Genomic DNA, 115,343 nt, shown 5'->3' with positions numbered 1-115,343 from the left:
TTACAGGCTATTTAGAATTCCTTATCAAGGATTTAAATGATGATCGTATAGCTATTTTAACGCCTTCAAGCCCAGACGAGCGCGGTTGCCAGTTATCTATACAGGTAAAAAATGCAGATAAGAGTATGCATGATGGTTTTATGCAGGCAGGTATTATTTGTGATTGGAGAGAGCCAGATGTGATACGTGTAGCTCCTGCCCCACTATACAACAGCTTTGAAGATGTATTTGAAATGACCCAAAGATTAAAAGAACTTTTAGCTAAAAAATAAACGGTCGTTTTAAAAGACTGCCCATTAACAAGCCACTTTTGAAAAATCAAGAACATATATTAGTAATAGGCGCAGGACTTTGCGGTTCACTACTTGCATTACGCATGGCGCAGCGTGGTTATAAAGTTACGCTCATGGAAAAACGTCCTGATCTACGCGAGGAAATTGTAGATTCTGGGCGTTCTATTAATCTGGCATTTTCAGATCGTGGGATGAAAGGCTTACGCCTGGCAGGACTTGAAGATAAAGTCTTACCGCTTTGCATCCCTATGAAGGGGCGTATGATACACAGTACAGATGGTCAACTTTTTATGAGCCCATATAGCGGAAGGAGTCACGAATATATAAACTCTATTTCGCGAGAAGACCTCAACATTATGCTTCTTGACGAATGTGATAACATGCCCGGGATTACAATGCATTTTAATCAAAAGTGTACCGGTGTAGATTTAGAAACGGGAAAGGCAAGTTTTGAAGATTACAAAACACATATCACAACTCAATATACCGCAGATGTGGTTATGGGAGCAGACGGTGTGGGCTCTGCATTGCGCAAAAGCATGCTAGATCATCGCAAATTTTTATTTAGTTATGGTCAGGATTTTTTAACCCACGGTTATAAAGAATTATCATTTCCGCCTGCGGCAGATGGTGGATTTCTTGTAGAAAAAAATGCGTTGCACATCTGGCCAAGAGGTAAAGATATGATGATTGCTCTCCCCAACCTTGACGGGAGTTTTACAGTAACATTATTCTTATCCTGGGAAGAAGGCAAAGACAGTTTTGAAAGTTTAAATACAGCCGCTGCAATCAAAGATTATTTTGAAAGAGAGTTCCCTGATGCGCTCGCTTTGATGCCTAATCTTTTAGAAGAGTTTGCACAAAACCCCACATCCCCATTAGGCACTATAAAATGTTCTCCTTGGCACGCCTACGGAAAAGTTTTATTGCTGGGTGATGCCGCGCACGGGATTGTACCTTTTTACGGCCAGGGTATGAACTCTGCCTTTGAAGATATTCATGTACTAGACAAGTATCTAGATCTACATCAGGGCGATTGGAAAGCTGTATTTAAGGCTTATCAGGAAGAGCGCAAAGAAGATACAGATGCTATTGCAGATCTTGCTGTAGATAACTTTCACGAGATGAAAGCCCACACCGCCAGACCTATTTTTCAGGAGAAACGTAAACTGGAAATCGCATTTGAAACAGAATTTCCCAAAGAATATTTCTCTAAATATTCGCTGGTGACATTTAGAGAAGATTTACGCTATTCTGAAGCTATGCGTCGCGGCCGTGTGCAGGATAAGGCCATTTTAAACCTCATTCACGACGGAAAGTTTACAGCGAGTATGACATTGCACGAAAAGTTAGATCTTGTAAAACAAGAAACCCGAAAAATGCTTCACGATGACGAGGTCGTTGAAGGTTTAGAAGAAGATTAGACACTATGCATTTTATTTCTGAAGAACTCGATGACTATGCCGTGGCACATTCTGAAAAAGAACCACCACTGCTAAAAGAGCTAACCCGGGAAACCTACCAAAAAGTTGTACAACCACGTATGCTTAGTGGACATTATCAGGGGCGCATTTTAAGTATGATTTCAAAACTGGTAAATCCTAAAGTTATTTTAGAAATAGGCACTTATACAGGTTATTCAGCTTTATGCCTTGCAGAAGGGTTACAACACGACGGTATTTTGCATACCATAGATGTTAATGAAGAACTCGTAGATTTTCAGAAAAAATACTTTGACGCTTCTGAGTATTCAGAAAATATTAAACAACATTTAGGGCCTGCTTTAGATATCATACCATCGCTTGAAGAACAGTTTGACCTTGTTTTTATAGATGCAGACAAACCCAATTATCCCGCGTATTTTGATCTTATTGTAGATCGAATTAAACCCGGTGGAATTTTGCTATCAGACAATGTCTTGTGGAGCGGTAAGGTTATTGAAGAGCTTAATCCTAAGGATGTTTCTACACGCGCACTTCTAGAGTATAATAAATTACTCGCGGAAGATTCTCGTCTGGAGACAGTGCTTCTTACCATTAGGGATGGACTTACCATTAGCCGAAAAAAAATCCCATCTTGAAAGACGGGATTTAATAATTAACACGTGGTAAAATATTTTAAAAGTGATACATCAATCTTACAAAGCAATATCACTTTTTAAAATGGCAATTAGTTATTATTGAATTTGATATGAAGATATTACTAATTTCTGAATAATAACTCATAAATTTTTTGACAATCCTAATTATTTAAAACTTTTACGAGTCCTTCACGGTGTTGGCATTTTACTTCGTTTAAGCAAAGTACCTATTCAATAGATTTATAAATTACGCTTTACACTGCCCGTAATTTCATTGATATGCTTTTTAGCATCATCTATTTCTTTCTTAACATCCTTAGCGATATCTGTATTGATGCCTTGTTTGTCTGCGCTTTTGGTAATTTCAGTCTTAATGTCATTTGTAGCGTCTTTTAACGTACGCATACCCTTGCCCAGACCTCTTGCAATATCAGGAACCTTATCTGCGCCAAATACCATTACAATGATAAAAACGATAAAGCCTATTTCTGCGCCGCTAATAAAAAATGGTATATTCATAGTCCTACAAATATATGGGGAAAATTGAAAAGCCGGTGAAAGATCACCGGCTTTTTAGTTGTAATAAATTCTTAAAATTAATTAATCTTCAGAACCCTCTTTAAAGCTGTCAAATTCGCTTTTAGGCTCTTGTTTTGGCCAGCTGTTATTACTTAAATCTACATCTGCAGTTTCTAAATTAGGGTCTAATTGAACCCCTATAAGTTCTTTATCTGTAGCTAAAACCTTAGTTACCTCAGCATCATTTTTACGCCACACTTGCACAGGGTAGGTTACTTTTTCTTTAGAACCATCTGCGTAGCTGTACTCAACAATAATAGGCATAGGTATACCTCCCGGCTTATTGAATTTTACTGCGTAAAAATGTTTAGGAGTTTTAAGCTTAGCCCGTTCTGCCGGCGTAAAGTTGTCCATCATAAATTCATTAAGGTTAGGAGCATTTTCTAGCATTCCTTTACCTTTCATTGCGGCGTCATAATCTTCTCCGCCTTCTTCAACTACATAAACAGCATCAACATTTGCAGGGTCTGCGCCATAACGACTAAGTAATTCTTTACCTGCTGCTGTAGGTTTATTTGTTAAATAATATGATTTTACACTTTCTACACCCATATCTACATTTTCAGTAGAATAGAACCAACCTCTCCAGTACCAGTCTAAATCAACTGCAGAAGCATCTTCCATCGTACGGAAGAAATCTTCAGGGGTTGGGTGTTTAAACATCCAACGGTGTGCGTAGGTTTTGAATGAATAATCAAATAAATCACGACCCATTACTGTCTCTCTCAAAATATTAAGAGCAGTTGCAGGCTTTCCGTAGGCGTTATTCCCTAATTGATATACATTCTCAGGATTAGACATTATAGGAGAAATGAAGTTTTGATCACCACCCATATAACCGGTGATTTTAGAAGGCTCTCCTCTACGTGAAGGATATTTTGAATTAGGAGCTATAGCTTCTGGAAAATTTTCACCAAAATCCTGCTCAGCAACATATTGTACAAAGGTATTAATCCCTTCATCCATCCATCCCCACTGACGCTCATCGCTATTTACGATCATTGGGAAAAAGTTATGACCTACCTCGTGTATAATTACGCTTATCATACCAAATTTTGTACGGTCGCTGTACGAACCATCTTCATTAGGACGACCGTAGTTCCAGCAAATCATAGGATACTCCATCCCCTGATTTTGACCGTGTACAGAAATTGCTTTTGGATAAGGATAGTCAAAAGTCATTCTTGAATACGACTTAAGGGTTTGTACAACCGCTTTAGTAGAATACTCTTCCCAAAGTGGATTCCCTTCTTTAGGATAAATAGAAATAGCCATTACATCTCCCTTAGGAAACTTAACTGCCTGCGCATCCATTATATATTTACGAGAAGATGTAAACGCAAAGTCACGCACATTGTCAGCATGTAATTTCCAAGTTTTCTTTTGAGTGCTGCGTCCTTTTTCGATCTCAACAGCTTCTGCCTGGGTTCTAATGAGTACTGGCTTATCATAACTCTTTTGAGCCTGCTCCCAGCGGTTCATCATTTCTTTAGAATAAACCTCTTTACGGTTAGTTAATTCACCGGTACCATCTAATAAATGATCTGCAGGTACTGTAATTTCTACATCATAATCACCAAAAGGAAGTGCAAATTCACCATTACCCCAGAACTGGTAATTCTGCCAGCCTTCTACATCATTGTACACACACATTCTAGGAAAAAATTGTGCGATCACATAGTTTTTGTTTCCGTCAGGGAAGCTCTCGTAACCCGAACGTGCTCTGTCTACAGTATGTTCTACAATATTGAAATTCCATTTTACGCTGAATTCAAACTCTTCACCCGGCTTTAATGGCTGCGGCATCTCTACACGCATCATTGTAAAATTAACTGTGTGCTTTAACGGCTTGCCATTTTGACTTACTTCAAGAATATTAAAACCACCATCAAATGGTTCTTTCATATAGCTACTTACAATAGAAGCTGGTTGATTTACAGGAGCCATACCACTTCCATCTTTTTCTAAAGCAGGAGAATCTTTTTTACGTATGTTTTGATCTAACTGAACCCAAAGGTATTCTAAACGGTCTGGTGAATTATTCTTATAAGTAATCGTCTCGTAGCCACTTATGGTTTGGTTCTCATCATTAAGCTCGATTTTAATCTCATAATCGGCTTCATTTTGATAATATGCAGGTCCCGGAGCTCCAGAAGCCGTGCGGTATTGGTTAGGCGTGGCAAACTCATTATAAAGTTGTCTAAACTTGTTTGTGTTTGTATGACCTGCCTGTCTTTCTTCTTTAGCCGGTGTATCCTGTGCAAAGCCCGCAGAAACTGCCAGAAACATCAAACTAAATAGTGTGTACTTGATTTGTTTCATAAATTATATAATCGATTTGTGCTTGTGTATGGTATAAAAGTAAAGATTAGGTAAATGTTAATATATTATTCAGAAAGTTTTAACATTGCTTTATCATTTTCTCGGTTTAACAGAAAGCTTTTTTTAGTTGAACCTACGTGCAAATGCACGACATTTTTCTGATCAGGAAACAGATCCATCAATAACGTATTTTCAATTTCTATAGATTTAGGATTTGTCACTTCCTTTATTTCGATAAAACAAACCACATAATCTACTTCATCTTTATGACCCAGGTAGTGCAGCTCTTGCTCTTTCCCATTGACCTTAACTATAAGCTTTTGCTTAAAATATTTTTGAATATATCCGTCTAATTTCTTTTGATCGTAAGATTTATCAACCTTAATAGACGGGTCGTATCGTTCTTGAAACACCTTTTCTAAATCATCATAGAAAACGCGGGTAACCATTTTTATAGACTTAGAATTTGTATCATAGTCTGCCTGAGTAACACTAAAATAATATTTATGAGCGCTTGCCGCCATTAGCGGTAAGGCCACGAGAAGAATACCAATTAATTTTTTCATAGATTTTTTAAAATTAAAACTTTAAAAGAGGATGAGCTGCTTTTTAGATCAATTAACGCAAATCACGTTCCAAAAAAATTAATCTTCTTTTTTAACTCCTGCACCATCTAGTTCTTTAAATCGAAGATACTGTGGTGCCTGAGCAATAAGAAGCTCTATTAAAGATAGCGGATTCTCTTCGGAAGCAATTCTAAGATTTTCATTTTGATCCATAAAGACATAATGGGCAAAATCATCTATATAGCGCGCAGGGATATTTAATTGATAGATATAGGTACTGTCTGCGACAAGATTTCGTGCTTTCTGAACCTTAATTTCCATCCTCGATAACGCTACTTGTTTTTTAAGCATTTTAGTACGCCCCGAAATTGCATTTATAACAGCGCCTACAGGAATAATCCCACCACCAGAATGCGTAGCTGTATATAAACGGCGTTCTTCCTGTGTAAGAATAGGCCCTTTATAAACCGGCAAACCGGCGTCTGCTGGATTAAAGGGTTTTTCTACCTTAGGAATATTCATATCATCCCCTAACCTACCGCTTAAGTCAATATCACTAATATTTACATCTTCTAATTCGGTGATATTTGTTTCGAGCTCAACTTGCAGATAATTTCGCTCCAGAATCTGCGCAGTGACCACAAGCTCTTTAGGCTTAAATTGAATTGCAGAAATATACAGTGTATCATTAACGCGTGCAGGAATTGAAAACCCACCCTGCTCGTTTGTAATTGTACCTTTTTGCAGTGTGAGATTAAGCACATGTAAATACTCGTGATCTATAGAGTCATTAGTAATTTTACCAGAAAGCAATACCGCTTCCTGAGCTTTAACCGTAAATGAAGCCAGGCAACTCGTAAAAATAAGCGCAAAATTTAATAGTAGTTTTTTTGACACGTGTACCTCTTTAGTTTGTCTTCAAAATACGTGTCAAAGATAAGATTGTTGCACAGAGGCAATTAGTTCTTCTCATTTTGAACTTTTTCAAAATCATCTCGCTTTTCAATCAAAAACTGAATAAGGTTAAGTTCATTACCATTTTCAAGCATTTCTTTACTAAGGCCATTCTCTGCAACATAATCCATATAGGCGCCTATAGCCTCTTTTTTAATATTCAGGTTTTCCTGAAAAAACTGATTTGAGTACATCTGTGCAAGTTCATCTTCTGCACTTTTTTGAATATCGTCATCGTTTTTATTAATGTCAAAAACAGCTTTAAAAATATTTACAAAATTTAGACCATACCTCCATCGCTGATTGTCTAGCGCTACGTTCTCTGCCGGTGAATACTGGTCATACTGGCTGTCTTCAATACGTATATCATCTCCGGTAAAGGGTACCGGCTCAATTACCCGAACGCGGTTAACATCTGCTACAATATCTCCTGTTAAGTCATAAGGGGTAACTACAATTTCATCTAAAACAGTAATTGTCTCACGCAAAGTGATGTTAATTTGTTTGCTATTTACAATGCCTTTATCAACTAAAACGGTAACAGGTGCAAATTGTAAAGATTGTATAACTACCTCATCGTTTTGTGCTACGGCCAGATCAAAGGTTCCTTCAAGTGAAGTTATGGTCCCCCGCAGTGAGGTTTTATTATAAATTACAATACCACTGGGATCATCACCCATAGGTACGATTACCTGTCCGGCTACCATAACACGGGCTATTTTTTGAGAAATAGCTGCAGTAGAGCTCATTATTAAAAGAAAAAGTAGGGTATAAAGTTTCATAGCGAGAAGGTGTTTTTTTGCTCCAATAAGTAACGACAAGAAAGTTAATTTTAAAATGAAATAGGCTGTAAAATTTTGTTAAATGCCCATTAAACTTAACTTTGATTTTAAAAATTGCACAAATGAAAAATTTACTACTTGCAAGTACCTCTACTGTTTTTGGTGGCTCCTATCTTGATTATTTATTACCAGAGTTAAATAATCACTTTAAAGATGCTGAGCGCCTTATATTTATACCTTATGCAAGACCCGGAGGCATCACGCACGACAGCTATACCGATAAAGCGCGTGAAGCTTTTGACAACTTAGATATTGAAGTTGTAGGTCTACACGAGTTTAACGATCCTAGAGCAGCATTACAAAAGGCAGAAGCCGTTTTTACCGGTGGTGGTAACACTTTTTTACTGGTAGACCAACTTTATAAAAATGATCTTATGGCGACTTTACGCGAGCGGATATTTGAAGGCTTACCCTATTTAGGCACCAGTGCAGGAACTAATATTGCCGGGGTTTCCATGCAAACCACAAATGACATGCCTATTATTTATCCTCCAAGCTTTAAGACTATAGGTGCTGTTCCTTTTAATATAAATCCACATTATTTAGATCCTATTGAAGGTATTGAGCATATGGGAGAAACCCGTGAAACCCGAATTGCAGAGTTTCATCACTTTAACACCATCCCGGTAGTGGGTTTACGTGAAGGTAGCTGGATAGCTGTAAACGGGAAAACTAACACGCTCAAAGGCTCATTAAGTGCACGCATATTTGAAGCAGGTAAAAAACCTTACGAGCTAGAAACCGGCTCTATTTTAAACTTCGGTTAGTTTACGCTAGTCGAGCTGTTTTAAAAAGTGATACCCCTTAATGACATAATTCTCGTTGAGGTAAAATTTATGGCTTGGGTAATTTTCTACATAACTGTTTAATTCTGCTGTAGTGCATCCTTTTTCTTTAGCATAATCAAAAATCCATTTGAAGATTTGTTTTCCCAGTCCCATGCTGCGGTATTCGGGCTTTAAATACACGTGATCCTGCTCACAGGTTTTACCACAATAGTGACGAGTAGCAAACCACAACCCAAAAACACCGGCAAGATTTTCATCTACATATACCCCGTGGCACTCATAGCGGTGCTCAAACATTTCTGTAAAACGAGACGTTAAAGTAGCATCATCTGCCCGGTAACCCATTAACTCCTGTATGAGTGGTAAAAAGGTGTTAATGTCTTCCTTATACAATCTACGGATATTAAGTTTGCTCATTATTTTCTAATTTAGACGAAAACACAAAAATAATGGATTCATCAATTCAACACAGGGAAAATAGCACCAGAGGTGTTTTTTTAATAGAAGGAGAACAAGGTAAAATTTCAGAACTTACCTATACCATTAAAGATGAACATACTATAATCGTAGATCACACTGAAACTAAACTTGGATTTGAAGGACAGGGTTACGCCAGTAAATTAATGGCAGAAGTTGTAGAATACGCGCGCTCAAAAAAAATTAAAATTGAGCCCCTGTGCCCCTTTGCTGAAGTAAAATTTGACGAGCATCCAGAGTATGCAGATGTTAGAGCAAACTAATTAAATACCAGAATGTGTCAAATTATCTAGTCAAGGAGATCACTGCCCGCGAGACCTGGGCGGTACGTCACCCGGTTTTAAGAACAGGCAGACCTTTAGAGACCTGTGCTATGGAAGGTGATGATCACAAAGACACCTTTCATCTGGGCTTGTTTGATCAAGCTAGTTTAATAGGTGTTGCTAGTTTTATGAATGCCGCTAAACCTCAATTTACAGGAAGCCAATATCAACTGCGCGGTATGGGGGTATTAGCTACCTGTCAGGGTAAAAATCTGGGAGCGCTACTTATTAAGGCAGGTGAGCAAAAATTAAGGACATTAGGTATAGATGTGCTATGGTGTAATGCGCGTATAAAAGCTTTAAATTTTTACCTGCGGAATGATTTTATCGTAGATGGAGATTCTTTTGAAATTGAACCTGTAGGCACGCACTACCTACTTTATAAAACGCTGTAATGAAACGACGCAATTTTATACAAACCACAGTACTCAGTGCAGCAGCAATAGGCTTATTTCCGCAGTTTATAGAAGCAGGTATATTACTTCCTGAACCCGAACTCATAGGTAAAGGAAACCCGAAACTTATTGAAAAAAATGGATACCGCCTGCGTCCTGAAGCTTCAGCTGCTTTTGATAAGCTTACTGCAGCGGCTAAAAAAGACGGAATTGGGATACAGGTTGTTTCAAGTTACCGCGATTATGCACATCAAAACCGCATCTGGGAACGTAAGTACAAGAGTTATACCGGCAACGGACTTTCAAAAGAAGCTTCCATAGAAAAGATAATTGAGTACAGCACCATCCCGGGAACATCGCGCCACCACTGGGCAACAGATCTTGATATTATTCAAGCGGGTACAGGAATAACTAACAATGTTCTGGACCCTGATAAATTTCACGGTACCGGTCCCTTTTGTAAACTGAAAGCCTGGCTAGATGAGCACGCAGCATCTTTCGATTTTTATGAAGTTTATACTAATGATTATGGCCGTAAAGGATTTAACTACGAGCCATGGCATTTTAGCTACGCACCGCTTTCAAAAGGATATCTCGAAGCTTATAAAGAACTCGATATCGCTCAAGTACTTCAGCAGGAAAAATTACTGGGCAGCGAAGCTTTTAATTCGGCATTTATAGAAAAATACCGAACCGAAAATATTTTAGACATCAACCCAAAACTTTTGAGCTAAATTTAACCTAACCCATCAACAACCAGCATATTATGAAACTAGGAGGAAGATCTCTCAAAATACTTTTAGGCGTAGGTATCGTCGCCTTTGGTTTAATTAGATACTGTGGCAGCCAGGAAGAAAACCCGTACACAGGGCGTACACAGGCGATTAATCTTTCTACAGATGAGGAGATTGCCATAGGTTTACAAAATGCGCCTATAATGGCAGAACAGCACGGCGGTTTACACCCAGACCAGCAACTGCAGGATTTTGTAGATATGGTGGGAAAAAAGCTCGTAGATAATACTATTGCACGGGAAACGCCGTATCAGTATGAATTTCATCTGTTGCGCGATCCCAACACGGTAAATGCGTTTGCTTTACCCGGCGGTCAGGTATTTATAACCTACGCCCTAATGGAGCGGTTAGATACCGAAGATCAACTCGCAGGTGTTTTAGGCCACGAGATAGGTCACGTGGTAGGCCGTCATTCTGCAGAGCGTATTGCACAAAGCGAACTCGCAAACACCGTTGCTACCGGGGCTCAAGTGGGTGCAGATGCCGGGATGCTTGCCTCCCAAATAGGACAAACATTACTGCTTAAAAATGGGCGTGGTGACGAACTTGAGAGCGATGAACTGGGCGTTAAGTTTATGATTGAAGCAGGCTACAACCCTGAAGCTTTAATTGAAGTGATGAAAATTTTAAAAGAAGCCAGCGGCGGGCAACGTATTCCTGAGTTTCAAAGCTCACACCCCGATCCTGAAAATCGCATTGAAAAAATACAGGCAGCTATTGAGAAGTATCGTTCTAATTAAGTAAAGTTCTTCTTGGATGATGCAAAGAAGAACAGCTTAAAATATTCTACGAAACCTTGCTTCTTAAGGTATTTAATTATCAATCTCTCGGTTCAGAATAGCTGCAGGCAGCTCCGAAAGACAGGAGCCATAGCGACGCGGAGCTGAAAAAGCGGTTTTTGCCCGAGAGGCAAAAAATTCCTAAGCGAGAGGCTCTTTTCTTTTGGTTCGTTTTCTTTGGAGAAGCAAAGAAAATGAACAGAACACCCTAGAAGACTAAGAGTTTCATTAGTAGCAAAACCGACATATAGAAAAGGTCTTTTAAACTTTAGAGATCTTTTCTCAAGCCTAGACTTTTTGGTGCTTTTTTGGGCAATGAAAAAAAAGAGCCGCATTAAAATGAGCTACTCAATCGCTATCGTGATTGCTGTTTAAAGTTTTAGCCATTAGTTGGTTTAGTCCTTATCTTTGTAGAACAACTCAATAATCATGAACAAGAAAGTTATATTAATGATCCTCGATGGTTGGGGATTTGCACCTAATAAAAATGTTTCTGCAGTAGATCTTGCAAACACACCCTTTATAGATTCGTTATACAAAAAATACCCACACGCGCAGCTGCTTACTCACGGTGGCAATGTAGGTTTACCAGACGGCCAGATGGGAAATAGTGAAGTAGGCCATATGAATCTGGGTGCCGGTCGCATTGTGTATCAGGATTTTGCTAAGATTAATAAATCACTCAGAGAAAATAAATTACGCGAGCAACCCGAACTTAAAGATGCGTTTGCGTATGCTAAAGAACACAACAAACCCGTGCATTTACTCGGTCTGGTTTCAGACGGTGGCGTGCACGCACATATAGACCACGCAAAAGGCTTAATTAAGGCTGCTCACGAAGTAGGCATTAATGAAGTGTACATTCACGCGTTTACAGACGGTCGCGATGTAGACCCACAGAGTGGCGCCGGTTTTATAGAAGAACTCAACACCTATGCTAACGAGAACGGTGCTAAACTGGCCACCATTACCGGTAGGTATTTTGCCATGGACCGTGATACCCGCTGGGAGCGCGTTAAAAAAGCCTATGATGTGACCGTACACAGCATTGGTGCAAAAACCAATGATCCTGTAGCAGCGATTAAAGAAAGCTACAAAGATGGGACTACAGATGAATTTTTAGAACCTATTGTAGTAACCGAAAACGGCAATCCTGTAACCCAAATTAAAGATGGTGATGTTGTCATTTTCTTTAATTACCGTACCGATAGAGGTCGCGAGTTAACCCGTATGCTTTCGCAGGAAGATTTTCACGAGCAAAATACCCATAAGCTCGATCTGTATTATGTAACGATGACAAATTACGACCAGACGTTTAAAAACATTCACGTAATTTTTGACAAAGACAATCTCGAAAATACCCTCGGAGAAGTCGTTGCTAAAGCGGGCAAAAAGCAAATACGTATTGCAGAAACCGAAAAATACCCACACGTAACTTTTTTCTTTTCCGGCGGAAGAGAACAACCTTTTGAAGGCGAAACCCGTTTAATCGCAAAATCTCCAGATGTTGCGACTTACGATTTACAGCCCGAAATGAGTGCTTATGAAGTACGTGACAAAATTGTTGCCGAACTTAAAAAAGAGGAGGTGGATTTTGTGTGTTTAAATTTTGCAAACCCAGATATGGTGGGTCACACCGGTATTTTAGAGGCCGCAATCAAAGCGGTAGAAACCGTTGACGCTTGTGCTAAAGCTGTAGTTGAAACCGGCATGAAGCACGGCTACAGCAGTATTGTGATTGCAGATCACGGTAACTGTGAGACCATGGCAAACGAAGACGGATCGCCAAACACCGCACACACCACAAACCCGGTGCCTATTATCGTGGTAGACAATGACATTAAAGAAGTTAAAAACGGAATTCTAGGCAACGTCGCTCCTACCATTTTAGATATGATGGGCATACAAAAGCCAGAAGTTATGGATCAGGAAAGTCTGGTTAGTTAATGATACAAACTATGAGAACATTAAAATATTTAAGCCTCGCACTTGTGTGCGCAGCTGTAGTAAGTTGTAAATCTAAAAGCAGTGTGGTTGCGCAAGCGGAAACACCCGTAGCTGCAGAAGCACCACAAGTGCCGGAAGTACCTGAAGCACCTCAACAACCCGAAATGCTAACTGGCAAAACACAACGTACCCAGTTGCAGGCAGGAACATTTGGAAGTTGGTTTAACCCCGAATATGGCGACTATACTGTAGACAGCGGTTTGCTTGAAGAGCTAAAACCGCTTCTAAAAGATGTTGAAATCACTGTTTTTATGGGAACCTGGTGTGGGGACAGCAAGCGTGAGACGCCTCGTTTTTACAAAATTCTCGATGCTGCCGGTAAAACAAAAGATATCGAACTCATCACTGTAGACCGTTCAAAGACTACTCCACAAGGTTTGGAAGCCGGTAAAGATATCATACGTGTACCTACGCTAATCTTTAGTAAAGACGGTAAAGAACTGGGGCGTATTGTAGAATACCCTATAGAAAGTCTCGAAGCAGATATGCTGAAGATTTTAAAAGGCGAACCCTATAAACACGCCTACGCGAATTAAATCTGTTATCGAATACCAAGAAACTAAAGCGACAATTCATAGAGAATTGTCGCTTTTTTTATGCGGTTTACGGAATGGTGTAAAGTGATTATTGAAAGATATTGACATTGCCAACCTTATGAGTGGGTATTATGTTGGCATTGAAGAAGATTTAAAAACTGAAGAAACAGGTTTAATGATCGCAACTGCAGTAGATGTAGGTACGTTTATAAAAGCCTTAAATGATGGTTCTGTATTTAATGAAGGGGAGCAGGAAATATACTCGACTATTTATAAATATGAGCACACCGGGTTACTTCCAGGTTATCAAAGTATTGCTAAATATCACGAGGAAATAGACACCGTAATTATTCAGTTTAACAATACGACTAACTTTGAGGGGTACGAATGGAATTTAGCGGAAATAAGCTACGGTCGTATCTTAAAAATTGTAAAACGCAGAAGTAGCTAATGAAGCATTTTTCAGTTTCTTAAAACATATCCTACGCTTTTGTGGCATCTAATCCCCATTGATCTAAAGCCTTTAAAATAGTTTCTAACGATTTACCTCGAGCACTCAACGCATATTCTACCTTTGGCGGAACTACAGGAAACACTTCACGAGTAATCAACCCGTCTTTTTCTAATTCGCGTACCGTTTGGGTAAACATTTTATTAGATATTTCGGGTACTTTCTTTTGTAAAATTCCTGAACGTAATGGGCCTTTAAGCAAATGAAACAACACTAGCGGTTTCCACTTACTACCTATCAAATTCATTGTGTAATGAAGCGGACAATAATTATCTGTACTCATTTAGAATCTTAATCAATTGTTTTTCAGCAATTCACTCATTTTGGTAACTATGCTACTTTTAGGTAAGTTATTGCCTTCTAGGCAAATATAGGCTAATTTTGTAGTCTAAATTAAGGTTATGACGACTACTAAAAATTATCCGAAAGCTTTTTCACACGTAGGTATTACCGTTCCTGATATTCATAAAGCCGTAAAATTTTACTCAGAAGTGATGGGATGGTATGTGATTATGGAACCTTCTGAAGTGAAGAAAGAAAAGGAAACCGCGATTGGCCAGATGTGTATAGATGTATTTGGTGATGATTGGGAAACCTTTGAAATCGCTCATTTAGCAACTTCAGACGGGGTAGGTATTGAATTGTTCTCATTTCCTAACGGCGTAAAAGAAGCTCCAGAATTTAACCCGTTTAATACAGGTCTTTTTCACTTCTGTGTTCAGGATCCTAATATTGAAGAATTAATAGAGAAGATAGTTTTTTACGGCGGAAAGCAACGGATGCCTATTCGGGAGTATTACCCCGAAGATAAACCCTTTAAAATGTGTTATGTAGAAGATCCGTTTGGGGTTGTATTTGAGATATACACGCACAGTTATGAATTAACGTATTCATCAGGAGCTTACTCAAAATAAGAAGCAAATAACCCAGTAAAAAAAACCGTGGTTTCTTAAAAGGAGACTGCGGTTTTTTAGTTTTATGAAATCCTTCTAAAAAACTAAAGCCCTAATTGCTAGATTTACAGAGAACGTCTCGAGCAAGAGACGTTCAATTAAAATACACACTTTTTAAACTAAAACACAATGGGATTATTTAACAATATACTGGGCAACGCCAGCGAAGTTTCTTCAGAAGAATTAACTCAAAAATACAGCCGTTTACTTATAGAAACTGAAACGGTAGAACTGGGTTTTAAACTTTTTCGTGATGTATTTATGTTTACAAACAAGCGATTAATTCTTATAGATGTACAAGGTTTAACCGGCAGTAAAATGGAATATAAATCGCTTCCTTATAAAAACATATCACGCTTCTCACTTGAAACGGCAGGTACCTTTGACCTTGATGCAGAGTTAAAAATCTGGATTTCTAGTGAAGATGTTCCATCGGTTTCTAAACGATTTAATAAAAGTATAGATGTGTATGCAGTACAGCGTTTGCTTGCTCAGAAAGTGATGTGATTTTTATTTAAAATACATTTAAAAAAGCATTGTGATACATATCAAAAGACTGGTTAAAAAACTTTTTAGACGCTTCGGTTTAAAAATTATTAAGACTGAAACTAAAAATTACAGCGATCAAAATCCATTTTTGACACAATATAATTTATTAGAAAATCCGGAAGAAGAGATTATAATTTTTGATGTGGGAGCTTATGTAGGCGAAGTTACGGGTTTTTACAGATCCTTATTTCCTAACGCAGCTATACATAGTTTTGAGCCTTTTAAAGAATCGTTTGAGCAGCTAAAAGTTAATACGACAGGTGATGCTAATATTAGTTTAGTAAACAAAGCATTAAGTAACAAAAGTGGTAAAGTATTGTTTAACAGCAACTCCTTTGCGCAAACTAACTCTTTATTAGATTCAGACCCTAATGCTAAAAGTACATGGTCAGAGGGCCTTTTTGATACCCGTGAAAAAATTAGCATAGAAACAATTACGTTAGATGATTATGTAAAAGCTAACGCCATCAAAACACTAGACATTTTAAAGATGGATGTTCAGGGAGGCGAGTTTAAAGTATTTCAGGGCGCTTCAAAAACCTTATCTCAAAAACGAATCAAAATGATTTATACAGAGATAAGTATAATGCCAAGCTATCAAGGCCAGCCTCAATTTGATGAAATTCTAAGTTTGCTTCGTTCGTACGGGTTTGTATTGTATAATCTATACGGAAATTCTACTACCGAGAAAGGGCAATTACGCCAGGTAGATGCTCTTTTTATATTAAAAGACCTGATTGAAGAAAAGTAATCTTGAAAAATTATAAAGAACTTCTAAAATCAAGATTTAGTACTTTTTTTAACTCAAAGTCAGCTACAAAAACTTTTCAGAAATGATGAAAAAAATTTTAGTTCTTACCGCGATACTTGTTCTTTCATTTACAAATGCTCAAGAACTCACTAAACTTCTTGAGTAAATCAATTTTAAGATAAAAGTTAACCGTTAAATCCCTTCTTCTAAAATAGAAGCGACTTTCTGTACATCCTTAACTTCAAAAATGCGAACTACCTCTGCAATAACCTGTACTAACTTACTTTTTGGATTTACAATTTTATAAGCTAAAGCAGCGATTACCTCATCACGTTTTTTAATTGCTACTTCTTTATTTACAGCAGCAGCATATTCATTAGCAAACAGCCAGGCACCATCGCGGGCAATGTTAATGCTAAAAGAAACCAGCTTGTCCTCTTTGCCCTTCCCCACCAGGCCGAGCAGCTTAAATAATGGAGAAACTTTACCGATGCGCTCTTTTACATCAGCAATCATACTGGCCAGAATGGCATTTATTTTATTAAAATCGGTTTCAAAATCCCCCAGTTGATTATCGCCGGTAGTTAGGGCAGCGGCAATGCCCAGATCAAGGTTAATATGCGCATTAATACCCAGCAGCAAGTGCTGCATCACCATGGCTTCGGAAGTTTTAAAAGCAAAGTCCCAACTTTGCGTGAGTGGTTGTTTTTCTTTAAATGCATGATAAGCATTGATATACCGGTTCGCAAAAATGACATCTAGTTTTTCCATTCGGGCATTGTCATCAAATTCGTTATTCACAATACCTCTTTTAATGCGTTTAGTAACCGCATTATACAAAATCGGAAAAAAGACCAGACAGCTATTGTTTTCTTTTTCACTTAAAATAATTTGATCAAGTTGAATAATAACTTCGTCAATAGTAACCGCTTGCATATATTTGATTTTTAACTATTTAAATATAAACGATTCTACTAGAAGTTAGAATTATCTATTGAATATTCAGTAAAAATCGAATAATTGCAACGTCCTTTTTTATTAGTCACTTAAAAGCCACAAGTATGAGTATCTTCGCACCTAAGCCACTTTAACTAATTATGTATGTCTAGATCTAAAAAAACGCCTTTAAAATCTACGTTGCACGTACGCAATCGCAATCGTGAACCGTATGATTTAAAAGCTTTAGTAAACGTGGTTCCCGAATTAGGAAAACATATAAAACCCAATAAGTACGGTACAGAATCTATTGATTTTGCAAGTGCTGAAGCCGTGAAACTACTCAATCAGGCTTTACTTAAGCATTACTACGGAATTAAAAGCTGGGATTTCCCTGATGCTAATCTGTGTCCGCCTATACCAGGACGAGCAGATTATCTACATGCTATCGCAGATTTATTAAGTGAAGATACAGGCGAACTTCAAAAAGGAAATCAAATTAAGGGACTGGATATAGGAACGGGAGCGAGTTTAATTTATCCTATTCTGGGTGTCACTGAATATGACTGGAGTTTTATTGCTACAGATATTGATGCAAACTCTATAGCTTCCGCAGAAAAAATTATAGAAGCTAACAATTCATTAAAAGGGAAAATCGAATTGCGCCTACAAAAAAATGCAGATAGTATTTTTAATGGTATTCTAAATCCTGATGATATTATTGACTTTACAATGTGCAACCCTCCCTTTCACGCATCTCAAGAAGAGGCATTACGAGGAACCCGTAGAAAAACAAAAAATCTTACTGGTGCTAAAAACTCAAAACCCGAACTAAATTTTGCAGGCATAAGCAACGAATTAATTACAGAAGGTGGTGAGGCAGAATTTATTAAAATAATGATTAAGCAGAGTAAAACCAGAGGCACACAGTGTAAATGGTTTACTACTTTAGTCTCTAAGCAAGACAATTTAAAACGTATTTATAAGCAGCTTAGAAAAGCTGAAGTTAAAGAATTAAAAACCATCCCAATGGGAACCGGCAATAAATCAAGCCGTATTGTAGCCTGGTCTTTTCAAGAATAGGTTTATAGCATTGTAAACTAAAAAACAGCCTTTAAGGCTGTTTTTTTATTAGATTTTTTCTCATTTACAGACAAAACTAATTGTCTTTAAACTTTTTATCGACGCGGGCGTTCTCTTTTTCTCTAGCCTCTTTTTTAGAAAATTGATCTTCTGTAAATCGTATTCCTTCACCGCCGTACATATCTGCGGGTGCTCTGTTTACTAAATTCTCTTTCTTTAAATCACTCATTTTCTTTTTACTTCAATTTAATGAAACAGTGATAAACTTGCGGTTAAGAGCTCGTTAAATTAAAAAAGGCGACCCGCTGGGTCGCCTTTTACACATCTTAAATTACAAGAGATTAGTAACGGTCTAAATTCATTACTTTATCCCAGGCCTTAACAAAATCATGTACAAATTTCTCTTTAGCATCGTCTGCAGCATACGCTTCAGCCAGTGCTCTTAACTCACTGTTAGATCCAAAAATTAAATCTGCACGGGTTCCTGTATATTTAACTTCACCACTTTTGCGATCGCTACCTACAAAGATTGCGTCTGAGTCTGAAGTCGCTTTCCAAGTTGTACCTAGGTCTGTAATCGCTACCAGAAAATCATTAGATAGTGTTCCCGGATTATCTGTAAACACTCCTTTATTTGAACCATCAAAGTTAGTGTTCAATACACGCATACCTGCTACTAACACAGTCATTTCAGGAGCTGTAAGCGTAAGTAAGTTAGCTTTATCTAGTAATAATTCTTCAGCAGTAATTTTTACACCTTCTTTTAAATAGTTTCTAAAACCATCTGCTACAGGTTCTAAAGCTTCAAATGCTTCTGCATCTGTTTGTTCTGCCGAAGCGTCTGCTCTACCTGCTGTAAAAGGTACATTTACAGAATATCCTGCATCGCTTGCTGCTTTTTCTACAGCTGCGCAACCTGCTAAAACGATAAGATCTGCCAGAGAAACTTTCTTGTTTCCGCTTTGCGCAGTATTAAAATCATTTTGAATACCCTCTAGTGTATTTAAAACAGACTGTAATTGCTGCGGATTGTTCACTTTCCATCTATTTTGAGGTGCTAAACGTACGCGTGCACCATTGGCACCACCACGCTTATCTGAACCTCTAAAGGTAGAAGCTGAAGCCCAGGCTGTAGCAACTAATTCTGAAATTGAGTGTCCACTATTTAAAATAGAAGATTTTAAACCTGTAATATCTTCATCATTCACTAACTCATAATCTACAGCAGGAATTGGGTCTTGCCATATTAACTCTTCCTGCGGAACTTCTGGTCCTAAATAACGCTCTTTAGGTCCCATATCACGGTGCGTTAATTTAAACCATGCACGGCTGTAGGCATCTGCAAATTCCTGTGGATTCTTATGAAAATGTCTTGATATTTTTTCATATTCAGGATCCATTTTTAAAGAAAGATCGGTTGTCAACATAAAAGGCGCGTGCTTCTTAGAAGGATCGTGCGCATCTGGTACAGTACCTGCTCCACCGTCGTTAACCGGTTTCCACTGGTGTGCTCCCGCAGGACTCTTTGATAACTCCCACTCATAACCAAATAGGTTATTAAAATAGGTATGACTCCATTGTGTTGGGGTGTCTGTCCAGGCTCCTTCAAGACCGCTTGTGATTGTATCTGCGCCTTTACCGGTACCATATCTGTTATTCCAGCCCATACTTTGTGCCTCGATACCTGCAGCAGCAGGTTCTGCATCTACGTAAACAGTAGGGTCTGCAGCACCATGTGTTTTACCAAATGTATGACCACCGGCAATAAGCGCTACCGTCTCATAATCATTCATCGCCATACGGCCAAAGGTCTCTCGAATGTAATGAGCAGCTTCCACAGGGTCTGGATTTGCATTATGCCCTTCTGGGTTTACATAAATAAGTCCCATATGCGCAGCACCTAATGGTTTTTCTAAATCACCGTTAGCATAACGATCTTCATTACCTAACCACTCTGATTCTGCTCCCCAGTATACTTCTTCCGGTTCCCAAACGTCTTCACGACCACCTGCAAAACCAAACATTTTTAATCCCATAGACTCATGAGCTACGTTACCGGTTAGGATAAGTAAATCTGCCCAGGATAATTTTTTACCGTATTTTTTCTTAATAGGCCAAAGTAATAAACGTGCTTTATCAAGGTTTGCATTATCCGGCCAGCTGTTTAATGGTGCAAAGCGCTGTTGCCCAGAACCTGCTCCACCACGGCCATCCTGTATGCGGTATGTACCGGCAGCATGCCACGCCATACGTATAAAAAACGGACCATAATGACCATAATCTGCTGGCCACCAATCTTGGCTATCTGTCATAAGATTATGTAAATCCTGCTTAACTGCGGCTAAGTCTAAAGACTTAAATTCTTCAGCATAGTTAAAATCAGGGTCCATTGGGTTTGTCAATTCTGAATTTTGACGTAGAATACTTAATTTGAGCTGATTTGGCCACCAGTCTCTGGTGGTTGTTCCTCCACCGGTTGTGTGATGCATTTCACCACTTAAAAAAGGACATTTTGCTTCTGAGTCATTCACATCCCAGACTTTTCCGTCTGCGCCATGATCATGATTATTTTGATTTTCCATATTAGATTGAATTTTACATTTTAGAGAGTATAAAGAACTTCAAATTTAAACTGTTTTTGGTATAATTATAATTTATACTTTTTATGTTTCCATAAGTAAATACTATTTACAACGATTGATAGGCATTCAAATTACCTCAAACATTTGATAAAACACAAATCTTTTGATCTGAATATCAACAATTAATCTATTTAAATTTTAAATTTATAATTAGCTCTAGAAAATTACACAAAACATTTTTAACGCATTTAACCTAATCTTTAAGAATCAACCAACATTTGTATGAAACGTAAAATTATTAGCATCGTAAGTATTCTTTTTGGACTACTTTTTATCAATTCTGGTCTCAACAAATTTTTTAATTATATGCCTATGCCAGAAGATTTACCTCAGGAAGTGCAAGATTTATTTGCAGCACTAATGAGCTTTGGCTGGTTACTACCGCTAATAGCACTTGTAGAGATTATAGCCGGAATACTTGTAATGATACCCCGTACACAGGCTTTAGGTTATATAATGATTTTTCCCATTATGGTAGGAATCGTTTTAACCCACATTGTAAATATGCCAGAAGGTTTATTAATGGCGGTTATTCTAATGATAATTAATATAGGGATGCTTTATGAAAATAGAGCTAAAATAAAACCGCTTTTCTAACTACCTTGCGTTTTAATAAATGCGTAAAAAAGCGCTCAATACTACTTTTCAATGCATCCTAACGAAGAAGTTCTAGAAACATTTTACAGTGCGTTTAAAGCTCACGACCCAGAGAAAATGACCGCCTGCTATGGTAAAAACATCACGTTTACAGATCCCGCTTTTGGCAATATAAAAGGAGATCGGGCACGAGCAATGTGGTTTATGCTTATAGAACGTGGTGGAAGTAATCTGGAGATAAATTATAGTGATATACAAGCTAACGACTATAACGGAAGTGCAAAATGGACGGCCACGTACTTATTTGGCCCTAAAAAACGTAAAGTTGTAAATCACGTAGTAGGAACATTTTACTTTCAAAACGGTAAAATATTACAACATACAGATCATTTTAACCTTTGGCGCTGGTCACGGCAAGCAATTGGGTTTAAAGGTTTAATTCTGGGATGGTCTAATGCTATGAAATTAAAAATACAGCAGCAATCTAGCAAATCACTCTCAGGATACCTGCAGAATATGCGGAGCTTTAAAGAAGAAGCCTCCTAATGGCTGGTCATTGAAGTCTGAAAAACACCAGGAGACATATTTTTCATTCGTTTGAATACTCTATTAAAATAGGAGCGGCTTTCAAAGCCACATTCCTGATATATATTTTTGATTTTACGATCTGGATTCTGAAGTAAGCTTACCGCTAACTTTATACGCTCTGTATTTATATAATCAATAGGAGAAATGCCCAGTTCATTTTTAAAAACCTTATAAAAGTTAGACTCACTCATACACGCCTGTTTGCTTAACAGTTCTACAGAAAGAGATTCATTAATATGATCTCTTATATATTGTATAATAAAGGCAAGCCTGCTATTACTATTTAATTTTAAAGCCTTATCTGTATATATTTTACGGTTATTTGTTTGCAGAATACGTATGATAAGTTCTTGAAGCATATTGTCTACAAAATAATCTTTAGAAGGGTGATTCTCGGTAAACAGGAATAGGAGACGTTGTAAAATCTGATAAATGCCGGTATCATTTGTAAAATGAAAATTATAATCCATTAAGCTCCATTCACTGCCATCGTCTTTAGTAAGATTCTCATTCATTAGGTTTACAACCTTTTTAATCTTATCATCTGCAATCGCCATTGCGAGACATCGCGTGGGGTTACGCTCCTGTGCTTCAGGAAAATCTATACACATCAATTCGTCTGCAGGTAAGATGAGTGATTCTCCAGGCAAAAAATCAAAACTATTGTGATCGCGCAGGTGCATAATTTTCTTTCCGCGAAGCATACTTGCTAAAACCGGTTTATCAAACTGCAACAACACCCGTTCTGCCTGTGCGTGAGTTTCAAAGACATGCATAGCCGCATTATTTAACGTATATGATGTCTGGTTTTCGACCAGATTTTCAAGCTTTCTGTTTTTAAAAAATGATTCAGATAATTGCATATTCAAAATATAACATCCTCAGATTAATACCCCTTACAATATTAAATATACAATTTAAGAAGCTATATTTTAACACATTAACACTATTTGATAGAATAGTACATTGTTTTAATAGTATAGGTCAGTCGTTTTCCTAAACTGATTTTTAACTTTAGAAAACTAAAAAGTGCACTACCATTTCCCCTACTCAGCACAACTCAAAAATTTAAACTATAACTAAAAAAAAACATTATGAGCGATGTAAAGACTGCTTCCGCAATCGTTGTCGAGAAGCCTAAATTTAAAGATCAATATGAAAACTTTATAGGAGGGAAATGGACAGCTCCTGTAAAAGGTGAATATTTTGACAATGTATCACCTGTAGATGGCGCAAACTTCACAAGAATACCGCGCTCTACTGCAGAAGATATCGAGAAAGCTCTAGACGCGGCCTGGGAAGCTGCCCCACAATGGAACAGCTCTGCTGCAGCCTACCGCAGTAATTTACTTCTTAAAATTGCAGATGTGATGGAGCAAAATTTAGAAACACTTGCTCGGGCTGAAACCTGGGATAATGGTAAAGCGATACGTGAAACCCGTGCGGCAGATTTACCGCTTGCTGTAGATCATTTTAGGTATTTTGCAGGGGTTATACGTGCAGAAGAAGGCTCCGTTAGTGAATTAGACAGCAATACTGTAGCCCTCAATATAACAGAACCATTAGGTGTTGTAGGTCAAATTATCCCCTGGAATTTCCCAATCTTAATGGCTGTTTGGAAACTTGCTCCTGCTCTTGCCGCAGGTAATTGCGTAGTTCTAAAACCGGCAGAACAAACTCCTGTGAGTATACTTATATTAATGGAGTTAATTGAAGGTATTTTGCCGGCAGGTGTACTTAATATTGTAAACGGTTTTGGAGCTGAAGCCGGAAAGCCTCTCGCCTCTAGTCCGCGTATAGATAAGATTGCATTTACAGGAGAAACCACAACCGGTCAACTTATTATGCAATATGCTTCTAAAAATATCACACCGGTTACTTTAGAGTTAGGAGGTAAGTCTCCAAATGTTTTCTTTGAAAGCGTTATGGATGCAGACGATGATTTCTTTGACAAATGTCTTGAAGGTGCGGTAATGTTTGCTCTAAACCAAGGTGAGATTTGCACCTGTCCTTCTCGATTGCTGGTGCAGGAAAGTATTTATGAAAAATTCTTAGAACGCGTGGTAGATCGTACAAAAGCCATCAAACTGGGACACCCGTTAAGTCCTGATACCATGATGGGAGCTCAGGCTTCTAACGACCAATACGAGAAAATTTTAAACTATATAAGTATTGGTAAAGAAGAAGGCGCAGAAGTACTCTGTGGTGGAGAATCAGCGTACAATGAGGGACTTGAAGGTGGTTTTTATATTCAACCTACTATTTTAAAAGGCAATAATAAAATGCGCGTTTTTCAAGAAGAAATTTTTGGCCCTGTGCTTTGTGTAACATCTTTTAAAGATGAGGCAGAAGCTATTGAGATCGCTAATGATACTTTATATGGTCTTGGTGCAGGCGTCTGGACCCGTGATACACATCAAGCTTACCAGATCTCAAGAGGCATTAAAGCCGGTCGTGTTTGGGTAAATAACTATCATAATTATCCTGCTCACGCTCCCTTTGGTGGTTATAAAAAGTCTGGTATAGGACGTGAAAACCATAAAATGATGTTATCTCATTACCGTCAGACAAAAAATATGCTAATTTCTTATGACAAAAAAGCAATGGGCTTTTTCTAAATTAAAACCTATGACAGAACGTGTATCTGCCACAGCGGCAGCAAAAAAAATTATAGATCAATTACGAGAGCAGCACGGTGAGTTAATGTTTCATCAAAGTGGCGGCTGTTGCGACGGCTCCTCGCCTATGTGTTTTCCTAAAGGTGATCTTATGATTAATGAAACTGATGTCTATCTGGGAACCGTACACGGATGCGATTTTTTTATGTCTAAAGATCAATTTGAATATTGGAAACATACTCAGTTAACTATAGATACCACTCCGGGAAGAGGTTCTAGCTTTTCTTTAGAAATTCCTTTAGGAATACGCTTTGTAATCAAATCCAGATTATATACTGCCGAAGAAGCGCAAGATCTGAGTCCTACGCGTAGTGGAGAACATTAGAATAATTGGTATATAAAAATAGTAAAACCCACATTTTAATAGAATTGTGGGTTTTTTAGTTTTTTGGCGATTGCTAGAGCACCGCGCTATTCGCTATATCTTTTTTTCGCCACGGGTTCAAAAAAGGATGCCGCTGCTATCGCTATCGCAAAGACTAACCTATGCGTAATCCATTTTCAACAGGAAGATCAGGACTTAGTAGAGTTACAGCACTACCATCAACAGCCCCTAAAATAAGACACTCGCTCATAAAGTTAGCAATCTGTTTCTTTGGGAAATTAACTACTGCAACTACTTGCTTACCTACTAATTCAGTACGCTCATATTTTGATCTTATTTGAGCAGAAGTTTTACGAATTCCTATACTATCACCAAAATCAATTTGCAATTGAAATGCCGGCTTATTAGCTTCCGGAAAATCACTAACTGTTAAGATTGTACCTACACGCATTTCAACGCGCTCAAATTCTGACCAACTGAGATCATTTTGCATTAGTATTCAATTTTCAATTTTTGTATCATTTCTTGAGAAATTTGACCACTGTAAGCACCGTAAGCATCTACTAGTAACCCTTTCTCTCCACTTTTTGTATTTATTACGTAGAGAACACTATTATCACCGGGGTTAGTCATCCCTTCAAATCTAAAAGCCTCTTCTACTTCTATTTGAGCTGCGCTCCAGGTTTTTTTAAGATGCTTTGATTCGATACCTTCATCTACAAGGTTAAAGTCTACCGTGTATCCTTTATCTTGTAAATCTTCTATTGCTACTGAAAGCGAACTATATGTATTTTTCATAATCATTAGATTTAATTTTAAAGTTACAAAGGGGTTACTGAGCACCCAAAAAATTAAAACAACTTTAGTATTTGTAACTTTATACTCCTTTTACTACTAATCTGGTATATTAAAAACCTACACGCATTATGGCAAGAACACAATCTAATATGCTTCCATTAGGAACCATCGCTCCTTTTTTTTCTTTGCTAAACCCCCTTACTAATAAATATGTAACTTTAGTTGATGCGGCTGGAGAGCTGGGTACAGTTGTTATGTTTTTATGCAACCACTGCCCGTTTGTTAAACATGTGAATGATGAGATTGTACGTATCGCAAATGATTACCGGGTTTTAGGTTTTGGCTTTGTAGCTATAAGCAGTAATGATGTTGAGAAATATCCAGAAGACAGCCCCTGGCTAATGCGCGATACTGCGCATAAATACAATTATTCATTTCCTTATTTATACGATGAGAGTCAGGAAGTTGCTCAAGCGTATAATGCCGCCTGTACTCCAGATTTTTATTTGTTTAACGCAGCATTAAAATTGGTATACAGAGGTCAGCTTGATGATTCCCGCCCCGGCAATGGCATCCCCGTAAACGGAAGAGATTTTAGAGAGGCATTAGACAATATCTTTAATAATCGCAAGCAAAACGAACTTCAAAAGCCAAGCCTGGGATGTGGTATAAAATGGAAAGAGATCCGCTAAATGTTTGACCATATTCACCCGTATCTCCCATTTAATCTTGAAGAAGCCACAACACTCATTGTGGGAACATTGCCACCGCCACGTTTTACAAAAGGCGAACTTTTAAAAGAGGATGTAGATTTCTGCTACGGAAGTAAAAATGGAATGTTATGGCCCATACTTGATCATATCTTTAATCTTAATTTGGTTTATGACAATTCTAAATTTGCCATAGATCAACGGCTCAATTTTCTCAAAAAACAAAAAATTGGCGTATGCGATATAGTAGCTTCGGCAAAACGTGAGAAAATTGATGCATCAGATCTCGGAATGCAAGCTGTAGAACTGCGCGATTTAATTGGCTATCTGCATGAGTTTTCGCAAATTAACACCTTACTATTTACCGGTGGAAACAGTAAAAATGGTCCTGAATATTTTTTTCGCCGACAGGCAAAAGAATACGGAATCAAATTAGACGTCATCTCTGCTACCGTACCCCGCATTCATAAATTTAAAATCGAGAACCGGAGCATTAAAACCGTGTCGCTTTCGGCTCCTTCGGGCGCTGCTAATAGAGCCATAGGGAGTATGAAAGCTTACCAATTACAGAAAGATTTAAATCCTTCATTTACTACTTTTGATTTTAGGGTGAATCAATACCGCCCCTTTTTTACACGTGAACCCATAGATTAATCTCAAACTTAGATTTATTCTTATTTTTAAAATCTCTAATTCTATTATCAAATGAAAATTTATCTATTCAGTTTTATAGTGGTTGTACTTATTGCCTGTGCTGAGAAACCAAAACCCGAAGATTTTGATTTAGAAACTCAATTTGAAAAAAGCGAAGGGACACAAACTCCTGAATATGCTGATGTAATATCTTACTACAAACAGCTAGATTCTGCATATGTTGCTATAAAAACCTACGAGATAGGTGAGACAGATAGCGGATTTCCATTAACACTTATTACCTACAATCCTGACCGAAGTCTGGAGTCTGAATTTTCTGAAAACAAGAATGCATTACGAGTGCTTATAAATAATGGTATTCATCCCGGTGAGCCAGATGGTATAGACGCTACGATGATGATGATGCGGGATTTAGCTAGTGGAAAAATAAAAACTCCTGAAAATATTTGGGTTGGAGCCATTGCTGTTTACAATGTAGGAGGAGCCCTTAATCGCAACAGTACCAGTCGTACTAATCAAAATGGTCCCGAGGAATACGGGTTTAGAGGTAATGCGCGTAATTATGATCTAAATAGAGATTTTATAAAAGCCGACACAAAAAATGCACGCAGTTTCGCTGAAGTTTATCACCTAATAAATCCCGATGTATTCATAGATAACCACGTGAGTAATGGTGCAGATTATCAGTATGTGCTTACCCATTTATTTACGCAATACAACAAACTTGGAGGAAAACTAGGTGCGTATCTAAATACAGAGATGCATCCACAATTAGAAAAAGAGTTAGAAGCAAATGGCTGGCCTATTACTCCTTATGTTAATGTTTTTAATGAAGTTCCTGAAACCGGCTTTTCTCAGTTTATGGATTACCCAAGATATTCAACAGGCTACACTACCTTATGGAATACTTTAGGAATGATGGTAGAAACACATATGCTTAAACCTTACAAGCCTAGAGTTGAAGGTACTTATGAACTTATGAAAGCTATGCTAAACATCGCATCTAAAGATGCTGCCAGGATCAAAAAGATGCGGAATGAAATTGATTCTCTTTATAAAAGCGGAAACTACAGCGGTAAACACTATGTTACTAATTTCACTATAGATAGCTCAAGAACTACAATGTTTGATTTTAAAGGTTTTGAAGGCAAGCAGATTACAAGTACCGTAACCGGTTTAGATCGTTTAAAATATGATCGGGAAGCTCCTTTTTCTAAAGAAGTGACCTATTACAATTATATAAAACCAACTGATTCGGTCACAATTCCTAAATTGTATATTATTCCTCAGGCTTACAGTGATATAGTCACACGTCTTAGAGAAAATAAAATCAGATACACCGCCTTAAAAAAAGACACTTCAATAGCGGTTACTGTTTATCATATTGCAGACTATAGCACACGATCTACACCTTATGAAGGTCATTATCTGCATTCAGCAACACAGGTTGACAAAAGCACAGAAAACATCAATGTTAGAAAAGGAGATTATCTGGTAGAAACCGCGCAATCAGGACTGCGCTATTTACTAGAGACATTAGAACCTACAGCCGTTGACTCGTTTTTTAACTGGAATTATTTTGATACTATTTTACAGCAAAAAGAAGGCTTTTCTCCTTACGTATGGGAAGACAAAGCTCAGGAATTGCTTGATGGTAATCCAGACTTAAAACAAGAGTTTGAAACTAAAAAACAAGTAGATAAAGATTTCAGTAAAAATTGGTATGCTCAATTAGATTGGCTTCATAAGAAATCTCCTAATTATGAAAATGCTCATCTACGCTACCCGATCTTTAGGGTTGAGTAGTAAATATTCTTTAGGGAACAGGAGTTTTATATTTTCATAAGACTTAGAAAGTGCCTTTTGAGATTTTTCAAAATTTTTCCAACACACTTTTTTTATTCCTTCAGAAGGTTGTGGCTCTAGAGTACCTTCAAAAGTTGTGGTCATCTTATACCAGTAGGTTTCCTTCAACTTAAATTTATTATTGCGCCTGAAGATGTGATATGTTGTGGTAATGTGTTCACCTAATACCAGGTCTTTACACCCCGTTTCTTCTTCAACCTCACGTATGGCACACTCTTCAATAGTTTCATTCTTCTCTAATTTGCCTTTAGGAAGATCCCATTTACCATTGCGCTTAATAAATAAAATTTCTGAATTTTTATTGTAAACCATTCCGCCACCGGCGATAACCAAAGGGAGCTTTTTCTTTAAAAACTTGAGTAATTTTTCACCTTTGGGGTGGTACAAATTTATGTGCGTAAGATCACCTAGATTTACTTGTTTAATAATGCTTTTAATTTTTGCACGTTTTAAAGGAATTGATGTGTAATTTGCACCAATATACTTTTCAGTTGAAAGTATAATGGGCACATCATTTACAAAAACTTTATACATTTGTACCATGATTTTAAAAAAGGAAACAGCCAAAAAAACGGCTGAGTTGTTATTGCAAATTAATGCAATTAAATTACAACCACAAAATCCCTTCACCTGGGCTAGCGGTTGGAAGTCTCCCATTTATTGCGATAACCGCATCACACTCTCTTACCCCCAGATACGCAACTACTTACGTGAGAATATTGCGCAGCAAATTGAACATTTGTATGGGAAACCAGATGTAATTGCAGGTGTAGCAACAGGAGCAATAGGTATAGGAATGCTGGTTGCAGACTATCTAAATGTACCATTTGTATATGTACGTCCTGAGGCTAAAAAACACGGAAGACAAAATAAAATAGAGGGTAAATTAGATTCTGGGCAAACAGTGATTGTGGTTGAAGACCTAATAAGCACAGGAAAAAGTAGTCTTATGGCTGTTGATGCTCTAAAAGAAGCTGGCGCTAACGTTAAAGGAATGCTTGCCATTTTTACTTATGGTTTTGATGTAGCTCTGGAAAATTTTAAAAACTATAATTTAGATCTGTACACTTTAAGCGACTACGAGCATTTACTTGAGCAGGCATTAGATACACGATACATTTCTGAAAAAGAAAAACTTACATTGCAATCATGGCGTCTCTCTCCAGACACCTGGGAGGCAGCGGTATAATTAATAATAACTAAACTTATATTACAGTTTAATACATAACTATGTTTATAGAAAGCCCTAAAAAAACAATTGACAAAAGCCCTGAAGAAATATTTGCTTTTTTAAATGATGTCAACAATTATAAACAATTGATGCCAGATAGCATTAGTAAATTTGAAATCCTAAGTGATAAACGCTTCTTATTTGCTTTGAAAGGAATGCCTGATATTGTTTTAGAATTAAAAAACAGTGTCCCTTTTAATAAGGTAGTATTGGGTGCTGCGAGTGAAAAACTTCCATTTACCCTAACTGCAAACATTAAAGAACTAACAGATCAAAGTAGTGAAGCTTATTTTGAATTTGAAGGAGAGTTTAACGCGATGATGTCTATGATGATTAAAGCTCCTATCACAAAATTTATTCAAACACTTACAGACAACTTACAGAACATTTAATAAAGTAACTTAAGTTCTTTAAGATCAAATTCTTTTAAAAGCTCATCTTCTACCTGGAGGATGAGCTTTCCTGTTTTAGATACTTCTTTAATGATGCCGGTAAAAAGTTCACCGTTGGGTAATTCAAAGGTTGAAGCTTTATCTTTTCTAAAGAGTTTAGACTCGTATTCTGCCTTAAGTAATGTTAAGTCACCATTTGTAATTAAATCAACGTAATGATAAAATTTTGAGATTAACATTTTCATAATTTCCTCAGGCTCGTGATATTTTCCTGTCTCTAGAAGTATTGAAGTCGCTCTGGGTGCGCGTGTAAAAATCTTTTGATTAACATTAATTCCTATGCCAATAATCACAGCATAAAGACCATTGCGAATAACACTTTCAATGAGCACTCCGCAAATTTTAGATCTGCCTGCCAATATGTCGTTAGGCCATTTTACAGAAAGTTGATTAATTCCCAATTGTTGAAGTGCTTCATAAATAGCTAAAGATGTTGCCATCGTAATATAAAATTGTCTATCTACGGGCAGCCCTTCAACCCTTTTAAACACACTAAATGTGAGGTTTTTATCTTTCTCAGATTCCCAGTATGCACCACGCTGTCCCTTACCTGCACTTTGCTCAGTGGCCCACACGATCGTGTCATCCTCAATGTCAAGCTTTCTCGTATATGCCCGCAAGTAGGTATTAGTTGAGGTTGTGGCATTAAGTTTGACTATCTTCATGAAATAAATGAATAGCTTAAATGTTATTACAAAAAACACTATCAGACAAATTTGTAATAACTTTGTCAGACTAAAAAAGATTTAATGGCCAAAAAAGAAGTAAGTACAGATCTACTAATAACAACTATTCTAGAAGGGATTGAAGAGGTAAAAGGTCAAGATATTGATATATTAGACCTTAGGGAAATAGAAAACATGGTTTGCGACTACTTTATCATTTGTAATGGTACGTCAAACACTCAGGTTTCTGCCATTGTAAATTCAATTCAAAAAACGGTAAGCAAAAAAATTAAAGATAAACCTTGGCACGTAGAAGGATTGCAAAATTCTGAATGGGTGCTTATGGATTATGTAAATGTTGTTGTACACGTTTTTCAGAAACACATCAGAGAATATTATGACATTGAAAGCCTTTGGGGAGATGCTAAAGTAACATCAATCGAAACAAATTATTAAAACACATAGATGGCAGATAAATCAAAAAAGCCGGCTCCTAATAAACCTAAGTTTAGTGCCTGGTGGATATATACCGCAATAATTCTAGTTTTCTTAGCATTAAATTTTTTTAGCAGTAGTTCTGACTACGGTAATCCTAAAGAGATACTTGAGAATCAATTAATGACCTTCGCTAAAGATGGAGATGTTAAGCGTATAGATATTAATAAATCTAAGCAAATCGCATACATCTACCTTACCGAAGAGGCTGCTAAGAAAGAAATTCACGCTAAACCAACAGATAACGGAATGTCGTTATTGAGTTCTGATTCTGGCGCTAATTATGAATATAGATATGCTACCCTAGAAGATTTAACAGATCAACTTTCAAAGATCGAAGAAAATCAGGGAATCTATATTTCTCGAAAGGTACTCCCTCCAGATAGCAATATAATGGGTGATATATTAATCACACTTTTACCTATAGCAATTATTATAGGAATCTGGATATTCATCATGAAGAGAATGTCATCTGGTGGTGCAGGTGGTGCAGGTGGTCAGATATTTAATATTGGGAAATCTAAAGCAAAGCTCTTTGACGAGAAAATAGATGTTAAAACAACCTTTAAGGACGTTGCAGGTCTTGAAGGTGCAAAAGAAGAAGTACAGGAGATTGTAGATTTCTTAAAGCACCCAGATAAGTATACTAACTTAGGAGGTAAAATTCCTAAAGGAGCATTGCTTGTAGGACCTCCGGGAACAGGTAAAACTTTATTAGCTAAAGCTGTTGCCGGCGAAGCTAAAGTTCCATTTTTCTCGTTATCGGGTTCAGACTTTGTTGAAATGTTTGTAGGTGTAGGTGCTTCTCGTGTTAGAGATTTATTTAAACAGGCTAAAGAAAAATCTCCTGCTATAATCTTTATTGATGAAATTGACGCAATAGGTAGAGCGCGAGGAAAAGCAAATTTTAGCGGTTCTAATGATGAACGTGAGAATACACTTAACCAACTTCTAACCGAAATGGACGGTTTTGGCACAAATACAAATGTTATTGTACTTGCTGCAACAAACCGTGCAGATGTTTTGGATACGGCTCTTATGCGTGCAGGTCGTTTTGACCGTCAGATTTATGTAGATCTTCCCGATGTACGTGAACGTGAAGAAATTTTTGAAGTGCATTTAAGACCACTTAAAAAAGTTGCAGATGAACTTGATACAAAATTTATGGCGAAGCAAACTCCAGGTTTCTCGGGAGCTGATATTGCCAATGTTTGTAATGAAGCAGCTCTAATTGCTGCACGTCAGGGAAAAACTGCAGTAGGCCGTCAAGACTTTTTAGATGCTGTAGATCGTATCGTAGGCGGACTAGAGAAGAAAAATAAGATTATTACTCCAGACGAGAAAAAAGCAATTGCTTTTCACGAAGCTGGTCACGCAACGGTAAGCTGGATGCTTGAACACGCAGCACCTTTAGTTAAAGTAACTATAGTACCTCGAGGTCGCTCTTTAGGAGCTGCCTGGTATCTACCAGAAGAGCGTTTAATCGTACGCCCTGAGCAAATGCTTGATGAGATGTGTGCCGCTATGGGTGGTCGCGCCGCTGAGAAAGTTACTTTCGATAAAATTTCTACAGGAGCATTAAGTGATCTTGAAAAAGTAACAAAACAAGCCCGTATGATGGTTACTACCTATGGTTTAAATGATGCCATTGGTAACTTAACTTATTACGATTCTTCAGGTCAAAATGAATATAACTTCAGTAAGCCTTATAGTGAAAAAACAGCTGAATTAATTGATAAAGAAATTTCAAAAATTATTGAAGAGCAATATCAAAGAGCTATAACGATTCTTGAAGAAAACAAAGACAAACTAAATGAGCTTGCTGCCGTACTACTAGATAAGGAGGTGATCTTCAAAGATAATTTAGAAAAAATATTTGGAAAGCGCCCTTATGATAAACCAGAAGGTACTGAGCAACAGATACAGGAAAATACACTTCCTGTAAGCGAGAATTAAACTACTCTGGCGCCAAGAATTTTAAATCTTAACTTAACGCTTTGTTGAGTTAAGATTTTTTATATTTGATAAACACCTTATAACATAAGCATACACACTCATTTATGAGTATTTTCGATAAAATTTTTAAACCGAAAAATTCAGAAGAATCTGATAAGCCTGGAACCTCAAAATCTGAGCGCGGTAAATACATGCCAGATGTTAGCGCTCCTGCTGATGAGCGTTTTACAAAACATTTCATATTAAATGGCGGTAAATTTTTATACTGTGTAGATATGGAAGAAGTGCATGAAAGTTTTGACAATATCTTACTAGAAAACGACTGGTATGAGCAAGATGTATATTGCCTTGATGAAAAGTTAGAAAGTCTCTTCACTAACTACAATTTGAAGTACGGCACCGAAACCGAGTCAAAATTTATGCTTTCTACCTGTGAAAATTTAATTGCAGATGATGGTAGTTTACTTATCTCCTCCAACCAAATTAAGGAGAAAAAGCTAAAAGAGCTCCCTCAAAATTTTGTGATTTTTGCAACAACCAGCCAGATTGTAAATAGTATTGGTGAAGGTCTTAGAGGTATTAAAAAGAAAAATACCGGTTATATACCTACCAATATTACAACCATAAAAAACTTTGAACCTAAAGAGGGTCCTAAAGATTTTATGTCTTACGGTAGCAGTGCAAAAAATCTGTATTTATTGCTACTAGAAGATTTATAGTATGCGCGAACTTACTGTAAGAGCACTTTCCGGCCTTTTGTATGTCATTATACTGCTATTTTCAATTCTCTACTCTGAAAAATGGTATATACTTTTATTCTTACTATTTGGTATTATAACCTTACGGGAGTTTCTTAGATTAATAGGTTTTCAGTTTTGGTACACCTACCTCATTCTAATAGCATTTATACTTTTTTTTAGTTACTACAAGGTATCAAAGATCACCACCTTAATTCTATTGGGATTTACGGTAGCTACCGGTCTTTACTTAATGAAAAACTTATTTAGTGAAAAGATTAGAAAGTATGGAAAGCTTCAGAAATTACATATCACTATTTTTTACATCATTTCAAGTTTTGTATTTCTAACCCTGCTTCCTTCTCACGGAGACGAATTTTCTCCATATACCGTTGCCGGTCTTTTTATTTTAATATGGACAAATGACACTTTTGCTTATATCGTAGGTAAGAGTTTTGGAAGACATAAACTGTTTCCAAGTATATCTCCTAAGAAAACCATCGAAGGCTTTTTTGGAGGCCTTGTTTTCGCTTGTATTGCCAGTTATTTTATTCATAAATTTACCGGAAGCCTTAATTTTAATATTTGGCTTTCGCTAGCTGTGGTTATGAGCACTTTAGGAACTTTTGGAGATCTAATAGAATCTAAATTAAAACGCGAAGCCGGAGTTAAAGATAGCGGCACGTTAATGCCCGGACACGGTGGTCTGTACGACCGCTTAGACAGTATATTATTTGCGAGTCCTTTTATTTATCTGGTTTTAATTGTTTTTGAATATGTTTCATAAAGAAGGTTACACAATTATTATAATTACGATTGTAATCGTAGCAATAGGTTTTATAAGTACGCAAACCTGGGTTTCTCCTGTTTGGCTTCAATACGTTTGCTACGCAACTTTAGTAGTATTTTTACTTTTAATTCTACAGTTTTTTAGAAATCCGGGTAGAATTGCCGATGTTAGTACAGAAGATGTTGTTTCTCCTGTAGATGGTAAAGTTGTAGTAATTGAAGAAGTTTTTGAAAAGGAATATTTTAAAGAAAAACGTCTTCAGGTTTCCGTATTTATGTCTCCTCTAAATGTTCACGTTACGCGATATCCCGTTAGCGGAAAAGTTGTTTATAGCAAATACCATCCCGGTAAATATCTTGTTGCCTGGCATCCTAAGGCTTCTGAAGAAAATGAACGCACAACTGTTGTAGTTCGCTCAACAAGTTTTGGCGATGTACTTTACAGACAAATTGCCGGTGCTCTGGCAAAGCGTATTGTAAATTATGCTAAAGAAGGTGATGATGCTATAAAAGGCGAAGACAGTGGCTTTATAAAATTTGGCTCACGTGTAGATATTTACCTACCCATAGGAACACCTTTGGCTGTAAAATTAAACCAGAAGGTTAAGGGTTCACAAAGTATAATAGCAACTCTTAAGTAAATCGTTTTGAGTAAAGAAAAATTGGATGAAGATTTTCAGAATGCTGCTGAAAGAGCCAGTAATACAAAGACTGCACTACCACCAGATATTCAGTTATTACTTTACGCCTATTATAAAAAAGGCAATCATAAAAGCAAACTTATTCCTGTAGAAAATTTAAAGGAAAATGATCTTAGAAGTGCCTTTAAATACAATGCTTTAATTCAAATTAAAGGACTCTCTGCTACTGAAGCCAAAAAGGAATACATTAAGCTTGTGGCTAAATATATTGTAGATTAATTTGTTTTGTTTTTTTCGCTGATACTTTTATGAAAAAAACAATCTCACTTTTATTTCTATTACTATTTATTTCTAATTTCTTGAATGCTCAAGAAAATATTTCAGAAACTGAAAAATTAGCATCATTTGCAAAAATCTACGGATTTCTCAAATATTATCATCCCGAGGTAAGTAGTGGTAAATACAATTGGGATCAAGAGTTTATAAAGCAACTCCCTATAGTTTTAAAAGCTACAGATAAGGAATCACTATCTCAAGTTTATCTAGATTGGATTGAGAGCCTGGGAGTTATTGAAAGATGCAAACAATGTGATTCTAAAGGAATTTATTTAGACGAGAATTTTGATTTATCGTGGATCAATGATACTATAAACTTTAATAAATCACTCTCTCTAAAACTTGAATACATAGAAAAAAACAGAATTCAAGGAGATCACTTTTATGTAGAAAAACAACCTGTTGGTAATATCAAAGTTACTAATGAGCCAGAATATAAAAATTTTGATTATCCTAGTGAAGAATATCGCCTGTTGGGGTTATTTAAATACTGGAATATAATTGAATACTTCTATCCTTATAAATACTTAACAGATCAAAACTGGGATTCCGTTTTGAAAGAAATGATCCCTAAAATAAGAAATACCCCTAATAAAAAAGAGTATCACTTAACACTTGAAGAACTTATTGCAAAATTAGATGACACCCATGCTTCTATAACATTCTCTGAAGAAAAGTTAAAATTCCTGCCAATCAAAATTTCACAAGTAGATAATAAAGCTGTTGTTTCGGGTTTTTACAATGATTCTCTAGCCAAATTGAGCGGCTTACATTTAGGAGATATCATTTTAAAAATAAATGAATTAGAGGTAGAAAAAGAAACAGATAAATACCTAAAATATGTTGCCGGCTCCAATTCTAATATTAAAATCAAACTTACTTATGTTAAACTGTTTAAGGGATTAGAGGATTCAATTAGTTTGACAATCAACAGAAATGATACTATTAAAACCATAAGAGCAAAGAGATACGATTTTAATGATTTCAACTACAGAAACAATCCAAAGACGATTAAATCAAAATCTATAAGCGATGCGATAGGTTATATTAATATGGCTAATGTTAAAGAAAGAGACATTAAAGATATTTTTAAATCATTTAAAAACAAGAAAGCACTAATAATTGATTTAAGAAACTACCCCTCGTTTATTTATTACAAATTTTCTGAATACTTAAATCAAGAAAAGAAAAATTTCGCCACATATTATTGTCCTGAAATAAACTACCCTTCGAGATATACCAGTACTTACTTAAGAACAAATGCCAGTAAAAATGCGTTTACTGGTAAAATTATAATATTGGTAAATGAAGAATCATTTAGTCTATCAGAATTTACGGCTATGGCCTTTCAAACGGCAGACAACGTAATTACAGTTGGTAATCAAACAGCCGGTGCAGACGGGGATGTTGTTAAATTTGAATATCTTGGTGGATTTAAAACTACAATGTCTGGCAATGGAGTTATTTACCCGGATGGCACAGAAAGTCAAAGAAATGGTGTCAAAATAGATGTGGTAGTCAAACAAACCCTTAACGGATTAAAACACGGCCGTGATGAAATTTTAGAGAAAGCTATTGAGATTGCCAATGAATAAATAGTGTAATAAAAAAAAAGGAATACATTAAGCTCGTGGCTAAATATATTCCTGATTAATTAGTTATTTATTCTAAGATTTAATTTTATTTCAAAGCTGCAAGTCTCTTTTCTAAGGCATCGATTTTAGACTGTGCATCTGCTTGTTTTTGACGCTCAATTGCTACCACCTGCTCTGGTGCACCACTTACAAAACGCTCATTTGATAACTTTTTAGTTACCGAATTTATAAACCCTCGGGTATAGTTTAATTCTTCCTCAATTTTAGCGAGTTCTGCTTCAATATCTATAGCTCCCGTTAGTGGAATATAATATTCATTTGCCTTTACTCTAAAAGACAGAGCACCGTCTTTACTAACCGTTGTAGCTTCAATAGTTGAAAGGTTACATAACTTTTTAATAATACCATTAAAACGATCTGTAAAGCCTTCCGTATTCATTACATAAAGTTCTAATTCTTCTTTAAACGATATATTTTTCTCTTTACGTATCGCACGAACTCCTGTAATTACTTGAGTCGCCAGCTCAAAATCATTTAACAACTCCTTATCTCCGGCTTCAACTTCTGGCCATAAATTTATAATTAATGCTTCGTCTGGCGTACGAGCTGTTATATTCTGCCATATTTCTTCAGAAGCAAAAGGAATAAACGGATGTAAAATGCGCAGATTGTTTTCTAGAGCATCAATCACCATATCATAAGTTTTCTTATCAATAGGCTTACCATATTCAGGTTTTACAATTTCTAACAACCAACTGCAGAAATCATCCCAGACTAATTTATAAGTAGCCATTAATGCATCACTTATACGGTATTTGCTAAAATGATCTTCAATCTCAACACCAGCATCTTTAAAACGCTCTGCGTACCAGTTTAATCCTTTCAGACTAGCCTCAGGTTGTTCTATAGTTACATCAACTTCCCAACCTTTTATAAGTCTAAAAGCATTCCATATTTTATTAATGAAGCCTTTACCTTGCTGGCATAAATCTTCATCAAAAAGCAAATCGTTACCCGCAGAAGCACTCAATAATAGCCCTACCCGCACACCATCTGCACCATACTTATCAATAAGCATCATCGCATCTGGTGAATTACCTAATGATTTAGACATCTTACGGCGCTCTGCATCACGTACGAGACCTGTTAAATACACATTTGTAAATGGTTTCTCACCCGTATACTCATACCCTGCCATTATCATACGCGCCACCCAGAAAAATAAAATATCTGGACCGGTAACTAGATCATTTGTAGGATAGTAATATTTAAATTCTTCATTATCAGGATTTGCCACACCGTCAAAAACACTCATTGGCCATAACCAGGAAGAGAACCATGTATCTAAAGCATCTTCATCCTGTTTTAGATCTGCAAGTGTTAACGTATCATTTCCGGTTTTCGCTTTCGCGGAAACTAAAGCTTCTTCAATATTCTTGGCTACTACAAAATCTTCTCTACCGTTACCATAGTAAAACGCCGGTATTTGCTGACCCCACCACAACTGTCTAGAGATATTCCAATCTCTTATATTTTCCATCCAGTGACGGTAGGTATTGTCAAATTTCTTCGGAAAAAGATTTATCTCTTCGGTCTCTAACACTGCTTTAATTGCAGGTTCTGCCAGGTCTTTCATCTTCAAAAACCATTGATCTGAAAGCTTAGGCTCAATTACCGCTTTTGTGCGTTCTGAAGTACCTACTTTGTTTATGTGACTTTCGGTCTTAACCAGAGCACCCAGATCTTTAAGTTCTTTTACAATCTCTTCACGAACTACAAAACGATCTTTTCCTTCATAATGCATTCCGAAGGAATTTAAAGACGCATCATCATGAAAAATATCAATAACATCCAGGTTGTGTTTATCCCCCAGCATTTTATCATTCTCATCATGTGCAGGGGTTACTTTTAAGCAACCGGTACCAAATTCTAGATCAACATATTCATCTTCAATTATAGGTATAACTCTATTTGCTATAGGTACAATTGCTTTTTTACCGCGTAAATGTGCAAAGCGCTCATCGTTGGGGTTTATACAAATTGCAGTATCTCCAAAAATAGTTTCAGGTCGTGTTGTGGCTATGGTTAAAACCTCATCACTATCCTCTAGTTTATAATTTAAATAATATAAAAACCCCTGACGTTCTTCATGAATAACCTCCTCGTCAGACAAGGTTGTTTTTGCCTCAGGATCCCAATTCACCATACGATGCCCTCGGTAAATTAGCCCTTTATTGTAAAGATCTATAAAACTTTGCACCACACTTGCAGACATCGTGTCATCCATCGTAAAACGTGTACGCTCCCAATCGCAAGATGCACCTAGGCGTTTAAGCTGCTCTAATATTGTTCCTCCGTATTTGTCTGTCCATTCCCAGGCATGTTTTAAGAACTCTTCTCTGGTAAGGTCACTTTTATTTATACCTTCTGCCTTAAGTTTTGCTACAACTTTAGCTTCAGTGGCTATAGAGGCGTGATCTGTACCCGGCACCCAACACGCATTAAAGCCTTTAAGTCTTGCTCTGCGTATTAAAACGTCTTGAATGGTATTATTTAGCATATGCCCCATATGCAATATTCCCGTTACATTAGGCGGTGGTATCACTATGGTATAGGGTTCTTTCTCATTAGGCTCTGAGTGAAAATAATTATTTTTCATCCAGTAGTCGTACCACTTTTGTTCAACGTCTTTTGAACTATATTTTGAAGCTAATGCCATTCTTGGTCTAATTTTTGTCTTAAGAAGCAAAAGTACTTATTATAGTAAGTATTTTAAAAGAACCGAGGAATTAAATAAATCTAATTAAATTACTGCAAAGAGTACTTTTCACACCGGCCCACAGGGGTTGTCTCTTAAAAAAAAGCTACTTTTTTGTATAAACTCTTTAATAAGTTTATTTTTATACTTCATTAACACTTAGAATTATGAGAAAATTAGTTTTAATACTTGCCGTAGGCCTTATGACTATGGGACTTCAGGCACAAGAAGAAGCTAAAGAAAAGAAAGCTGAAATTGCTTTTGAATCAGATGTTATTGATTACGGCGATGTTGCACATGGCGCAGACGGCACTCGTGAATTTAAATTCACAAACACCGGTAATGCTCCACTTGTAATCTCTAAAGCATACTCGACTTGCGGCTGCACAGTACCAAGCCCACCAACAGATCCTATCGCTCCCGGTGAAAGCAATGTAATTAAAGTAAAATACGATACAAATCGTGCTCCAGGACCTATACGTAAAACAATAACTGTTTATACAAATGCATCTGCTGAGCCTTATACTTTAAAGATTAAAGGAAATCTTTTACCAGCTGCAAACTAAACTGGTGAATCTCTAAATTAAAAAGCGGTCAAAATGACCGCTTTTTTTTATGCATTAAAGTGATCTAAACTTATTGTCAAGTAGTTAAAGTAGTTTATCTCATATAAATTTTCTTGTTGAGCAACTACAACAAGCTAGCTTTTCACTAGAAAGGTGTGTGATTATAAACGTACTCAAATTACTTTCTCATTAATAATTTGCAAATTTGCAGTTCTAAAAAAAAGATTTTATGCCGAAGATTTCACACAAGGGGCTATCTATGCCTGAATCACCTATACGTAAACTCGTACCTTTTGCAGAAGCTGCAGAAGCGAGAGGAGTAACTATACACCAATTAAACATAGGTCAACCCGATATTAAAACCCCTCAAGCCGCTCTTAATGCTGTAAAAGAGGCAGACATTGAAGTTTTATCATACAGTCATTCTGCAGGTTTTTTAAGTTATCGCGAAAAACTAGCAGCCTATTATGGTAAGCAAGGCATAGATGTTACTGCATCAGATATTATTATATCTACCGGCGGCTCTGAAGCTCTTATGTTTGCAATGGGAAGTGTTACAGATCCCGGTGATGAGATCATCATTCCCGAACCTTTTTATGCTAATTATAATGGTTTTGCAACTGCCTCAGGCGTTACCGTAAAGCCCGTAATTTCTTCTTTTGAAAGCGGTTTTGCATTGCCTCCTATTTCAGAATTTGAAAAACAAATCACAGCTAAGACTAAGGCTATTGTTATTTGTAACCCAGGCAACCCTACCGGTTATTTATACAGTCAGGATGAATTAGACCAACTCTCTGAATTAGTTAAAAAACACGACTTGTTTTTAATTGCAGATGAGGTATATAGAGAGTTTGCTTATGATGGCTTAAAACACCACTCGGTTTTGAATCAACGCACTATTGATGAGCATACAATAATGATCGATTCTGTTTCTAAGCGTTTCTCAATGTGCGGTGCGCGAATAGGATGCATCGTGAGTCGCAATAAAACATTGATGGCAACTGCTATGAAGTTTGCTCAGGCACGCTTAAGCCCTCCTACACTTGCCCAGATTGCAAGTGAAGCTGCATTAGACACACCACAATCTTATTTTGATGAAGTGATATCAGAATACGTTGATCGTAGAAATACATTAGTATCCGGTTTAGAAGCAATTCCCGGTGTACGTGTTGCAAACCCTAAGGGTGCATTTTATTGTATCGCAGAATTACCTGTTAAAAACTCAGACGACTTTGCACGCTGGCTTTTAGAATCGTTTGAGCATAATAACAAAACGATAATGGTTGCTCCTGCTGCAGGTTTTTACTCTACCGAAGGTGAAGGACTCAATCAAGTGCGTATTGCTTATGTTCTTAAAAAAGAAGATTTAATTGAAGCTGTTGCTTTGCTAAAAGAAGCGCTAAAACAGTACCAGAATTAATGAAAATTACGCCAAACGTTTCTCTTAAAAATTACAATACATTTGGTATAGATGCTATAGCCAATTCTTTTGTTTCAGTAACTACAATTGCCGAATTAAAAGAAGCCTTAAGCACAAAGGCTGTTGATCGTAAATTTATCCTGGGTGGCGGGAGTAATATGCTGCTTAAGAATGATGTTTCGGCATTGGTGATTCAAATAGGATTAAAAGGAATTGCTACAATAAAAGAAAATGAGGAGCACATTTGGCTCGAAGTTGCTGCCGGTGAGAATTGGCACGACTTTGTGATGTATTGCGTTAATCATAATTATGGAGGAGTAGAAAACCTCGCACTAATTCCAGGAAATACCGGCACCTCTCCTGTTCAGAATATTGGGGCTTATGGTGTAGAATTAAAAGATGTTTTTGATTCCTGTACGGCATTAAATCGCAGTACACTAGAATCTAAAACGTTTACACATTCTGAGTGCAAATTTGGTTACAGAGAATCTATTTTTAAAAGTGAGGCTAAAGACATTTTTGTAATCACATCGGTGGTCTTTAAACTTACTAAAACAAACCATTTGCTGCATACCGAGTATGGAGCTATACAAGAGATTCTTGAGAAGCAAAACATTACAGAGCCCGGCATTAAAGATATTGCCGAAGCTGTAATTAATATACGTTCTTCAAAATTACCAGACCCTAACGTTTTAGGTAATAGCGGAAGTTTTTTTAAAAACCCTGTGATTGATATCGCTGAATTTAAAGCAATACAACGTATTTATCCCGAAATGCCATTTTACCCAGTATCTGAGTCTTTAATAAAAGTACCCGCCGGCTGGCTTATAGAAAAAGCCGGATTTAAAGGAAAACGTTACGGGGATGCCGGTGTACACACAAAACAAGCATTGGTACTTGTAAATTATGGGGAAGCGAGTGGTGATGATATCTGGAGTTTAGCCCTAAAAATTCAGAAAGAAGTTCGGGATCTTTTCAATATCGTTATAGAGCCTGAGGTAAATATTATAGAATAACCATAGCGCTTGTAAAAATAAAAAGCCCGCTCAGCAAATGCTGAGCGGGCTTTTCTATATATTAAAATCTAAAATTATTTAGACATCAATACTTTACTAACCTCATGTATAACCCCGTTAGAAGCATCAATATTTCCTAAAACAATTTGAGCTTTTTTACCCTTACCGTCTTTAATTACAATCTGATCACCATCACGCATAATAGTAAGTTTATCTCCTTTTACAGTGGTAAGCTCTGCTTTACCGTTACCAGCATCAATAGCTTTACCTAAATCTTCAGATCTCATTTTACCTGCAACTACGTGGTATTGTAAAACACCTATAAGCATTTCTTTATTTTCAGGTTTTACTAGGTCTTCTAAAGTTCCTTTTTTCAATTCAGAAAATGCGTAATCTGTTGGCGCAAAAACCGTGTAATCACCTTCAGCTAATAACATATCAGCAAGACCAGCAGCTTTAAGGGCTATTACTAACGTATCAAGATCTCTTGATGCCATAGCTTTACCCGCAATACTGTTAGTTCTGGCTTCTTCCTTCATTTTCTCTTCATTAGCTTGAGCTTCTTTCATCTCAGCTTCTTTTGCATCACTTTCGGCTTTGGCCATTTCTGCCTCCTGCTCTTCAAGCTTAATTTGATCTTTTTTCTTACCGTCTTCACAAGAGCTAAATGCTATTACAAAGCCCATAAGTAACATAAATACAAGGGATTTATTAAATTTCATAATTTTATTTTTAATGGTTTGTGAAGATCAAATGTATCAATAATTAACATTCAAATTTTGCGCAGCCTACTAATCTTTAGTTAAATAAAGCAATTTAATGTTAGATATTTTAACTAAATAGAGAATGGTAAATACTTTGGGGCTCTCTCTTCAAGGTCGTATCTTTGCAGTTCAAATTTAAGCTATGAAATTACTTCTGATAACTCTTGTACTTTTAGGACTTGCCTTTGCAGGTATTGCTATTAAGATTTGGGCAAAAAAAGATGGTAAATTTGCAGGAACCTGTGCAAGCCAGAATCCATTTTTAAATAAAAGTGGTGAAGCCTGTGGTATGTGTGGTAAAATGCCTGAAGAAATGGGCGATTGCGCACCGAAGTCTTCTTAATACCTTGTGCTACAATTACCTTTAATAAGTGAGCTTCTTTTGGTTTTATATGTAGCCACTGTTCTAGTTAATTGCTTATATTATCTCTACTTTTTAAAATTCGGCTATACCAAAGGTGTTTTTATAAATCATCCTATTCAAAATGAAGGAGTTTCCATTATAGTTTGTGCAAAAAATGAAGCTCAAAATATAGACTCACTTTTACAGTCTCTTATAAATCAACATTATCCTCTTTTTGAAATTATACTGGTCAACGACCATTCTACAGATGCTACTTTAGCATTGATGCGGCAATACTCAGGTTTGCACAATTCTATAAAAGTTATCGACTTAAAGTCGGAAACAGGAAAAAAAGCAGGAATTACACAAGCAATAGCCAAGGCATCTTTTGAAAAACTTTTGTTTACTGATGCAGATTGCATACCTAACAGCCCGTACTGGATCACTTTAATGACTGAAAATTTAAATGACACCAAGACATTTGTTTTGGGTTATAGTGGTTATAGATTCTATAAAAAATCATGGCTTAATAAACTTATTCGTTTTGAAACGCTTTTAACTGCGATGCAATATTTTAGTTATGCCACCCACAATAATGCCTATATGGGCGTAGGTCGCAATTTGAGCTACTCTAAAAAAACATTTAATACAGGAAACGGATTTGAAAAGCATCTACATCTAAAGGCCGGCGATGATGATTTATTTGTGAATCAAAATGCCACAGCCACCAATGTAGCTACATGTTTTATTCCGGAATCATTCACCTATTCAGAGCCTAAAAAAACCTGGAAAGAATGGTTTATACAAAAACGCAGACATACCAATGTCGCAAAAGAATATAAAATGAAACATCAAATCCAATTGGGTTTATTTTATGTCTCTCAGTTTTTATTTTTTATACTATTCTTCGCACTCTTAATCCTAAAACAATTTTTTACACTAGTTTGCGTTTTAGCACTTTTACGTATTATTTTAGTTTGGTTTGTCACATCAAAAACAGCCATTAAATTAAAAGAAAATAAACTCATTCCGGTAATCCCTATCCTGGAGCCATTTTTAATAAGCCTTCAAATGCTTATCTTTATTTCAAATACATTGGTAAAACCCCGCCGTTGGAACTAGACCAGGAACTCTTAGACCGTAAAATTAAAGAAGCCAAATCTGGCAGTCAAAGCGCCTATAATTACTTACTTAATGCGCACTGGCACTACGTATACGCTTTTCAGCTAAAACGTACTCAAGATGATTTTAAAGCCGAAGAAATAACTATACAGACATTTTCTAAAGCCTTTAATCAGCTAAGCACCTACGATAGTAAATATAAATTTAGCACCTGGCTCATTACGATTTCTAAAAATCTTCATATAGATCTGCTGCGTAAAGAAAGCAGCGAGCATAAACGTGTACATAAAGAATTTAAACTTAATAGTGTCGTCGATAAAAATCCTACTGCAGAAGACTCTCTTATTACAGAGCAGAATCTTTCAGAGCTATTAGCACACATCAAAAAGTTAAAACCCCATTATCAAGAGGTGATCAATTTGAGATACTTTCAAGAAATGAGCTACAAAGAAATGGCTAAAACACTTGAAGAACCCTTAAGCAATGTAAAAGTTAAGCTCCTACGTGCACGCCGATTACTTTCAGACTTAATTGAGAAAAAATCAAATTTTAAATGAAAAATCTTCTCAGACAATTGGGTCCAGGTCTCTTGTTTGCGGGTGCAGCAATTGGGGTCTCCCATCTGGTACAATCCACGCGATCTGGTGCTGATTACGGTTTTGGTCTGGTATGGGCTTTGGTTCTTATACATATTATAAAATACCCGTTTTTTCAGTATGGCCCACGATATGCCGCAGCGACGGGCACAAGTTTATTAGACGGCTATCGTAAGCTTGGTAAGATTGTTTTAATCTTCTATTTTATAATTAATTTGCTTACCATGTTTACTATTCAAACCGCTGTAACTATCGTTACTGCCGGTATTGCGACCTATATTTTTGGCATAGATTGGGATATTACCACCTGGAGTCTAATAATAACCACTATTTGCGCAACACTTCTCTTACTGGGTAAATACAGTTTTCTAGATAATTTGATGAAAGTTATCGTAATCACATTAACTATTAGCACATTAATCGCCGTTTCAATTGCAGGGTTTGAACCGCATCAGCAAGTGGCATTTACTCAAGTATTACCTACAGATGCAGCAGGCATTGCTTTTCTTATAGCTTTTATGGGCTGGATGCCCGCACCACTAGATATCTCAATCTGGCATTCGCTCTGGTCATTAGAGAAAGCCAAAGAAGGAACACTTACCAGAAAATCTGCTGTTTTTGATTTTAATATTGGTTTTCTGGGTACGATAATCGTTGGGACGTGTTTTGTAGGTTTGGGAGCTCTTGTGATGCACAATAGTGGCATAGAATTTAGTGGAAGTGGCGTCCTGTTTGCTAAGCAACTCATAGATATGTATACCGGTAGTCTGGGTAATTGGGCATTTTTTCTAATAGGTATCGCAGCACTCACCACAATGTTTAGCACCACGCTCACCACATTAGACGCTTCACCTAGAGCCATGTCGAGAACCTTAGAATTAATAAGCGATAAAACGATTAAAGGAAGTTATACCACCTGGCTTTTAATTCTCATATTAGGAACCAGCTGCATCTTATTCTTTCTTACCAGTGAGATGGGTAAGCTGGTTGAAATAGCTACTATACTTTCGTTTTTAACCGCTCCGTTTTTTGCTATTGCTAACTTCTTTGTGATGAATAGTAAAGCAGTTCCTCAAAAAGACAGACCTGGTAAACTTTTAAATGTATTTAGTATCGTAAGTATTATTTTATTAATTGCGTTCAGCATCTGGTATTTGAGCACTTTATAAATCAACTCTTTTTTCGGTCTTCTCTGCGCGTACGTATGGGCGCGTTTTCAATTACTGTAGAAAGCACAATATGGGTTTTAGTCTCCCCATAAGTTATGAGCTTATCTATGAATTCTTCAAGATGAAATTGATCAAAGAGTACTACTTCTAATAAAATATTCTCGTTACCGGTAATGCGATAGCAATTGAGCACTTCGCTAAACTCATGCACTTTCTCTAAAAAGGGTTTAAGACGTCCCATGAAAGCGCGTAGCGTGATTATGGCTTTTAACTGATGACCTGATTCAAAATGAGATATTTCGGCTTTATAACCTACTAATATACCTGCATCTTCCATTTTACGTATTCGCTCTGCAACAGCAGGTGATGTAATTCCTACCGCACGCCCTAAAGCACTGTTGCTAATACGTGCATTTTTCTGCAGTGTTTGTAAAATTTTCCAGTTGGTTGAATCTATATGCATTTTTAAATAAAATGGGGTTATTTTCTTTAAATATTAAAGTAAATATAACTTAAAACTTTAAAATCTATATATATTAATCTATGAATACTGCTAAATTTGGAACACAATTAAGCTATGTCATCAACACCTAGAAATACACGTTTATACAATCAAGCAATTGAAATCCTGAGACTTTCGCGCTCAATTTCAAATTACCTGATATATGATCTTGCTCCCTTAGAATCTAACGGAAGTGAGAATCCCTACGTTTATTTTACAGGCGACATTGTACGGCATTCAGATTCTTTAGCACCCGAGATCATTAAGGCAGAAAGTCAGACTTTTCAAGATGATCGTCTTAAATATGCTGCATCTTTAGAGCGTCTTACTGCTAGTTTATATGCCACCTGCGAACGCCTGGAGCGTGCTGAAAGCAGCGGTAAAGATTTTGTGCGTTTGCTGCGTACAGAAGTAAGAAAATTTAGAAAACTTCAGCACAAATGGATGATGACACTCTAGTCAAATCCTCTTTTTTAAGTATAAATTTTTATTGTAATTTAAAGTGTTATGTCCGCTTTCAAATAACAGGGCTACAATTCCTTTAATCTACAGTCATTAATCAATGACTTAAATCTTAATGTATGTCTTTAGAAGACAATTTTAATTCCTCTAATAACTATCAAAATTCGGCGCTTTACTTAAAAGCTACAGAAATATTGAAGTTAGCAAATAGAATTGCAGAGATTGCTGCGGCTTACGAGACAAGCTCAGAAGCGCAACTAGACCAGGAGATTTTAAGAAGTCAGGCCTTGTACATTAGAGGAGATGCTTCTGTGATTCCTTCGAAAATAGCCGGAGCATTTAATTGTGATCTTTACGACATTAAGATGGAAAAAGCCTGTCTAATTCGTAAATCTGCGCAGGATCTTGATACACATATGACCGGTTTAGAAATGTATGGCTTTAAAGAAACCGAATATTTAGACTTGTTGCGTAATGAAATTGAAGCCTTTAGAATTCTTTTTGCAGAGTGGGTAAAAACTTTTGATCCTTTTAATTACATGATAGACCGTTGGGGACTCTTTAATCCGCCGGGAGTTGATTACAACGATCCTGAAGTAGATGACGATGATTCCTTTGACCCTGACGATTTCAATTTTGAAGATTAAAAAATATTCAAGTTATACAATAACTATTTATTTAAATAATTAGTGCGTGTCCCTTCGGGTCAAGCTATACGTTGCAAGTCCTCACCTTTGCTAGCGCTTGGCTGTGGGCTTTACACTTCTATCCTTCACGCATTTTTTACCCTTAAATTGATAAAAAAAAGGCCTCACAGTTTTTCACAACTATGAGACCTTTTACAATGCGTATATGCTGGTTAATTCCAGATTCGCTAATGCGATTATAACTATCGCTTACATATTTCTTCTATACTGCCCGCCTACTTCAAAAAGAGCATTTGTAATCTGCCCTAATGAACAGATTTTAGTAGCTTCCATCAGCCTTTCAAACATATTTTCATTTTGAATTGCTGCCTCCTGAACGCTTTTTAAAATCGCTTCTGCATCATTCTCATAAGCTTTATGCAGATTAGTAAGTGTTGCAATCTGTGCTTGCTTTTCTTCTTCGGTAGCGCGTATTACTTCCATAGGTTTTACAGTAGGCGAACCTTTACTACTTAAAAATGTATTTACACCTATAATCGGAAATTCACCATTGTGTTTAAGCGTTTCGTAATACAAACTCTCTTCTTGTATTTTACTTCGCTGATACATTGTTTCCATAGCGCCTAATACTCCGCCACGTTCTGTAATACGATCAAATTCCTGCAAAACAGCTGCTTCAACCAGATCAGTCAATTCTTCAATAATAAACGCTCCCTGAATAGGATTTTCATTTTTAGTAAGACCTAATTCTTTATTGATTATTAGCTGAATTGCCATTGCCCGACGCACACTTTCTTCGGTAGGTGTAGTAATCGCCTCATCGTAGGCATTTGTATGCAGTGAATTACAATTATCATAAATCGCATACAAAGCCTGAAGTGTGGTACGTATATCATTAAAATCTATTTCCTGCGCATGCAACGAGCGACCTGAAGTTTGAATGTGGTACTTCAGCATTTGCGCTCTTGAATTCGCTCCATATTTATATTTTAAGGCTTTTGACCAGATTTTACGAGCTACACGACCTATAACCGCATATTCAGGATCAACACCGTTACTAAAGAAAAAAGATAGGTTAGGACCAAATTTATTGATATCCATACCTCTGCTTAGATAATACTCTACATAGGTAAACCCATTAGCAAGGGTAAAAGCTAATTGTGTAATAGGGTTTGCTCCTGCTTCAGCAATATGGTATCCAGAAATAGAAACCGAATAGAAATTACGTATCTGATTTTCAATAAAATATTCCTGCACATCACCCATTAAACGCAATGCAAATTCCGTAGAAAAAATACAAGTGTTTTGCGCCTGATCTTCCTTCAATATATCTGCCTGTACAGTACCACGCACCTGCTGAATCGTTTCTGCTTTTAATTTTTCATAAACCTCCTTAGGCAATACCTGATCTCCTGTTACTCCCAGAAGCATCAACCCTAAACCATTATTTCCTTCAGGAAGTTCGCCGTGATACACAGGACGATCTAGACCATTCTTCAGATAAATAGCCGCAATAGTTTTTTCTACCTCATCTTCTAGATCATGCTCCTTTATATATTTTTCACAACTTTGATCTATCGCTGCATTCATAAAAAAGCCCAGCAACATAGGTGCGGGACCATTTATCGTCATACTCACTGAAGTCATTGCGTTTGACAAATCAAAACCAGAATACAGTTTTTTAGCATCATCAAGACAGCAGATAGAAACGCCTGCATTCCCTATTTTCCCATAAATATCAGGACGGTGATCGGGGTCATTGCCATAAAGTGTCACACTGTCAAAAGCAGTCGAAAGCCTTTTTGCAGGCAATCCCATACTTACATAATGAAAACGACGATTAGTCCGTTCAGGACCACCTTCGCCTGCAAACATTCGCGTAGGATCTTCTCCTGTACGCTTAAAAGGATACAAGCCAGCCGTATAAGGAAATTCACCTGGTACATTTTCTTGTAGGACCCATCTTAAAATATCTCCCCAGGCTTGATACTTGGGTAATGCTATTTTTGGGATGTCAGAATGAGACAACGATTTTGAATGTGTCTCAATCTTAATTTCTTTATCGCGTACTTTGAAACTATAAATAGGCTCTTTGTACTTATTTACTTTGTCTGCCCAGCCAGTGATTACTTCCCAATTATACGGGTCAAGATCCATTTTTACCTTATCAAACTCTGCTAAAAGAAGCTTTGCTAAATCTGAATCTGTACCGCTATCATCTAAAACTAAACCTGCTTTATCTAACTGCGGAGTCACACCGGTAACCGTATCTAAGGTTTTAAAAATACCATATAACTTTTGAGCAACCTCTGCTTGATCTATTGCTGTTTTATCATATGCACGATTACTTTCTGCAATCTCAGATAAATAGCGTGTACGCGCCGGTGGAATTACAAATATCTTTTCAGACATTTCGTCTGTAATCTCAAAACTACTTCTTAACTCTGTTTCAGTCTTAGCTACCAACTCATCCATTATAGATTTATAAAGTTGGTTCATTCCCGGATCATTAAACTGGGATGCTATGGTTCCAAAAACAGGTAAGTCATCTTGATGGGTTTCCCACAATTGATGATTACGCATATATTGTTTTTTAACATCACGCAGCGCATCAAGTGCTCCCCGTTTGTCAAATTTATTTATGGCAACCAGATCTGCAAAATCAAGCATGTCAATTTTTTCAAGCTGTGTTGCAGCTCCAAACTCGGGTGTCATTACGTATAAAGAAACCGAGCTATGGTCTAAAATTTCGGTATCGCTTTGCCCTATTCCGCTGGTTTCTAAAATAATTAAATCGTACTCAGCCGCCTTTAAAACCTCAACAGCTTCCTGTACGTGTTTAGAAAGTGCCAGATTGCTTTGACGCGTAGCTAACGAACGCATATAAACACGAGGAGAATTAATAGCGTTCATACGTATACGGTCTCCTAAAAGTGCTCCTCCGGTTTTTCGTTTTGAAGGATCTACTGATATTATACCTATAGTTTTCTCTGGGAAATCTACCAGAAACCTGCGTACTAGCTCATCTACTAACGATGATTTACCAGAACCACCTGTTCCTGTAATTCCTAAAACCGGTGTTTTTGATTCTTTGTTTTTTTCATGAATTAAATCAAGTGTTGGCTTCGCAACCTCAGGATAGTTTTCTGCAGCAGAGATAATACGGGCAATAGCCGTGTCGTTTTGAGCACTCAACTTATCAAACTCTCCATTTAAAGAATCTCCCAGCGCATAATCTGACTGCATTACCAGATCATTAATCATACCCTGTAATCCCATTTCACGACCATCATCTGGAGCGTAAATACGGGTTACCCCATAATTCATTAATTCTTCAATCTCTTCCGGCAGAATTACGCCGCCGCCGCCGCCAAATATTTTAATATGCCCTGCACCTTTTTCGCAAAGCAAATCATACATGTATTTAAAATACTCATTATGCCCTCCTTGATAAGAAGTAAGTGCAATCGCGTGTGCATCTTCTTGTATAGCGGTATTTACAACCTCTTCAACACTACGATCGTGCCCCAGGTGTATTACCTCAACTCCGGTAGTTTGTATGATGCGACGCATTATATTTATAGCCGCATCATGCCCATCAAAGAGCGAAGCTGCTGTTACAATACGTACTTTATGATTAGGCTTATATGGTGTTATTTGTTTCATTCGTAATATTTGACTTTAAAACTGGTACTAATTTAAATAAATGACAACAAAGACCGCTTTATTTTGTGTTATTTATATAATAATTTGACACATATTTTTCTAGATTAGCTTTAATCTAGCTTGATAAATTATGCAGAAAATTACACTTTTAATTAATTGCCCCGATCGCAAAGGTATTGTAACCACAATTACCCAATATATACTTGAACTAAGTGGAAATATTGTTTATCTCGATCAACACGTAGACAGACAACAAAGCGTGTTTTTTATGAGACTTGAGTGTGAGTTTGACCACGCAGATTTTACAATTACGGAATTTGAAAATCAGTTTGCGGCAAAGTTTGAAGAGGATTACCAGCTCACGTATCAGCTGTACGATGCTCTGTATAAACCGAAACTTGCTTTATTTGTTTCAAAATACGACCATTGCCTCTATGATCTTTTAGGCCGAAATGCTTCAGGTGAACTCGAAGTAGAAATACCTTTAATTATAAGCAATCATAAAGATCTTGAGGTTGTGGCAAAGCGATTTGACATTCCTTTTAAATACATTCCCGTTACTAAAGACACAAAAGCGCAAGCCGAAGCTGAACAGATACAAGCCATACGGGATCATAATATTGATCTTATTATTTTAGCTCGCTATATGCAAATTATATCTGACGATTTTGTTTCTAACTTTAAACATCAGATTATAAATATTCATCATTCCTTTTTACCGGCATTCATTGGCGCTAAACCCTATCACGCTGCCTTTGAGCGCGGTGTAAAAATTATAGGAGCCACCAGTCATTATGTGACCGCAGATCTTGACGAAGGCCCCATTATCGAGCAGGAAATCGTACGTGTTTCTCACGTACATTCGGTACAGGATTTTATATTGAAAGGTCGAGACTTAGAGAAAATTGTTTTAGCCAGAGCCATAAAAGCACATATAGAACATAAAGTACTGGTCTACGGAAACAAGACTGTTATTTTTTCTTGACCAGCTAGTCATAGACGGCTTATGCGCGTGGTATTACCCATAAAAGGAAGTGACCCTCGGTGCTTTTCCATTTTAAAATTAACCAAGAAAAACCTAACTTAACTCCATGAAAAAAATAATTGCATTAGTTGCCGTACTCTTTTTAAGCGGATGCGCAGAACTACAATCTGTAGTAAATAATTTGCCCAATCAGGTAGGTGTAGACAATACAACTATAGCGAGCGGTTTACGTCAGGCTTTAGATTTTGGTATAGATAAACAAGTAACAAAACTTACGCAGGAAAATGGTTTTTATGGGAACTCGTTAGTAAAAATTCTACTGCCTGAAGAATTGCAAAAAGTAGATAACACATTACGCAGTGTTGGCCTTGGAAGCTTGGCAGACGAAGGTTTAAAAGTATTAAATCGTGCTGCTGAGGATGCTGTAGGAACAGCGACTCCCATATTTATAGATGCAGTAAAAGGAATCACGTTTAATGACGCTAAAAACATCTTGTTAGGAGCAGACAATTCTGCAACCTCCTATTTAGAGAATAAAACAAATACCGCATTATATGCACAGTTTAATCCTATTATTAAAGAATCATTTAATAAAGTAGGAGCAGATAAGATCTGGAGCAACCTTATTACAAAATACAATGCGTTACCGCTTACTAATGATGTTAACCCAGATCTAACAGATTATGTGACAAACCAGGCGCTTAAAGGGGTTTATACTATGATTGCTTTAGAAGAAAAAGATATTAGAACAAACGCTGCCGCACGTACCACTACGTTACTTCAAAAAGTATTTGCACTACAAGATTAATCTTATGACAAAACCTTTAAAAATAGTTGTAGCAGGACCTATTCCTAGAGATACCATCTCAACCTATGAGAATGATATTATTATGCGTTACGGCTGCGTAACACATCCTGTTATTGCCCTTTCAAAACTTTTAGATAGTGAAGGAACCGTTACTCCGGTTTCTAATATTCATAAAAAAGATCGTGAAGGCATTGCAACTGAATTTAAAGATTTTAAAAATATTGATCTCGCCGGAATTAATAGTAAAGAAGACCGTGGCACAGTAATTCTACTTGACTTTAAAGATCAAAATAACCGGGAAGAAAAACAGCTTGCCTGTATGAATCCTATACGCCCGAAGCATATCAAAAAGCATCTTGACGCAGATGCTTTTGTTTTTGTGCCTATTACAGATTTTGAGATAAGTTTAAGCACTTTAAAATATATTAAGAAACACAGCAAGGGCATAATTATTTTTGATGCACACGGCGCTACAACAGCGATGGATGTAAAAGGACACAGGCATCGTAAATTCTGGGTTGATCAGGATGAATGGCTCCCGTATATTGATGTCTTAAAAATGAATCTTGAAGAGTCACAATGCATGTCTTTCGCTAATGAATACGAGCACGAGATCCCATCTATATATGATGATAACGCCACCGGTCACTTAGATGATCTGGCAAAGTACGTTCTTAAAAAAGGCGTTTCCTTCTTTTATGTAACTATGGATTCTAGAGGCTGCATTTTATATCAGTTAGAAAATGGAAAACTTAAAAAAGACTGGATCGCATCAATTAAGGTAGCTAAAGTTGTAGACACAACCGGCTGCGGAGATTCTTTTGCAGGCGGACTCGCATATGGTTTTGCTAAATATAATGACCCAGTTAAAGCAGGACAATTTGCAAACATCCTAGGTGCCAGACGTACTCAGGGTAAAGACTGGGATGTTTTTAAAACGGCTCAGGAAACTGAAGAGATACGTATTTCTAATTACGGACTTTAGAAACTATATAAAGCCATCCACTGAGGTGGCTTTTTTAATTTAAAGATTTGAGTAGCTTTTCAAAATAATCAAATGCTTTTAAAAGCCTACTGCCGTACCAACTAAAATACTCCCCATCTACACAACTAATTTTAGCATCGGTAAAATTTTGAAATTCTTTAATATGTTGTTCTGTAAATGGAAATGGTTCTGAAGAAAGAAAAACCAATTCTGCGGTTTTCAATTCTGCATTTTCTATTTGTGGATAACGCCCCTCTTTAACTTCAAAGATATTTTTCAAATTTAACTCGTGTAAAAGCACATTTATAAAGTTGTCACGCCCTGCAACCATTAAAGGATTTTTCCAAATAAGATAGGCAACTTTGCGCTCTGGCAAATCAGCTGTTTTTCTTCGGAAAGCTTCGCGTTTACTCTTTATATCAAGAATAAAAGAAGCTGTTTTTTCTTGAATATTAAAGAGCGCTCCCAGATGAGAAAGAAAGACATACAAGTCTTCAAAACTATTTATATCTGATACATATACAGGTGCTAAAGCCTCACAGGTCTTAACAATATCAATTGTGTTTTCTTCTTTATTACAGAGAATAAAATCAGGATTTAAAGCGGCTATTTTATGTTTATGAATGGTTTTAGTACCTCCAACAACTGTTTTTTCGGTTCTTAAGTTGTGAGGATGTACGCAGAACTTAGTAACACCTACAAGGAATTCACCAAGACCTAAATCTACTAAGAGTTCAGATAAACTAGGTACTAAACAAATAATACGTTGAGGCGGTTCTTGTATTTGAATGAGACGCCCTAATTGATCTTTCATAGCGCCAAAATTATGCGTTTAGCTTAACTTTTGAAGATGAACGGACATTTGTTCCTGCAATCTCTTTGCTTCAGCGTTTGCAGTCTCTGCAAAGTCTTCTTTGGTAGAAGCATAAATAATTCCGCGAGATGAGTTTATAAGAAGCCCCGCATTAGCGTTAGCTCCATATTTAAAAACGTCATCAACACTTCCACCTTGCGCTCCTACACCGGGAACTAACAAAAATGCGTCTGGTATTATTTTACGAATTTCTGCAAGATATTCTGCCTTAGTCGCGCCTACTACATACATTAATCGGTCACTATTTTCCCAGGTTTTAGAAGTCTCAAGCACTTTTTTATAAAGTTCTACCCCATCTACTTTCTGGGTTTGAAAATCAAATGCCCCGGGATTAGATGTGAGGGCGAGCATGATTGTAAACTTTCCGGCAAATGCCAAAAAGGGCTCAATAGAATCTTTACCCATATAAGGAGCGGTAGTAACCGAATCGAAGCCTAAATCCTCAAAAAAGGCTTTAGCGTAACGGCTAGAAGTATTACCTATGTCGCCACGCTTAGCATCTGCTATTGTAAAAATTTCAGGGTAGTTTGTATTGAGATAATTGATGGTTTTCTCAAGTGACTGCCATCCTGATATACCGTATGCCTCATAGAAAGCCGTATTGGGCTTGTAGGCAACAGTATACTGATGCGTTGCGTCTATAATTGCTTTATTAAACTCAAAAATAGGATCTTCTAGAGTCAGTAAATGTTTCGGTACTTTATCTAAATCTGTATCCAGACCTACACAAAGCACCGATTGTTTCTTTTTTATCTGATCTATAAGTTGCTGACTATTCAAAGGAGTTTATTTTCTAATTAAAATTACAGATTAGATTGCATCGCCACCTTCGGCTAATTTCTCTGTATTACTCACAAGCTGAAGCTCATCAATAATTCGTTGAATATCGCCGTCTATAATATTTGATAGATCATAAAGCGTAAGGTTTATACGGTGATCTGTAACACGACCCTGAGGATAGTTATAGGTACGTATTTTTGCACTACGATCTCCACTGGTTACCATAGATCCACGCTTTAAAGCATCTTCTTCCTGCTTTTTAGCAAGTTCCATATCGTATAAACGAGAGCGAAGAACTTTAAAGGCTTTCTCTTTGTTCTTGTGTTGAGACTTCTGATCCTGACATTGTGCTACTAAACCGGTAGGTAAATGCGTCAAACGCACCGCAGAGTAGGTAGTGTTTACAGACTGACCTCCTGGACCTGACGAACAGAAAAAATCGATTCGCACATCTTTAGGATTTATTTCAACATCAAATTCTTCTGCTTCTGGAAAAACCATTACAGTAGCCGCACTAGTATGTACACGACCTTGAGTTTCGGTTTGTGGTACACGCTGAACTCGGTGAACACCAGCTTCAAAACGTAACGTACCATAAACATCTTCTCCCGTTACTTCTACCTGAATTTCTTTAAAACCGCCACTTGTACCTTCGCTGTAGTCTATAGTACTGGTTTTCCAACCTTTACTCTCGCAGTACTTCATATACATACGATAAATATCTCCTGCAAAAATACTCGCTTCGTCACCACCGGTTCCTGCTCGAATTTCCATCACTGCATTCTTAGAATCTTCAGGATCTTTAGGAACCAGCATAAATCTAATTTTCTCCTCTAAAGCCGGAACAGCCTCTTCTGCCTCTTCTAACTGCATCTTTGCCATCTCCGTCATTTCAGGATCACTACCATCGGCAATAATCTCTTTAGCCTCGTCTATGCGCTGTATATGCTTAATATAGTTGTCACGCTCATCCATTATGGCGCGCAAATCTTTATATTCTTTATTGAGCTCTACATAACGCTTCTGATCAGAAATAATATCTGGCTGAATAATAAGATCACTTACTTCGTCAAAGCGTTGTTTTATAAAGTTTAATCGTTCTAACATGAGAAATTTTAATTGCCTGCGAATTTACGCAAAAAAATAAGGGTTGTATAGCAATTTTAATTAATGAATAATCAAAGAATGCGTATTTGTAAAATTTAAGTTTAAATGTTATTTAAAATTTACAGTAGCTCGTCTTTGAGACTCAGTTCTTTTTGACGCAATGTTGTATTTACTGCATAATTGGTAAGAAGAATTAACCCCAAAATATAGAATAATCGTACACCAATATAAAGATTATATAAATCCATATAATAGGCAAAGCAACACAAAGCATCAGATAGCATAAACGAGAAAACACTAAACGAAAAGATTAGCGACCTTAAATTACCCAATCTATAATGGTAGTAAATGGCAATAAATAATAAGAATATTATGCTGGTTCCCATACTGTAGAAGAAGTAGGTTGTTGCAGAACCTGTAAAATTTTCCTGCACTAAAGTCTCTAATAAAATTAGTATGAAGAAACTAGCAATCGCAAATAAAAATAACGAAAGTATTGAGGGGAGTTGTACCCTATACGTACGAAGATTTCTAGCCTGCTTAATAATTAAAATAGAATAGGCTAAAAAGCCAAAAACAAAATAAAGATAGGTACTCATCTGCGACTCGTAGTAGATTGAGAAATAATCTCTAATTATAAAAGCCGTAATTGCAAAAAAGAAGAATAGGTTATGTTTTGGAAGTAAAAAAAGATAATACAAGAGAATAATTACAGAGGAAATAAGGCGCAAATATCGTGTTGTAATTACTGGCAAATAAATCACCGAAAGCACGTTGCAAATAATCAAAAACCCACCCAAGTAAACCAATTTGTTTAACCAGGTAGATTTCTTTTTAAGTTCATTTGCTGCACAATTCACTCCCATCTATAATAATTCTATTAGATATGGATTCCTTCTAACCTCAATTTAAGCTATTTACAAATATTAAGTGTTGCTCTATACACTCAATTATTAAAAAACGTACATTTTAAACAATAAACTACTCCTGAAGAGATATAAAATCTACCTCTTCCGTTGCTGCACCTTTAATATTGAGACCAAAGTTTACCAATAACGCCATACTTAAAATAAACATTGTACGATCTAAATAATACAATCCTTGCAAATCAATATAGTAAGCTAAACATGACGCAATATCTGATGCTACAAAACAAAAAACCATCATTAAAAAAAGTAGGGAACGCATGCTATTTAATCTATGGTTGTAATAGTAGGCTGATAGAATAAGGGTAATTAGAGAAACACCATATAGATAAAATAAAAGAAGCTCTAAATTATTGTTTACGTGGTTTGAAACAATATTTCCTAATTCAAATAATATAGTTCCATTTGCAACAACCAGTAACAAACCAAAAATAACAGCAAAAAGACTAAACCTGGTACCTCTAAAGAAAGGGACTCTATCTAATACGAGCAAGAAATAACCCAATGTAGCAAATGTCATATAGGTCTCTGCACCCCAGGAAACTTCAAAAAATTGGTAAGCAATGTCACGTATTAGAAAAAAAAGGAATGCATAAATAACCCACACACTTTTAACATGCCGTCTGTAAAAATAAAAACCTATTAATATACTTAAAGAAAATAAACGTACAAGCCTGAAGGTATCTAACTCTAAAAAATGTGTTACAGCTAAATTAACAATTAGTAATACTACGGTTATTACCTCTAGCTTAAAATACTTACGAATTGAAAACACTTATCTTTTATTATTAAAAAAAAATTGACTTCAAATTAACATAATTATTTTTTAAAACTATCATTCTCTATATCTAATTATTTATGCTTTAAACAATTATAAAACAATGATAAATCTATAGCCATAAAATATAATTTCAAATCCTTTAAATTATTCAAAATAGATCGTTCTCAATTCTATTCTCTTCTGAAATAAGTGATGGTCTAACTAAAAAATTTATAAGCAAAACTAAAGCTATAATATAGAAAACCCCTGTGATTAAAAAAAGTGGATTTACTCCTAAATAGTAACCAAAATATGAAGATACGTCAGAAATCATTAAGCTAAATATTGCAAAAGAAAAGACGAGTGCCCTAAGACTACCCATTCTGTAGTAATAATATATAGAAAGCAAAATGAGAACTATAATACTTGTACCAAAAAAGTAGAAATAATAAATTACAATAGATCCTTCAGAGGCATCACCAATTAAATATTTCAGATTAAATAAAATTATAAAACATGCAAGGGTGAATAAACCAGTTGCGATAATAGATGGAGCCTCAAACTTCAAATGCATTAAATTTTTTAATTGTTTAAAAAAAAGTAGCAAGTACGCAACAGTTCCTAAACCAAAATAAAAGAATACCCCTAGATTAGCTTCGTAATAAATTGCGCAAACATCTCGCATCCAAAAAAAAATCAATGCCAAATGGAATATTTTTTTTCCTTTTTTAAATCGTATCAAATAAAACCCTATGAGTACAGTAGCGTATAGAATTCGTACTAAACGCGCTGTGAATAGTGAAGTATAGAGAATCGTTGAACAACTTAGCACCGCTGATACAAGAGCGAGGTACACTATATATCTTAATGAATTATAATCTTGTGTAGAACTATCTCGCATAAACAAAACTTACAATTATAAAATCTTAAGACTAAATACAAGTATTATCGATATATAAAAAGATATACTTAAAATAAATATTTATGATTAAATAAATTTCTTACAAATGTAAACTACAGACGAACAAATTTAAAAGGATTTTAGCTATATTGAATTAAAGAATTTTGTAAAAACAAAAAAGAGATAAACATCCTATATTGGATATTTATCTCTTTTTTTTAGTGACCTCGGAGGGATTCAAACCCCCAACCCTCAGAGCCGAAATCTGATGCGCTATTCAGTTGCGCCACGAGGCCATTTTTCCGCGAAAGCGTAAACTCTTAAGCTAATTTTTTTCTTACAATTGTTGATATTGTTTTACCGTCTGCTTTCCCGGCAAGCTCTTGAGATACTAACCCCATAACCTTACCCATATCTTGCATACCAGTAGCTTCTGTTTGTTCTATAACAGCTATCACAACTTTTTCAATTTCTTCTTCACTAAGTTGTTCTGGCAAAAACTGTTCAATAACAGCCGCTTGAGCTAGCTCTTCTTGTGCCATTTCTGCACGATCTTGCTCTATATAAATCGCAGCACTGTCTTTACGCTGTTTTACTAACTTTTGAAGCATTTTAATCTCTTCCTCTTCAGATAACTCTGCATTTGCCCCACTTTCTGTCTGAGCAGTCAAAATTGCAGATTTAATAGCACGTAAAGAAGCTAAAGCATTTTGATCTTTTGCTTTCATCGCAGTCTTCATAGCCGTCATTACATCTGTCTGTAAGCTCATAGTTTTCTGTTTTTCGGGAGTGCGAAGATAGCTATTATTATGTGTTATCCCCACTTTTTTTAAAGCTAAAAGATCTTCTAAATCTATAACTATTATTAAAATATAAAACCCTAACAGATATCTATTAGGGTTTTAAAGAAAGATTTATCTATATATTAATCAACATTATCGTGCAAGAAAGAATTGTTTCTTCTTAACTGTATTTCGTCGTTATCATCTTTACTCAAAGAGGTACGTGACAAACTAGAATTAGAACTTGGATTTTGACTTAAATCAATACCCTGTCTTTTATAAGCTGGTTGTCTTTCAATCTCGTCTATACGCGATTGATTATTTTGAAACTTATAGTTAAACTCTTTCATCATACGTTTACGCTCTGCAGCGCGCTCAGTAAGCAGTTCTGATATAGGAGTATTCATGGGATTTTCATCCTCTTCATTTACTTCTACTCGAGGTTTAGCTTCTACTGTTTTGCGTTCAAAAACTACAGGCTCTTCTTCTCTTTTTACAGGAGCTTGCGGTTTTACCGGTTGTTGTGGTTTTGCGCTATTTAAATGCTCTTCCATCTCCATATAATCATCAAGACTATAACGCTTCTCACCTTGTTCATTAACTTCGGTAACTGAAACGATCTCGACAGGATTATTAACTTCAATATCATTAACATCATCGCTTAAGCTGTAAACAATCTCCTTTTCTTTAGTATCAGTCTTAGATTCTGGAGTAATTTGTTTTGGCTTATCATTAAGAGGAAGATCAAATGATAGTGTAAACTGCTCTTCTTCTTCAAAAAGGTTTACCTGAGTATCTCTTGTAGGTTTCTCAACACTTACAATTTTAAAATCCATATCAACATCTTCCTGCTCAGATTCTAGAACAGAATAGTCTAAAACTTCTTCATAAATAACCTGAATATTACGGATAAGATCTGTTGTAGAGATTAAATCCATTTTTGGCTTCTCAACCTCTTTCTTGCTTTGATTCACCATTAAATCTATAGGGTCATCACTATCATCAAGGGTATGTACGATAGGTTTCTTCTCTGGTTCTGCAGCTTCTTTAGGAGCAGGAGCATCAAAATTTAAGCGCGTACCGGTACTCTTTGGAGATAGCTCGTGCTGTGCACGTTGCTCGTCTTCAAGAGTATGAATAATTTTCTTTGTTTCGGTATTTACGATTTCATTCTGCTGCTCTACATTAAAACCCGTGGCAATTATAGTTACAGAGATTGCATCACCCAGGCTTTCTTCTTCACCTACACCCATAATAATGTTAGCACTGTGGCCAGCCTCATCCTGAATGTGATCGTTGATTTCCCCAATCTCATCTATTGTAATTTCTTCGGTACCAGAAACGATAAGCAACAATACGTTTTGAGCACCAGTAATTTTATTATCGTTTAATAATGGAGAGTCTAATGCTTTTCTAATGGCATCCTGAGCACGACTGCCACCACTTGCATTTGCACTACCCATTATGGCAGTTCCACTATTACTTAATACGGTTTTTGCATCTCTAAGGTCAATGTTTTGGGTATAGTGATGTGTTATTACTTCTGCTATACCACGTGATGCAGTAGCAAGTACTTCATCTGCTTTACTAAAACCAGCTTTAAAACCAAGATTACCATAAACCTCACGCAGCTTGTTATTGTTAATTACAATAAGTGAATCTACGTGACTGCGTAAACGCTCAACACCTAATTGAGCTTGCTCATTACGCATTTTTCCTTCAAATTGAAATGGGATTGTTACGATACCTACAGTAAGTACGTCTAGCTCTCTGGCCATTTTTGCAATGACAGGAGCAGCACCGGTACCTGTACCACCACCCATTCCGGCCGTGATAAAGATCATTTTTGTGTTGGTTCCCAACATTCTTTTGATGTCTTCAGAGCTTTCTATAGCCGCTTTCTCACCTACATCAGGATTTGCACCAGCGCCAAGACCTTCTGTAAGGCTTACACCAAGTTGAATGCGTATAGGCACCGGACTATTTTCCAGAGCTTGCGAGTCTGTGTTACAAACTACAAAATCAACCCCATTTATTCCCTGACTAAACATATGGTTAATGGCATTACTACCACCACCTCCTACACCAATTACCTTGATGACGTTGCTCTGATTTTTTGGTAAATCAAACGAAATGTTTTCAAAATCTGTGTTGCTCATAATATATCGTTTTACCGGTTTATTAGTTGGATGTTTTTCTTTTTCAATTCTTTATTCTGCATTATCTAAGAAATCCTTGAACTTTTCTGCCCAGGTATCAAAGATGCTTTTGCGTATTTTCTTCTCTTTGGGTTGCTCAATCTCTTCATCATCTTGATCAAGTTGTACTTCTGGCTCTTCTACAGGCACCTCCTCTTCTACAATTGCTGTATCCTGTTGTGCTTCGGGCTCATTTTGGCGATGCTCAAGACTATTCATTACAAGACCTACAGCAGTTGCATACAAGGGACTTGTGGTCTCAGAATCACTATCACCTGCTAAATGCTCGTTAGGATAGCCAATACGCGTATCCATCCCAGTGATGTATTCTACAAGTTGCTTTAAATGTTTAAGCTGGGAGCCACCTCCTGTTAAAACAATACCAGCAATTAGTTTTTTCTTTTGCTCCTCGTGACCATAATTTTTAATCTCGAGATATACCTGCTCAACGATCTCTACGACGCGTGCGTGAATGATCTTAGATAAGTTTTTAAGCGTAATTTCTTTAGGCTCTCTACCGCGTAATCCAGGTATAGAAACAATCTCGTTGTCTTTATTTTCTCCCGGCCACGCAGAACCAAACTTAATTTTAAGAAGCTCTGCCTGCTTTTCAATAATACTGCAGCCCTCTTTAATATCTTCAGTAATCACATTACCTCCAAAAGGAATTACGGCTGTATGTCTAATGATACCATCTTTAAAAATGGCAAGATCTGTTGTACCTCCACCAATATCTATTAAAGCCACACCTGCTTCTTTTTCCTCCTGACTTAATACCGCATTCGCGGAAGCTAAAGGCTCTAAAGTAATTTTATCAAGATTAAGACCGGCACTTTTTACACAACGGCCTATGTTGCGTATGCTACTAACCTGACCTACAACCACGTGAAAATTTGCTTCGAGTCTGCCGCCATACATCCCAATAGGCTGTGTGATCTCGGCTTGACCGTCTACTTTATATTCTTGTGGAAGCACGTGAATGATCTCTTCTCCCGGAAGCATTACCAGTTTATGTACCTGATTGCACAGCATATCTATATCTCGAGGCCCTATAACCTGATCTGCGTCTGCGCGGGTTATGTAATCGCTATGTTGCAAACTACGTATGTGTTGCCCAGCAATACCTACGACTACATCTTCAATCTTCATGCCAGACACACTCTCTGCTTCCTGCACCGCCTGCTGAATAGACTGTATGGTTTGTGTAATGTTATTTACAACACCCCTATGCACACCAAGACTTTTAGATTTTCCGATTCCCAGAATTTCTAATTTATGATATTCGTTATAACGACCTATCATAGCGACAATCTTGGTAGTACCAATGTCTAATCCTACTGCTATGTCTTTCTGCTCCATAACTTAAAATTTTGTCCCAACTACCTGCCCTTTAAACCGCAGATCTATATTTTTATATACGGTGAGACTATTGTCTTTAATCGCCTTTTGATAAAAAGCTTTATAGTTTGCAAACTTGCTTTGCAAATCTTTAATCTTTCCTAAACTGATGTTATAGTTTAACACCCGAGGCGTTAAACTATAGTCTCCATTTTGATTTCGGCTTATACCTATCACTTGCGTTGCAAGTAAATCGTCTTGCTGTAAATATTTTAATAAAGGGTAAACCTCTCCTATCTGCTCTTTTGAAACTCCTTCAATTAAGGGTACTCGAGCAGAATAATTAGATGATAAGGGCATTGCTACACCTTGCTCATCTATATAATACGGTTTTTGTGCCTGCACGCGACCTAGTGGTTTTCGTTGCCTAACCGTTGCACCTAAAACCCCATCTAAGGTTAGGTAAACATCTGCATCAGAAATCATTGCGTGCGAATCTAGCGTTGCCTCTAAATTTTTCAAAACTAGAATATCTTTAGGCTGTCCCTCCAGAGGTTTTCCATTTTGTATCAACAATTTATCAACCGTTTCTGCAGTGATAAAAAGATTTGCTCCGGCTTCAAAATTCACCTTTACCTCCTTGATTTTTCGGTCTGCATTACGCTTGTGCGAAAATGCAACTAAAAACAGCGTTATTAGCACTAAACCGATCATACGTATGTAAAACCACCCTATTTTCATCTGCTGAATTTTTTAGTGATTTTTAATATCTCTTCTCCAATATCGCCGGCTCCCATCATTACTTTAATAGTTGCCTTAGACTCTCTCATTTTTACCTCAAGCTCATTCTTACTCACGAGCTGTTTTCTAGGACTGGTAACTAGATTAATTAATTCTTGAGAATTTACTCCCACTATTGGCTCTTCGCGAGCAGGATAAATATCTAGTAAAAGTAATTCGTCAAACTGAGATAAACTGCGTGCAAACTCCTCCATAAAATCGCGGGTACGACTGTAAAGATGTGGTTGAAAAACAGCTAAAACCCGTCTGTTAGGATACATCTCGCGTACGGCATCATGCACTGCATCAATTTCTGTAGGATGATGTGCATAATCATCAATAAGCACGTGTTCTGCTGTATTTATTCTATACTTAAATCTGCGATTAACCCCTTTAAATGCGAATAGCGCTTTGGCGAGCTTTTCGGCAGGGCAGCCGTATTTTAAAGCCATCGCCAAAGCTGTTATCGCGTTAGACAAGTTATGTCTACCAGGCAGGTTAAGCGCCAAATCTTTAAGCAAACCATCAGGATGTTTTAGATCAAAATGATACGCTCCGTTTTCTATATTTACATTTATTGCTGTATATACAGCGTCATCTTCAATTCCTACTGTAATACCTGTTAAAGGCAAGCCATTGGCTACAAAGAGTATTCCGTCTTCTTTTACCTGTGCTGCAAAATCTCTAAAACTTTGCTGTAGGGTTTCTGCATCTCCATAAATATCGAGATGATCAGCATCCATAGACGTAATGGCAGCAATATTAGGATAAAGCTGCATAAATGAGCGATCAAACTCATCTGCCTCTACCACAACAATCTCTTCTCCCTGCTGTATTAAATTACTTTGATAATTTTCTGCGATGCCACCTAAAAATGCGGTTACCGGCAATTCACAAGCTGCCATTAAGTGGCCTAACATAGCACTTGTGGTCGTCTTACCGTGAGTACCTGCGACGGCTAGACAAAATTTCTCCTGAGTCAACATCCCCAGTACTTCTGCACGTTTTAAGATGTTGAAATTATACTGAATAAAAAATTGATAGCCCGCGTGATTCTTAGGCACCGCAGGTGTATAAACCACGAGTGTATGCTCTATATCTTTATATATAGAAGGAATCTCTTCTACCGAATCTTTAAACGTAATAGCAATACCTAATTCTTCTAATGAGGAAGTAATACCTGAAGGTGTTTTATCATAACCCGCAACGTTTTTACCTGCTGCTTTAAAATAACGAGCTAACGCACTCATACCTATACCGCCAATGCCGATAAAGTAAAAATTAGATATGTAGTTTAACTTATTCAATGCTCTTATTTTATTATTTATTAAGTAGCCTTTCTACTTCGTTTACAATTTTTTGAGTGGCCTCAGGCAATGCTAATTTTTTAAAATTTGAGCCCAAAACCTGCTGTCTGTCTTCATCTGAAACTAGCTTTGAAAATTCAGTTTTAAAAACTGTTGCCAGTTCGCTTTCCTTGATTAAAATCGCAGCGTCTTTAGCGACAATGGCTTCTGCATTTTTAGTTTGATGATCTTCTGCTACATTAGGTGATGGAATAAAAATCACAGGCTTTCCTACAAGTGCTAGTTCAGAAACAGATCCTGCACCTGCTCTGCTTATGATTACATCTGCAGCTGCATACGCTAAATCCATCTTATCAATAAAAGGTACAACCTGTACATTACTGGCAGTATTGTGTGTTTTATATTCTTCAAAATACATCTTACCGCATTGCCATAAAACCTGTACGTCTTTATCTAAAATAAATTGTAATTCCTGATCTATTAATTTATTTATTGCCCGAGCTCCTAAGCTCCCACCAAGAATTAGAAGAGTTTTTTTAGAGCTATCAAGCTTAAATTTTTCTAGTGCTTCATTTCGTTTAGAATCTATATCTAATAAATCCTGACGCACAGGATTACCTGTAATTACAATTTTTTGCTGCGGAAAGAATTGCTGCATATTTTCATAAGCTACACAAATCTTCTGCACTTTTTTAGCTAAAAGTTTATTGGTAATACCTGCAAAACTATTTTGCTCTTGAATTAATGCGGGTACTTTTAAACGTGTTGCCATCTCCAGTAACGGTCCGCTTGCAAAACCACCGGTTCCTATAACTGCATCAGGCTTAAACCTTCTAATTATCTTAGCAGACTTGAACAAACTACTCATTAATTTAAATGGAAACATTAAGTTTGACCAGGTGAGTTTACGTTGCAAACCTGCGATCCATAATCCTTCAATCGTATAGCCGGCTGCCGGTACTTTTTCCATTTCCATACGATCCTGAGACCCTACAAAGAGAAATTCCGCTTGCGGATATTTTTCTTTTAAAGCCTCTGCAATAGCAATAGCCGGGTAAATATGCCCGCCGGTTCCGCCACCTGATAGTATGAATTTATAGTTTTTCAAATCTTATTAATGTCTTTTAAATCGTTTCGCTTAAAATATCAAGCGGATTCATCTCGTCTTCTTCCTTAACTCGCACTTCATCTCGTTTTACACTTACGCTAAGTATAATGCCTATCGCTAAGCAGGTCATCCAGATTGAAGTACCACCACTACTTACAAGCGGCAATGTTTGTCCCGTAACCGGAAATAATTCTACAGCTACAGCCATATTAATTAATGCCTGAAATACAATAGGAATACCTACTCCTATAACAGCCAGTTTACCAAATACAGTTGGCGCTTTGTTAGCAATAACCAGTATTCTAAAAAGCAATAGTAAATACATTACTAAAAGCGTTAACCCGCCTATTAGACCAAATTCTTCAACAATTATCGCATAGATAAAATCTGAAGATGACTGGGGTAAAAAATTCTTCTGAATACTTTTGCCCGGCCCATACCTACAAGACCACCGGTTGCAATCGCTATTTTTGCTTTCTCAATCTGGTAATCACCCTCGCTGTCTTCATCATCAGAAAAACTGTCTATACGACTAATCCACGTATCAACGCGGTTAGGAAAAACTCCCGGAAATGCTTTTGCTGCGAGAATAAATAAAGTTAATGCGAGCAAACCTGTGGCTACAATAATCGATAAATATTTGATGGGATATCCTCCCAGAAAAACCAGCGTTAATACCATTACAAATATGATTGCAGTAGTAGAAAAGTTAGCCGGCAATATCATTCCTAAAATAAGCGCAACAGGCACCCAAAGCGGCAAAATACTCTCTTTAAAGGTGATTGTTTTATCCTTAATTCGAGAAAGATAGCGTGCTATATAAATCATCAATACAACCGAAGCCAGCGTAGAAGTTTGAAACGTAATCCCAACAAATGGCACTTTAATCCATCTACTGGCATTAGAGCCGTCTATCACCGTACCCTGAGCCATTGTAATTATCAAAAGAATAATTACGATAGGGATACCTATAATTGAGAGGCCTTTAAAATAATGCGAGGGCACTTTGTGTATGCCATAAATAATCGCAAAACCCAAAACCAAATGCATAAAATGACGTAATAAATATGGGAATGTATCCCCATTACCACCATACAAATAAGCAAGATTACTACTAGCACTAAATACCGGTAAAAAAGAAAACAACGCCAAAAATGCAGTGATAGCCCATATAGAGCGATCTCCTTTTAAAGTGGCAAATATGTTTTTTGATGTACTCAACTTAGCTTCTTAGTTTCTAATTAAAGATTCAGTTTTATAAATTTCTTACTGCATTTTTGAATTGTCTACCACGATCCTCGTAATTTTCAAACAAATCAAAACTTGCACAAGCTGGTGATAACAATACATTATCTCCCTTATCTGTTAACTTATATGCGATTTTAACCGCCTCAGAAATAGATTCGGTCTCAATAATAGTTTCTACCATGTTACCAAAGGTGTGTAACAATTTGGCATTATCTACACCCAGGCAAATTATAGCTTTCACTTTCTCGTTCACTAAGGGAAAAAGGTCTTTATAGTCATTCCCCTTATCTACACCACCCACTATCCAAACTGTAGGTGCACTCATGCTGTCTAAGGCATAAAATGTAGCATTTACGTTAGTTGCTTTTGAATCATTTATATATGACACGTTATTAATCTTTAATACGTGTTCTAAGCGATGTTCTACACCTTGAAAACCTTCTAAAGATTCTCGTATAGTAGCTTTACGAATACTTAGTAGTCGAGAAGCTGTCGCTGCTGCCATTGCATTTTTAGTATTATGAGCACCTTTTATTTCTAATTTTTTTGTTGACATAGTCATTCTCGTATCGTCAGTTAATATGTTTATTTCTTCGTTAGCGTAAAACGCTCCTTGTTTTAGTTCTTTTGATATTGAAAAAGGCATCAGTGTCGATTTGACCGGGTGCTTTTCTAACCATTCTGTAATCACGGGGTCATCTGCATCGTAAATCAAAAAATCATTTTCGGTTTGATTTTCCGCTATGCGGAATTTTGACCGGATATAATTTTCAAATTCGTATTCATATCTGTCCAGATGATCTGGCGTAATATTCATGAGTATGGCGATGTGCGGCGCAAAACTGGTGATTCCATCTAATTGAAAGCTACTAATCTCGAGGGCATAATAATCCTGATCATCTACCGCAACCCATTTTGCAAAACTGTCACCTATATTTCCGGCAGCCACGCTCTTTAAACCTGCCTGCTTTAAAATATGCGCCATAAGCATAGTCGTGGTGGTCTTACCATTGCTTCCTGTAATACCTACCAAAGTAGCTTTAGTATATCTCGCAGCAAACTCAATTTCTGAGATCACCGAAACTCCGTTAGCTACCAGGGCTTTTATTAATGGTGCTTTATCAGGAATCCCCGGACTTTTCATAACCAAGTCTGCATTTAAGATTTTAGCTTCGGTATGACCGTCATCTTCCCATTCAATCTCAAACTCTTTAAGAACGTCGCGGTATTTAGCTTTTATCTTCCCGAAGTCAGATACAAAAACTTCAAACCCTTGCTTTTTACCTAAAATCGCGGTCCCTACTCCGCTCTCTCCACCTCCTAAAACCACTAACCGTTTCATCTACCTAACTTTTAAGGTTACAATCGTGATAATGGCTAGTAAAATGCCAATAATCCAAAAACGGGTAACAATCTTACTCTCATGAATCCCTTTCTTCTGGTAATGATGATGCAAGGGTGACATTAAAAATATACGACGCCCTTCACCAGATTTTTTCTTGGTGTATTTAAACCAGCTCACTTGCAACATTACTGACAGGGTTTCCATAAAGAAAATTCCGCAAAGTATAGGTATTAGTAATTCTTTACGAATCGCAATTGCGATCACTGCGATAATCCCTCCAATAGTTAAACTCCCAGTATCTCCCATAAACACTTGAGCCGGATAGGTGTTGTACCAAAGAAAACCAACTAAGGCTCCCACAAAAGCGGTTATAAAAATTACCATCTCCCCAGATCTCGGGATATACATAACATCTAAATAATCACTAAATATGATGTTACCAGAAACCCATGCAAAAATCCCCAGGGTCAACACAATTATAGCCGAAGAACCCGCTGCGAGTCCATCTATACCATCGGTGAGATTTGCACCATTAGAAACTGCTGTCACAATAAAAATCACAATAGGTATAAACAGCAACCACGAGTATTTTAAATAATCTGGACCTAACCAACTTACCAGAATACTGTAGTCTATCTCATTGTTTTTGACAAACGGGATAGTTGTTGTCAATGCTTTTTCTTCCGAAGAAAATTCACGCGCGCTGCTATCAACTAACTCTTCTTGTTGAACCGGGTTATTTGCTAATTCTTTTTTTACTGTAATTCCCGGGTGAAAAAACATGGTTGCCCCTACAATAACACCCAGTCCTATCTGACCAAATATTTTAAACTTTCCCTGAAGTCCTTCTTTGTTTTTCTTTTTAATTTTTAGGTAGTCATCCATAAAACCAATGGCCCCCATCCACAGGGTGGTTACAATTAAAAGAATGACATAAATATTCTCGAGTTTAGCAAGCAATAAAACCGGTATTAACGTTGCAAGAATTATAATTAAACCTCCCATTGTAGGAGTACCTGCCTTTTCTACCTGACCTTCTAAACCAAGATCTCGTATAGATTCACCCAATTGTTTACGTTGTAAATAAACAATGATGCGCTTTCCCCAAATTGTCGAGATTGCTAACGACATTAAAATCGCAATAGCCGCCCTAAACGTAATGAACCCAAAGAGACTTGCTCCCGGGAAGTTGTATGTACGCTCTAAATATTCAAAAAAGTAAAACAGCATATTTTTAAAAATTCAATTACGCGATGTGCGTTTTTGACTTATTTATTCAGTTCAGTTAACAGTTCTTGCACAATTTTGAAATCATCAAAATCGGTTCGCTCTCCTTTTATCTCCTGGTAGGTTTCATGACCTTTCCCGGCGATTAAGATGATATCATTCTCTTCTGCCATTTGACAAGCCGTTTTAATAGCTTGTTTTCGTGACGTAATTGAAAGTGTCTTTTTATAATCTAGAGGTTCTACACCTTTTTCTATTTCTTCAATTATAGCCTCAGGATCTTCACTACGTGGGTTGTCACTCGTGAAAATTACCTTTGTACTTAAAGCTGCCGCAATCTTGCCCATAACAGGACGCTTAGTGCGATCTCGGTCACCACCACAGCCTACAACCGTGATCAGGTTTTCATTTTTTGTACGGATGTCATTAATCGTCTCAAGCACGTTTTTTAATGCATCTGGTGTATGTGCATAATCTACAATCGCTGTAATTTTTTTTGCTGAAATTAAATACTGAAATCTTCCGCTTACACTAGTTAATTCAGACAAATACTGAAGTGCTTCAATCTGCGTTAAACCCAGTAACTCTGCTGCGGCATAAATAGCCAGTACGTTATAAGCATTGAAAGAACCAATGAGTTTTACCCACACTTCAGTCTCATTTACCTTAAGTAATAAACCTGTAAACTGATTTTCTAAAATTTGTGCTCTATAGTCAGCATACGATTTAAGAGCGTAGGTTATTTTTTTTGCCTGCGTATTTTGAAGCATAATCTGCCCATTGCGATCATCTATATTTACAAGCGCAAACGCATCTTTAGGTAACTTGTCAAAAAATGATTTCTTTACATCTCTATATTCTGCAAAACTGTTGTGGTAATCAAGATGGTCGTGCGTAAGGTTTGTAAAAATTCCTCCTTCAAAACGCAAGCCTTCAGTGCGCATTTGATGAATACCGTGAGAGCTAACTTCCATAAAGCAGTACTCAATACCTTCAGCATTCATTTCTGCTAAATATTTATTGATTGTAAGTGAGTCTGGCGTGGTATGAGTGGCAGCATATTCTTGATCTGCAACCATAACACGCACTGTAGAAAGTAAACCGGTTTTAAAACCTGCTTTTGTAAAGAGCTGATATAATAATGTGGCTATAGTAGTCTTACCGTTAGTACCGGTAATCCCCACTAACTTTAAATTTTCTGACGGATTGTTGTAATAATTAGAAGCGATAATAGCAAGAGCCTTAGCAGAGTCTGAAGTCTGCACATACGTTATTCCATTTACAAATTTAGAAGGCATATCCTCACAAATAATTGCAATTGCACCTTGCTCTTCTGCTTTTGTTATATACTCATGACCATTGCTTTGCGTACCTTTTACAGCCACAAAAACATCATTTAAGCCCACTTTACGTGAATCAAAATGCACCTCATTCACAGGCACATTAGGATTGCCCGTTACAGACTCTAAGGTCACTTTATACAATATGTCTTTTAATAAAATCACGACAGCTGTAAAATGATTTTTTGGTTCTTACTCAGTTTTTGTCCGGCTTTTAAAGATTGTTCTCTCACTTTACCGTTACCTCTATATTCTACTTGCAATCCTAGATTCTCAAGAATAGATACTGCATCCATCCCGCTCATACCTTTAACATTAGGTATGGTTTGCGCTTTGTTTTGCGACATTTTGTAATATCCTTCATAATCAGAAACTACAGGTTTTGTATTTGTTTCGGCTAATCTCACCTCATCACTTATGGGGGTATCACTATAAATCTTTTGAGCGATTTTTCTAAATACAGGTGCCGAAACAATATTTCCGTAATACCCTAAACTCTTTTTAGGTTTGTGAATAACCACAATACAGGAGTACTTAGGATCATCTGCCGGGAAATAACCTGCAAATGAAGCTATGTATTTACCCTCTTCTAACCAGTATTCTGTCTGGCACGTTCCTGTTTTGCCGGCCATAGAAAAATCTTTAGAATAGATGTTACTTGCTGTACCGCGCTCTACCACGTGCAGCATCATATCTTTTACCTTATTAATAGTGGTCTGTGAACAAATCGCCGGATTAATTACCTGTTTTTCAAATTTCTCTACTGAAACATCCCATTTTTTTATCTCTTTAATAAAACGGGGTTTTACCATCTCACCATTATTAGCAATGGCATTATAAAATGTAAGTGTTTGAAGCGGCGTTAATGAAACTCCATAACCAAAAGCCATCCAGGGTAATGTTGTCCCGTACCAGTTTGCATCACCCGGATATGGGAACCGTGGCGCTCCTTCTCCTTTTATCTCTAATCCTAATTTATCATTAAGACCCATATTATAAAGACGCTTAAGAAAACGCTTAGGGTCGTCTTTATAATTTTCATTAATCATTTTTGCAAATGCTGTATTTGAAGAAAGTTCAAATGCTTTAGCGGCACTTATTTTACCATAACCTCCCCAATGCGAATCATAAACCGTACGGTTGTAAAATTTAACGCGACCATTCTCAGTATCTACTACATCGCTACTATCTATTACTTTATCTTCTAAAGCAGCCACCATAGACATCAACTTAAAAGTCGATCCCGGTTCTGCAGACTCGTACACCGCATAATTACGATCTTCATAATAGCCGCCATGTTCCATACGACCCAGATTAGAAATCGCCTTCACCTCTCCCGTCTTCGTTTCCATTACTACAACACAACCGTGATCTGCCTGAAACTTCTCTAAAGATTCTAGCAAAGCATGATGTGCAATATCCTGAATGTTTACATCTATTGTAGAGATTACATCATAACCATCTTGTGGCTCTACAATGTTATCATCACCTATAGGTTTCCATTGTCCTTTAGCAATACGCTGCTTTAAACGCTTACCCTCTTTCCCTCTTAAATATGTCCCAAAAGCACCTTCAAGACCTGCTTCACTGTATCTGCCATATTCGGTTAAACGATCGTAGCCTATAGTACGCTCGGCAATTTTATCTAATGGATGTTCTCTTACAGTACGCTGCTCAGTTATGATACCGCCTTTATAAGGACCCTTGTTAAACAACGGCAATTTTTTTACTGCTAAATATTTTGAATATCCCAGGTTTCTCGCTAATAATAAGTATCTGTTTTTATTAACACGCGCTTTACGTAACGTGCTTATATAATGCTCAACCGGTTTACCCAATTCTGCAGACAAGCCTTTTGCAAGACCCTGTACATGTTCTTCAAAATCTGCCTGCGTGGGTGCCAATGCATCAAAACGGATATCATACTTAGGAACCGAAGTTGCCAACAAACTACCATCACCAGCGTACAGGTTACCTCTATTTGCAGGAATAGTAAACATGCGCTCTGTACGAGCTTCAGCTAAAGCTTTGTACTTATCACCTTCAGAAACTTGAATATTAATAAGTTTAAACGCAACAAAAAAGGCAAAGAGAAACATAGCTCCTGCCACTAAATACATCCGGTTTAATATGTTCTTTTCGCTAGTCGCCATTAGAACTTAAGGTGCTTTTGTTACATTAATTTTTTTAGGCGGCGTCATTGATGGTGCCAGCCCTCTATCAGACACTTTACGTGTCACCACACTTTCCATTTTAGATCTGCGCGCTTCTAATCGAGCATCTACAAACTCACTATGCAATTCTTTTACCTCTGCACTCAGGCGTGATATCTCGTGTACTTTTTTATCTGCACGATGCGAACTGCCAATCATAATAATTGCCAGAAATGACAGGAATATGATCATACGCCAGTTCTTCATCGCATCATCGCTAAAAAGAAACTTACCTTTTAATATGTTGTAAATACCTTGCTTCAAAATGCTCTATACTTTTTCAGCTATACGCAACTTCGCACTACGTGCTCTATTATTTTCTTTAATCTCAGCTTTACCAGGAACAATAAGACCTCCTACTTTTTTAAAAGGCACTGTAAAATTGCCAAACATGTCTTTCTCGGGCTCACCCTCAAACAATCCATTACGAATGTAACGCTTCACCAACCTGTCTTCTAAAGAGTGATACGAAATAAGACTAAGTCTTCCGCCAGGCTTAAGAAGCTCTTCAGTCTGACTTAAAAACTCTTTTAACGCTTCGATTTCCTGATTTACTTCTATACGAATTGCCTGATACACCTGAGCCAAAACCTTATTCTCTCTATTAAGTGGCAAATATGGTTTTAACGCACTCTTTAAAGCTTCCGTAGTTTTAATAGGTGCATCTTTACGCGCAGAACTAAGTGTACGTGCTATTTTAGGAGCACTTCTTAACTCACCATACTGCAATAAAACTCTACTCAAATCCTCTTCAGCATATTCATTTACCACATGATAAGCAGAGAGCTTACTCTTCTGGTTCATTCTCATATCCAACTCAGCATCAAAACGCGTTGAAAAACCACGCTCTGCAACATCAAATTGGTGAGAAGAAACACCAAAATCACCCAATATACCATCTACCTTAGCCGCACCGTAAAATCTTAAAAAGCGTTTTGCAAATCGAAAATTTTCGTGAATTAAAGTAAATCTTGGATCTTCTATTTTATTCTCTAGAGCGTCAACATCCTGATCAAAAGCAAATAATTTCCCGTTTTCACCAAGACGACTTAAAATCTCTTTTGAGTGACCACCACCACCAAATGTCACATCGACATAGATACCATCTGGCTTTATAGCCAGGCCATCTACTGTCTCTTTTAATAATACTGGATTATGATAACTCATCTACTATATCATTTTGATCTCCCATGACTTGTTCTGCAAGCATGGCAAAATCACCATCATTATCACTTACAGCCACTTCATAAGCTACTAAATCCCAAATCTCAATTATATTACCTCCTGAGGTTAACACAATATCTTTTGAAATTGAAGCAAACGAAATCAAGTCTTTAGGAATAAGCAATCTACCCGCGGCATCTGCTTCAATAAGCTTTACTCCCGCAGTAAATCTTCTTATAAACTCTACATTCTTTTTAACAAAACGATTAAGACCGTTAAGCTTTTTCATCATTACTTCCCATTCAGACATAGGCCACAACTCGAGACATGAGTTAAAAACCGAACGCTTTATTACAAAGCCCTCCTGCAACTCTTTTGCAAGCTGTTTTTTTAACGCAGAAGGCATCATAAGACGTCCTTTAGCATCAACTTTACATTCATATGTCCCTATTAGGCTGAGCACTAATACTGTAGGTTTTAATTGTTACAACTTCAAATATATAGAATTTATTACCACAATCTCCCACAATCTACCACTTTGTTAATAAGTCTACCCACTTGTTGACTATTGCTAAAATCTTAACAGTAGGCTATATCCCTGTTAGCAAACTCATTGTTGATAAACACTAGACATACTTCTACAATCCCTTTATTTTTAAATTTTGATTTTAGTCTAATTGTCTATATTTGTGCGAAAGCCTCTTGCCGACCAATTATGAAGCACCAATTAAAAACCGAGGGAAAATTCACCTACCTAGAAGCAGGCGAAGGAACCCCTATAATTATTCTTCACGGACTAATGGGCGGGCTAAGCAATTTTGATGAAGTCACTGAACATTTTTCAAAGCTTGGTTACAAAATTGTAATTCCAGAATTGCCCTTATACTCGATGCCCCTCATTAAGACTGGGGTTAAAACATTTGCAAACTACTTAAATGAATTTATTAAACTTAGAGGGTATGAAGATCCTATCTTACTAGGTAATTCTTTAGGTGGTCATATAGGACTTATACACACAAAGCTTTATCCTGAAGCTACTAAAGCATTAGTAATTACGGGCAGCTCTGGTTTGTATGAAAGTGCGATGGGAGAAAGTTATCCTAAACGTGGAGATTACGAATATATAAAGAAGAAAGCTGAAGATGTATTTTACGATCCCGCTGTCGCTACTAAAGAAATTGTAGATGAAGTTTACGAGACTGTAAATGATCGCAATAAGCTTATCAAAACCTTAGCTATTGCAAAAAGTGCAATACGTCACAATATGGCTCAGGATTTACCACATATGACCACGCCTACATGTATAATATGGGGTCGTAATGACAATGTTACACCACCAGAGGTTGCAGAAGATTTTAATAAACTACTGCCAGATTCTGATTTATTTTGGATAGATAAATGTGGCCATGCAGCGATGATGGAGCGCCCAATTGAATTTAATGAGATTTTATCTCAGTGGCTTAAAGACCGCAATTACTAAAAACAGACCATGCGAATTAAATCTGCTGAATTTCTTGTAAGCAACTCTAACGTGGCAAAATGTCCACAAAATAAAATGCCAGAGTATGCTTTTATAGGTAGGTCAAACGTAGGTAAGTCTAGCTTAATAAATATGCTTACCGATCGTAAAAATTTAGCAAAGACGTCTGGAAGACCCGGTAAAACCCAGCTTATAAATCATTTTGTTATTAATGATTCCTGGTACTTAGTTGATTTACCCGGTTATGGTTATGCGCGTGTATCTAAAAAAGCTAAAAAAGAATTCCAGAAATTTATCACGCAGTACTTTGAAGAACGTGAACAGTTAGTTTCGGCTTTTGTACTTATAGATTGCAGACACGATCCTCAGCCTATAGACAAAGAGTTTATGGAGTATATGGGTGAAAAACAGATACCATTCTCTATTATATTTACCAAAGCAGACAAATTAAAACCAAAAGCACTGGAGCGTAATATTGAAAACTACAAACAGGCTTTACTAGAGGGTGCCTGGTTAGAAATGCCCAACTATTTTGTAAGCAGCGCCTCTAATTCTGAAGGTAAAGAAGAAATTCTAGAATATATAGGATCTATAAACGAGCAGCTTAAAGACCAGTAGTCTTTAAATTAATTAACCTTATAAGCTCTTTCTCGCTCTTTAATTTATCTAATTCACCCTTTGAGATAAACTCCCTCAATGTTCTCTTATTTTCTTCGAGAATTAGAGGATACTCATACCGTGCAAATACCTCGGGCCCAAATTTATTTTTGAACTCATCTAAATGATAAAATTCTAAATCTAAATCTGTATTCTCCTTAAAAGATTGCCACTCCGGTTTTATTTTTAAAACTCCATACGTGATATCACAAAGACTACAAGGATAAGTTTTAGGACTTAATACTTTATGCAGACTATCCAAATAACCATCTAGCTTCCCGGAGTTGGCATTGTAAACAAATATGAGTTTCACATTTATTTTTTCAATTCTAATTTTTCTGCGAAGTAATCACAGAAATCCATCATCGTTGCAGACATTTTCTCATCATCTGTTGCACGCTGAAAAGTTTTAGCCATACTCACTAATGTTTGATGAAAAAATACCTTCATCTCATCTACAGGCATATCTTTTGTCCATAAATCAATACGAGCTGCCTCCTGTGTTTTTGCATCCCACAAGGCAAGCATTAAAGCCTTAGCAGGTTCGTTTGCAACACCACCATCAGGAGCATTCCACGATATTTTTTCAGGTACTCGATTTGCGTCTAGTTCTACGTTTATTCTAATTTCAGTTTTCATGAACCGTTATTAATTACGGGGTTTATAATTTGCTTTCTCAAAAATCTCATCTGTATTTTTTTCGGGAAGCATTTGCAAAGGTATTGTATTGCGCTCCATATAGCGCTTTACTATTTGCCAGCCAATATAACGCCCTAATCTAGGCGGACTATCATTATCAAAATCAAGATAAAACTTTGAAAATGGAGCAGGGTTTATAAAGCGGCTTAACAATTTACTATCTGTATCAAAAAGCAATTGATTTTCTACAAAATATTTCCAGATATCAACTTCATTTGCCTCAGCCCAGTTATACTGATCTTGAGTATAACCTATAATCTCGTGTTTCGGTTTTAGGGTCAAAAGCTCTTGAATCATATACAGTCGCTTTCCGTGATAAATCATTTCATCAAGAAACCTGTGATTACCTTTATGCTTTATTAGTTTTAATACGAATGCATCTGCAACGTTTACATCTATCTGCTCTTTTCTAAAATTTTGAGTATAGAAACGCTGTATTCCATTATAGAAAGGATGTTCTGCACCTAAATAATTATCTAGACCTATAAGCAACAAGCTATCTGTTAAAATAACCGGCATCTTATAAGACACATCTGAAGTTATGGTGACAACTTCAGGAGCTGTAAATTTTGGATAATAGTATTTAATGTGTTTAAAAAGATTTTCTAACTCAAGCTCTAAAGTATCTACGTCAGGAAATGCTTTGGCAACCTCTGTATTTAGCTCAAGTTGAATCGTATCTTTAATTTTAGCCACCCAAAAACCATCAGGATAATCTGTGGGAAACAGATAGGGATACTCAGCAATTAAGTTTTTTAAACCGGCAGAATCTACACTGGCAAACCTGGTATCAAACCTATCTACCTGGACATCTATTGCTATTTTAGAAATTTCATCCGGTAATTTTGCATCTTTCTTACAAGCGGTAATTAAAAATAATAAAAGCCCTAAAAAAATGCTAAATCTACCAAGTATAGCCCCCTTCGCTCCAATAAACTTTTTAAAATTTAGTAATTTCACCATAACAAAAAATTGCGCCGCAAAGGTAGTATTTACATCTAATAAATCTGTTTCTTATGCAAACTGAAAAAGTAATTGATCACATCGTAAACTGGCTAAAAGAGTATGCCATTAATGCCAATATTAATGGATTTGTAGTAGGTATTAGCGGCGGTATTGATAGTGCTGTGACTTCTTCACTTTGCGCAAGAACGGGATTACGTACATTATGTGTTGAAATGCCTATACATCAACCACCGGCTCATGTAACTCGAGGTAAGGAGCATATTGCACAATTAAAAAAGCGATTTGCAAACGTAAGTGATGTTAATACAGATTTAACCGAAACTTTTGAAGTTTTTAAAGCTGCACTTCCTGAAATCTCAGCCAGTCCAGAATTAGAATTGAGCCTTGCAAATACAAGAGCACGTTTGCGTATGAGCACGTTATATTACTTTGCAGGTATTCACAAATATCTGGTTGCCGGTACTGGTAATAAAGTAGAAGATTTTGGTGTGGGCTTTTATACAAAATACGGCGATGGCGGAGTAGATCTTAGTCCTATTGCTAATCTTATGAAAAGTGAAGTATATGAACTTGCTAAAGCTCTGGGTGTGCCTCAAAGCATACAAGTTGCTAAACCTACAGATGGGCTATGGCAAGATGATCGTAGTGATGAAGATCAAATAGGCGCAAGTTATGACGAGCTCGAGTGGGCTATGCTTGAAGATGAGAAAGGGCATACAGCTTCAGATTTTGAAGGACGTCAAAGAGAGGCTTTTGAGATTTATAAGCGCTATAATAATGCTAACAAACATAAAATGGAACCCATTCCTGTTTGTGAAATTCCGGCTAATTTGAAAGAATAATGACGTTAAACCTGTAAATTTATTCTTACACCGAAAAGCATTTGCAGATCAATTAAATCATACTATTTTAGCTGTTTAGAAGAATTTTTCCATCTTATGATTACACTTACAATAGCAGATCACCATCCCATAATAACAGATGGTTTATCTCATATTTTACGCAATACAGAACACCAGATTTTAGATGTAATTGTTGATGGAAACAACCTGGCAGCCTCATTAGAAAATCAAGTTCCTGATCTCGTTATTATGGAGATTGATTTACCTAATCTACAAGGTTTATCAGCCATTAAAGAATTGCGTAGAAATTTTCCGGGATTAAAAATTATGATTTTTAGCACACACCCCGAAGAAATGTATGCACTTAGCGCTATTAAGGCGGGCGCAATGGGTTATGTAGGCAAAACTGTAGATTCTGCTACAGTTTTAAAAGCCGTAATACAAGTGGCTCGTGGCGGTATTTACTTAAACAATGCACTGGTAGAAATGTTGTCAAATACAGACCCTTCTAAAAACAATTCGCTTGCATATCGTTACAAAAAACTTTCTACACGGGAGACCGAAGTTCTTAATCTATTATCTTCAGGAAAACGCAATAAAGACATTGCAGAATCTTTAGATATTAATGAAAAGACGGTAAGCACCTATAAAACTCGTTTGCTTAAAAAATTAGATGCCAGCAGTCTTGCAGAACTTATTCAACAAGCACGTTTACTTCAAACTTCAGATCTTTAATTCTAAACTACCCTATTTAATTTTAGGGCTATAAATTTATTCAGCTCCTGATAATCTTTGATATCCATCAGGACTTCCATAGAAGAATTTTCGGGTGTTTTCACAACTTCTGCAAGTTGTTCTATTTTTTGAGAAACGTAAAAACGTCTTAAATAAAGAACAGTTTGAGAAACTACTTGTGCAACTGTTTCTTTTTTAAGCTTTACATAGATTTCCTGAGTATCCCACCTGTGTAAAACATACTTATCTTCATTTAAGATGATATCAGAAATTAATGACCCCTCATCTGGGTTTACGGTATTGATAAATGTTTCAATTTTAAAATTTTCCCGCTGTTGCGTCAACGCTTCAATCAACTTAACATAGAGATTTCTAAACTGCTCATTTGCAAACTCAGTCTCATCTTCCTGAAGATCAAGATAAATTTTCTCATACACATCAAGCTCTAATACAACCGGCTCCTCAACAGGATCTCCATCTTCATTTTCTTTTACAATAACATCATCAAACTTAATTTTTTGATTTCCGTAGAGCAGTAAAAGTTCTATAAGCTTACGCTCTAAAATAAATTGGCGATCAACTGTTTCGGCTTTCTTTTTTTCAACAACCTGCATTTGCCCTGCACTAGGCTTAGTAGGAGCAGGAGCTTCTTTTTGTCCCTTAGTTAGAATTTGCGCCAGCGTATTAAAAAGCACATCTTCTTTAATATCCATAATACGGGCACATTCCTGAATGTAGATTTCCCGTTTAATTACATCTGGAATTTTACCAATGCTCTCTACCATATCCCGAACAAGGCCAGCCTTTTTTATAGGGTCACCCTGCGCCTCTTCCATTAAGAGAGAGGCTTTGTACTGTATAAAATCTTTAGCATTATCCTTTAAAAAATCCTGAACTTCGGTTAAGGTATTTTTACGCGAAAAACTATCAGGATCTTCTCCTTCAGGAAAACTGCATACCTTAACATTCATCCCCTGCTCAAGGATCAAATCTATTCCTCTTAGCGATGCACGTTGACCGGCCGCATCTCCATCAAAAAGCACCGTAATATTTGGCGTTAGCCGATTTATAAGGCGTATTTGCTCTGGTGTAAGTGCAGTTCCTGATGAAGAAACTACATTCTCAATACCTAGCTGATGCATTTGTATCACATCTGTATACCCTTCAACTAGATAACAGGTATCTTCTTTAGCAATAGCTTGCTTTGCGTGATAAATACCATAAAGCACCTTACTCTTATGATAAATATCACTCTCAGGACTGTTTAGGTATTTTGCTGCTTTCTTATCATTTGTTAAGATACGCCCTCCAAAACCTAAAATTCTTCCGCTTAAAGACTGAATGGGAAACATCACGCGACCTTTAAAACGGTCAAATTGCTTTTCTTCTTTAACTATAGAAAGTCCGGTTTTTTCTAAGTACTCTAGCTTATAGCCTTTGCGTATCGCTTCACTGGTAAAGGCATCCCAGGCATCTGGTGAATATCCTAACTGAAATTTTTCTATTGTCTCTGAAGTGAAACCACGTTCTTTAAAATAAGTGAGACCAATGGCTTTGCCGGCTTCGGTATTTAAAAGTGTTTTGTGAAAATAATCTTTTGCGTATTCTGAAACCACATACATGCTCTCCCGCTCATCTGCCTGCTCTTTTTGCTCATCTGTTTGCTCGGTTTCTTCAATCTCAATATTGTACTTTTTAGCCAGGTATTTAATGGCTTCAGGATAGGTAAAATGCTCGTGCTCCATTAGAAAAGCAACTGCATTACCTCCCTTTCCACTCGAAAAATCTTTCCAGATTTGTTTTACCGGCGATACCATAAAACTAGGAGAGCGCTCATCTGTAAACGGACTCAAACCCTTATAGTTACTACCCGATTTTTTGAGATTTACAAAATCACCTATGACCTCCTCTACACGAGCAGTTTCGAATACATTATCTATGGTGGTTTTTGAGATCAAAGAAGTTATTTTATATAATTTAACGCGTACTATAATTAAATAAAGCCTACAAATTTACACAATAAAAAACCTGTACGAAGTTTATCGTACAGGTCTTATTAATCTTTTTTGCAAGTGCTGCAGGCACTAGTCCATATCAAATCGTAAACCCACGGAAATATTGCGTTGCTCAATCGGGTTGTCTTTAAAAATGGTATTCAAATCATATTTCACATAAAGCGCTACATCTCCCAAAGCGACATAACCACTCAAACCATATATGAAATTATTAGTGTTGAAATTCTGCTTAAACTTATCCTTACGATCTTCGCCGTTTTCTTCATATTTCAGCTTTTGAATAGTCAATAAATTAAAGCCGGCATAACCACCTAATCCCAATTTAAATTTATCTTTTGTAGAATATCTGAAGTAATCATCACCTTCTCTTTTAGTTGAAGGCCCAAATTCAAAATGAACCGGAAATACCAGGTTATCCATTCTAAATTTAGCTTTGTCAAGATTTATAGGGTACGCTTCTAAAACGGTTTGATCTCCCTGCTCCACTAAATATTGATTGTCATCAATCTTCAACCCATTAAACTGAAAACTAAACCCGTATTTCAATCTTAAAAAGTTAGAGTTATCAAACACGCGTGTTTTCCAGGCAATTCCCAATTCAAAAAAGCGGCTACCCCCTATTTTATATGGAGAATCGTTTAATCCCTGACCGTCAATAATCGCATTATTAAAGCCTATTGCAAGAACCAGATCTGAAGTGGTGCGACGATCATAAACTACCTCTTTCTCACTAGAATCACCTAATTTGAGCTTGTCTTTGCCTATAAAAATACCGAAAACGCTAACGTCATCAACACCCTCGTTACGCTCTAACAGATCTATTTGACTTTCTATAATAGCAAGCTTATCTTCTATATTACGGGCGTGCTTTTTAGCGGCTTCTTTTTTCAATTCGCTTGCTTGGGCTTCTGTAATTTCATTATTTGCAAGGCGTTTATTAATGGCCAGCACTTCGGTTTTTAAAGCTTCTTTTTCTTGATTTACAACCTCTTCTTTTTTAATTTGAAGTTGTTTTACAGTCTCTGTATTTTCTTCAGATTGTGCGAATGTTAGCTGCGGTACAAAACTTAGCCCAACGATAAAAAGTAAAAGTAAAATTCTCATAATTTTTGATTTAGTTTCAGGTCACCGCTCTCCGTCATAGACGGAGATTAGCTTCCCAAAGATTGATGAATGAATATTTATATTAATTATTGCGAGATACAACAGCCTCTCTAGCTTTTAAAAAACCATCTTTAAGTGCTTCAAATATGCGGTCTCTAAAGGAGGGATCTAACTCTTCTTCCACTTCATAAAGTAAAGCCTGTGCATTTACTTCATTTTGAGCATTTTTAAATAGTTTTTCGGTAATTATATCACGTTGCGCTTCGCGTAATAGCATATCGATTTCTACATCAGAATAAGCTACACCCGTGTTTTGCTGCTGCTGTACTTTTAAAAGCAGCTGATCTACTTCTTCATTAATATAATTCTGAATAGGAGCATCTAAACTAGTCTCTTTTGTAGTCTTTTGAGACAAAGCTACAGCCTCAGTATTCTTTTTAACTACAACTGAATTTTCAGGAAGTATAGCAACCTTTTTAACTGCATCTTCTCTTTCTACTTCAGCAACTACCTCCTTAGCTGTATGAGGCAATTGCTTTTCAGTAAGCTTGTTTTCTGGCAAGTTATCTTCGGTTGTAGTTTTTTCTACGGGAATTTCTACTACCTGTTGATTTTGTGGAATCTCACTTTTAAAAAATAACGTTCCTGCCAGTATTAATATTCCTACGAAACTAGCTGCCATAACTAACCAACCGTAGCTTCTTTTATTTTTCCGCTTCGCGGAATGATTAAGTTCATTTTCAATACGCTTCCAGGCAAGAGGCGAAGGTTTAATCTCCCGTTTTTCAAGCTTCTCGCGTATGTTTTCTTCAAATTTCATCGGTGCCATACAGGTATAAATTAGATTCTTTTAATTTGTACTGAAGTAATTTTCGGGCTTTAAACAATTGAGTTTTAGAAGTACTTTCTGAAATACTCAACATTTTTGCTATTTCCTGATGCTTAAAACCTTCAACGGCATACAACACAAAAACAGCGCGATAGCCCTCTGGTAATTCATCTATCAAAGCCTGAATATGCTCAACTTCAAGGTCACTGTCTTGCGGGCTATACGTCGCGTCATTAATCTCTTCAGAATATTCAGTAAAAACAATTTTTTGCTCTTTACGCAAATAGGAAATTGACTCATTTACCATTATTCGGCGCATCCAACCTTCAAAACTGCCTTCATCTCTAAAGGATTCCAGATTTTTAAATACTTTTAAAAACCCATTACACATTGCTTCTTCTGCCTGCATAATATCTTTTAAATACCGCCTGCATACCCCAAGCATTTTTGGCGCGTGCAAATTATAAAGTGTTCGCTGCGCATCACGATTTCCGTTAGCTGCTTTCTTTATAAGCTGTTTCTCGTTATTAAAAAATGAAATGACTTTCACAAAAGAGGGTTTTAAAACTGCCTTCACTTATATAGACGCAGCATTTAATAAAATGGTTGCCTGAGATTAAAAAAAAATGAATTTAATTTTAGATTGCTCATTATCAACAACCAATAGTAAAATAAAATATAATGAAGTACACAATAAAAGAATTGAAAATAAGTCTTTGCAGATAAAGACATTTTTAAATTGACCTGCGACTTTATATAAGCACTTTGAAGATTTATAGTGCTACTACCTTTTTAAACTAAACGTGTTACTTTTTACGTTCAATTACATAATTCACCATAAGAATAAGTGAATCTTTATATTGAGATTCGGGATATTTATCAAGCATTCTTAATGCCTGTTGTTGAAGGGAGACCATTTTATCAACGGCATAATCTAAACCTCCAGATTTTTTCACGTAATCAATCACCTCGTTTACGCGGTTTTTGTCTTTATTGTGATTCTTAACCGAGTTGATAAGCCATTTACGTTGTTTCTTATCACTATTGTTTACAGCATAAATTAACGGAAGGGTCATTTTTTGCTCTTTGATATCTATACCGGTAGGCTTTCCTATTTGCTGTGTTCCATAATCAAACAAATCATCTTTAATCTGAAACGCAAGACCTATTAGCTCTCCAAATTTACGCATAGCCTCTACATCTTTTTTACCTGCGTGCACGGCGCAAGCACCCATTGCACAACAAGCAGCTATTAATGTTGCTGTTTTTTGACGTATGATTTCAAAGTAAATTTCTTCAGTAATATCAAGGTTGCGTGCTTTTTCAATCTGAAGTAATTCACCTTCGCTCATCTCGCGTACTGCAACCGAAATAATCTGCAAAAGATCAAAATCTTCATTATCTATAGAAAGTAGTAAGCCTTTTGAAAGCAGAAAGTCACCTACTAAAACAGCAATCTTATTTTTCCACAGTGCGTTAAGACTAAAAAAACCGCGCCGGCGGTAACTATCATCAACCACGTCATCGTGCACTAATGTAGCTGTATGTATCAATTCTATGACAGAAGCACCCCGATAGGTACGATCGTTTAGACGCTCATCTCCCAGCATTTTGGCTACCAGAAATACAAACATAGGTCGCATTTGTTTCCCTTTACGGTTAACAATATAATGGGTGATGCGATTGAGAAGCGGCACTTTTGATTTCATCGAAAGCGAAAACTTCTGCTCAAAGAGTTCCATCTCGTGAGCAATAGGTTGCTTAATCTGTTCGACTACTTTCACTCGTTTTTTATGTTATTATATACTTTAAAAAATCTTCAGTAAAACCTATAAATGGTACCAAAGATCTAATTGTTTATCCGTTTTTGTTTGCGAGTTGTCCGCAGGCAGCATCAATATCTTTACCACGCGAACGTCTTACAGTTACCGTAATTCCTCTATCCTCAAGTTTTGCAACATAACGATTTATGGTTTCAGGATCTGCCTGTTGAAATTGGCCGTCGTCTATAGGATTGTATTCGATCAAATTTACTTTACTTGGCACTGCCAGGCAAAATTCGATTAACGCCTCTATATCTTTATCCCGATCATTTATACCTCCCCAGACAATATACTCATAGGTTATAAACTTCTTTGTTTTAATATACCAATATTGGAGCGCTTCTTTAAGTTCTATTAAAGGCATTTGCTCATTAAAAGGCATAATTTCTGTACGCACCTCATCTAAAGCAGAATGCAACGAAACAGCAAGATTAAATTTAACGGCGTCATCTGCCATCTTCTTTATAATCTTTGGAACACCAGAAGTAGAAACCGTAATACGCTTTGGAGACATTCCTAAGCCATCTGGAGATGTTATTTTCTCTATAGACTTAATGACATTATTGTAGTTCATTAACGGCTCTCCCATACCCATAAATACGATATTAGAAAGCGGCCTTCCAAAATACAGTTTACTTTGCTGATCTATCGCCACTACCTGATCAAATATTTCATCAGGATTTAAATTACGCATACGTTTTAAACGTGCTGTAGCACAAAATTTACAATTTAAACTACATCCCACCTGTGAAGATACACAAGCTGTAGTTCTACTGGCTGTAGGTATTAATACAGATTCAACAGTAAGATTATCATGAAGTTTTACAGCATTTTTAATCGTACCATCATTACTGCGCTGCATCTGATCTACCTTGATGTGGTTAATCACAAAGTGCGTATCTAAGAAACTACGGGTTTCTTTAGACAGGTTTGTCATATCATCAAAAGAATGTGCTCCTTTACTCCACAACCATTCATAAACCTGGTTACCTCTAAAAGCTTTCTCGCCCTGAGCCACAAAATAATCCCTCAATTCATCACGGGATAATGCTCGAATATCTTTTTTAGTTTGTATCACATTGTAAAGTTACCAATTAACAAGCTGCTTTCTATAGCCTAAGCCTTAAGTTTTATACTAAAAAATCCCCGACACTACTGCCGGGGATTTTAAAATTATAACTAGAACTAGAATTAGATGATTAACATCGCATCCCCGTAAGTATAGAATTTATATTTCTCTTTTACTGCTTCTTCATATGCTTGTTTCATGAAATCGTGACCAGCGAAAGCAGACACCATCATCATTAGCGTAGATCTTGGCGTATGAAAGTTAGTCACCATGCAATTTGCTATACTAAAGTCATAAGGAGGGAAAATAAATTTATTAGTCCACCCACCAAATTCGTTTAGTGTACGATTAGAACTTACAGCACTTTCCAAAGTACGCATTACGGTAGTACCTACTGCGCAAATTTTTCTTTTTTCACTTATCGCCTTATTGATAACTTCTACAGCTTCCGACTTGATGTAAGCTTCTTCACTATCCATCTTATGCTTAGAAAGATCTTCAACTTCAACAGCACTAAAGGTACCCAAACCTACGTGAAGTGTAACTTCAGCAAAATTTAGACCTTTAATTTCAAGACGTTTTAATAGGTGCTTGCTAAAGTGCAAACCAGCGGTAGGCGCAGCAACAGCACCTTCTTCTTTTGCAAAAATAGTCTGATAACGCTCTGCATCTTCAGGCTCTACTTCACGCTTAATGTATTTAGGAAGTGGTGTCTCTCCTAATTCTGTAAGTTTATTTCTAAACTCCTGATAAGAACCATCATATAAAAAACGTAAAGTTCTACCTCTAGAAGTTGTATTGTCTATTACTTCAGCAACAAGACTCTCATCATCACCAAAATAAAGTTTATTACCGATACGTATTTTACGTGCAGGATCTACAAGTACATCCCACAAGCGCGTTTCTGAATTAAGTTCTCTTAATAAGAAAACCTCAATACGAGCACCGGTTTTTTCTTTATTTCCATAAAGACGTGCAGGAAAAACCTTTGTATTATTTAGAACCATGATATCATTAGGCTCAAAATAATCTATAATATCTTTAAAGAGCTTATGCTCTATAGTCTTAGTTTTACGATTAAGAACCATCAAGCGTGCTTCATCCCTATTTTCGGCAGGATATTCAGCTAACAGCTCGTCTGGCAAATCAAAATTAAAATGCGAAAGTTTCATTCCCATGGGATGTCTTTTTTAGGTATTTAAAATAGCGTGCAAATATACAACCTCAAGGTAGGGGTTGTCAAGTAAATCACGGTTTAATTTAGTATAAGTCTAAACTTGATCTATTTTGAAGCCCAGCCCCCTAAAATCAGCCCAAAAATCAGGATATGATTTGTTTACAACCTCAGCATCTTCAAAAATAATTGGAACTTTTAGTGCTAAAGGTGCAAAAGCCATCGCCATTCGATGGTCCTGATAGGTTTTTATGGTAACATTTTCGACACAAGTTCCACCAGCGTTCAAATGAAGAGATTTATCAGTCACTTCAATAGTTGCACCTAATTTACTGAGTTCTGCTTTTAAGGCCTCAAGGCGATCTGTCTCTTTAATTTTTAGGGTGTGAAGTCCCGTTAAATCACAAGAAATCCCCAGACCAAAACATGTTACTGCAATTGTCTGAGCGATATCGGGGCTGTTTGCAAGATCAAAAGATATGTGCTTCAGTTGAGCATCTTTTTCTTTTTCCAGAATAATCGAATGCTCTAGAAAAGTAGTTTTTACACCAAGTTTTGTATAAAGTTCTGCTAAAACAGCATCGCCCTGTAAACTTTCCTTTTTATAACTTGATAAGGTAAGTTTTGCAGTTTCTGAAAGTGCAACCAGGCCGTAGTAATAGGAAACACTACTCCAGTCAGACTCTACTGTCATTTGCGCAACAGTCACATTTTGAGCCGGTGCTATACGTATAAGTTGATCTTCAAAACTGCTTTCTATTTCAAGTTGGGTTAATAAAGAACGCGTCATTTCTATATAAGGTACCGAAGTTATTTTACCCAGTAATTCTATCTCCAGACCGTTTTCAAATGAAGCACCCACCATCATAAGCGCAGATATATATTGGCTACTCACGTTAGCGGCTAATGATACTTTATTTTTAGTAAGTCTTTTACCTTTAATTAATAAAGGCGCAAAACCCTCTGCATCTACATAAGTAATATCTGCACCTAAACTTCTAAGCGCTTCTACCAGAAGCCCTATAGGACGCTCCTTCATACGCTGGCTACCTGTAAGTAAAGTTTCTCTACCTTCGTAAGCTGCAAAATAGGCGGTTAGAAATCGCATAGCCGTGCCCGCATGATGAATATCTATTGTTTTTTCTGTGGAAGCTAAAGCTTTTTGCATCACCTCGCTATCGTCGCTATTTGAAAGATTATTAATCTCAAAATTGCCATAAAGTGCCTGAAGCAATAACAATCTATTGCTCTCACTTTTTGAACCTGTTATGCGTACCTCACCCGATAAATGCGGACTTTTTTGTTCTAATTTAAGTATCAAAATTGTAGTGTATTAAGAAAGTGCGATTACTTCAGTTTATCATTATTATGGTGACGATCGTGATCTCGCTTTGTCTTTAAATCAAGCTTTTTATCAAAAGCGTCCTGCAGATTTATTCCGGTTTGATTTGCCAAACAAAGCACTACAAATAGAACATCTGCCAGTTCTTCTCCCAGATCTTTATTTTTGTCGCTCTCTTTCTCGCTTTGTTCACCATAACGGCGTGCGATTATACGCGCAACTTCACCTACTTCTTCGGTGAGCTGAGCCATATTAGTAAGTTCATTAAAATAGCGAACTCCGTGAGTTTTTATCCACTCGTCAACAGCTAACTGAGCATTATCGATTTTCATGATTGGGTTGTTCTTACTTAAGACGCTAAAATAAGGTAAAGTAAAAAACTAATCACTTAAAGAATCAAAAAAGCCTAACAAAGCAATAGAAACAGGTCAGATTTTTTGAAGAATCACACGTTCATTTTCTTTAGCTACTTTTAATTTGAAAAATTCTTTTAAAGAAAAATAATATGCACTATCTATAAAATGCTTTTTTACATTAAAACGTGCCATAATTTGCAATGTCCCCGATGTATGTACTATAGAATAAAAGAAATCTCCCATTTCATTAGGCAAACTTATACGCATTGCTTCAGGCAAACTGTTTACCTCATAACCTTCAGGGATTTTAATATTAATACGAATATCTCGTAAAAAAGGATATTCAAAATCTATGGGATATTGGCGTTCATCAGATTTAAAAGGTGATTCAGTTTCCGTAAAAAATAATAAAGGACTTATGAGAATTTTATCTCCTATAATATCTACAGCAGCTTCTCTCTCAAAGTCGAAAGTCTCTACTATGGGCTCTGACAATTCTTTAAGATTATTTAGATTATAATTGCTAATTGCATCTAAGCCTAGTTTTTCCTGATGCTTATCAGCATAGTTATTCACATCGGTATCGCGATATTTAGCTCTAAAATCTAAAGCTTCAATACCTATATACCGTTTGATAAGCTCTCCACTTAATGAGCCTTCTTCAGATAATGTAGCATTTAAAAAGATATGCGTCGCTGAATTTAAATCTTCAAAAAGATCTATTTCCTGAGAAATACCATTTTTATTAATCATTCTACCATACCAGTTGTAAACACGCGTGGGCAGGATATTAGGCGCGCTTAATTTATCTGTAGCATCAAGCAGAATCGTTTTACCACCCTCCCGCACACCTGCCAGGACATAATTAAACCCTTCTAAGGTGGGAAAGTTAGGAATACCGTATTGCTTTGTACTTACTAAAACAGGGTTTGCATTCACTCCTACTTCCCGAAGAAGAGCTACAAGCATAAGATTAATTTCTGCAACATTACCAGAACCTAAAGTGAAGGCTTTTTTTAAACCCTGATCTGTATATTTCCCGTAATCCCCATTCCACGTCATTTTACCTTTGATGGCTTCTAAAGATGCTGTGATTTTATCTTCGGTACTTGTATTAGAGACAGTAATTGTTTTTCCTAAATCATTAAGGTAAATCGCACGCTCTAATTGCCCTCCAAAGTTAACCGACTTAAAAATTGATTTTGCAACCTCTTCCCAGGTGGTGGCATACGCCCTTTTATTTCCTTTATCAAATTCTGTTGAAACCAACTCATAGACTACAGACATTCTGTAGTTTTCAGGGTTGTTCATAAACACCTCTTTCTTTAAAGCTGGGATATTTTGTTTTGAAAATTCAGCGGTGATTTCACTAAATGTTATATTCATATTTCTTGTAGTAGAAAGGCTGGAACCATAAGCTCCTTTAGGATTATAACTAACCCCCAGAGTTCTTTTCTTTACAGATTCTTGAGGATCAATAGTAAAATATCCTTTTTTAATTCTTCTAAATGAAAACATACCCGGTGTACGCACTTTAGCATAATAATTTAACACCGGTATATTCTCCTGAAGTATTAAATCGTCAATTTTATAAAAAGGAGATATCGTCTTATAACTCCATTCTACAATACTGCCTACACGTGCATCTGGAAGCGTAAAACTGGTCTCGTTAAAATTTTCGCTTACTTCCTGTTCAAAAATTGCCTCTTTTGTAAGCTTGTGTTTTTTAATCTGCCCATCATCTAAATTATATGTAAAACCGCTCACATCTTCTACTTCTTCTTCATTTTTTTCTTTTTTATATAATTTGATTCGTTTTGTGGCATAATCAAGACCGCTGGTATTTAGAATTTTAATACGCTCTGTAATTTCATTTATAAAAACCCAATTTTTAAGTGTAGAATCGTAATCAAGATAAGTCTCTCTTATTTTGTCAATATAAACTGCGGGTGCTGTAGAATCATTCTCATAGATTCTAGAACTTAGGTCTTCTTCAGAAATTTTATCAAGCTTGTACTCTTGCGTACAAAGCGTATTTAAAAAAATAATAGCTGCCAGGCAAAACTTAAATTTGTGTAATCTCACATCTTATACTTTAGATAAAACAATCTTATTGTTTTGCTTAGAAACGATAAGTTCATAGAACTTCTTTAAATCCTGATAATATTGCGGGGTAATTATAGATGAGTTTAATGCCATTTCACAAGAAACCTGCACATACCCATTTGTATTAGATATTAAATATTTGAACACCCCTAAATCTTCAGCAAGATTCACAATTTCATTTTGAGGAAGACTTTCTACCACATAGCCTTGAGGAAGTTTAATGTTTATAATAAATCTATCTTTCCACGGGTACATAAAATCTACAGGATGTTTGCGCTCTTCAGACTTGAAGGGATTTTCTTGTGTTGCTAAATGTAGAAATGGCAATATGTAGAGTTTACCTCCTATTTCTTCTATACCATCTAGCATTTCAAAACTATAATTCAATTCTACAGGCTCGTAAACTTCTTCTATATTTTTAATTTCTAATTCATTAATTTCAATCCCCGAATACCGTTCTTCAAGTGTTTCCAGACTTTCCTGGTCACTTTTTCCACTATAATTTCTTCTGTAAGACAAACCGTAATTACCCGTGTATTGGCTACGCGCTCTACAAGAAATGGCTAAATCTTCTGTTATTTCTAAATTGAGCATGGTATTTTCTAATGCATGTTTTGTAGGGTTTAAACTCACCCATTCTGACGTACCATCTTCACGTATTAATCTACCATTCCAGTTTAAAAGCTTTTCCTCAAGCAAATTTGCAGCTCCCATTTTATGAGTAGCGTCCATCAGCATTACGTTCTCATCAAGTTTAACTCCGGCAATTACGTCGTTAAAACCATTACGGGTAGGAAAAAGAGGAATTCCATTATCGCGTGTACTTAATATAATAGGGTTTGCATCAAGTCCCACATAACGCAACATACTTACTAATAATAAGTTTATATCTGCCGTGTTACCTACTCCGGTTTTATAAGCATCTTTCACACCCTCATCTGCATAAATACCTATGTATTTATTCCAATTCATTTTTTGTTTAACAAACTCATAGATTCGCGTTGCTTTTTCTTCAGAAGTTGTTGAGCCCGATATAACCGCATCTACATCATCAGCATAAAACCGGTCGTTTTTTAACTGACCTCCAAAATTTTCAGAATCATAAATCGTTTTTGATACAGCCTCCCATGTACTGGTAATCGTCTCAAAAGGTTCGTTGGGGTATTTAGTATAGGCCAGTTCAAAGGTTATTGCAGACCTGTAGTTATCAATATTAGAAGAAAATACCTCATCTTTCATTGCGGGTACATTTTCAACATTAATTGAATAACTATTAGCTTGATAATCTATAGTTTGATTCTGCGTGGTATTTCTCTTTTGTAATTGACTGCCACTTAGGGTTGCAAAGCCGGCATTGCGATCAACACGTACTACATAATTTAATTTTGCAGCTTTACTCGACTCCTCTACTTTAAAAGGTTGTAATCCTTTACGATGCATCTGATACACCAACCACTCTGGACTGTAAAAACGAATATCTGCCTTGTTTAAAGGGATATCTTCCTGAAGACGTATTTCATCAATATTTGATAGAAACGGGGATACTAGCTTATACTTAAATTCTATAATACAACCCGCCTGAAGATTAGGCATTGTAAACTTTTCTACGTTGTAAAACTTATTACGTACTTCTTTAAAAATACCGTCATTCTGTAATTTAGTTTCAACTACTTTTCCATTTTCAAGCGTATAGGTTACTGCTTTAAGACTATTAATGTCTTCTTCATTATCACCTCCTCCCTGATATATTGGAATCACATGAGTACCCCATTCAAAACCTTCAGCGTTGTAAATTTTAATACGCTCATATATTTCTGTCGTGAGTGTAAAACCGTTATTCTGACTGTAATCAATGTGAGAATATTGCTCTCTAAATAAAATAGCTGCATCAGCATCAGAATCAAGCGCGTGAGATTCTTCTTTGAGTTCTTCAACAGAAACTTTTCCAAATCTAAAGTCCTGACCAAAATTTACTGTTGTAATTAGAAAAAACAGGAATAATGTAGTTTTATGCATATTTTATTTTTTTTCAATTAGTAATTTTTGACCATCTAAACGCACACAGTTTTTATAAAAATCACGATACGCATTATAAACACCTACCGAATATTCTCCTTCGTTTAATTTTAAAATGCGGGTATAGTATAGCATACCCTCTTTGATTTTGTAGGTTGCCTTGTAGGAGGCAAATTCTTCAGTAATTTCGATATCTTCAGGAAGACTATTTACTGTGAAATTTTGAGGAAGCGCAATTTCAACTTCCTGTTTTTGCACCGTGCCTCTTAGAATTATAAAATTCGATTTTCGATCAACATAACGTGGCGGTATTGCATCTCTTGTAAGCGCAAAGGGATTTACTTCAATTAAAAAATTCTCATTTATTTTTGAAGCATATCCAGATGCTTCAATATTCATGTCTTCTTTATAGTTAATTGCCAGCTTATCATTTTGCAAACTAATATCTGATACCGATAGATTCTTTATACCGTCAAAAGTGTTGTAATAGTAATCTTTGAGATCTTTATCATTCTTAGTGTCTAACTGCATTCGGGCCGAATAATAAATTCCCTCGGAAGTTCTGGATATAGAACCCGATAAATCGCCTGCGGCGTCTAATATAAATTTTGCTGAGACTTTATTGAGATTATCTTCCTGCTCGTATTTTGTAGTTCGTGCCAGCTTACCACCTTCTTCGGTTACTAATAAAACGTCTCTGTCATCTGTAAACAAACCCATATAACCAAATGGAGTCTCCTGACTGGTACATTCTAAAAATTTAATAGAATCTCCAAGCTGTACACCCAAAATTGCGTGATTACCCTGCATAGCAACAACATCTGTCTCTAATGACTCTTTGCCGGTATCACCGTATAAAATGGTATAATAGGATTTTATACCCGCCGCTTTAAGCAAACTTTGTGTATAGCTACTTAAAGCCTTACAGTCGCCATAACTTAATCGCTGTACATCTGAAGCATTCATAGGTTTCCAACCACCTATTTCTACCTGCACACTAATGTACCTTACCTTATCCTGTACAAGTTGATAAATAGCTCTTGCCTTAGCCTCCTCATCTGGTAGATCTTTAACAAGTTCTTGCACTTGCGCTATAGTCGCTGCATCGAGATCTTGTGTATCTATAACCAATTCATCATACATCCATTTACCAAAATCTTTCCAATTGCCGGCAATACCAGGTACTCCTTCTAAATAAAACGTATCAAAAAAGCACTTTACACGTGGCATTCTTTTATCGAGAGCAGGAGAATTATATTCTTGTGATATCGGGGTAATATTACGTGCCGTCCAAACGGTTTTAACTGCTGTTTCTTCTACCGTAACATCATACTCCTCTAGGTGTGTAGATTTTGATCTTAGGATATTTTCCGGATTATGTATTACAGTAAATTGTGAGAATTGAGTTCCACTTTCATACCGGGAGACGGGCATCCATTCTCTGAGAAAAGCAGTGGTTTTAGATTCGGTTTCTGAAACAAAACTTACCGTATAGGGATATGAAGTTGCCGTATAATCTAAATACATGATGCGACTATCTGCATACAACGTTCCGCCGCTTACTGCACTCACATCTTTAAAATCTCGCTTTTTTATTTTTTGCTTTTCATTGCCCAGTAAGTCGTAGATAACTGCTTCTATTTTAGAAACTTTAGAATTGTTATTGTAACTAGCATAGGCTTTCACATCAGATAAACCAGCCTTATTATAAACGGTAACAACTCTATAAACTGAAGTTTTTAACGTGCCTTCTTCTGAAAGGTCTAAGGTGATTTCTTCGTGTATAATTACACTGTCTGCTCCCTGAGAAAGGGCAGAGTCGACATTTAATGCTGAGAAGTTTACTTCTTGACTAAATGTAAGTAGGGGGCAAACAATTAGGAGGAATAATAACTTTTTGATAATATGTATATTGTTTAGCAATATACTAAAATCTTAATATTTTCCTAAACTATTCTCTGTTTTTAGAATCAATTGTAATAGTTACCGGCCCGTCGTTGATGATGGAAACTTTCATATCGGCGCCAAATTCACCTGTTTTAATCCGTTTACCAAGCTTCTGAGAAAGTGCTCCTACAAAATTTTCATACAGTGGAATTGCAATTTCGGGTTTCGCGGCATTTAAAAATGAAGGTGTATTTCCTTTTTTTGGTAGAAATTAAATCTATATTTTGAGACTAAACATTTTAAATCAAGAATTAGAACGCTATTAAAGGTTTTCAAACCGCTTTAACCGGGCTTTTAACTCAGTTATTTGTTCATCTTTCTCTTTTATGCGTAATTCGTATTGCGCTATAAGCTTTTCTGAAAGTTGGTATATAACATTGGTACTATTATCAGTGCTGCAATGTTGTTTTTATCCTTCGCTACAATCTTTTGAGAAGATATTAATTCATAGATATCGGTCTCTAGCTCCGTAGCTAATCGTTCTAAAAGTTGAATGTGTAGTACAGATTTGCTACTCTCAATATTACTTAAGGTGGCTTGGGCGATTAGTACGCGCTCAGCAAGGTATTATTGAGACAAATTATTTTTATCCTTTTTTTATAATTATCATATTTAACGACATTTTTTATAACTCACAACAATAAATTAACTATCTTTAACTTAAAAATTTCATTTTATGAAAAGTTTAAAATTACACGAAATGGAAAATTTAAATGGAGGTAATCGTTGTGATAATGCTAGTAATTCCATTATAATAGCTGGCTTAATTGCCGGTACTGCAGTAACTGTTCTTGCTATGGGTGCTGGCTGTTTAATTGGGGTTGCAATTGCTACGGGTTCATTAGCAAACTGTCATAATGGTTGGTTGAGTGATATGATTGGGTAAATAATATAGGAACAAAATAATCATGAATAAAAACCTCCCGATACTTTTAACGTTGATTGGAATTATATTAATTGCATCATTGACATATACTTTTACCTATGCTCAAGGAACTAGTTTTGACAGCATGCTATTAATTATTTTTGCTCTGGTTATCTCTTTACTTACTGGTATAAGATTTTATTTTAAGAACAAGTCTAATTGATTTTAGTAATAAATTTCAAAAACACTTATTTGAAATCCCAAATAAGTGTTTTTGAAATTTAGTAATATGAAGTATAATTTTATATTGTTGGTTATTCTAACATTAGCCCTAAGTTGGTTTCCAAAAAACTATTACACACAGAAGCACTTATTTTATCTAATCTGGCCGATACTCTAACTACTGATCAATTAAATGATGTAGTTGCATCGACTTCTAAATGGCAATGGGTAGGTAATTTATAGATCCCCGTATTTCTTTTTATAAAAGTCTTTATCTTAGCTGCAATCATTAATACTTGACTTTTTTTCATAAATGTATCTATAAAATTTAAAGCTCTTCTTAAAATAATAAGCTTAGCCGAGTTTATTTTTCTTCGATTTGCTGGTAAAAAACAGTTGTTTTCAAATGTATCTATAGAATTGGAAAAGGGTAAACTGGCCGCTTTAGTTGGAGAAAGCGGTAATGGCAAAAGTACTATTGGGCAAATTCTTCAAGGTTTTTATAAAATAGAAAGTGGAACTGTTCTATTAAATGGTAATCAAGACTTAGAAGCGGTTTCCCTAGAAAGCTACCGAGATTATATAGGGGTTGTACCACAAGACATCCACATTTTTCCGGGTACCGTAATTGACAATATCCTTCTCGGGAGCGACGTAAATTTTGACAGGTTAAATGCCTTTCTTAAGGAATATAGTTTTGATCAACTTTTTGCCAAATTCCCACAAGGTGTAGCTACAATTTTAGGTGAAGAAGGCATCAACCTCTCTGGTGGACAAAAACAACTCGTGGCATTTGCACGCGCACTTTATAAAAATCCAGATTTACTTACCCTTGATGAAGCTACTGCGGCAATGGATAGGAATACAGAAAATTTTATCCTCAAGATTTTGGGTAAAATAAAAAGCGATTGTGCTGTGTTATTTATTTCACATCGTCTTCACAATTTGCCAAAAATAGCCGATACGATCTATGTACTAGAAAACGGTACAATTCAAGCTTCTGGCAATCATGATCAACTTCTTGAAAGCATCAATTTCTATAGCGAATACTGGCTTTAAAACATTTAGATCAGGACTACTCTCTGTTTTTAGAATCAATTGTAATAGTTACTGGCCCATCGTTGATGATGGAAACTTTCATATCGGCGCCAAATTCGCCTGTTTTAACCTGTTTGCCAAGCTTCTGAGAAAGTACTCCTACAAAATTTTCATACAGTGGAATTGCAATTTCGGGTTTCGCAGCATTTAAAAATGAAGGTCGATTTCCCTTTTTTGTAGATGCAAATAAAGTAAACTGACTTATTAAAAGTATTTCGCCATTTTGATCAATAATACTTTCATTCATTAAACCCTCGGCATCACTAAAAACGCGAAGGCCACATATCTTTGAAGTTAGCCAGTCAATATCAGACTCATTGTCATTAGGCTCAATACCAAGAAGTATCATAAAGCCAGAAGCTATTTCTCCTTTGATAACATTATCTATAATTACTGAAGCTTCGCTTACCCGCTGAATAACTACTCGCATATTTTAAATTTAGGGAATGTAACTTAGGGCTGAGGTTGATCATAAACATTACGCCGGTAATTTTCCTCATCTCCTTCAATAATCTGTTTGTAGCTTTGATAACGTGACCAGCTTAATTGGTCATCTTCAAGAGCTTCTTTTATTGCGCATTTAGGTTCTTCAAGGTGTAAGCAATTATTGAATTTGCATTGATCTTTTAACGCAAAAAACTCAGGGAAATAATTACCTAACTCTTCCTTTTCAATATCAACAACTCCAAAACCTTTTATTCCTGGAGTATCTATTATACGGGCGTCAAACGTAAGATCATACATCTCTGCAAAAGTAGTTGTATGTTGACCTTGCATATGCTGACCGCTTATTTCTTTAGTTTTTAAATCTAATGAAGGCTCTAGTGCATTGACCAGCGTAGATTTACCCACACCACTATGCCCCGAGAACATACTGGTTTTACCCAGCATTAATTCTTTGACCTGATCTACATTTTTACCGGTTTTTGCAGAAACACCAATACAGGTATACCCTATTTCACGGTACATTTCGGCCAGATATTTAACCTCGCCAAATTCTTCATCATTTAACGTATCTACTTTATTAAAAAGCAAAACAGCTTTGATATGATAAGCCTCACACGTAACTAAAAATCGATCTATAAATGCAGTAAATGTAGGTGGATTGTTAAGCGTAACAACTAAAAAACACAGATCTATATTTGCAGCAATAATATGCGTCTGCTTTGACAAATTTACAGATTTACGTATGATGTAATTTTCTCGTTTGTCTATATCTTTAATAACTCCCGTTACAGCATCACTGGTCTGCTCTAACTCAAACACAACCGTATCGCCTACCGCCACAGGATTTGTACTTTTTATACCCTGCATTCTAAAGCGGCCCTTAATACGGCAATCGTAAAATGTGCCGTCTTTTGTTTTAACGCTGTACCAACTTCCGGTAGATTTGTAAACCGTTCCTTTCAAAAATTATTTTTAAATAATGAGTTTGTAAAACTACTTTATTTTAAAGAACTCAAATAGTTAAAGCGTAAAATACATTAGCGGTAAAGCGCTTTAGATTAAAAAAATAAAAGAGATTGAGTCAAAGTCATAAAACGCCTTTATAAAATAATTTTGAATAATACTAATTTGAAAAGTCATTAGTTTTGTGGTTATTGCGAACCAAACAATAACCTCAAATATGAAAAAAATTACACAATTCCTTTTTCTAGTTACTTTTTTAAGCGGATTTATCGCCCAGTCTCAAACGCATTTATATGAAAATCCAAAGTTTGACGAGCTAGCCAAAGACCATAAAAACATTGCTATTCTACCTTTTAAAACAAAAATAGAATTACGCCCCAAGCAGATGGAAAAGTTAGAGCCCGGTCAACTGGAAGAGATGCAATTAAGCGAAGCTGAAAGCCTCCAGGACGCTATGTATTCCTGGTTTCTTAAACGTAAAAAAAGAGGAACCCTCGCAATAGAGGTACAACAACCATCACGTACAAAGGCTTTATTATTGAAGCAAAACATCAATGCAGAAAATATAGAAACCTATACTCCAGAAGAACTTGCTCAAATTCTGGAAGTTGACGCCATCATATCTGGCACTTACGACACTAACAAACCTATGTCTGAGGGGGCTTCTATTGCATTAGGCCTTTTAATAGGCTTCTGGGGAAGTACAAATTCTGCGATTGTAAATATGAATATTAACAATGCAGCAGATGGCGAGTTACTATGGAATTACAATAAGAAAGTTTCCGGAAGCTTTGGAAGCAATTCTGACGATCTCATAAATGTTTTAATGCGTAAAGCCTCTAGAAGACTGGCATACACAAAATAGTCTCTAAATTTAGAAATAATAAAAAAGGCGCTCATTGAGCGCCTTTTTTATTATTTCAATCATATGAAGATTATGCCTCTTCCATTCTCGAAATTTTCTTTTGGTGATTAATAGATTCCTGGTGAATCGCTTTAAACACGCGTAAAATAAACTCTTCACTTAAGTTATTTTTCTCTCCTTCTAAGATCATTGCTCCCAAAATCTCATTCCATCGTTTAGATTGAAGTATCGCTACGTTATTTTGCGTTTTAAGCTCCCCTATAGAATCTGCAATTTTCATACGCTTACCCAGACTTTCAATAAGTTGATGATCTACAACATCTATTTGTGTACGTAATGTATTTAATTTATTATTAAATTCTGCAGCAGTACCTTCTTCCTTACGTATTTTCAAATCTTTCATAATTTGAACCAGTGTAGAAGGGGTTATTTGTTGTGCAGCATCACTCCATGCATTATCAGGATCGTAATGCGTTTCAACCATAATACCATCGTAATTAAGATCAAGACCTGTTTGACACAAATCAAATATAATATCACGACGACCTGCAATGTGAGAAGGGTCTAAGATTAGAGGTAAATCAGGAAATTTATCTTGTAAATCTACTGCAACCTGCCACTCAGGGTTGTTACGGTAACGGGTTTTCTCATACGTAGAGAACCCTCTGTGTATTACGCCTAAATTTTTAACATCTTGCGTATAAAAGCGCTCAACAGCTCCTAACCACAATGCTAAATCTGGGTTTACCGGGTTTTTAATAAGTACGACTTTATCTGTGCCTTTTAAAGCTTCTGCAATTTCCTGAATGTTGAATGGAGAAACAGTAGTACGTGCACCTATCCATAAGATATCTACATCATGCTTAAGAGCTAGTTCAACATGGTTTGGGTTTGCTACTTCTGTAGTTGTAAGCATACCGGTTTCTTCTTTTGCTTTCTGAAGCCACTTTAAACCTAAAGCTCCTACTCCTTCAAACATTCCCGGGCGCGTACGCGGTTTCCAGATTCCTGCTCTAAATACAGTTGCGTCTGTATCTTTTAATTCATGTGCTATTTTTAGCACTTGTTCTTCGGTCTCTGCACTACAAGGTCCTGCAATTACCAGAGGATGATCCAGATTGAATGCATCTAACCAGTTTCTAAGTTCTTTCTTGTTTTCCATATCCTACAAATTTACGGCATTTTGCCAATTACGATAATCCTTTAAGTATTGATTTTATGTGGTTTGTATTTTCCATTTCGTTATAAACCTCCTCATAGTCGCCGGCTTCAAGAACGTTTTTGAAATGTGTTAAATTGTTTATGTATTCGGTAAGGCTTTCTAAAACATTAGCCTTATTCTCTTTAAAAATAGGGGTCCAGGTTGCCGGATTACTTTTTGCTAGTCGTACTGTAGAAGCAAAACCACTACCCGCCATATCAAAAATATCTTTTTCGTTTTTCTCTTTTTCAATAACGGTTTTGCCCAGCATAAAACTGCTTATGTGCGACAAATGTGATACGTATGCAATATGTTTATCGTGTGAATGCGGATTCATATAGCGAATACGCATTTCTAAAACTTGAAACAACTGCATTGCCTTAGCCAGCAATACTTCGTCTGTCTCTTCTATCTCACAAAGAATCATTGTTTTTTCTTTAAACAAATTTTCTATTGCTGCAGAAGGTCCAGAAAATTCTGTACCTGCGATAGGATGTGCTGCTAAAAAATTAGCGCGTTTAGGATGGTTGCGTACGGCATCGCAAACGCTTCCTTTAGTAGAGCCTACATCTATAACAAGCGCTTTGTCTGCTACTGCATCAAGAACAGGCGGTAAAAACAAATTAGCCTGATCTACCGGTATTGCAAGAATAACAAGGTCTGCCTGGCTCAATGCTTCAAATCTTGAGGAATGATCAATCACACCAAGACCTACTGCTTCTGTTAAATGATTATCGCTACTGTCTATACCATAAATTGTACTCTCTGGTAATATGCGCTTTAAATCGCGCGCAATAGAACCGCCTATAAGCCCTATACCTAAAACAAATATGTTTTTAAAATCTTCCAAGTTGACTTGTTTTATTGCTATTCTTAACTTCTTTGATACCCCGCAAGCTTAAAACCTGCTAATCGCTTCTCTAATTTTATCTTCTGTTACGCAAAGCGAAAAACGTATATATCCTGCTCCCTGTGAGCCAAATATGGTTCCCGGGGTTATAAATATGCTTTTCTCTAAAAGAATGTCATCTATAAAAGATTCTGCATCTGATGCTCCTTCCGGCAGTTTTGCCCAGATAAACATACCCGCTGCCTCTTTATCATACGTACATCCCAGAACATCTGCAAGTTGCCACATAAGCTCTCGCCTTGATTTATAAACCGAATTAAGTTCATTAAACCAGCGCTCCCCTTCAGTTAAAACCGCTGCTGCACCTTTTTGAATTCCGTAGAACATACCGCTATCCATATTACTTTTTACGGTTAGTACTGCGTTTATATAATCTTCTGCACCCAGTAACATACCCACGCGCCAGCCAGACATGTTAAATGACTTACTCAAAGAATTAAGCTCAAGCGCCACTTCTTTTGCTCCTTGAATACTTAGAATACTCTCAGGATTATCATTTAAAATAAAGCTGTACGGGTTATCATTAATCAAAAGAATATTTTGAGCTTTTGCGAAGGCAATTAATTTTTCAAAATCTGCTGTAGTAGCCTTAGCCCCTGTTGGCATATGAGGATAATTAACCCACATCAACTTAACCTTACTCAAATCTAACTTAGCAAGCTCTTCGTAATTAGGCATCCAGTTATTTGCCGCATCAAGATTGTAATACACAGGCTCAGCCTCAAGCAAATTAGTTACCGAAGAATAGGTAGGATAACCGGGATTAGGTATTAAAACCTGATCACCCTGATTAAGAAATGCCATGCTTATGTGCATAATGCCTTCTTTAGACCCCATTAAGGGTAAAATCTCTGTTTCAGAATCTAAGGTTACTGCATACTTACTCACATAAAAGTCGCTCATCGCTTTTGTAAGTTGAGGCAAACCCTTATAACTCTGATACTGGTGTGCAGGCGCATCTAGTAAAGATTGTGTGAGCGCATCTATAACGTGAGGCGGAGGTGGCAAATCTGGACTACCTACACCCATATTTATGATAGGTTTACCTGCCGCTGCAAGCGCTCTTACCTCTTTAAGCTTACGCGAAAAGTAATATTCTGAAGTCTGCTGTAAACGTTTAGCCGATTCTATAATCATTATTTCCGATTTTTATATTCTCCGAGAACTTTAAACTCTGCAGCCATTATAGCCAATAATTTTTTTGCCTTATCAAAATCTTTATACTCTTTAAAAGTCACATCAACAAAAAAAGAATACACCCAGGGCGTTTCAATAACTGGTAACGACTGTATTTTTGTAAGGTTTAATTTGCAATCACTCATCACGTTAAGTACCGCTGCCAGACTGCCTCTTTTATGATCTGTCAAAAATTTAACCGAAGCTTTATCAGGTACATCAGTATCTGTACGCCCATTATTATTCAGAATAAAAAAGCGTGTTGAATTGTCTTTAATGGTTTGCATGTTTTCTGCTAAAATCTCTAAACCATAAATTTTTGCTGCAGTGACACTGGCTATTGCTGCTACATTTGTCAATTGACCCTCGGCGATGCGTTTTGCCGCTCCTGCTGTATCATCATCTTCAACAAGGCGTATGTTACTTTTATCTTTAAAAAAATCTTTACATTGTAATAAAGCCATGGGGTGAGACCATACTTCTTTAATATTTTCGAGAGTCTGCCCGGGCATCGCCATTAAATTTTGACTTATAGGCAAATAATGCTCACCTTCAATATTTAACTGGTGATAGTCTATTAGTGCATAATTAGGTATGATGCTTCCGGCTATAGAGTTTTCTATTGCCATTACTGCATCTGTACTTTCACCTTTTAAAAGACTATTAACCACATCCTGAAAATTGCGGCAAGCCACAACCTCAACATCTTCGCTAAAAAAATCCTGAGCTACCTTATGGTGAAAGGATCCTTCAATTCCCTGTATGGCTACCTTATGTTTCACAGATGCGTATTTAGTTTTTAAGTTTCAGTTTAAAACAAAAAAAGTCCCGATTTTTTAAATCGGGACCTATATGATATATCAATACTATACGATTATAGCGGTCCCGTTTCTCTCAGAAAGAAAAAGAAATAATAACGGTTATAAAAGTAAGGTACGTTGAACATGTGTTGTTTCTGTTTTACGGTGCTAAAGTAATTAAATAATTAGGAATCTTTTAAAATGCGACTAACTTTTACAGATAATCAATTAAATAGCTCATTTTATTAGACTAAATCAAATTAGACCTTTAAAAAACATCCTTTTTTTAGTGATAAAGCTTTTGTTAAATCAAACTCTCCAAATTATTAAGTAAATCATTACGTATTTTAAGTATTTAGAAAGATAAGGCTGTTGCCTATTTGCTTAATTTTAGCCACCCAACCAAAAATAAAATGCGCAGCTTATGTCTATTGTGGTAAATGCCATCTCAAAAAATTATGGAACGCAAAAAGCGCTTGATGCGATCTCCTTTAACATACAGAAAGGAGAGATTACCGGGTTTTTAGGACCTAATGGAGCCGGTAAGAGCACGATGATGAAAATACTTACCACCTATCTAAAGCCCACTTCAGGTGATGCATTAGTAAATGACTATTCTACGAAAACACAACAGCTTGAAGTTCAAAAAAGTATAGGTTACCTGGCGGAAAATAATCCGTTATATCCTGAAATGTATATTAGAGAATATTTAAAGTTTCAGGCAGATCTTAATAATGCCCCAAAAGAGCGCATTGAGGAAGTTATAACGCTTACCGGTTTAACTCCCGAAATCACTAAAAAAATCAAACAGCTAAGTAAAGGTTACAGACAACGTGTGGGTCTTGCTGCCGCACTAATAAATGATCCCGAAGTTTTAATTTTAGACGAGCCTACAACAGGTTTAGACCCCAATCAGTTAAAAGAAATACGATCGCTAATAAGAACTATTGGTAAAACTAAAACCGTTTTACTATCTACACATATTATGCAAGAGGTTGAAGCGATTTGCGATCGTGTGATAATAATTAATAAGGGACATATTGTAGCAGATAAAAAACTTGATAATCTTAAAGATGATAAGGAGCAGGTTATAGAAGTAGAATTTGATTATCGTATAGAAGAAGTGGCTTTACTACAACTCCCTAAAGTAATATTGGTTAAAAACACAAAAGGATTTGTTTATGAAATTACTTTTGAAACAATAACAGATATGCGACCGGTAATTTTTGATTTTGCACACGACAATGGTCTTAAAACCTTACAGCTTACCAAAAAGAATCGTTCATTAGAACAACTTTTTCAAGAACTCACCAGCTAACAACACACTATGGTATTTTATGCTTTTGCCCTTTTTCTAATTCTCATTGCCCTACTGCCCCTAACGCAGGGAACACACTGGGTAATACGCGGCTGGGATTTTATACGGGTTCAAACCAGTTTTTTACAACTTTTAGTTATTATATTAATTGCTGTATTTGCTTTTCCTGAAGCAACCTGGGAGTATATTGTAGCGGCTTGTCTAATCGCAACGCTTTTATTTCAAGTTTATAAAGTATTCCCATACTCGCACTATTACCCTATACGTGACAAAAAGCCTGAAAATCCTGAAAAACTTCAACAAATAAGCCTACTCACATCTAATGTTTTACAAACCAATACAGATTACGATAAACTTATAAAGCAAGTTGAAGAACATCAACCAGATTTGTTACTGGTGATGGAAACCGATAAAAACTGGGAAACCGGATTAAAATCTCTTGAAGAAAACTACCCGCATATTGTACCTGTACCACTAGATAATTTTTACGGTATGCACCTTTATAGCAAGTATGAGTTAGGGGACACTCAAGTAAATTATCTTGTCGAAAAAGATATCCCATCTATATTTACAAAGGTTTATTATAATCATGAATCGTTTATAAATCTTATTTGCGTACACCCTGCTCCTCCCAGTCCTACCGAAAATGAAACATCAGAAGAACGCGATGCTGAACTTCTAATAATAGGAAAAGCAGTGCGGGAATTAGAGAGTCCTGTGATTGTTTGTGGCGATTTAAATGATGTAGTATGGTCTAGAGTAAGTAGACTATTTGCTAAAATGACCGGTTTAATTGATCCTAGAATAGGCCGAGGACTCTTCCCTACCTTTCATGCAGATCACTGGTATTTAAGATTTCCTATAGATCACTTATTTCATTCTGAAGATGTTGTGGTAGATAAGATGAAACGTTTACCGCACGTGGGTTCAGACCATTACCCTATGTTCTTTACTTTCTGGCTTGAAACCGAAGAAATCATAGAAAAACCCGAATTAGATGAAGAGACTAATGAAGAAATAGAAGAGCGTATAAACGAAGGACTTGAAAGCGCAGAATAAGAAACTAGAAAGCCCCCTTTCGGGGGCCTGATTGCCAGAAAATTATGTTCATCTCTGAACGAGTCCCTAAACCCAATCCTGACATTACTATTTATTCACACAAATTGATGTAAAATACTTGTACAAAAGTATAAAATTATAATTAATAATTATTAAAATATTTAAAAGTGTTTTAATAACATTAAATCACTAAAAATAATTTAACGTCAATCACCTCTTTATTTATAAGTGCTTAAGCAAAACATTAGCTTTCAAATTGAAACAACCAACTTATGTTTAGTTTACAAGTTTGATTGAATCTCACAAATTTCTTGTATGAGATAACTCAATTTATAATTATCACTAATTACTTCATTTATACTTAAACATTTGAACTTACAGATAAAGGGTATTCTAAGCATTCAGAAAGTATCTTCTTATAGATTTACAATAAGATTATTAGCAAGCCTTTTTCCGTTGAAAAATGAAATGCATATTCCGTTTTACTTTATGAGCATTATTTTGCCACGATTTAAAAATGGCGCTCATAGCCCTACAGTATTATACATCTCAAATATATCATATTGGCTGATATATTTACATGTAATCGGTATTAAAATAAATAAAATGATTATGATGTAAGTTTAAGATTACAAAAAAATCATTTTAATTTGATTTTTCAAGTGTACTCAACCCTAATTTTTCAATCACTTTTCCTACAGTTAGACCTTGAATTAATATGGAAAATATGACAATCACATAAGTGATGATTAGAAATAAGTCGCGGTGCATATCTGCTGTTAAACCGAGTGCAAGTGCTATAGATATTCCTCCTCGCAAACCACCCCACGTCATTACTAAATTAGTTTTTGGCGCAAAATTGAGATGCTTCTCAAAAAACGTTATAGGCAGCAGTAATGATAGATATCTACATATAAGAACTACGGGTATTGCTATAAGACCGGCAACTATTGCACTAAAATCTAGAGTGAGCACGAGCATTTCCATACCTATGAGAACAAATAGGATGGTATTGAGTAATATATCTATTAGCTCCCAAAATTTATCTACATAAGTCTGTGTAAGCTCTGACATTGTATGTTTGCGTGCTGTGTCATTACCCACAAGTAGACCTGCAGTAACCATCGCTAAAGGCGCAGACATATGTAGTTGCTGAGCTAGAACAGTACCACCCATTACGGCGGCAAGCGTGATTATAACTTCAATATCATAATCGTCTATAGACTTTAAAAGCCTGTAGGTAACCCAGCCAATAGCAAGACCTAAACCTATACCTCCTAAAACTTCCAGCCCAAACAGTTTAACTATTTCACCTGCGGAAACAGATTCAGTAGAACCCGCAATTTTAAATAGCGTAAGAAACACAACAACTCCTACGCCATCATTGAAAAGAGATTCGCCGACAATTTTAGTTTCTAAATTTTTAGGTGCTCCTGCCTTTTTAAGTATTCCCAAAACTGCGATAGGGTCTGTAGGAGAAATTAAAGCTCCAAAAAGTAAACAGTATATAAAATCAATCTGTAAACTCAATAATGCAGTCACCCCGTAAAGAGCGACCCCTACCAGAAATGTGGAAGTTAAAACACCTATTGTTGAAAATACTAAAACTGGCCAACGTTGTACTCTAAGTTGTTCAAAATTAGTATGCAATGCTCCTGCAAAAAGCAGAAAACTCAGCATACCATCTAGCAAAACACTTTCAAAATCTATACTTTTAATTATAGCTCTCTCTGCATTTAGCAATGTATCGTTTACCGTACCTAGAATAACAACCGCTACCGTAAACAGTAGTGTAATCAACATCAAACCTATGGTATTAGGCAATTTTAAAAACCGAACATTGATGTAACCAAAAACTGCTGCAAGAACTACCAGAATAGTTACGATAAGAAAATAATCCATAATTTAGGTAGCGTATTTTTATTCTATAATTTATTAGTATTTACTTCTATCCAGTATCCGTCAGGGTCTGTAAAATAAATTTGCCGCACACCGTCTGGGCGGGTATTAGTTACCTTTTTTTCTCCGGGCCAATTTTCAAAATGAACCTTCTTTTCAATTAAGAAAGCCATAAAACCATCAAGGTCATTTACGTTAAGAGCTAGATGCACACCTTTATGTGGTTTAAATAATTCTTCGCTTTCAATTAGATGTATTTGCACTTTGTTTTCTAATTCAAACCATTTGAATTTAGGACCAAGACCTGCATTGTCAATTTCCTTTAAACCCAGTATATCCCGGTAAAATGAAGCTGCCTTATCAAGGTCTTTTACCAATAGGGCATCGTGATCTTTATTAAATTCAAAATTTTGTGCTGAAGCTAAATTCATTGTAAAAAGTACTAGTATTAGGTACCAAGCAGTTTTCATTGTATACCAATTAAATTAATAAATCTCGTCTATCATATTTGCGACAAGGGCAGTCCATCCCGTTTGATGAGAAGCTCCTATACCCCTACCGGTATCTCCGTGAAAATACTCGTAAAATAAAATAAGGTCTTTAAAATTAGGATCTCTATACGTTTCCTTATGTAAAGCATTTACAGGCCTGTCGCCGTGCTCATCTTCCTGAAAAATACTAATTAAGCGCCTCATTAAATCTTTTCTTATCGCTTCTAATCCCATTATGTTACCGCTTCCGGTAGGATATTCTAACTCTAAATCACTACCATAGTAATCTCTAAACTCTTTTAGAGCGGTTGTAAAAAGATAATTAAACGGCATCCATACAGGTCCACGCCAATTAGAATTGCCCCCAAACATAGAAGATTCTGACTCTGCAGGTTCATATTTTATATCATAACTCGTATTTGCTATATCTATCGAATAGGTTGTCTCGTGTATTTTTGAAAGGGATCGTATTCCCTGATTACTTAAAAACTCCTTTTCATCAAACATAGTTTTTAATAGAATCTGTAGTCGGTCTTTAGGAACCAGTGCCAGCAATAGATCAGATTCATCAGAAAATTCCTGAATAACCATATACTTCAGGTTTTTCATTCGGTATTTTCTAAACCAGTCAACGCTGTATTTAAAATTAGGTAATCTATCTAGCGTTGCTTTACTAATATGCAGTACTGCTACTAATGACATCATCCCTACAATAGATCGCACTTTTATGGGTTGATAGGTCCCGTCTTGAAATACCAACTTATCATAGAAAAATCCTTCTTCTTCATCCCAGGTCCCCACATATTTCTCACTACGTTTATTAAGTGCTTCAGCTATAAAGATAAAATGCCCAAAAAACTTAGTACACATCTCCTCGTATGAGCTGTCTTCTAGAGCTATTTTAATACTTATCTCTAACATATTTAAGCAATACAACGCCATCCACGAGGTACCATCTACCTGCTCTAAATGTGCATTGCCGGGAATACCACTGCTTCGGTCAAATACCCCAATATTATCTAAACCTAAAAATCCACCCTGAAAGACATTATTTTGCTTTCGATCTTCCTGATTTACCCACCAGGTAAAATTCAACGAGAGTTTATTGAAGATTCGTTTCAGAAAATCTATATCAGATTTTCCCGCGCTGTCCCGTTCTATTTTAAAAATCTGCAAAGCTGCAAATGCTTGAGTAGGCGGATTCACATCACTAAAGTTCCACTCATAAGCGGGAATTTGGCCATTAGGCGCCATATACCATTCTTTTGTAAACAGCAGCAATTGCTTTTTAGCAAAATCAGGATCAATATAGGCCATTGTAATGCAATGAAACGCACTATCCCAGGCGGCATACCAGGGATATTCCCAGGCATCTGGCATTAAATGAATATCGTGATTACGTAATGTTTTCCAGGTACTATTGCGCCCATGTTGACGCTCTTTAGGTGGTGTAGACACTTTAGGATCTCCTTTTAACCACTGCTCTACTTCGTAATTGTAATATTGTTTTGACCACAATAATCCGGCAAATGCCTGTCGCTGAATATTTTTAGCTTCAGGATTAGCTACAGATTTAATACCCTCATAAAAGTCTGCACACTCCTGCGCCCTGGTTACAAATAACTGATCAAAATTTTTGTCAAAAGCATCTTTGGGTTCGCCAGAGGTTAATCTCAATTTAAAAACTACAGTTTCACCTCCCTTTAATTTACGGCTATAATGCGGTGCAAACTTGGTTCCTTCTTGTTTTTTTTTCGCTAAACGATAATCGTTTTTAACTACAGTATTGTGAAAAAAATCTTTCTTATACGGGTGATCATTAGGCTGTAAATACAGCTTCTCTTCATTGGTTTCATTTTCAGTAAACAGCAAATGATCTGGCTTCTGAAAGAAAAAATTATATTCTCCTGTATAGGGGTGTTTTATTTGGACTGAAGGATTTTTTCTTGCTTTACTTTTTTGAATTGAAGGCTTAAAGGGCATTTCTCTAAAATCCCAAAAATTACGCACCCACAGTGTAGGCAACACGTGTAATTCTGCTTCTTTAGAATTGCGATTTGTTACCGAAATTTTTATGCAAATATCATCTGGCCCTGCTTTTGCATACTCGGTAACTACATCAAAATATTCATTCTTATTAAACAGGCCGGTGTCTAGAAGTTCATATTCAAGTTCTTGCCGTGTTCTGTTTTTATTAGATTTTACTAACTCTCCATACGGAAATTCTTTCTGAGGATACTTATACAAATGCTTCATATAAGAGTGCGTGGGCGTATTCTCTAAATAATAATACAACTCTTTCACATCTTCGCCGTGATTACCCTCAGGACCTGTAAGACCAAATAGACGCTCTTTTAAGATTTTATCTTTCCCATTCCATAAAGAAAGACCAAAACAAATGTTACAATAGCGATCTGTAAAACCTGCTAAACCATCTTCTCCCCAACGATAAACCCGACTACGAGCCTGATCGTGTGTAAAATAACCCCAGGCATCACCTCCGGGACTGTAATCCTCTCTTACGGTACCCCATTGTCGCTCACTTAGGTAAGGCCCCCAGTGTAACCAGTCTTCTTTATCTGAATAGTGCGCATCAAGGCGCTTTTGTTCTTCTGTATTTTTCTTAGCCATTTGTTGTAAATCCTGGATAGCACGTCATTCCCCCATCTACAAAAAGAGTAGTGCCATTAATATATTCTGATTCATCTGAAGCCAGCCAGGCGGCTGCGCTTCCTATATCATCAGGTACGCCTATGCGTTTATACGGTATTAATTTATTTAATTCTTGCAAAGCCTCTGGTGTTTGCCAGGCTTCTTTGTTAATAGGCGTTTTAATAGCACCCGGCGCAATGCTGTTACACCTTACTTTTAAAGGGGCATATTCCTGACAAATACTCTCCATTAGCATAACTAGCCCACCTTTAGAAGCTGCATAGTTAGTATGTCCTGCCCAGGGAATTATTTGATGAACAGAGCTCATATGTATAATTTTACCTAAAGATTTTGAGACTTCGGGTCGCATACCTCTGCGCATAAATTCGCGTAACGCTTCTCGAGCACATAAGAACTGCCCGGTGAGATTTACATCTATAACTAGCTGCCAGTCTTCAAGCGTCATCTCGTGTAGCGGAGCATCTTTTTGTAAGCCTGCATTGGCAACTAAAATATCTACGGTACCAAATTTACTAATGGTTTCCTTAAACATCTGCTGCACCTCATCTTCTTTGCTAACATCACATTGTACAACAATAGCTTCACCACAAGTGCTATCTTCATTAATTTGTTTAGCAACTTCTTTTGCTCCCTTATCTGAAGAGTTGTAATTAACTACAACATTAGCTCCGTCCCTGCCTAATGCAATTGCTACTGCAGCTCCAATTCCAGAACTT

Annotated in this window: 115 protein-coding genes, 1 tRNA gene and 2 pseudogenes (2 of these 118 only partly in view); 52 read left to right on the top strand and 66 right to left on the bottom strand. The window is 36.5% G+C overall.

Going from position 1 to position 115,343, the window contains the following annotated elements; translation table 11 throughout:
• The 3 genes in view from kynU to P164_RS17630 are tightly spaced (at most 38 nt apart) and all read left to right on the top strand, a layout consistent with a single transcriptional unit that may run on beyond the window.
• On the top strand, window positions 1-272 hold the final stretch of the coding sequence (kynU, locus tag P164_RS17640) for a kynureninase (RefSeq protein WP_028377643.1). 1,018 nt of this gene lie to the left of the window's left edge; only the last 272 of its 1,290 coding nucleotides appear in the window; the start codon falls outside the window, past its left edge; the stop codon is at window positions 270-272.
• A 38-nt stretch (window positions 273-310) separates the two neighbouring features.
• Window positions 311-1,717 carry an FAD-dependent oxidoreductase gene (locus P164_RS17635; protein ID WP_028377642.1) on the top strand — a complete coding sequence of 469 codons (1,407 nt, stop codon included), beginning with the start codon at window positions 311-313 and terminating at the stop codon, window positions 1,715-1,717.
• Between the two features lie 5 nt (window positions 1,718-1,722).
• The gene (locus P164_RS17630) at window positions 1,723-2,373 is read left to right on the top strand and encodes an O-methyltransferase (RefSeq protein WP_028377641.1); all 651 of its coding nucleotides are present in this window, start codon (window positions 1,723-1,725) and stop codon (window positions 2,371-2,373) included.
• A 240-nt stretch (window positions 2,374-2,613) separates the two neighbouring features.
• Here P164_RS17630 and P164_RS17625 read toward each other — a convergent pair whose 3' ends face one another.
• The 5 genes from P164_RS17625 to P164_RS17605 all read right to left on the bottom strand — a co-directional run bounded on the left by P164_RS17625 (window position 2,614) and on the right by P164_RS17605 (window position 7,576).
• Entirely contained in the window at window positions 2,614-2,892 is a 279-nt protein-coding gene (locus P164_RS17625) for a twin-arginine translocase TatA/TatE family subunit (RefSeq protein WP_028377640.1), read from the bottom strand.
• Between the two features lie 81 nt (window positions 2,893-2,973).
• On the bottom strand, window positions 2,974-5,274 hold the full coding sequence (locus P164_RS17620) for a M1 family metallopeptidase (RefSeq protein WP_028377639.1): 2,301 nt from the start codon (window positions 5,272-5,274) through the stop codon (window positions 2,974-2,976).
• 65 nt (window positions 5,275-5,339) lie between these two features.
• Window positions 5,340-5,840: a DUF6702 family protein gene (locus P164_RS17615; protein ID WP_028377638.1), complete on the bottom strand. Its 501-nt coding sequence runs from the start codon at window positions 5,838-5,840 to the stop codon at window positions 5,340-5,342.
• A gap of 78 nt (window positions 5,841-5,918) precedes the next feature.
• Window positions 5,919-6,737: a hypothetical protein gene (locus P164_RS17610; RefSeq protein ID WP_051621395.1), complete on the bottom strand. Its 819-nt coding sequence runs from the start codon at window positions 6,735-6,737 to the stop codon at window positions 5,919-5,921.
• Between the two features lie 62 nt (window positions 6,738-6,799).
• Entirely contained in the window at window positions 6,800-7,576 is a 777-nt protein-coding gene (locus P164_RS17605) for a hypothetical protein (protein ID WP_125411795.1), read from the bottom strand.
• A gap of 122 nt (window positions 7,577-7,698) precedes the next feature.
• On the opposite strand from P164_RS17605, the gene pepE reads away from it, so the two are divergent.
• Window positions 7,699-8,403: a dipeptidase PepE gene (gene pepE / locus P164_RS17600; RefSeq protein ID WP_028377636.1), complete on the top strand. Its 705-nt coding sequence runs from the start codon at window positions 7,699-7,701 to the stop codon at window positions 8,401-8,403.
• 6 nt (window positions 8,404-8,409) lie between these two features.
• Here the strand turns inward: pepE and P164_RS17595 are convergent, their stop codons facing one another.
• On the bottom strand, window positions 8,410-8,841 hold the full coding sequence (locus P164_RS17595; protein ID WP_028377635.1) for a GNAT family N-acetyltransferase: 432 nt from the start codon (window positions 8,839-8,841) through the stop codon (window positions 8,410-8,412).
• 32 nt (window positions 8,842-8,873) lie between these two features.
• On the opposite strand from P164_RS17595, the gene P164_RS17590 reads away from it, so the two are divergent.
• From P164_RS17590 to P164_RS17555, 7 genes are all read left to right on the top strand, one after another.
• A complete protein-coding gene (locus P164_RS17590; protein WP_028377634.1) occupies window positions 8,874-9,164 on the top strand; it encodes a GNAT family N-acetyltransferase in 291 nt (96 codons plus the stop codon).
• Between the two features lie 14 nt (window positions 9,165-9,178).
• Window positions 9,179-9,619: a GNAT family N-acetyltransferase gene (locus P164_RS17585; protein ID WP_028377633.1), complete on the top strand. Its 441-nt coding sequence runs from the start codon at window positions 9,179-9,181 to the stop codon at window positions 9,617-9,619.
• A complete protein-coding gene (locus P164_RS17580; RefSeq protein WP_028377632.1) occupies window positions 9,619-10,353 on the top strand; it encodes a M15 family metallopeptidase in 735 nt (244 codons plus the stop codon). The genes P164_RS17585 and P164_RS17580 overlap by 1 nt, the downstream gene beginning before the upstream one ends.
• A 32-nt stretch (window positions 10,354-10,385) precedes the next feature.
• A complete protein-coding gene (locus P164_RS17575; RefSeq protein ID WP_028377631.1) occupies window positions 10,386-11,153 on the top strand; it encodes a M48 family metalloprotease in 768 nt (255 codons plus the stop codon).
• Between the two features lie 468 nt (window positions 11,154-11,621).
• A complete protein-coding gene (gpmI, locus tag P164_RS17565; protein WP_028377629.1) occupies window positions 11,622-13,139 on the top strand; it encodes a 2,3-bisphosphoglycerate-independent phosphoglycerate mutase in 1,518 nt (505 codons plus the stop codon).
• An 11-nt stretch (window positions 13,140-13,150) separates the two neighbouring features.
• On the top strand, window positions 13,151-13,735 hold the full coding sequence (locus P164_RS17560; protein ID WP_028377628.1) for a TlpA family protein disulfide reductase: 585 nt from the start codon (window positions 13,151-13,153) through the stop codon (window positions 13,733-13,735).
• 91 nt (window positions 13,736-13,826) lie between these two features.
• Complete coding sequence (locus tag P164_RS17555; RefSeq protein WP_028377627.1) at window positions 13,827-14,186, top strand: hypothetical protein; 360 nt, start codon at window positions 13,827-13,829, stop codon at window positions 14,184-14,186.
• A gap of 31 nt (window positions 14,187-14,217) precedes the next feature.
• On the opposite strand, the gene P164_RS17550 is transcribed toward P164_RS17555, so the two are convergent.
• Window positions 14,218-14,529, bottom strand: coding sequence for a winged helix-turn-helix transcriptional regulator (locus P164_RS17550; RefSeq protein ID WP_028377626.1), 312 nt, complete (start codon window positions 14,527-14,529; stop codon window positions 14,218-14,220).
• Window positions 14,530-14,647: 118 nt separating this feature from the next.
• Here P164_RS17550 and P164_RS17545 point away from each other — a divergent pair, with 118 nt between their 5' ends.
• The 3 genes from P164_RS17545 to P164_RS17535 all read left to right on the top strand — a co-directional run bounded on the left by P164_RS17545 (window position 14,648) and on the right by P164_RS17535 (window position 16,499).
• Window positions 14,648-15,160 carry a VOC family protein gene (locus P164_RS17545; protein ID WP_028377625.1) on the top strand — a complete coding sequence of 171 codons (513 nt, stop codon included), beginning with the start codon at window positions 14,648-14,650 and terminating at the stop codon, window positions 15,158-15,160.
• Between the two features lie 168 nt (window positions 15,161-15,328).
• Window positions 15,329-15,706 (top strand): PH domain-containing protein, encoded by a 378-nt coding sequence (locus P164_RS17540; RefSeq protein ID WP_028377624.1) that lies wholly within the window; start codon window positions 15,329-15,331, stop codon window positions 15,704-15,706.
• Window positions 15,707-15,737: 31 nt separating this feature from the next.
• Complete coding sequence (locus P164_RS17535; RefSeq protein ID WP_028377623.1) at window positions 15,738-16,499, top strand: FkbM family methyltransferase; 762 nt, start codon at window positions 15,738-15,740, stop codon at window positions 16,497-16,499.
• Window positions 16,500-16,691: 192 nt separating this feature from the next.
• On the opposite strand, the gene P164_RS17530 is transcribed toward P164_RS17535, so the two are convergent.
• Window positions 16,692-17,435 carry a DUF5995 family protein gene (locus tag P164_RS17530; RefSeq protein WP_028377622.1) on the bottom strand — a complete coding sequence of 248 codons (744 nt, stop codon included), beginning with the start codon at window positions 17,433-17,435 and terminating at the stop codon, window positions 16,692-16,694.
• Window positions 17,436-17,600: 165 nt separating this feature from the next.
• Here P164_RS17530 and rlmF point away from each other — a divergent pair, with 165 nt between their 5' ends.
• On the top strand, window positions 17,601-18,518 hold the full coding sequence (gene rlmF / locus P164_RS17525; RefSeq protein ID WP_028377621.1) for a 23S rRNA (adenine(1618)-N(6))-methyltransferase RlmF: 918 nt from the start codon (window positions 17,601-17,603) through the stop codon (window positions 18,516-18,518).
• A 76-nt stretch (window positions 18,519-18,594) separates the two neighbouring features.
• Here rlmF and P164_RS18750 read toward each other — a convergent pair whose 3' ends face one another.
• Window positions 18,595-18,747, bottom strand: a complete 153-nt coding sequence (locus P164_RS18750) for a hypothetical protein (protein ID WP_159106036.1) — start codon at window positions 18,745-18,747, stop codon at window positions 18,595-18,597.
• 112 nt (window positions 18,748-18,859) lie between these two features.
• Window positions 18,860-21,100, bottom strand: a complete 2,241-nt coding sequence (katG, locus tag P164_RS17520; RefSeq protein ID WP_028377620.1) for a catalase/peroxidase HPI — start codon at window positions 21,098-21,100, stop codon at window positions 18,860-18,862.
• 282 nt (window positions 21,101-21,382) lie between these two features.
• Here katG and P164_RS17515 point away from each other — a divergent pair, with 282 nt between their 5' ends.
• A complete protein-coding gene (locus P164_RS17515) occupies window positions 21,383-21,757 on the top strand; it encodes a DoxX family protein (protein ID WP_028377619.1) in 375 nt (124 codons plus the stop codon).
• 51 nt (window positions 21,758-21,808) lie between these two features.
• Window positions 21,809-22,303: a nuclear transport factor 2 family protein gene (locus P164_RS17510; protein WP_028377618.1), complete on the top strand. Its 495-nt coding sequence runs from the start codon at window positions 21,809-21,811 to the stop codon at window positions 22,301-22,303.
• Here P164_RS17510 and P164_RS17505 read toward each other — a convergent pair.
• Window positions 22,300-23,208: an AraC family transcriptional regulator gene (locus P164_RS17505; RefSeq protein WP_028377617.1), complete on the bottom strand. Its 909-nt coding sequence runs from the start codon at window positions 23,206-23,208 to the stop codon at window positions 22,300-22,302. The genes P164_RS17510 and P164_RS17505 overlap by 4 nt on opposite strands.
• Before the next feature lie 231 nt (window positions 23,209-23,439).
• Here P164_RS17505 and P164_RS17500 point away from each other — a divergent pair, with 231 nt between their 5' ends.
• Both P164_RS17500 and P164_RS17495 read left to right on the top strand, forming a co-directional pair.
• The gene (locus P164_RS17500) at window positions 23,440-24,963 is read left to right on the top strand and encodes an aldehyde dehydrogenase family protein (RefSeq protein ID WP_028377616.1); all 1,524 of its coding nucleotides are present in this window, start codon (window positions 23,440-23,442) and stop codon (window positions 24,961-24,963) included.
• Window positions 24,964-24,973: 10 nt separating this feature from the next.
• Window positions 24,974-25,348 carry a DUF779 domain-containing protein gene (locus P164_RS17495; protein ID WP_028377615.1) on the top strand — a complete coding sequence of 125 codons (375 nt, stop codon included), beginning with the start codon at window positions 24,974-24,976 and terminating at the stop codon, window positions 25,346-25,348.
• 154 nt (window positions 25,349-25,502) lie between these two features.
• Here the strand turns inward: P164_RS17495 and P164_RS17490 are convergent, their stop codons facing one another.
• A complete protein-coding gene (locus P164_RS17490; protein WP_028377614.1) occupies window positions 25,503-25,841 on the bottom strand; it encodes a tRNA-binding protein in 339 nt (112 codons plus the stop codon).
• On the bottom strand, window positions 25,841-26,146 hold the full coding sequence (locus P164_RS17485) for a hypothetical protein (protein ID WP_028377613.1): 306 nt from the start codon (window positions 26,144-26,146) through the stop codon (window positions 25,841-25,843). The genes P164_RS17490 and P164_RS17485 overlap by 1 nt, the downstream gene beginning before the upstream one ends.
• 128 nt (window positions 26,147-26,274) lie before the next feature.
• Here P164_RS17485 and P164_RS17480 point away from each other — a divergent pair, with 128 nt between their 5' ends.
• Genes P164_RS17480 through P164_RS17470 form a run of 3 tightly spaced genes read left to right on the top strand, consistent with a single transcriptional unit; the run spans window position 26,275 to window position 29,316 of the window.
• Window positions 26,275-26,838 carry a thioredoxin family protein gene (locus P164_RS17480; protein WP_028377612.1) on the top strand — a complete coding sequence of 188 codons (564 nt, stop codon included), beginning with the start codon at window positions 26,275-26,277 and terminating at the stop codon, window positions 26,836-26,838.
• Complete coding sequence (locus P164_RS17475; RefSeq protein WP_028377611.1) at window positions 26,839-27,510, top strand: uracil-DNA glycosylase family protein; 672 nt, start codon at window positions 26,839-26,841, stop codon at window positions 27,508-27,510.
• A gap of 51 nt (window positions 27,511-27,561) precedes the next feature.
• Window positions 27,562-29,316, top strand: a complete 1,755-nt coding sequence (locus P164_RS17470; RefSeq protein WP_028377610.1) for a M14 family metallopeptidase — start codon at window positions 27,562-27,564, stop codon at window positions 29,314-29,316.
• Here the strand turns inward: P164_RS17470 and P164_RS17465 are convergent.
• The gene (locus P164_RS17465; RefSeq protein WP_028377609.1) at window positions 29,287-29,910 is read right to left on the bottom strand and encodes an NUDIX hydrolase; all 624 of its coding nucleotides are present in this window, start codon (window positions 29,908-29,910) and stop codon (window positions 29,287-29,289) included. The genes P164_RS17470 and P164_RS17465 overlap by 30 nt on opposite strands.
• Before the next feature lie 7 nt (window positions 29,911-29,917).
• On the opposite strand from P164_RS17465, the gene pyrE reads away from it, so the two are divergent.
• Entirely contained in the window at window positions 29,918-30,565 is a 648-nt protein-coding gene (pyrE, locus tag P164_RS17460; protein WP_028377608.1) for an orotate phosphoribosyltransferase, read from the top strand.
• Window positions 30,566-30,606: 41 nt separating this feature from the next.
• Window positions 30,607-30,999 (top strand): orotate phosphoribosyltransferase, encoded by a 393-nt coding sequence (locus P164_RS17455; RefSeq protein ID WP_028377607.1) that lies wholly within the window; start codon window positions 30,607-30,609, stop codon window positions 30,997-30,999.
• Here P164_RS17455 and P164_RS17450 read toward each other — a convergent pair.
• On the bottom strand, window positions 30,996-31,724 hold the full coding sequence (locus P164_RS17450) for a biotin--[acetyl-CoA-carboxylase] ligase (RefSeq protein WP_028377606.1): 729 nt from the start codon (window positions 31,722-31,724) through the stop codon (window positions 30,996-30,998). The genes P164_RS17455 and P164_RS17450 overlap by 4 nt on opposite strands.
• A gap of 84 nt (window positions 31,725-31,808) precedes the next feature.
• On the opposite strand from P164_RS17450, the gene rsfS reads away from it, so the two are divergent.
• From rsfS to P164_RS17415, 7 genes are all read left to right on the top strand, one after another.
• Window positions 31,809-32,180: a ribosome silencing factor gene (gene rsfS, locus P164_RS17445; RefSeq protein ID WP_028377605.1), complete on the top strand. Its 372-nt coding sequence runs from the start codon at window positions 31,809-31,811 to the stop codon at window positions 32,178-32,180.
• A gap of 9 nt (window positions 32,181-32,189) precedes the next feature.
• Window positions 32,190-34,175 (top strand): ATP-dependent zinc metalloprotease FtsH, encoded by a 1,986-nt coding sequence (gene ftsH, locus P164_RS17440; protein WP_028377604.1) that lies wholly within the window; start codon window positions 32,190-32,192, stop codon window positions 34,173-34,175.
• 104 nt (window positions 34,176-34,279) lie between these two features.
• On the top strand, window positions 34,280-34,894 hold the full coding sequence (locus P164_RS17435) for an LUD domain-containing protein (protein WP_028377603.1): 615 nt from the start codon (window positions 34,280-34,282) through the stop codon (window positions 34,892-34,894).
• Window position 34,895: 1 nt separating this feature from the next.
• Window positions 34,896-35,699 carry a phosphatidate cytidylyltransferase gene (locus P164_RS17430; protein ID WP_028377602.1) on the top strand — a complete coding sequence of 268 codons (804 nt, stop codon included), beginning with the start codon at window positions 34,896-34,898 and terminating at the stop codon, window positions 35,697-35,699.
• Window positions 35,689-36,342, top strand: a complete 654-nt coding sequence (locus tag P164_RS17425) for a phosphatidylserine decarboxylase family protein (protein WP_028377601.1) — start codon at window positions 35,689-35,691, stop codon at window positions 36,340-36,342. The genes P164_RS17430 and P164_RS17425 overlap by 11 nt, the downstream gene beginning before the upstream one ends.
• Before the next feature lie 6 nt (window positions 36,343-36,348).
• Window positions 36,349-36,621: an acyl-CoA-binding protein gene (locus P164_RS17420; protein WP_028377600.1), complete on the top strand. Its 273-nt coding sequence runs from the start codon at window positions 36,349-36,351 to the stop codon at window positions 36,619-36,621.
• A 29-nt stretch (window positions 36,622-36,650) separates the two neighbouring features.
• The gene (locus P164_RS17415; RefSeq protein WP_028377599.1) at window positions 36,651-38,273 is read left to right on the top strand and encodes a S41 family peptidase; all 1,623 of its coding nucleotides are present in this window, start codon (window positions 36,651-36,653) and stop codon (window positions 38,271-38,273) included.
• 85 nt (window positions 38,274-38,358) lie between these two features.
• On the opposite strand, the gene P164_RS17410 is transcribed toward P164_RS17415, so the two are convergent.
• On the bottom strand, window positions 38,359-40,992 hold the full coding sequence (locus tag P164_RS17410; protein WP_028377598.1) for a valine--tRNA ligase: 2,634 nt from the start codon (window positions 40,990-40,992) through the stop codon (window positions 38,359-38,361).
• Window positions 40,993-41,198: 206 nt separating this feature from the next.
• On the opposite strand from P164_RS17410, the gene P164_RS17405 reads away from it, so the two are divergent.
• The 3 genes from P164_RS17405 to murB all read left to right on the top strand — a co-directional run bounded on the left by P164_RS17405 (window position 41,199) and on the right by murB (window position 44,033).
• Window positions 41,199-41,597 carry a DUF1573 domain-containing protein gene (locus P164_RS17405; protein ID WP_028377597.1) on the top strand — a complete coding sequence of 133 codons (399 nt, stop codon included), beginning with the start codon at window positions 41,199-41,201 and terminating at the stop codon, window positions 41,595-41,597.
• Window positions 41,598-41,826: 229 nt separating this feature from the next.
• Window positions 41,827-43,017: a pyridoxal phosphate-dependent aminotransferase gene (locus P164_RS17400; protein ID WP_028377596.1), complete on the top strand. Its 1,191-nt coding sequence runs from the start codon at window positions 41,827-41,829 to the stop codon at window positions 43,015-43,017.
• The gene (gene murB, locus P164_RS17395) at window positions 43,017-44,033 is read left to right on the top strand and encodes a UDP-N-acetylmuramate dehydrogenase (RefSeq protein ID WP_028377595.1); all 1,017 of its coding nucleotides are present in this window, start codon (window positions 43,017-43,019) and stop codon (window positions 44,031-44,033) included. The genes P164_RS17400 and murB overlap by 1 nt, the downstream gene beginning before the upstream one ends.
• Window positions 44,034-44,107: 74 nt before the next feature.
• Here murB and P164_RS17390 read toward each other — a convergent pair whose 3' ends face one another.
• On the bottom strand, window positions 44,108-44,755 hold the full coding sequence (locus tag P164_RS17390) for a fasciclin domain-containing protein (RefSeq protein ID WP_028377594.1): 648 nt from the start codon (window positions 44,753-44,755) through the stop codon (window positions 44,108-44,110).
• Window positions 44,756-44,939: 184 nt separating this feature from the next.
• Here P164_RS17390 and P164_RS17385 point away from each other — a divergent pair, with 184 nt between their 5' ends.
• From P164_RS17385 to P164_RS17370, 4 genes are read left to right on the top strand one after another with little or no spacing between them, the layout of a single operon-like run.
• On the top strand, window positions 44,940-45,140 hold the full coding sequence (locus tag P164_RS17385) for a hypothetical protein (protein WP_028377593.1): 201 nt from the start codon (window positions 44,940-44,942) through the stop codon (window positions 45,138-45,140).
• A gap of 6 nt (window positions 45,141-45,146) precedes the next feature.
• Window positions 45,147-46,262, top strand: coding sequence for a glycosyltransferase (locus P164_RS17380; RefSeq protein ID WP_051621393.1), 1,116 nt, complete (start codon window positions 45,147-45,149; stop codon window positions 46,260-46,262).
• The gene (locus tag P164_RS17375) at window positions 46,253-46,819 is read left to right on the top strand and encodes an RNA polymerase sigma factor (protein ID WP_028377591.1); all 567 of its coding nucleotides are present in this window, start codon (window positions 46,253-46,255) and stop codon (window positions 46,817-46,819) included. Before P164_RS17380 ends, P164_RS17375 begins: the two co-directional genes overlap by 10 nt.
• The gene (locus P164_RS17370) at window positions 46,816-48,027 is read left to right on the top strand and encodes an Nramp family divalent metal transporter (RefSeq protein ID WP_028377590.1); all 1,212 of its coding nucleotides are present in this window, start codon (window positions 46,816-46,818) and stop codon (window positions 48,025-48,027) included. The genes P164_RS17375 and P164_RS17370 overlap by 4 nt, the downstream gene beginning before the upstream one ends.
• Window position 48,028: 1 nt before the next feature.
• On the opposite strand, the gene P164_RS17365 is transcribed toward P164_RS17370, so the two are convergent.
• Complete coding sequence (locus P164_RS17365) at window positions 48,029-48,490, bottom strand: Lrp/AsnC family transcriptional regulator (RefSeq protein ID WP_028377589.1); 462 nt, start codon at window positions 48,488-48,490, stop codon at window positions 48,029-48,031.
• Window positions 48,491-48,604: 114 nt separating this feature from the next.
• Between P164_RS17365 and P164_RS17360 the strand changes: the two genes are divergently transcribed.
• Window positions 48,605-48,988 (top strand): hypothetical protein, encoded by a 384-nt coding sequence (locus P164_RS17360; RefSeq protein ID WP_028377588.1) that lies wholly within the window; start codon window positions 48,605-48,607, stop codon window positions 48,986-48,988.
• Between the two features lie 122 nt (window positions 48,989-49,110).
• The gene (locus P164_RS17355; protein ID WP_028377587.1) at window positions 49,111-49,638 is read left to right on the top strand and encodes a hypothetical protein; all 528 of its coding nucleotides are present in this window, start codon (window positions 49,111-49,113) and stop codon (window positions 49,636-49,638) included.
• Between the two features lie 249 nt (window positions 49,639-49,887).
• Here the strand turns inward: P164_RS17355 and P164_RS17350 are convergent, their stop codons facing one another.
• Window positions 49,888-53,304, bottom strand: a complete 3,417-nt coding sequence (locus tag P164_RS17350) for a methylmalonyl-CoA mutase family protein (protein ID WP_028377586.1) — start codon at window positions 53,302-53,304, stop codon at window positions 49,888-49,890.
• A gap of 130 nt (window positions 53,305-53,434) precedes the next feature.
• Between P164_RS17350 and purU the strand changes: the two genes are divergently transcribed.
• From purU to P164_RS17335, 3 genes are all read left to right on the top strand, one after another.
• Window positions 53,435-54,289, top strand: coding sequence for a formyltetrahydrofolate deformylase (gene purU, locus P164_RS17345; protein WP_028377585.1), 855 nt, complete (start codon window positions 53,435-53,437; stop codon window positions 54,287-54,289).
• 106 nt (window positions 54,290-54,395) lie between these two features.
• Window positions 54,396-55,097, top strand: a complete 702-nt coding sequence (locus P164_RS17340) for a DUF4197 domain-containing protein (protein WP_028377584.1) — start codon at window positions 54,396-54,398, stop codon at window positions 55,095-55,097.
• A 4-nt stretch (window positions 55,098-55,101) separates the two neighbouring features.
• Complete coding sequence (locus P164_RS17335; protein ID WP_028377583.1) at window positions 55,102-56,082, top strand: carbohydrate kinase family protein; 981 nt, start codon at window positions 55,102-55,104, stop codon at window positions 56,080-56,082.
• Between the two features lie 34 nt (window positions 56,083-56,116).
• On the opposite strand, the gene P164_RS17330 is transcribed toward P164_RS17335, so the two are convergent.
• The 21 genes and pseudogenes from P164_RS17330 to P164_RS17230 all read right to left on the bottom strand — a co-directional run bounded on the left by P164_RS17330 (window position 56,117) and on the right by P164_RS17230 (window position 77,943).
• Window positions 56,117-56,896 carry an ABC transporter substrate-binding protein gene (locus P164_RS17330; protein WP_028377582.1) on the bottom strand — a complete coding sequence of 260 codons (780 nt, stop codon included), beginning with the start codon at window positions 56,894-56,896 and terminating at the stop codon, window positions 56,117-56,119.
• 18 nt (window positions 56,897-56,914) lie between these two features.
• Window positions 56,915-57,736, bottom strand: a complete 822-nt coding sequence (pyrF, locus tag P164_RS17325) for an orotidine-5'-phosphate decarboxylase (RefSeq protein WP_028377581.1) — start codon at window positions 57,734-57,736, stop codon at window positions 56,915-56,917.
• Window positions 57,737-57,766: 30 nt separating this feature from the next.
• Window positions 57,767-58,843, bottom strand: coding sequence for a peptide chain release factor 1 (gene prfA, locus P164_RS17320; protein WP_028377580.1), 1,077 nt, complete (start codon window positions 58,841-58,843; stop codon window positions 57,767-57,769).
• Window positions 58,844-58,962: 119 nt separating this feature from the next.
• On the bottom strand, window positions 58,963-59,442 hold the full coding sequence (locus tag P164_RS18595; RefSeq protein ID WP_125411794.1) for a hypothetical protein: 480 nt from the start codon (window positions 59,440-59,442) through the stop codon (window positions 58,963-58,965).
• Between the two features lie 382 nt (window positions 59,443-59,824).
• On the bottom strand, window positions 59,825-60,376 hold the full coding sequence (locus P164_RS17310; protein WP_125411793.1) for a hypothetical protein: 552 nt from the start codon (window positions 60,374-60,376) through the stop codon (window positions 59,825-59,827).
• A gap of 322 nt (window positions 60,377-60,698) precedes the next feature.
• Window positions 60,699-61,235, bottom strand: coding sequence for a hypothetical protein (locus P164_RS17305; RefSeq protein WP_028377577.1), 537 nt, complete (start codon window positions 61,233-61,235; stop codon window positions 60,699-60,701).
• A 417-nt stretch (window positions 61,236-61,652) separates the two neighbouring features.
• Window positions 61,653-61,726 (bottom strand) — tRNA-Arg (locus P164_RS17300).
• Window positions 61,727-61,750: 24 nt separating this feature from the next.
• Entirely contained in the window at window positions 61,751-62,200 is a 450-nt protein-coding gene (locus tag P164_RS17295) for a GatB/YqeY domain-containing protein (protein ID WP_028377576.1), read from the bottom strand.
• A gap of 155 nt (window positions 62,201-62,355) precedes the next feature.
• On the bottom strand, window positions 62,356-64,371 hold the full coding sequence (ftsZ, locus tag P164_RS17290) for a cell division protein FtsZ (RefSeq protein ID WP_028377575.1): 2,016 nt from the start codon (window positions 64,369-64,371) through the stop codon (window positions 62,356-62,358).
• A 51-nt stretch (window positions 64,372-64,422) separates the two neighbouring features.
• The gene (ftsA, locus tag P164_RS17285; protein ID WP_028377574.1) at window positions 64,423-65,769 is read right to left on the bottom strand and encodes a cell division protein FtsA; all 1,347 of its coding nucleotides are present in this window, start codon (window positions 65,767-65,769) and stop codon (window positions 64,423-64,425) included.
• A gap of 3 nt (window positions 65,770-65,772) precedes the next feature.
• Window positions 65,773-66,489, bottom strand: a complete 717-nt coding sequence (locus tag P164_RS17280) for a cell division protein FtsQ/DivIB (protein WP_028377573.1) — start codon at window positions 66,487-66,489, stop codon at window positions 65,773-65,775.
• Window positions 66,486-67,835, bottom strand: coding sequence for a UDP-N-acetylmuramate--L-alanine ligase (murC, locus tag P164_RS17275; RefSeq protein ID WP_028377572.1), 1,350 nt, complete (start codon window positions 67,833-67,835; stop codon window positions 66,486-66,488). Before murC ends, P164_RS17280 begins: the two co-directional genes overlap by 4 nt.
• A gap of 13 nt (window positions 67,836-67,848) precedes the next feature.
• Window positions 67,849-68,943: an undecaprenyldiphospho-muramoylpentapeptide beta-N-acetylglucosaminyltransferase gene (gene murG, locus P164_RS17270; RefSeq protein ID WP_028377571.1), complete on the bottom strand. Its 1,095-nt coding sequence runs from the start codon at window positions 68,941-68,943 to the stop codon at window positions 67,849-67,851.
• Window positions 68,944-68,959: 16 nt separating this feature from the next.
• Window positions 68,960-70,164 (bottom strand): annotated as a pseudogene (locus P164_RS17265) (FtsW/RodA/SpoVE family cell cycle protein).
• 34 nt (window positions 70,165-70,198) lie between these two features.
• Entirely contained in the window at window positions 70,199-71,533 is a 1,335-nt protein-coding gene (gene murD, locus P164_RS17260) for a UDP-N-acetylmuramoyl-L-alanine--D-glutamate ligase (RefSeq protein ID WP_028377570.1), read from the bottom strand.
• Window positions 71,534-72,766: a phospho-N-acetylmuramoyl-pentapeptide-transferase gene (gene mraY, locus P164_RS17255; RefSeq protein ID WP_028377569.1), complete on the bottom strand. Its 1,233-nt coding sequence runs from the start codon at window positions 72,764-72,766 to the stop codon at window positions 71,534-71,536.
• 38 nt (window positions 72,767-72,804) lie between these two features.
• Window positions 72,805-74,268: a UDP-N-acetylmuramoyl-L-alanyl-D-glutamate--2,6-diaminopimelate ligase gene (locus P164_RS17250; RefSeq protein WP_028377568.1), complete on the bottom strand. Its 1,464-nt coding sequence runs from the start codon at window positions 74,266-74,268 to the stop codon at window positions 72,805-72,807.
• Window positions 74,265-76,256, bottom strand: coding sequence for a penicillin-binding protein (locus P164_RS17245; RefSeq protein WP_028377567.1), 1,992 nt, complete (start codon window positions 76,254-76,256; stop codon window positions 74,265-74,267). The genes P164_RS17250 and P164_RS17245 overlap by 4 nt, the downstream gene beginning before the upstream one ends.
• A gap of 6 nt (window positions 76,257-76,262) precedes the next feature.
• Window positions 76,263-76,580 (bottom strand): FtsL-like putative cell division protein, encoded by a 318-nt coding sequence (locus P164_RS17240; RefSeq protein ID WP_028377566.1) that lies wholly within the window; start codon window positions 76,578-76,580, stop codon window positions 76,263-76,265.
• A 6-nt stretch (window positions 76,581-76,586) separates the two neighbouring features.
• Window positions 76,587-77,483 (bottom strand): 16S rRNA (cytosine(1402)-N(4))-methyltransferase RsmH, encoded by an 897-nt coding sequence (gene rsmH / locus P164_RS17235; protein WP_028377565.1) that lies wholly within the window; start codon window positions 77,481-77,483, stop codon window positions 76,587-76,589.
• The gene (locus tag P164_RS17230; RefSeq protein WP_028377564.1) at window positions 77,470-77,943 is read right to left on the bottom strand and encodes a division/cell wall cluster transcriptional repressor MraZ; all 474 of its coding nucleotides are present in this window, start codon (window positions 77,941-77,943) and stop codon (window positions 77,470-77,472) included. Before P164_RS17230 ends, rsmH begins: the two co-directional genes overlap by 14 nt.
• A gap of 252 nt (window positions 77,944-78,195) precedes the next feature.
• On the opposite strand from P164_RS17230, the gene P164_RS17225 reads away from it, so the two are divergent.
• Window positions 78,196-78,960 carry an alpha/beta fold hydrolase gene (locus P164_RS17225; protein WP_028377563.1) on the top strand — a complete coding sequence of 255 codons (765 nt, stop codon included), beginning with the start codon at window positions 78,196-78,198 and terminating at the stop codon, window positions 78,958-78,960.
• Between the two features lie 9 nt (window positions 78,961-78,969).
• Entirely contained in the window at window positions 78,970-79,578 is a 609-nt protein-coding gene (gene yihA / locus P164_RS17220; RefSeq protein WP_028377562.1) for a ribosome biogenesis GTP-binding protein YihA/YsxC, read from the top strand.
• On the opposite strand, the gene P164_RS17215 is transcribed toward yihA, so the two are convergent.
• Genes P164_RS17215 through gldB form a run of 3 tightly spaced genes read right to left on the bottom strand, consistent with a single transcriptional unit; the run spans window position 79,565 to window position 81,279 of the window.
• The gene (locus tag P164_RS17215; RefSeq protein WP_028377561.1) at window positions 79,565-79,930 is read right to left on the bottom strand and encodes a hypothetical protein; all 366 of its coding nucleotides are present in this window, start codon (window positions 79,928-79,930) and stop codon (window positions 79,565-79,567) included. The genes yihA and P164_RS17215 overlap by 14 nt on opposite strands.
• A gap of 2 nt (window positions 79,931-79,932) precedes the next feature.
• Entirely contained in the window at window positions 79,933-80,256 is a 324-nt protein-coding gene (gene gldC / locus P164_RS17210) for a gliding motility protein GldC (RefSeq protein WP_028377560.1), read from the bottom strand.
• Between the two features lie 9 nt (window positions 80,257-80,265).
• Window positions 80,266-81,279, bottom strand: a complete 1,014-nt coding sequence (gene gldB / locus P164_RS17205; protein ID WP_051621392.1) for a gliding motility lipoprotein GldB — start codon at window positions 81,277-81,279, stop codon at window positions 80,266-80,268.
• A 53-nt stretch (window positions 81,280-81,332) separates the two neighbouring features.
• On the opposite strand from gldB, the gene nadE reads away from it, so the two are divergent.
• The gene (gene nadE, locus P164_RS17200) at window positions 81,333-82,124 is read left to right on the top strand and encodes an NAD(+) synthase (protein ID WP_028377558.1); all 792 of its coding nucleotides are present in this window, start codon (window positions 81,333-81,335) and stop codon (window positions 82,122-82,124) included.
• A 96-nt stretch (window positions 82,125-82,220) separates the two neighbouring features.
• Entirely contained in the window at window positions 82,221-82,859 is a 639-nt protein-coding gene (locus tag P164_RS17195; protein WP_028377557.1) for a response regulator, read from the top strand.
• A gap of 2 nt (window positions 82,860-82,861) precedes the next feature.
• Here the strand turns inward: P164_RS17195 and dnaG are convergent, their stop codons facing one another.
• The 13 genes and pseudogenes from dnaG to P164_RS17130 form a co-directional block, all read right to left on the bottom strand.
• Window positions 82,862-84,817, bottom strand: coding sequence for a DNA primase (dnaG, locus tag P164_RS17190; protein ID WP_028377556.1), 1,956 nt, complete (start codon window positions 84,815-84,817; stop codon window positions 82,862-82,864).
• A 126-nt stretch (window positions 84,818-84,943) separates the two neighbouring features.
• Window positions 84,944-85,978, bottom strand: coding sequence for a hypothetical protein (locus P164_RS17185; RefSeq protein WP_028377555.1), 1,035 nt, complete (start codon window positions 85,976-85,978; stop codon window positions 84,944-84,946).
• An 82-nt stretch (window positions 85,979-86,060) separates the two neighbouring features.
• Window positions 86,061-86,807 carry a hypothetical protein gene (locus P164_RS17180; RefSeq protein ID WP_125411792.1) on the bottom strand — a complete coding sequence of 249 codons (747 nt, stop codon included), beginning with the start codon at window positions 86,805-86,807 and terminating at the stop codon, window positions 86,061-86,063.
• Entirely contained in the window at window positions 86,788-87,357 is a 570-nt protein-coding gene (locus P164_RS17175) for an RNA polymerase sigma factor (protein ID WP_028377553.1), read from the bottom strand. Before P164_RS17175 ends, P164_RS17180 begins: the two co-directional genes overlap by 20 nt.
• A 256-nt stretch (window positions 87,358-87,613) precedes the next feature.
• Window positions 87,614-88,591: a polyprenyl synthetase family protein gene (locus tag P164_RS17170; protein ID WP_028377552.1), complete on the bottom strand. Its 978-nt coding sequence runs from the start codon at window positions 88,589-88,591 to the stop codon at window positions 87,614-87,616.
• 73 nt (window positions 88,592-88,664) lie between these two features.
• Complete coding sequence (rlmN, locus tag P164_RS17165; RefSeq protein ID WP_028377551.1) at window positions 88,665-89,708, bottom strand: 23S rRNA (adenine(2503)-C(2))-methyltransferase RlmN; 1,044 nt, start codon at window positions 89,706-89,708, stop codon at window positions 88,665-88,667.
• Between the two features lie 113 nt (window positions 89,709-89,821).
• A complete protein-coding gene (gene queA, locus P164_RS17160) occupies window positions 89,822-90,871 on the bottom strand; it encodes a tRNA preQ1(34) S-adenosylmethionine ribosyltransferase-isomerase QueA (RefSeq protein WP_028377550.1) in 1,050 nt (349 codons plus the stop codon).
• 99 nt (window positions 90,872-90,970) lie between these two features.
• The gene (locus tag P164_RS17155; protein ID WP_028377549.1) at window positions 90,971-92,194 is read right to left on the bottom strand and encodes a 3-phosphoshikimate 1-carboxyvinyltransferase; all 1,224 of its coding nucleotides are present in this window, start codon (window positions 92,192-92,194) and stop codon (window positions 90,971-90,973) included.
• A gap of 26 nt (window positions 92,195-92,220) precedes the next feature.
• Window positions 92,221-92,547, bottom strand: a complete 327-nt coding sequence (locus tag P164_RS17150) for a nucleotide pyrophosphohydrolase (RefSeq protein ID WP_028377548.1) — start codon at window positions 92,545-92,547, stop codon at window positions 92,221-92,223.
• A gap of 96 nt (window positions 92,548-92,643) precedes the next feature.
• On the bottom strand, window positions 92,644-94,656 hold the full coding sequence (locus tag P164_RS17145; RefSeq protein ID WP_028377547.1) for a DUF3857 domain-containing protein: 2,013 nt from the start codon (window positions 94,654-94,656) through the stop codon (window positions 92,644-92,646).
• Window positions 94,657-94,659: 3 nt separating this feature from the next.
• The gene (locus P164_RS17140; protein ID WP_028377546.1) at window positions 94,660-96,693 is read right to left on the bottom strand and encodes a DUF3857 domain-containing protein; all 2,034 of its coding nucleotides are present in this window, start codon (window positions 96,691-96,693) and stop codon (window positions 94,660-94,662) included.
• A gap of 3 nt (window positions 96,694-96,696) precedes the next feature.
• The gene (locus tag P164_RS17135) at window positions 96,697-98,616 is read right to left on the bottom strand and encodes a DUF3857 domain-containing protein (protein ID WP_028377545.1); all 1,920 of its coding nucleotides are present in this window, start codon (window positions 98,614-98,616) and stop codon (window positions 96,697-96,699) included.
• 28 nt (window positions 98,617-98,644) lie between these two features.
• A pseudogene (locus P164_RS17130) lies at window positions 98,645-98,842 on the bottom strand (D-aminoacyl-tRNA deacylase); the annotation flags it as partial.
• 474 nt (window positions 98,843-99,316) lie between these two features.
• Here P164_RS17130 and P164_RS17125 point away from each other — a divergent pair.
• Both P164_RS17125 and P164_RS17115 read left to right on the top strand, forming a co-directional pair.
• Window positions 99,317-99,526, top strand: coding sequence for a hypothetical protein (locus P164_RS17125; protein ID WP_028377544.1), 210 nt, complete (start codon window positions 99,317-99,319; stop codon window positions 99,524-99,526).
• 597 nt (window positions 99,527-100,123) lie between these two features.
• Window positions 100,124-100,786 (top strand): ATP-binding cassette domain-containing protein, encoded by a 663-nt coding sequence (locus P164_RS17115; RefSeq protein ID WP_028377542.1) that lies wholly within the window; start codon window positions 100,124-100,126, stop codon window positions 100,784-100,786.
• Between the two features lie 16 nt (window positions 100,787-100,802).
• On the opposite strand, the gene dtd is transcribed toward P164_RS17115, so the two are convergent.
• Together dtd and rsgA are read right to left on the bottom strand one after the other, a co-directional pair.
• On the bottom strand, window positions 100,803-101,255 hold the full coding sequence (gene dtd, locus P164_RS17110) for a D-aminoacyl-tRNA deacylase (RefSeq protein WP_028377541.1): 453 nt from the start codon (window positions 101,253-101,255) through the stop codon (window positions 100,803-100,805).
• 23 nt (window positions 101,256-101,278) lie between these two features.
• A complete protein-coding gene (gene rsgA, locus P164_RS17105) occupies window positions 101,279-102,235 on the bottom strand; it encodes a ribosome small subunit-dependent GTPase A (RefSeq protein ID WP_028377540.1) in 957 nt (318 codons plus the stop codon).
• 217 nt (window positions 102,236-102,452) lie between these two features.
• Between rsgA and P164_RS17100 the strand changes: the two genes are divergently transcribed.
• Window positions 102,453-103,100: a hypothetical protein gene (locus tag P164_RS17100; protein WP_028377539.1), complete on the top strand. Its 648-nt coding sequence runs from the start codon at window positions 102,453-102,455 to the stop codon at window positions 103,098-103,100.
• A gap of 70 nt (window positions 103,101-103,170) precedes the next feature.
• On the opposite strand, the gene P164_RS17095 is transcribed toward P164_RS17100, so the two are convergent.
• From P164_RS17095 to P164_RS17080, 4 genes are read right to left on the bottom strand one after another with little or no spacing between them, the layout of a single operon-like run.
• A complete protein-coding gene (locus P164_RS17095; RefSeq protein WP_028377538.1) occupies window positions 103,171-104,262 on the bottom strand; it encodes a bifunctional 3-deoxy-7-phosphoheptulonate synthase/chorismate mutase type II in 1,092 nt (363 codons plus the stop codon).
• A 28-nt stretch (window positions 104,263-104,290) separates the two neighbouring features.
• Window positions 104,291-105,151, bottom strand: a complete 861-nt coding sequence (locus tag P164_RS17090) for a prephenate dehydrogenase (RefSeq protein WP_028377537.1) — start codon at window positions 105,149-105,151, stop codon at window positions 104,291-104,293.
• 48 nt (window positions 105,152-105,199) lie between these two features.
• A complete protein-coding gene (locus P164_RS17085) occupies window positions 105,200-106,348 on the bottom strand; it encodes a pyridoxal phosphate-dependent aminotransferase (protein ID WP_035899966.1) in 1,149 nt (382 codons plus the stop codon).
• On the bottom strand, window positions 106,348-107,169 hold the full coding sequence (locus P164_RS17080; RefSeq protein WP_028377535.1) for a prephenate dehydratase: 822 nt from the start codon (window positions 107,167-107,169) through the stop codon (window positions 106,348-106,350). The genes P164_RS17085 and P164_RS17080 overlap by 1 nt, the downstream gene beginning before the upstream one ends.
• A gap of 442 nt (window positions 107,170-107,611) precedes the next feature.
• Between P164_RS17080 and gldA the strand changes: the two genes are divergently transcribed.
• Together gldA and P164_RS17070 are read left to right on the top strand one after the other, a co-directional pair.
• Window positions 107,612-108,505, top strand: coding sequence for a gliding motility-associated ABC transporter ATP-binding subunit GldA (gene gldA, locus P164_RS17075; protein ID WP_028377534.1), 894 nt, complete (start codon window positions 107,612-107,614; stop codon window positions 108,503-108,505).
• A gap of 9 nt (window positions 108,506-108,514) precedes the next feature.
• Window positions 108,515-109,564 carry an endonuclease/exonuclease/phosphatase family protein gene (locus P164_RS17070; protein ID WP_035899965.1) on the top strand — a complete coding sequence of 350 codons (1,050 nt, stop codon included), beginning with the start codon at window positions 108,515-108,517 and terminating at the stop codon, window positions 109,562-109,564.
• Between the two features lie 645 nt (window positions 109,565-110,209).
• Here the strand turns inward: P164_RS17070 and P164_RS17065 are convergent.
• The 4 genes in view from P164_RS17065 to P164_RS17050 are tightly spaced (at most 23 nt apart) and all read right to left on the bottom strand, a layout consistent with a single transcriptional unit that may run on beyond the window.
• Window positions 110,210-111,466: a cation:proton antiporter gene (locus P164_RS17065; protein ID WP_028377533.1), complete on the bottom strand. Its 1,257-nt coding sequence runs from the start codon at window positions 111,464-111,466 to the stop codon at window positions 110,210-110,212.
• Window positions 111,467-111,489: 23 nt separating this feature from the next.
• Entirely contained in the window at window positions 111,490-111,933 is a 444-nt protein-coding gene (locus P164_RS17060; protein WP_028377532.1) for a VOC family protein, read from the bottom strand.
• 15 nt (window positions 111,934-111,948) lie between these two features.
• Window positions 111,949-114,585, bottom strand: a complete 2,637-nt coding sequence (locus P164_RS17055; RefSeq protein WP_028377531.1) for an MGH1-like glycoside hydrolase domain-containing protein — start codon at window positions 114,583-114,585, stop codon at window positions 111,949-111,951.
• Window positions 114,578-115,343 carry the 3' portion of an SDR family oxidoreductase gene (locus P164_RS17050; protein WP_028377530.1) on the bottom strand. Its footprint extends 53 nt past the window's final position, so the window shows 766 of its 819 coding nt (coding positions 54-819); its start codon lies off the right edge, out of view; the stop codon is at window positions 114,578-114,580. Before P164_RS17050 ends, P164_RS17055 begins: the two co-directional genes overlap by 8 nt.

Source organism: Leeuwenhoekiella sp. MAR_2009_132 (assembly GCF_000687915.1).
GTDB lineage: Bacteria > Bacteroidota > Bacteroidia > Flavobacteriales > Flavobacteriaceae > Leeuwenhoekiella.
The sequence above is the reverse complement of the archived record's forward strand: the minus strand, read 5'-3'. Positions and strand labels throughout refer to the sequence as shown.

Excerpts from the sequence above, each read along its gene's own strand:
- P164_RS17465 (WP_028377609.1), bottom strand. The coding sequence starts at position 29,910 with ATGTATAAAGTTTTTGTAAATGATGTGCCCATTATACTTTCAACTGAA.
- yihA (WP_028377562.1), top strand. The coding sequence starts at position 78,970 with ATGCGAATTAAATCTGCTGAATTTCTTGTAAGCAACTCTAACGTGGCA.
- ftsA (WP_028377574.1), bottom strand. The coding sequence starts at position 65,769 with ATGGAGCAGAAAGACATAGCAGTAGGATTAGACATTGGTACTACCAAG.
- gpmI (WP_028377629.1), top strand. The coding sequence starts at position 11,622 with ATGAACAAGAAAGTTATATTAATGATCCTCGATGGTTGGGGATTTGCA.
- rsmH (WP_028377565.1), bottom strand. The coding sequence starts at position 77,483 with ATGAGTTATCATAATCCAGTATTATTAAAAGAGACAGTAGATGGCCTG.
- pyrE (WP_028377608.1), top strand. The coding sequence starts at position 29,918 with ATGATTTTAAAAAAGGAAACAGCCAAAAAAACGGCTGAGTTGTTATTG.
- P164_RS17435 (WP_028377603.1), top strand. The coding sequence starts at position 34,280 with ATGAGTATTTTCGATAAAATTTTTAAACCGAAAAATTCAGAAGAATCT.
- P164_RS17500 (WP_028377616.1), top strand. The coding sequence starts at position 23,440 with ATGAGCGATGTAAAGACTGCTTCCGCAATCGTTGTCGAGAAGCCTAAA.
- P164_RS17405 (WP_028377597.1), top strand. The coding sequence starts at position 41,199 with ATGAGAAAATTAGTTTTAATACTTGCCGTAGGCCTTATGACTATGGGA.
- P164_RS17370 (WP_028377590.1), top strand. The coding sequence starts at position 46,816 with ATGAAAAATCTTCTCAGACAATTGGGTCCAGGTCTCTTGTTTGCGGGT.
- P164_RS17630 (WP_028377641.1), top strand. The coding sequence starts at position 1,723 with ATGCATTTTATTTCTGAAGAACTCGATGACTATGCCGTGGCACATTCT.
- rlmF (WP_028377621.1), top strand. The coding sequence starts at position 17,601 with ATGTCTAGATCTAAAAAAACGCCTTTAAAATCTACGTTGCACGTACGC.
- P164_RS17390 (WP_028377594.1), bottom strand. The coding sequence starts at position 44,755 with ATGAAATTTAATAAATCCCTTGTATTTATGTTACTTATGGGCTTTGTA.
- P164_RS17350 (WP_028377586.1), bottom strand. The coding sequence starts at position 53,304 with ATGAAACAAATAACACCATATAAGCCTAATCATAAAGTACGTATTGTA.
- gldA (WP_028377534.1), top strand. The coding sequence starts at position 107,612 with ATGTCTATTGTGGTAAATGCCATCTCAAAAAATTATGGAACGCAAAAA.
- P164_RS17510 (WP_028377618.1), top strand. The coding sequence starts at position 21,809 with ATGCATCCTAACGAAGAAGTTCTAGAAACATTTTACAGTGCGTTTAAA.
- P164_RS17475 (WP_028377611.1), top strand. The coding sequence starts at position 26,839 with ATGTTTGACCATATTCACCCGTATCTCCCATTTAATCTTGAAGAAGCC.
- P164_RS17455 (WP_028377607.1), top strand. The coding sequence starts at position 30,607 with ATGTTTATAGAAAGCCCTAAAAAAACAATTGACAAAAGCCCTGAAGAA.
- P164_RS17450 (WP_028377606.1), bottom strand. The coding sequence starts at position 31,724 with ATGAAGATAGTCAAACTTAATGCCACAACCTCAACTAATACCTACTTG.
- P164_RS17150 (WP_028377548.1), bottom strand. The coding sequence starts at position 92,547 with ATGAAAATCGATAATGCTCAGTTAGCTGTTGACGAGTGGATAAAAACT.
- P164_RS18595 (WP_125411794.1), bottom strand. The coding sequence starts at position 59,442 with ATGAGTACCTATCTTTATTTTGTTTTTGGCTTTTTAGCCTATTCTATT.
- P164_RS17385 (WP_028377593.1), top strand. The coding sequence starts at position 44,940 with ATGAAATTACTTCTGATAACTCTTGTACTTTTAGGACTTGCCTTTGCA.
- P164_RS17590 (WP_028377634.1), top strand. The coding sequence starts at position 8,874 with ATGGATTCATCAATTCAACACAGGGAAAATAGCACCAGAGGTGTTTTT.
- P164_RS17490 (WP_028377614.1), bottom strand. The coding sequence starts at position 25,841 with ATGCAAAATGATCTCAGTTGGTCAGAATTTGAGCGCGTTGAAATGCGT.
- ftsH (WP_028377604.1), top strand. The coding sequence starts at position 32,190 with ATGGCAGATAAATCAAAAAAGCCGGCTCCTAATAAACCTAAGTTTAGT.
- P164_RS17195 (WP_028377557.1), top strand. The coding sequence starts at position 82,221 with ATGATTACACTTACAATAGCAGATCACCATCCCATAATAACAGATGGT.
- P164_RS17580 (WP_028377632.1), top strand. The coding sequence starts at position 9,619 with ATGAAACGACGCAATTTTATACAAACCACAGTACTCAGTGCAGCAGCA.
- P164_RS17470 (WP_028377610.1), top strand. The coding sequence starts at position 27,562 with ATGAAAATTTATCTATTCAGTTTTATAGTGGTTGTACTTATTGCCTGT.
- P164_RS17295 (WP_028377576.1), bottom strand. The coding sequence starts at position 62,200 with ATGAGCTTACAGACAGATGTAATGACGGCTATGAAGACTGCGATGAAA.
- P164_RS17070 (WP_035899965.1), top strand. The coding sequence starts at position 108,515 with ATGGTATTTTATGCTTTTGCCCTTTTTCTAATTCTCATTGCCCTACTG.
- P164_RS17100 (WP_028377539.1), top strand. The coding sequence starts at position 102,453 with ATGAAAAAAATTACACAATTCCTTTTTCTAGTTACTTTTTTAAGCGGA.
- P164_RS17595 (WP_028377635.1), bottom strand. The coding sequence starts at position 8,841 with ATGAGCAAACTTAATATCCGTAGATTGTATAAGGAAGACATTAACACC.
- P164_RS17615 (WP_028377638.1), bottom strand. The coding sequence starts at position 5,840 with ATGAAAAAATTAATTGGTATTCTTCTCGTGGCCTTACCGCTAATGGCG.
- P164_RS17485 (WP_028377613.1), bottom strand. The coding sequence starts at position 26,146 with ATGAAAAATACATATAGTTCGCTTTCAGTAGCAATAGAAGATTTACAA.
- rsfS (WP_028377605.1), top strand. The coding sequence starts at position 31,809 with ATGGCCAAAAAAGAAGTAAGTACAGATCTACTAATAACAACTATTCTA.
- P164_RS17575 (WP_028377631.1), top strand. The coding sequence starts at position 10,386 with ATGAAACTAGGAGGAAGATCTCTCAAAATACTTTTAGGCGTAGGTATC.
- P164_RS17355 (WP_028377587.1), top strand. The coding sequence starts at position 49,111 with ATGTCTTTAGAAGACAATTTTAATTCCTCTAATAACTATCAAAATTCG.
- P164_RS17560 (WP_028377628.1), top strand. The coding sequence starts at position 13,151 with ATGAGAACATTAAAATATTTAAGCCTCGCACTTGTGTGCGCAGCTGTA.
- P164_RS17085 (WP_035899966.1), bottom strand. The coding sequence starts at position 106,348 with ATGATTATAGAATCGGCTAAACGTTTACAGCAGACTTCAGAATATTAC.
- P164_RS17605 (WP_125411795.1), bottom strand. The coding sequence starts at position 7,576 with ATGAAACTTTATACCCTACTTTTTCTTTTAATAATGAGCTCTACTGCA.
- katG (WP_028377620.1), bottom strand. The coding sequence starts at position 21,100 with ATGGAAAATCAAAATAATCATGATCATGGCGCAGACGGAAAAGTCTGG.
- prfA (WP_028377580.1), bottom strand. The coding sequence starts at position 58,843 with ATGTTAGAACGATTAAACTTTATAAAACAACGCTTTGACGAAGTAAGT.
- P164_RS17365 (WP_028377589.1), bottom strand. The coding sequence starts at position 48,490 with ATGCATATAGATTCAACCAACTGGAAAATTTTACAAACACTGCAGAAA.
- P164_RS17125 (WP_028377544.1), top strand. The coding sequence starts at position 99,317 with ATGAAAAGTTTAAAATTACACGAAATGGAAAATTTAAATGGAGGTAAT.
- P164_RS17505 (WP_028377617.1), bottom strand. The coding sequence starts at position 23,208 with ATGCAATTATCTGAATCATTTTTTAAAAACAGAAAGCTTGAAAATCTG.
- nadE (WP_028377558.1), top strand. The coding sequence starts at position 81,333 with ATGCAAACTGAAAAAGTAATTGATCACATCGTAAACTGGCTAAAAGAG.
- dtd (WP_028377541.1), bottom strand. The coding sequence starts at position 101,255 with ATGCGAGTAGTTATTCAGCGGGTAAGCGAAGCTTCAGTAATTATAGAT.
- P164_RS17410 (WP_028377598.1), bottom strand. The coding sequence starts at position 40,992 with ATGGCATTAGCTTCAAAATATAGTTCAAAAGACGTTGAACAAAAGTGG.
- P164_RS17495 (WP_028377615.1), top strand. The coding sequence starts at position 24,974 with ATGACAGAACGTGTATCTGCCACAGCGGCAGCAAAAAAAATTATAGAT.
- P164_RS17140 (WP_028377546.1), bottom strand. The coding sequence starts at position 96,693 with ATGCATAAAACTACATTATTCCTGTTTTTTCTAATTACAACAGTAAAT.
- P164_RS17095 (WP_028377538.1), bottom strand. The coding sequence starts at position 104,262 with ATGGAAAACAAGAAAGAACTTAGAAACTGGTTAGATGCATTCAATCTG.
- P164_RS17550 (WP_028377626.1), bottom strand. The coding sequence starts at position 14,529 with ATGAGTACAGATAATTATTGTCCGCTTCATTACACAATGAATTTGATA.
- P164_RS17055 (WP_028377531.1), bottom strand. The coding sequence starts at position 114,585 with ATGGCTAAGAAAAATACAGAAGAACAAAAGCGCCTTGATGCGCACTAT.
- P164_RS17280 (WP_028377573.1), bottom strand. The coding sequence starts at position 66,489 with ATGAAAATAGGGTGGTTTTACATACGTATGATCGGTTTAGTGCTAATA.
- pepE (WP_028377636.1), top strand. The coding sequence starts at position 7,699 with ATGAAAAATTTACTACTTGCAAGTACCTCTACTGTTTTTGGTGGCTCC.
- ftsZ (WP_028377575.1), bottom strand. The coding sequence starts at position 64,371 with ATGAGCAACACAGATTTTGAAAACATTTCGTTTGATTTACCAAAAAAT.
- P164_RS17430 (WP_028377602.1), top strand. The coding sequence starts at position 34,896 with ATGCGCGAACTTACTGTAAGAGCACTTTCCGGCCTTTTGTATGTCATT.
- P164_RS17425 (WP_028377601.1), top strand. The coding sequence starts at position 35,689 with ATGTTTCATAAAGAAGGTTACACAATTATTATAATTACGATTGTAATC.
- P164_RS17360 (WP_028377588.1), top strand. The coding sequence starts at position 48,605 with ATGTCATCAACACCTAGAAATACACGTTTATACAATCAAGCAATTGAA.
- P164_RS17065 (WP_028377533.1), bottom strand. The coding sequence starts at position 111,466 with ATGGATTATTTTCTTATCGTAACTATTCTGGTAGTTCTTGCAGCAGTT.
- murB (WP_028377595.1), top strand. The coding sequence starts at position 43,017 with ATGAAAATTACGCCAAACGTTTCTCTTAAAAATTACAATACATTTGGT.
- gldB (WP_051621392.1), bottom strand. The coding sequence starts at position 81,279 with ATGGTGAAATTACTAAATTTTAAAAAGTTTATTGGAGCGAAGGGGGCT.
- P164_RS17545 (WP_028377625.1), top strand. The coding sequence starts at position 14,648 with ATGACGACTACTAAAAATTATCCGAAAGCTTTTTCACACGTAGGTATT.
- P164_RS18750 (WP_159106036.1), bottom strand. The coding sequence starts at position 18,747 with ATGAGTGATTTAAAGAAAGAGAATTTAGTAAACAGAGCACCCGCAGAT.
- P164_RS17330 (WP_028377582.1), bottom strand. The coding sequence starts at position 56,896 with ATGAAAGATCAATTAGGGCGTCTCATTCAAATACAAGAACCGCCTCAA.
- P164_RS17180 (WP_125411792.1), bottom strand. The coding sequence starts at position 86,807 with ATGGCACCGATGAAATTTGAAGAAAACATACGCGAGAAGCTTGAAAAA.
- P164_RS17515 (WP_028377619.1), top strand. The coding sequence starts at position 21,383 with ATGAAACGTAAAATTATTAGCATCGTAAGTATTCTTTTTGGACTACTT.
- P164_RS17335 (WP_028377583.1), top strand. The coding sequence starts at position 55,102 with ATGACAAAACCTTTAAAAATAGTTGTAGCAGGACCTATTCCTAGAGAT.
- queA (WP_028377550.1), bottom strand. The coding sequence starts at position 90,871 with ATGAAACTTTCGCATTTTAATTTTGATTTGCCAGACGAGCTGTTAGCT.
- P164_RS17185 (WP_028377555.1), bottom strand. The coding sequence starts at position 85,978 with ATGAGAATTTTACTTTTACTTTTTATCGTTGGGCTAAGTTTTGTACCG.
- gldC (WP_028377560.1), bottom strand. The coding sequence starts at position 80,256 with ATGAAAACTGAAATTAGAATAAACGTAGAACTAGACGCAAATCGAGTA.
- P164_RS17480 (WP_028377612.1), top strand. The coding sequence starts at position 26,275 with ATGGCAAGAACACAATCTAATATGCTTCCATTAGGAACCATCGCTCCT.
- P164_RS17245 (WP_028377567.1), bottom strand. The coding sequence starts at position 76,256 with ATGGCGACTAGCGAAAAGAACATATTAAACCGGATGTATTTAGTGGCA.
- P164_RS17400 (WP_028377596.1), top strand. The coding sequence starts at position 41,827 with ATGCCGAAGATTTCACACAAGGGGCTATCTATGCCTGAATCACCTATA.
- P164_RS17540 (WP_028377624.1), top strand. The coding sequence starts at position 15,329 with ATGGGATTATTTAACAATATACTGGGCAACGCCAGCGAAGTTTCTTCA.
- P164_RS17415 (WP_028377599.1), top strand. The coding sequence starts at position 36,651 with ATGAAAAAAACAATCTCACTTTTATTTCTATTACTATTTATTTCTAAT.
- murD (WP_028377570.1), bottom strand. The coding sequence starts at position 71,533 with ATGAAACGGTTAGTGGTTTTAGGAGGTGGAGAGAGCGGAGTAGGGACC.
- mraY (WP_028377569.1), bottom strand. The coding sequence starts at position 72,766 with ATGCTGTTTTACTTTTTTGAATATTTAGAGCGTACATACAACTTCCCG.
- P164_RS17060 (WP_028377532.1), bottom strand. The coding sequence starts at position 111,933 with ATGAAAACTGCTTGGTACCTAATACTAGTACTTTTTACAATGAATTTA.
- P164_RS17625 (WP_028377640.1), bottom strand. The coding sequence starts at position 2,892 with ATGAATATACCATTTTTTATTAGCGGCGCAGAAATAGGCTTTATCGTT.
- P164_RS17340 (WP_028377584.1), top strand. The coding sequence starts at position 54,396 with ATGAAAAAAATAATTGCATTAGTTGCCGTACTCTTTTTAAGCGGATGC.
- purU (WP_028377585.1), top strand. The coding sequence starts at position 53,435 with ATGCAGAAAATTACACTTTTAATTAATTGCCCCGATCGCAAAGGTATT.
- P164_RS17225 (WP_028377563.1), top strand. The coding sequence starts at position 78,196 with ATGAAGCACCAATTAAAAACCGAGGGAAAATTCACCTACCTAGAAGCA.
- P164_RS17530 (WP_028377622.1), bottom strand. The coding sequence starts at position 17,435 with ATGCAAGCGGTTACTATTGACGAAGTTATTATTCAACTTGATCAAATT.
- P164_RS17620 (WP_028377639.1), bottom strand. The coding sequence starts at position 5,274 with ATGAAACAAATCAAGTACACACTATTTAGTTTGATGTTTCTGGCAGTT.